This window comes from Halorubrum rarum (genome assembly GCF_048380895.1).
In the GTDB taxonomy this organism is placed as follows: Archaea; Halobacteriota; Halobacteria; order Halobacteriales; family Haloferacaceae; genus Halorubrum.
Genome location: NZ_JBLWMN010000005.1, coordinates 1 through 110,025 on the forward strand (window position 1 = coordinate 1; position 110,025 = coordinate 110,025).

The 110,025-nt window shown below is 65.8% G+C and carries 116 protein-coding genes and 1 tRNA gene (1 of these 117 only partly in view); 54 read left to right on the forward strand and 63 right to left on the reverse strand.

Features of this window, described 5'->3' with window-relative positions:
* Positions 1-572: 572 nt before the first annotated feature.
* The 3 genes from ACNSN7_RS04490 to ACNSN7_RS04500 all read right to left on the reverse strand — a co-directional run bounded on the left by ACNSN7_RS04490 (position 573) and on the right by ACNSN7_RS04500 (position 2,835).
* Complete coding sequence (locus ACNSN7_RS04490; protein WP_418280977.1) at positions 573-1,436, reverse strand: ABC transporter permease subunit; 864 nt, start codon at positions 1,434-1,436, stop codon at positions 573-575.
* Positions 1,433-2,353: an ABC transporter ATP-binding protein gene (locus ACNSN7_RS04495; RefSeq protein WP_418280979.1), complete on the reverse strand. Its 921-nt coding sequence runs from the start codon at positions 2,351-2,353 to the stop codon at positions 1,433-1,435. The genes ACNSN7_RS04490 and ACNSN7_RS04495 overlap by 4 nt, the downstream gene beginning before the upstream one ends.
* 266 nt (positions 2,354-2,619) lie before the next feature.
* The gene (locus ACNSN7_RS04500; RefSeq protein WP_418280980.1) at positions 2,620-2,835 is read right to left on the reverse strand and encodes a hypothetical protein; all 216 of its coding nucleotides are present in this window, start codon (positions 2,833-2,835) and stop codon (positions 2,620-2,622) included.
* Between the two features lie 170 nt (positions 2,836-3,005).
* On the opposite strand from ACNSN7_RS04500, the gene rnhB reads away from it, so the two are divergent.
* Positions 3,006-3,680: a ribonuclease HII gene (rnhB, locus tag ACNSN7_RS04505; protein WP_418280981.1), complete on the forward strand. Its 675-nt coding sequence runs from the start codon at positions 3,006-3,008 to the stop codon at positions 3,678-3,680.
* Between the two features lie 44 nt (positions 3,681-3,724).
* Here rnhB and ACNSN7_RS04510 read toward each other — a convergent pair whose 3' ends face one another.
* Both ACNSN7_RS04510 and secF read right to left on the reverse strand, forming a co-directional pair.
* On the reverse strand, positions 3,725-5,326 hold the full coding sequence (locus ACNSN7_RS04510) for a preprotein translocase subunit SecD (protein WP_418280983.1): 1,602 nt from the start codon (positions 5,324-5,326) through the stop codon (positions 3,725-3,727).
* Positions 5,326-6,210 carry a protein translocase subunit SecF gene (gene secF, locus ACNSN7_RS04515; RefSeq protein WP_418280984.1) on the reverse strand — a complete coding sequence of 295 codons (885 nt, stop codon included), beginning with the start codon at positions 6,208-6,210 and terminating at the stop codon, positions 5,326-5,328. Before secF ends, ACNSN7_RS04510 begins: the two co-directional genes overlap by 1 nt.
* Before the next feature lie 108 nt (positions 6,211-6,318).
* Here secF and ACNSN7_RS04520 point away from each other — a divergent pair, with 108 nt between their 5' ends.
* The 3 genes from ACNSN7_RS04520 to ACNSN7_RS04530 all read left to right on the forward strand — a co-directional run bounded on the left by ACNSN7_RS04520 (position 6,319) and on the right by ACNSN7_RS04530 (position 8,794).
* Positions 6,319-6,651 (forward strand): DUF7968 family protein, encoded by a 333-nt coding sequence (locus ACNSN7_RS04520; RefSeq protein WP_418280985.1) that lies wholly within the window; start codon positions 6,319-6,321, stop codon positions 6,649-6,651.
* Between the two features lie 73 nt (positions 6,652-6,724).
* Complete coding sequence (locus ACNSN7_RS04525; protein WP_418280987.1) at positions 6,725-7,321, forward strand: DUF6149 family protein; 597 nt, start codon at positions 6,725-6,727, stop codon at positions 7,319-7,321.
* Between the two features lie 447 nt (positions 7,322-7,768).
* Complete coding sequence (locus ACNSN7_RS04530; protein WP_418280989.1) at positions 7,769-8,794, forward strand: AI-2E family transporter; 1,026 nt, start codon at positions 7,769-7,771, stop codon at positions 8,792-8,794.
* 35 nt (positions 8,795-8,829) lie between these two features.
* Here the strand turns inward: ACNSN7_RS04530 and ACNSN7_RS04535 are convergent, their stop codons facing one another.
* On the reverse strand, positions 8,830-9,999 hold the full coding sequence (locus ACNSN7_RS04535; RefSeq protein WP_418280990.1) for an NAD-binding protein: 1,170 nt from the start codon (positions 9,997-9,999) through the stop codon (positions 8,830-8,832).
* A 167-nt stretch (positions 10,000-10,166) separates the two neighbouring features.
* Between ACNSN7_RS04535 and ACNSN7_RS04540 the strand changes: the two genes are divergently transcribed.
* From ACNSN7_RS04540 to ACNSN7_RS04550, 3 genes are read left to right on the forward strand one after another with little or no spacing between them, the layout of a single operon-like run.
* Positions 10,167-11,441 (forward strand): potassium channel family protein, encoded by a 1,275-nt coding sequence (locus tag ACNSN7_RS04540; RefSeq protein ID WP_418280991.1) that lies wholly within the window; start codon positions 10,167-10,169, stop codon positions 11,439-11,441.
* The gene (locus ACNSN7_RS04545) at positions 11,438-12,826 is read left to right on the forward strand and encodes a DUF8167 domain-containing protein (protein ID WP_418280992.1); all 1,389 of its coding nucleotides are present in this window, start codon (positions 11,438-11,440) and stop codon (positions 12,824-12,826) included. Before ACNSN7_RS04540 ends, ACNSN7_RS04545 begins: the two co-directional genes overlap by 4 nt.
* A gap of 51 nt (positions 12,827-12,877) precedes the next feature.
* Positions 12,878-13,153 carry a ubiquitin-like small modifier protein 1 gene (locus tag ACNSN7_RS04550; RefSeq protein WP_418280994.1) on the forward strand — a complete coding sequence of 92 codons (276 nt, stop codon included), beginning with the start codon at positions 12,878-12,880 and terminating at the stop codon, positions 13,151-13,153.
* Positions 13,154-13,207: 54 nt separating this feature from the next.
* Here ACNSN7_RS04550 and ACNSN7_RS04555 read toward each other — a convergent pair whose 3' ends face one another.
* The 3 genes from ACNSN7_RS04555 to ACNSN7_RS04565 form a co-directional block, all read right to left on the reverse strand.
* Positions 13,208-15,064 carry a cation:proton antiporter domain-containing protein gene (locus ACNSN7_RS04555; protein WP_418280996.1) on the reverse strand — a complete coding sequence of 619 codons (1,857 nt, stop codon included), beginning with the start codon at positions 15,062-15,064 and terminating at the stop codon, positions 13,208-13,210.
* 130 nt (positions 15,065-15,194) lie between these two features.
* Positions 15,195-15,794: a DsrE/DsrF/DrsH-like family protein gene (locus ACNSN7_RS04560; RefSeq protein ID WP_418280997.1), complete on the reverse strand. Its 600-nt coding sequence runs from the start codon at positions 15,792-15,794 to the stop codon at positions 15,195-15,197.
* 1 nt (position 15,795) lies between these two features.
* Positions 15,796-16,041: a sulfurtransferase TusA family protein gene (locus ACNSN7_RS04565; RefSeq protein WP_418280998.1), complete on the reverse strand. Its 246-nt coding sequence runs from the start codon at positions 16,039-16,041 to the stop codon at positions 15,796-15,798.
* A gap of 269 nt (positions 16,042-16,310) precedes the next feature.
* On the opposite strand from ACNSN7_RS04565, the gene ACNSN7_RS04570 reads away from it, so the two are divergent.
* From ACNSN7_RS04570 to ACNSN7_RS04580, 3 genes are read left to right on the forward strand one after another with little or no spacing between them, the layout of a single operon-like run.
* A complete protein-coding gene (locus ACNSN7_RS04570; RefSeq protein WP_418280999.1) occupies positions 16,311-17,504 on the forward strand; it encodes an MBL fold metallo-hydrolase in 1,194 nt (397 codons plus the stop codon).
* 14 nt (positions 17,505-17,518) lie between these two features.
* Positions 17,519-18,070: a YeeE/YedE family protein gene (locus ACNSN7_RS04575; RefSeq protein WP_418281000.1), complete on the forward strand. Its 552-nt coding sequence runs from the start codon at positions 17,519-17,521 to the stop codon at positions 18,068-18,070.
* Positions 18,070-18,492: a YeeE/YedE family protein gene (locus ACNSN7_RS04580; RefSeq protein WP_418281002.1), complete on the forward strand. Its 423-nt coding sequence runs from the start codon at positions 18,070-18,072 to the stop codon at positions 18,490-18,492. The genes ACNSN7_RS04575 and ACNSN7_RS04580 overlap by 1 nt, the downstream gene beginning before the upstream one ends.
* Positions 18,493-18,522: 30 nt before the next feature.
* Here ACNSN7_RS04580 and ACNSN7_RS04585 read toward each other — a convergent pair whose 3' ends face one another.
* Positions 18,523-20,766: a PAS domain S-box protein gene (locus tag ACNSN7_RS04585; RefSeq protein ID WP_418281003.1), complete on the reverse strand. Its 2,244-nt coding sequence runs from the start codon at positions 20,764-20,766 to the stop codon at positions 18,523-18,525.
* A gap of 132 nt (positions 20,767-20,898) precedes the next feature.
* On the opposite strand from ACNSN7_RS04585, the gene ACNSN7_RS04590 reads away from it, so the two are divergent.
* Positions 20,899-21,297: a helix-turn-helix domain-containing protein gene (locus tag ACNSN7_RS04590; RefSeq protein ID WP_418281004.1), complete on the forward strand. Its 399-nt coding sequence runs from the start codon at positions 20,899-20,901 to the stop codon at positions 21,295-21,297.
* Between the two features lie 57 nt (positions 21,298-21,354).
* Here the strand turns inward: ACNSN7_RS04590 and ACNSN7_RS04595 are convergent, their stop codons facing one another.
* Positions 21,355-21,594 (reverse strand): hypothetical protein, encoded by a 240-nt coding sequence (locus tag ACNSN7_RS04595; RefSeq protein ID WP_418281006.1) that lies wholly within the window; start codon positions 21,592-21,594, stop codon positions 21,355-21,357.
* 180 nt (positions 21,595-21,774) lie between these two features.
* Between ACNSN7_RS04595 and ACNSN7_RS04600 the strand changes: the two genes are divergently transcribed.
* Complete coding sequence (locus ACNSN7_RS04600; RefSeq protein WP_418281008.1) at positions 21,775-23,142, forward strand: M28 family peptidase; 1,368 nt, start codon at positions 21,775-21,777, stop codon at positions 23,140-23,142.
* A gap of 52 nt (positions 23,143-23,194) precedes the next feature.
* Here ACNSN7_RS04600 and ACNSN7_RS04605 read toward each other — a convergent pair whose 3' ends face one another.
* Positions 23,195-24,130: a CehA/McbA family metallohydrolase gene (locus tag ACNSN7_RS04605; RefSeq protein WP_418281009.1), complete on the reverse strand. Its 936-nt coding sequence runs from the start codon at positions 24,128-24,130 to the stop codon at positions 23,195-23,197.
* 247 nt (positions 24,131-24,377) lie between these two features.
* Between ACNSN7_RS04605 and ACNSN7_RS04610 the strand changes: the two genes are divergently transcribed.
* The 5 genes from ACNSN7_RS04610 (at position 24,378) to ACNSN7_RS04630 (ending at position 27,405) form a co-directional block, all read left to right on the forward strand.
* Positions 24,378-24,683: a nickel-binding protein gene (locus tag ACNSN7_RS04610; protein ID WP_418281011.1), complete on the forward strand. Its 306-nt coding sequence runs from the start codon at positions 24,378-24,380 to the stop codon at positions 24,681-24,683.
* Positions 24,684-25,185: 502 nt separating this feature from the next.
* Positions 25,186-26,250, forward strand: a complete 1,065-nt coding sequence (locus ACNSN7_RS04615) for a ComEC/Rec2 family competence protein (RefSeq protein WP_418281012.1) — start codon at positions 25,186-25,188, stop codon at positions 26,248-26,250.
* Entirely contained in the window at positions 26,247-26,528 is a 282-nt protein-coding gene (locus ACNSN7_RS04620) for a DUF3006 domain-containing protein (protein ID WP_418281013.1), read from the forward strand. The genes ACNSN7_RS04615 and ACNSN7_RS04620 overlap by 4 nt, the downstream gene beginning before the upstream one ends.
* A 224-nt stretch (positions 26,529-26,752) precedes the next feature.
* The gene (locus ACNSN7_RS04625) at positions 26,753-27,061 is read left to right on the forward strand and encodes a DUF433 domain-containing protein (protein ID WP_418281014.1); all 309 of its coding nucleotides are present in this window, start codon (positions 26,753-26,755) and stop codon (positions 27,059-27,061) included.
* Positions 27,061-27,405, forward strand: a complete 345-nt coding sequence (locus ACNSN7_RS04630; protein ID WP_418281016.1) for a DUF5615 family PIN-like protein — start codon at positions 27,061-27,063, stop codon at positions 27,403-27,405. Before ACNSN7_RS04625 ends, ACNSN7_RS04630 begins: the two co-directional genes overlap by 1 nt.
* Positions 27,406-27,671: 266 nt before the next feature.
* On the opposite strand, the gene ACNSN7_RS04635 is transcribed toward ACNSN7_RS04630, so the two are convergent.
* The 3 genes from ACNSN7_RS04635 to mutS all read right to left on the reverse strand — a co-directional run bounded on the left by ACNSN7_RS04635 (position 27,672) and on the right by mutS (position 33,576).
* Positions 27,672-28,964, reverse strand: a complete 1,293-nt coding sequence (locus ACNSN7_RS04635; RefSeq protein ID WP_418281017.1) for an MFS transporter — start codon at positions 28,962-28,964, stop codon at positions 27,672-27,674.
* Between the two features lie 174 nt (positions 28,965-29,138).
* Positions 29,139-30,893 carry a DNA mismatch repair endonuclease MutL gene (gene mutL, locus ACNSN7_RS04640; RefSeq protein ID WP_418281018.1) on the reverse strand — a complete coding sequence of 585 codons (1,755 nt, stop codon included), beginning with the start codon at positions 30,891-30,893 and terminating at the stop codon, positions 29,139-29,141.
* Positions 30,886-33,576: a DNA mismatch repair protein MutS gene (mutS, locus tag ACNSN7_RS04645; RefSeq protein WP_418281019.1), complete on the reverse strand. Its 2,691-nt coding sequence runs from the start codon at positions 33,574-33,576 to the stop codon at positions 30,886-30,888. Before mutS ends, mutL begins: the two co-directional genes overlap by 8 nt.
* Before the next feature lie 114 nt (positions 33,577-33,690).
* Here mutS and ACNSN7_RS04650 point away from each other — a divergent pair, with 114 nt between their 5' ends.
* From ACNSN7_RS04650 to ACNSN7_RS04660, 3 genes are all read left to right on the forward strand, one after another.
* Complete coding sequence (locus ACNSN7_RS04650; protein WP_418281021.1) at positions 33,691-34,224, forward strand: J domain-containing protein; 534 nt, start codon at positions 33,691-33,693, stop codon at positions 34,222-34,224.
* 141 nt (positions 34,225-34,365) lie between these two features.
* The gene (locus ACNSN7_RS04655) at positions 34,366-34,581 is read left to right on the forward strand and encodes a hypothetical protein (RefSeq protein WP_418281022.1); all 216 of its coding nucleotides are present in this window, start codon (positions 34,366-34,368) and stop codon (positions 34,579-34,581) included.
* The gene (locus tag ACNSN7_RS04660; RefSeq protein ID WP_418281024.1) at positions 34,578-35,417 is read left to right on the forward strand and encodes a beta-keto acid cleavage family enzyme; all 840 of its coding nucleotides are present in this window, start codon (positions 34,578-34,580) and stop codon (positions 35,415-35,417) included. The genes ACNSN7_RS04655 and ACNSN7_RS04660 overlap by 4 nt, the downstream gene beginning before the upstream one ends.
* Positions 35,418-35,436: 19 nt before the next feature.
* On the opposite strand, the gene ACNSN7_RS04665 is transcribed toward ACNSN7_RS04660, so the two are convergent.
* Positions 35,437-37,290, reverse strand: a complete 1,854-nt coding sequence (locus ACNSN7_RS04665; RefSeq protein WP_418281025.1) for an acetyl-CoA carboxylase biotin carboxylase subunit — start codon at positions 37,288-37,290, stop codon at positions 35,437-35,439.
* A 128-nt stretch (positions 37,291-37,418) separates the two neighbouring features.
* Between ACNSN7_RS04665 and ACNSN7_RS04670 the strand changes: the two genes are divergently transcribed.
* The 5 genes from ACNSN7_RS04670 (at position 37,419) to ACNSN7_RS04690 (ending at position 41,497) form a co-directional block, all read left to right on the forward strand.
* On the forward strand, positions 37,419-37,820 hold the full coding sequence (locus tag ACNSN7_RS04670) for a DUF7987 family protein (protein ID WP_418281026.1): 402 nt from the start codon (positions 37,419-37,421) through the stop codon (positions 37,818-37,820).
* Entirely contained in the window at positions 37,817-38,632 is an 816-nt protein-coding gene (locus ACNSN7_RS04675; protein WP_418281028.1) for a glycerophosphodiester phosphodiesterase, read from the forward strand. The genes ACNSN7_RS04670 and ACNSN7_RS04675 overlap by 4 nt, the downstream gene beginning before the upstream one ends.
* 91 nt (positions 38,633-38,723) lie before the next feature.
* Positions 38,724-39,851, forward strand: coding sequence for a tRNA (guanine(26)-N(2))-dimethyltransferase (locus tag ACNSN7_RS04680; RefSeq protein WP_418281029.1), 1,128 nt, complete (start codon positions 38,724-38,726; stop codon positions 39,849-39,851).
* 72 nt (positions 39,852-39,923) lie between these two features.
* Positions 39,924-40,949 (forward strand): thymidylate synthase, encoded by a 1,026-nt coding sequence (gene thyA / locus ACNSN7_RS04685; protein WP_418281031.1) that lies wholly within the window; start codon positions 39,924-39,926, stop codon positions 40,947-40,949.
* Entirely contained in the window at positions 40,949-41,497 is a 549-nt protein-coding gene (locus ACNSN7_RS04690; protein ID WP_418281032.1) for a dihydrofolate reductase, read from the forward strand. Before thyA ends, ACNSN7_RS04690 begins: the two co-directional genes overlap by 1 nt.
* A gap of 644 nt (positions 41,498-42,141) precedes the next feature.
* Here the strand turns inward: ACNSN7_RS04690 and ACNSN7_RS04695 are convergent.
* Positions 42,142-42,441, reverse strand: a complete 300-nt coding sequence (locus ACNSN7_RS04695) for a PHP-associated domain-containing protein (RefSeq protein ID WP_418281339.1) — start codon at positions 42,439-42,441, stop codon at positions 42,142-42,144.
* Between ACNSN7_RS04695 and ACNSN7_RS04700 the strand changes: the two genes are divergently transcribed.
* The 4 genes from ACNSN7_RS04700 (at position 42,346) to ACNSN7_RS04715 (ending at position 45,284) form a co-directional block, all read left to right on the forward strand.
* Positions 42,346-42,702 (forward strand): hypothetical protein, encoded by a 357-nt coding sequence (locus ACNSN7_RS04700; protein WP_418281346.1) that lies wholly within the window; start codon positions 42,346-42,348, stop codon positions 42,700-42,702. The two genes, ACNSN7_RS04695 and ACNSN7_RS04700, sit on opposite strands and share 96 nt — an antisense overlap.
* Before the next feature lie 248 nt (positions 42,703-42,950).
* On the forward strand, positions 42,951-43,859 hold the full coding sequence (locus tag ACNSN7_RS04705) for a diacylglycerol/lipid kinase family protein (RefSeq protein ID WP_418281034.1): 909 nt from the start codon (positions 42,951-42,953) through the stop codon (positions 43,857-43,859).
* A gap of 101 nt (positions 43,860-43,960) precedes the next feature.
* The gene (locus tag ACNSN7_RS04710) at positions 43,961-44,338 is read left to right on the forward strand and encodes a hypothetical protein (RefSeq protein WP_418281035.1); all 378 of its coding nucleotides are present in this window, start codon (positions 43,961-43,963) and stop codon (positions 44,336-44,338) included.
* A 205-nt stretch (positions 44,339-44,543) separates the two neighbouring features.
* Positions 44,544-45,284: a proteasome assembly chaperone family protein gene (locus ACNSN7_RS04715; protein WP_418281036.1), complete on the forward strand. Its 741-nt coding sequence runs from the start codon at positions 44,544-44,546 to the stop codon at positions 45,282-45,284.
* Here ACNSN7_RS04715 and ACNSN7_RS04720 read toward each other — a convergent pair.
* Positions 45,277-46,707 carry a sodium-dependent transporter gene (locus tag ACNSN7_RS04720; RefSeq protein WP_418281038.1) on the reverse strand — a complete coding sequence of 477 codons (1,431 nt, stop codon included), beginning with the start codon at positions 46,705-46,707 and terminating at the stop codon, positions 45,277-45,279. The genes ACNSN7_RS04715 and ACNSN7_RS04720 overlap by 8 nt on opposite strands.
* A 113-nt stretch (positions 46,708-46,820) precedes the next feature.
* Between ACNSN7_RS04720 and ACNSN7_RS04725 the strand changes: the two genes are divergently transcribed.
* On the forward strand, positions 46,821-47,375 hold the full coding sequence (locus ACNSN7_RS04725; RefSeq protein ID WP_418281039.1) for a DoxX family membrane protein: 555 nt from the start codon (positions 46,821-46,823) through the stop codon (positions 47,373-47,375).
* 97 nt (positions 47,376-47,472) lie between these two features.
* Entirely contained in the window at positions 47,473-49,002 is a 1,530-nt protein-coding gene (locus ACNSN7_RS04730; protein ID WP_418281040.1) for an SLC13 family permease, read from the forward strand.
* A gap of 158 nt (positions 49,003-49,160) precedes the next feature.
* Here ACNSN7_RS04730 and ACNSN7_RS04735 read toward each other — a convergent pair whose 3' ends face one another.
* The 4 genes from ACNSN7_RS04735 to ACNSN7_RS04750 form a co-directional block, all read right to left on the reverse strand.
* Positions 49,161-49,523 (reverse strand): hypothetical protein, encoded by a 363-nt coding sequence (locus ACNSN7_RS04735; protein ID WP_418281042.1) that lies wholly within the window; start codon positions 49,521-49,523, stop codon positions 49,161-49,163.
* A 232-nt stretch (positions 49,524-49,755) separates the two neighbouring features.
* Positions 49,756-50,253 carry a hypothetical protein gene (locus ACNSN7_RS04740; RefSeq protein ID WP_418281043.1) on the reverse strand — a complete coding sequence of 166 codons (498 nt, stop codon included), beginning with the start codon at positions 50,251-50,253 and terminating at the stop codon, positions 49,756-49,758.
* 188 nt (positions 50,254-50,441) lie between these two features.
* Entirely contained in the window at positions 50,442-51,566 is a 1,125-nt protein-coding gene (locus ACNSN7_RS04745; RefSeq protein ID WP_418281044.1) for a glutamate-cysteine ligase family protein, read from the reverse strand.
* Positions 51,567-52,073: 507 nt separating this feature from the next.
* On the reverse strand, positions 52,074-53,153 hold the full coding sequence (locus tag ACNSN7_RS04750) for an aminopeptidase (RefSeq protein ID WP_418281045.1): 1,080 nt from the start codon (positions 53,151-53,153) through the stop codon (positions 52,074-52,076).
* Positions 53,154-53,358: 205 nt separating this feature from the next.
* Here ACNSN7_RS04750 and ACNSN7_RS04755 point away from each other — a divergent pair, with 205 nt between their 5' ends.
* The 4 genes from ACNSN7_RS04755 to tgtA all read left to right on the forward strand — a co-directional run bounded on the left by ACNSN7_RS04755 (position 53,359) and on the right by tgtA (position 57,278).
* On the forward strand, positions 53,359-54,180 hold the full coding sequence (locus ACNSN7_RS04755) for a DUF63 family protein (RefSeq protein WP_418281046.1): 822 nt from the start codon (positions 53,359-53,361) through the stop codon (positions 54,178-54,180).
* A 55-nt stretch (positions 54,181-54,235) separates the two neighbouring features.
* Complete coding sequence (locus tag ACNSN7_RS04760) at positions 54,236-54,391, forward strand: hypothetical protein (protein ID WP_418281047.1); 156 nt, start codon at positions 54,236-54,238, stop codon at positions 54,389-54,391.
* A gap of 401 nt (positions 54,392-54,792) precedes the next feature.
* Entirely contained in the window at positions 54,793-55,686 is an 894-nt protein-coding gene (gene thiL / locus ACNSN7_RS04765) for a thiamine-phosphate kinase (protein WP_418281049.1), read from the forward strand.
* A gap of 113 nt (positions 55,687-55,799) precedes the next feature.
* A complete protein-coding gene (gene tgtA, locus ACNSN7_RS04770) occupies positions 55,800-57,278 on the forward strand; it encodes a tRNA guanosine(15) transglycosylase TgtA (RefSeq protein WP_418281050.1) in 1,479 nt (492 codons plus the stop codon).
* Between the two features lie 57 nt (positions 57,279-57,335).
* Here tgtA and ACNSN7_RS04775 read toward each other — a convergent pair whose 3' ends face one another.
* On the reverse strand, positions 57,336-57,800 hold the full coding sequence (locus tag ACNSN7_RS04775) for a pyridoxamine 5'-phosphate oxidase family protein (RefSeq protein WP_418281051.1): 465 nt from the start codon (positions 57,798-57,800) through the stop codon (positions 57,336-57,338).
* Positions 57,801-57,914: 114 nt separating this feature from the next.
* Between ACNSN7_RS04775 and ACNSN7_RS04780 the strand changes: the two genes are divergently transcribed.
* Positions 57,915-59,111 carry a mandelate racemase/muconate lactonizing enzyme family protein gene (locus tag ACNSN7_RS04780; protein WP_418281053.1) on the forward strand — a complete coding sequence of 399 codons (1,197 nt, stop codon included), beginning with the start codon at positions 57,915-57,917 and terminating at the stop codon, positions 59,109-59,111.
* A 141-nt stretch (positions 59,112-59,252) separates the two neighbouring features.
* Positions 59,253-61,052 (forward strand): archaeosine synthase subunit alpha, encoded by a 1,800-nt coding sequence (gene arcS / locus ACNSN7_RS04785; protein ID WP_418281055.1) that lies wholly within the window; start codon positions 59,253-59,255, stop codon positions 61,050-61,052.
* A gap of 22 nt (positions 61,053-61,074) precedes the next feature.
* On the opposite strand, the gene ACNSN7_RS04790 is transcribed toward arcS, so the two are convergent.
* From ACNSN7_RS04790 to ACNSN7_RS04800, 3 genes are all read right to left on the reverse strand, one after another.
* Positions 61,075-61,365: a DUF5827 family protein gene (locus ACNSN7_RS04790; protein WP_418281056.1), complete on the reverse strand. Its 291-nt coding sequence runs from the start codon at positions 61,363-61,365 to the stop codon at positions 61,075-61,077.
* A 152-nt stretch (positions 61,366-61,517) separates the two neighbouring features.
* A complete protein-coding gene (gene sod, locus ACNSN7_RS04795) occupies positions 61,518-62,117 on the reverse strand; it encodes a superoxide dismutase [Mn] (protein ID WP_418281058.1) in 600 nt (199 codons plus the stop codon).
* A gap of 257 nt (positions 62,118-62,374) precedes the next feature.
* A tRNA-Ser gene (locus ACNSN7_RS04800) sits at positions 62,375-62,458 on the reverse strand.
* A gap of 386 nt (positions 62,459-62,844) precedes the next feature.
* Between ACNSN7_RS04800 and ACNSN7_RS04805 the strand changes: the two genes are divergently transcribed.
* The gene (locus ACNSN7_RS04805) at positions 62,845-63,327 is read left to right on the forward strand and encodes a pyridoxamine 5'-phosphate oxidase family protein (protein ID WP_418281059.1); all 483 of its coding nucleotides are present in this window, start codon (positions 62,845-62,847) and stop codon (positions 63,325-63,327) included.
* Between the two features lie 189 nt (positions 63,328-63,516).
* Here the strand turns inward: ACNSN7_RS04805 and ACNSN7_RS04810 are convergent, their stop codons facing one another.
* From ACNSN7_RS04810 to crtID, 7 genes are all read right to left on the reverse strand, one after another.
* Complete coding sequence (locus tag ACNSN7_RS04810) at positions 63,517-67,398, reverse strand: Eco57I restriction-modification methylase domain-containing protein (protein ID WP_418281061.1); 3,882 nt, start codon at positions 67,396-67,398, stop codon at positions 63,517-63,519.
* Positions 67,399-67,499: 101 nt separating this feature from the next.
* Positions 67,500-68,111, reverse strand: coding sequence for a hypothetical protein (locus ACNSN7_RS04815; RefSeq protein ID WP_418281062.1), 612 nt, complete (start codon positions 68,109-68,111; stop codon positions 67,500-67,502).
* A gap of 153 nt (positions 68,112-68,264) precedes the next feature.
* Positions 68,265-69,020, reverse strand: coding sequence for a DUF2064 domain-containing protein (locus tag ACNSN7_RS04820; RefSeq protein WP_418281063.1), 756 nt, complete (start codon positions 69,018-69,020; stop codon positions 68,265-68,267).
* A gap of 108 nt (positions 69,021-69,128) precedes the next feature.
* On the reverse strand, positions 69,129-69,731 hold the full coding sequence (locus tag ACNSN7_RS04825) for an NUDIX hydrolase (RefSeq protein WP_418281065.1): 603 nt from the start codon (positions 69,729-69,731) through the stop codon (positions 69,129-69,131).
* 91 nt (positions 69,732-69,822) lie between these two features.
* Positions 69,823-70,719 (reverse strand): bisanhydrobacterioruberin hydratase, encoded by an 897-nt coding sequence (gene cruF, locus ACNSN7_RS04830; RefSeq protein ID WP_418281066.1) that lies wholly within the window; start codon positions 70,717-70,719, stop codon positions 69,823-69,825.
* Positions 70,716-71,573 (reverse strand): prenyltransferase, encoded by an 858-nt coding sequence (locus ACNSN7_RS04835; RefSeq protein WP_418281340.1) that lies wholly within the window; start codon positions 71,571-71,573, stop codon positions 70,716-70,718. The genes cruF and ACNSN7_RS04835 overlap by 4 nt, the downstream gene beginning before the upstream one ends.
* Before the next feature lie 160 nt (positions 71,574-71,733).
* Complete coding sequence (crtID, locus tag ACNSN7_RS04840; protein WP_418281068.1) at positions 71,734-73,254, reverse strand: bifunctional phytoene desaturase/3,4-desaturase; 1,521 nt, start codon at positions 73,252-73,254, stop codon at positions 71,734-71,736.
* A gap of 169 nt (positions 73,255-73,423) precedes the next feature.
* On the opposite strand from crtID, the gene ACNSN7_RS04845 reads away from it, so the two are divergent.
* The gene (locus ACNSN7_RS04845) at positions 73,424-74,200 is read left to right on the forward strand and encodes an SDR family oxidoreductase (RefSeq protein WP_418281070.1); all 777 of its coding nucleotides are present in this window, start codon (positions 73,424-73,426) and stop codon (positions 74,198-74,200) included.
* Positions 74,201-74,385: 185 nt separating this feature from the next.
* Here ACNSN7_RS04845 and thiM read toward each other — a convergent pair whose 3' ends face one another.
* The 7 genes from thiM to ACNSN7_RS04880 form a co-directional block, all read right to left on the reverse strand.
* Entirely contained in the window at positions 74,386-75,234 is an 849-nt protein-coding gene (thiM, locus tag ACNSN7_RS04850) for a hydroxyethylthiazole kinase (protein ID WP_418281071.1), read from the reverse strand.
* Positions 75,224-75,862 (reverse strand): thiamine phosphate synthase, encoded by a 639-nt coding sequence (gene thiE, locus ACNSN7_RS04855; RefSeq protein ID WP_418281072.1) that lies wholly within the window; start codon positions 75,860-75,862, stop codon positions 75,224-75,226. The genes thiM and thiE overlap by 11 nt, the downstream gene beginning before the upstream one ends.
* 116 nt (positions 75,863-75,978) lie before the next feature.
* Complete coding sequence (locus ACNSN7_RS04860; RefSeq protein WP_418281074.1) at positions 75,979-76,839, reverse strand: mechanosensitive ion channel family protein; 861 nt, start codon at positions 76,837-76,839, stop codon at positions 75,979-75,981.
* A 32-nt stretch (positions 76,840-76,871) separates the two neighbouring features.
* Positions 76,872-78,071: a 7,8-didemethyl-8-hydroxy-5-deazariboflavin synthase subunit CofG gene (gene cofG / locus ACNSN7_RS04865; RefSeq protein ID WP_418281075.1), complete on the reverse strand. Its 1,200-nt coding sequence runs from the start codon at positions 78,069-78,071 to the stop codon at positions 76,872-76,874.
* Positions 78,072-78,150: 79 nt separating this feature from the next.
* Positions 78,151-78,810 (reverse strand): 2-phospho-L-lactate guanylyltransferase, encoded by a 660-nt coding sequence (gene cofC, locus ACNSN7_RS04870; RefSeq protein ID WP_418281077.1) that lies wholly within the window; start codon positions 78,808-78,810, stop codon positions 78,151-78,153.
* 13 nt (positions 78,811-78,823) lie between these two features.
* Entirely contained in the window at positions 78,824-80,002 is a 1,179-nt protein-coding gene (locus ACNSN7_RS04875; protein WP_418281078.1) for a tubulin/FtsZ family protein, read from the reverse strand.
* A 250-nt stretch (positions 80,003-80,252) separates the two neighbouring features.
* Positions 80,253-81,149 (reverse strand): complex I NDUFA9 subunit family protein, encoded by an 897-nt coding sequence (locus tag ACNSN7_RS04880; protein WP_418281079.1) that lies wholly within the window; start codon positions 81,147-81,149, stop codon positions 80,253-80,255.
* A gap of 165 nt (positions 81,150-81,314) precedes the next feature.
* Here ACNSN7_RS04880 and tmk point away from each other — a divergent pair, with 165 nt between their 5' ends.
* Positions 81,315-81,908, forward strand: coding sequence for a dTMP kinase (gene tmk / locus ACNSN7_RS04885; protein ID WP_418281081.1), 594 nt, complete (start codon positions 81,315-81,317; stop codon positions 81,906-81,908).
* Positions 81,909-81,938: 30 nt separating this feature from the next.
* Here the strand turns inward: tmk and ACNSN7_RS04890 are convergent, their stop codons facing one another.
* Complete coding sequence (locus tag ACNSN7_RS04890) at positions 81,939-82,262, reverse strand: DUF7991 family protein (protein ID WP_418281082.1); 324 nt, start codon at positions 82,260-82,262, stop codon at positions 81,939-81,941.
* 183 nt (positions 82,263-82,445) lie between these two features.
* Complete coding sequence (locus ACNSN7_RS04895) at positions 82,446-82,943, reverse strand: DUF5813 family protein (RefSeq protein WP_418281083.1); 498 nt, start codon at positions 82,941-82,943, stop codon at positions 82,446-82,448.
* Positions 82,944-83,112: 169 nt separating this feature from the next.
* Between ACNSN7_RS04895 and ACNSN7_RS04900 the strand changes: the two genes are divergently transcribed.
* Entirely contained in the window at positions 83,113-84,408 is a 1,296-nt protein-coding gene (locus ACNSN7_RS04900; RefSeq protein WP_418281084.1) for a carboxylate--amine ligase, read from the forward strand.
* A 71-nt stretch (positions 84,409-84,479) separates the two neighbouring features.
* Here ACNSN7_RS04900 and endA read toward each other — a convergent pair whose 3' ends face one another.
* From endA to infB, 3 genes are all read right to left on the reverse strand, one after another.
* Positions 84,480-85,580: a tRNA-intron lyase gene (gene endA, locus ACNSN7_RS04905; RefSeq protein WP_418281085.1), complete on the reverse strand. Its 1,101-nt coding sequence runs from the start codon at positions 85,578-85,580 to the stop codon at positions 84,480-84,482.
* A gap of 144 nt (positions 85,581-85,724) precedes the next feature.
* Positions 85,725-86,240, reverse strand: coding sequence for a CNNM domain-containing protein (locus tag ACNSN7_RS04910; protein ID WP_418281086.1), 516 nt, complete (start codon positions 86,238-86,240; stop codon positions 85,725-85,727).
* A 58-nt stretch (positions 86,241-86,298) separates the two neighbouring features.
* Positions 86,299-88,092 (reverse strand): translation initiation factor IF-2, encoded by a 1,794-nt coding sequence (infB, locus tag ACNSN7_RS04915; protein ID WP_418281087.1) that lies wholly within the window; start codon positions 88,090-88,092, stop codon positions 86,299-86,301.
* Positions 88,093-88,285: 193 nt separating this feature from the next.
* Between infB and ACNSN7_RS04920 the strand changes: the two genes are divergently transcribed.
* Together ACNSN7_RS04920 and ACNSN7_RS04925 are read left to right on the forward strand one after the other, a co-directional pair.
* Positions 88,286-88,531 carry a PRC-barrel domain-containing protein gene (locus tag ACNSN7_RS04920; protein ID WP_418281089.1) on the forward strand — a complete coding sequence of 82 codons (246 nt, stop codon included), beginning with the start codon at positions 88,286-88,288 and terminating at the stop codon, positions 88,529-88,531.
* Positions 88,531-88,989: an NOB1 family endonuclease gene (locus tag ACNSN7_RS04925; protein ID WP_418281091.1), complete on the forward strand. Its 459-nt coding sequence runs from the start codon at positions 88,531-88,533 to the stop codon at positions 88,987-88,989. The genes ACNSN7_RS04920 and ACNSN7_RS04925 overlap by 1 nt, the downstream gene beginning before the upstream one ends.
* 27 nt (positions 88,990-89,016) lie before the next feature.
* Here ACNSN7_RS04925 and uppS read toward each other — a convergent pair whose 3' ends face one another.
* Positions 89,017-89,958 (reverse strand): polyprenyl diphosphate synthase, encoded by a 942-nt coding sequence (gene uppS, locus ACNSN7_RS04930; protein WP_418281093.1) that lies wholly within the window; start codon positions 89,956-89,958, stop codon positions 89,017-89,019.
* A 109-nt stretch (positions 89,959-90,067) separates the two neighbouring features.
* Between uppS and ACNSN7_RS04935 the strand changes: the two genes are divergently transcribed.
* Positions 90,068-90,343, forward strand: a complete 276-nt coding sequence (locus ACNSN7_RS04935; RefSeq protein WP_418281095.1) for a 4a-hydroxytetrahydrobiopterin dehydratase — start codon at positions 90,068-90,070, stop codon at positions 90,341-90,343.
* Positions 90,344-90,363: 20 nt separating this feature from the next.
* Positions 90,364-90,732 (forward strand): LWR-salt protein, encoded by a 369-nt coding sequence (gene lwrS, locus ACNSN7_RS04940; protein ID WP_418281097.1) that lies wholly within the window; start codon positions 90,364-90,366, stop codon positions 90,730-90,732.
* Between the two features lie 51 nt (positions 90,733-90,783).
* Here lwrS and ACNSN7_RS04945 read toward each other — a convergent pair whose 3' ends face one another.
* Complete coding sequence (locus tag ACNSN7_RS04945; RefSeq protein WP_418281098.1) at positions 90,784-91,482, reverse strand: 2,5-diamino-6-(ribosylamino)-4(3H)-pyrimidinone 5'-phosphate reductase; 699 nt, start codon at positions 91,480-91,482, stop codon at positions 90,784-90,786.
* An 81-nt stretch (positions 91,483-91,563) separates the two neighbouring features.
* Between ACNSN7_RS04945 and ACNSN7_RS04950 the strand changes: the two genes are divergently transcribed.
* A complete protein-coding gene (locus tag ACNSN7_RS04950; protein WP_418281099.1) occupies positions 91,564-91,983 on the forward strand; it encodes a VOC family protein in 420 nt (139 codons plus the stop codon).
* 57 nt (positions 91,984-92,040) lie between these two features.
* On the opposite strand, the gene ACNSN7_RS04955 is transcribed toward ACNSN7_RS04950, so the two are convergent.
* Both ACNSN7_RS04955 and ACNSN7_RS04960 read right to left on the reverse strand, forming a co-directional pair.
* Entirely contained in the window at positions 92,041-92,688 is a 648-nt protein-coding gene (locus tag ACNSN7_RS04955; protein ID WP_418281100.1) for an HAD family hydrolase, read from the reverse strand.
* Positions 92,689-92,790: 102 nt separating this feature from the next.
* Complete coding sequence (locus ACNSN7_RS04960; protein ID WP_418281102.1) at positions 92,791-93,576, reverse strand: DUF7979 domain-containing protein; 786 nt, start codon at positions 93,574-93,576, stop codon at positions 92,791-92,793.
* A 199-nt stretch (positions 93,577-93,775) separates the two neighbouring features.
* Here ACNSN7_RS04960 and ACNSN7_RS04965 point away from each other — a divergent pair, with 199 nt between their 5' ends.
* Positions 93,776-94,234 carry a DUF7992 family protein gene (locus ACNSN7_RS04965; RefSeq protein WP_418281104.1) on the forward strand — a complete coding sequence of 153 codons (459 nt, stop codon included), beginning with the start codon at positions 93,776-93,778 and terminating at the stop codon, positions 94,232-94,234.
* Between the two features lie 36 nt (positions 94,235-94,270).
* On the opposite strand, the gene ACNSN7_RS04970 is transcribed toward ACNSN7_RS04965, so the two are convergent.
* The 5 genes from ACNSN7_RS04970 to ACNSN7_RS04990 all read right to left on the reverse strand — a co-directional run bounded on the left by ACNSN7_RS04970 (position 94,271) and on the right by ACNSN7_RS04990 (position 95,748).
* The gene (locus ACNSN7_RS04970) at positions 94,271-94,558 is read right to left on the reverse strand and encodes a DUF3194 domain-containing protein (protein WP_418281105.1); all 288 of its coding nucleotides are present in this window, start codon (positions 94,556-94,558) and stop codon (positions 94,271-94,273) included.
* A gap of 6 nt (positions 94,559-94,564) precedes the next feature.
* Positions 94,565-94,948 (reverse strand): prefoldin subunit beta, encoded by a 384-nt coding sequence (locus tag ACNSN7_RS04975; RefSeq protein WP_418281341.1) that lies wholly within the window; start codon positions 94,946-94,948, stop codon positions 94,565-94,567.
* Positions 94,949-95,076: 128 nt separating this feature from the next.
* On the reverse strand, positions 95,077-95,319 hold the full coding sequence (locus tag ACNSN7_RS04980; RefSeq protein WP_418281106.1) for a KEOPS complex subunit Pcc1: 243 nt from the start codon (positions 95,317-95,319) through the stop codon (positions 95,077-95,079).
* A 27-nt stretch (positions 95,320-95,346) separates the two neighbouring features.
* Positions 95,347-95,481 (reverse strand): DNA-directed RNA polymerase subunit P, encoded by a 135-nt coding sequence (locus tag ACNSN7_RS04985; RefSeq protein ID WP_418281107.1) that lies wholly within the window; start codon positions 95,479-95,481, stop codon positions 95,347-95,349.
* Entirely contained in the window at positions 95,482-95,748 is a 267-nt protein-coding gene (locus ACNSN7_RS04990; RefSeq protein ID WP_418281109.1) for a 50S ribosomal protein L37ae, read from the reverse strand.
* Between the two features lie 150 nt (positions 95,749-95,898).
* On the opposite strand from ACNSN7_RS04990, the gene ACNSN7_RS04995 reads away from it, so the two are divergent.
* Positions 95,899-96,831 carry a sulfide-dependent adenosine diphosphate thiazole synthase gene (locus tag ACNSN7_RS04995; protein WP_418281110.1) on the forward strand — a complete coding sequence of 311 codons (933 nt, stop codon included), beginning with the start codon at positions 95,899-95,901 and terminating at the stop codon, positions 96,829-96,831.
* A gap of 135 nt (positions 96,832-96,966) precedes the next feature.
* On the opposite strand, the gene ACNSN7_RS05000 is transcribed toward ACNSN7_RS04995, so the two are convergent.
* From ACNSN7_RS05000 to ACNSN7_RS05015, 4 genes are all read right to left on the reverse strand, one after another.
* Positions 96,967-97,446, reverse strand: a complete 480-nt coding sequence (locus ACNSN7_RS05000) for a metal-dependent hydrolase (protein ID WP_418281111.1) — start codon at positions 97,444-97,446, stop codon at positions 96,967-96,969.
* A gap of 102 nt (positions 97,447-97,548) precedes the next feature.
* Entirely contained in the window at positions 97,549-98,229 is a 681-nt protein-coding gene (locus ACNSN7_RS05005; protein ID WP_418281112.1) for a hypothetical protein, read from the reverse strand.
* Between the two features lie 73 nt (positions 98,230-98,302).
* Positions 98,303-99,499 (reverse strand): MFS transporter, encoded by a 1,197-nt coding sequence (locus ACNSN7_RS05010; protein ID WP_418281114.1) that lies wholly within the window; start codon positions 99,497-99,499, stop codon positions 98,303-98,305.
* 118 nt (positions 99,500-99,617) lie between these two features.
* The gene (locus ACNSN7_RS05015; protein ID WP_418281115.1) at positions 99,618-99,902 is read right to left on the reverse strand and encodes a DUF357 domain-containing protein; all 285 of its coding nucleotides are present in this window, start codon (positions 99,900-99,902) and stop codon (positions 99,618-99,620) included.
* Positions 99,903-100,011: 109 nt separating this feature from the next.
* On the opposite strand from ACNSN7_RS05015, the gene ACNSN7_RS05020 reads away from it, so the two are divergent.
* From ACNSN7_RS05020 to ACNSN7_RS05030, 3 genes are all read left to right on the forward strand, one after another.
* Positions 100,012-101,289 (forward strand): aminotransferase class V-fold PLP-dependent enzyme, encoded by a 1,278-nt coding sequence (locus ACNSN7_RS05020; RefSeq protein ID WP_418281116.1) that lies wholly within the window; start codon positions 100,012-100,014, stop codon positions 101,287-101,289.
* 86 nt (positions 101,290-101,375) lie between these two features.
* Positions 101,376-101,795: a Fe-S cluster assembly sulfur transfer protein SufU gene (gene sufU, locus ACNSN7_RS05025; protein ID WP_418281117.1), complete on the forward strand. Its 420-nt coding sequence runs from the start codon at positions 101,376-101,378 to the stop codon at positions 101,793-101,795.
* A gap of 50 nt (positions 101,796-101,845) precedes the next feature.
* Positions 101,846-102,409 (forward strand): Sjogren's syndrome/scleroderma autoantigen 1 family protein, encoded by a 564-nt coding sequence (locus tag ACNSN7_RS05030; protein WP_418281118.1) that lies wholly within the window; start codon positions 101,846-101,848, stop codon positions 102,407-102,409.
* Positions 102,410-102,512: 103 nt separating this feature from the next.
* Here the strand turns inward: ACNSN7_RS05030 and ACNSN7_RS05035 are convergent, their stop codons facing one another.
* The gene (locus tag ACNSN7_RS05035) at positions 102,513-102,926 is read right to left on the reverse strand and encodes an Lrp/AsnC family transcriptional regulator (RefSeq protein WP_418281120.1); all 414 of its coding nucleotides are present in this window, start codon (positions 102,924-102,926) and stop codon (positions 102,513-102,515) included.
* Between the two features lie 96 nt (positions 102,927-103,022).
* On the opposite strand from ACNSN7_RS05035, the gene carA reads away from it, so the two are divergent.
* Positions 103,023-104,084 carry a glutamine-hydrolyzing carbamoyl-phosphate synthase small subunit gene (carA, locus tag ACNSN7_RS05040; RefSeq protein ID WP_418281121.1) on the forward strand — a complete coding sequence of 354 codons (1,062 nt, stop codon included), beginning with the start codon at positions 103,023-103,025 and terminating at the stop codon, positions 104,082-104,084.
* A gap of 99 nt (positions 104,085-104,183) precedes the next feature.
* Complete coding sequence (surE, locus tag ACNSN7_RS05045) at positions 104,184-105,032, forward strand: 5'/3'-nucleotidase SurE (protein ID WP_418281122.1); 849 nt, start codon at positions 104,184-104,186, stop codon at positions 105,030-105,032.
* A gap of 33 nt (positions 105,033-105,065) precedes the next feature.
* Here surE and ACNSN7_RS05050 read toward each other — a convergent pair whose 3' ends face one another.
* The 3 genes from ACNSN7_RS05050 to ACNSN7_RS05060 all read right to left on the reverse strand — a co-directional run bounded on the left by ACNSN7_RS05050 (position 105,066) and on the right by ACNSN7_RS05060 (position 109,274).
* The gene (locus ACNSN7_RS05050; RefSeq protein WP_418281124.1) at positions 105,066-105,287 is read right to left on the reverse strand and encodes a hypothetical protein; all 222 of its coding nucleotides are present in this window, start codon (positions 105,285-105,287) and stop codon (positions 105,066-105,068) included.
* 53 nt (positions 105,288-105,340) lie between these two features.
* Positions 105,341-105,988 carry a deoxyribose-phosphate aldolase gene (deoC, locus tag ACNSN7_RS05055; RefSeq protein ID WP_418281125.1) on the reverse strand — a complete coding sequence of 216 codons (648 nt, stop codon included), beginning with the start codon at positions 105,986-105,988 and terminating at the stop codon, positions 105,341-105,343.
* A 157-nt stretch (positions 105,989-106,145) separates the two neighbouring features.
* On the reverse strand, positions 106,146-109,274 hold the full coding sequence (locus ACNSN7_RS05060; protein ID WP_418281127.1) for an adenosylcobalamin-dependent ribonucleoside-diphosphate reductase: 3,129 nt from the start codon (positions 109,272-109,274) through the stop codon (positions 106,146-106,148).
* A 449-nt stretch (positions 109,275-109,723) separates the two neighbouring features.
* On the opposite strand from ACNSN7_RS05060, the gene ACNSN7_RS05065 reads away from it, so the two are divergent.
* Complete coding sequence (locus tag ACNSN7_RS05065; RefSeq protein ID WP_418281129.1) at positions 109,724-109,936, forward strand: DUF8029 family protein; 213 nt, start codon at positions 109,724-109,726, stop codon at positions 109,934-109,936.
* Between the two features lie 43 nt (positions 109,937-109,979).
* Here ACNSN7_RS05065 and ACNSN7_RS05070 read toward each other — a convergent pair whose 3' ends face one another.
* Positions 109,980-110,025, reverse strand: the 3' portion of a protein-coding gene (locus tag ACNSN7_RS05070) for a heavy metal translocating P-type ATPase (RefSeq protein ID WP_418281130.1). It continues 2,429 nt past the right edge of the window; the window shows 46 of its 2,475 coding nt (coding positions 2,430-2,475); its start codon lies beyond the right edge, outside the window — the gene reads right to left on this strand; the stop codon is at positions 109,980-109,982.

The window sequence follows — 110,025 nt, forward strand, 5'->3', positions numbered from 1 at the left end:
CGGTCGCCGAGCGGCTCCGGCGACCGCCCCTGACGAGGCTGGGGAGGCGTGAGGTGCGGGTGCTGTGCTGTGCGGGGTGGGACTCAAAGGGGCAGCCGCGAGGACGAAGCCCGCCGCAGCAAGCACTGCAGCGAGCGACGCGAGCGAGGCGCGCAGCAAGGCGCGCGAGTCGTCGCGGCTGGGGCTTTGCAGGTGTTCACCGTCGATCCGAGTAAGACCGCTTATAAGCGAGCGGCTGGGGCTTTGCAGGTGTTCACCGTCGATCCGAGTAAGACCGCTTATAAGCGAGCGGCTGGGGCTTTGCAGGTGTTTACCGTCGATCCGAGGAAGATCGGTTATAAGTGAGTGACTAAGGCTTTGGAGGTGTTCACCGCCCCGTTAGCAGCTTATAAACACCCGCCAACAACACCCAAATTCGACTTATAAACAGCCAGACCACCGATCTGGTACACCCACTCCCGAAGTCGATCACGAAGCACCCTTCAGCGGCCAACTGTTTCAAGGTGCGTTTCGTAACGCAGTCGCCTCGGGACGCCACTACGTAGGGCTCAGCGTCGAACGACAGCTGTAGGTCAGAAGTCCGCGGATTCGAACCGTGTGTAGCCGATGAGGAACGCGACGAGCGTCCAGAGCGCGAGCACGACAATCCCGATTTCGGGGGTGGTGTAGAAGGGTTCCACCTCGGTGGGCGACATACCGGCACCCGCCTGCTCTCCCGCACCTACGCTCGACGCGAGCCCCGGAAGCAGCGTGACGACGGTCGAGAAATACGCCGACGACGGCGCCACTTGCATCACGGGGAAGATCCAGTCCGGCATCGACGTCGGCAGCGCGAACCCGTTGACCACGTACAGTAGGGCCACCGGAACCACGTCCCAGAACAACTCGAAGACGACGAAGAACCCGAGCGCGAGCGTCGTCGCACGTGTCGTCGATCCCGTCGTCGCGGAGAGCCCGACCATGATGCTCGCGTAGGCGACCGCGAAGCCGAGGGTTGCAATCAGAAACAGCACTATCGGAACGACGGCCACGGTACCGAGAAGCACGGCTCCGAAGCCGAGCCCGACGAGGAGCCCGACGGCGAGCCCGAACGCGAGAACACCCGCTCGGCCGACCGTCTTCCCGGCGTAGACGTGCAGACGAGTCGTGGGCAGCGACAACAGGAGTTTGATGCTACCGAGCTCGCGCTCGCCGGCGAGCGACTTGTAACAGACCACGATGGCGGCCAGCGGCACGAACAGGCTCGTGAGTCCGACCGTGAAGAACACGAGCCCGCCGAACGTCGCGCCGCCCGGTTCGCCGAACAGCTGTGGCACCTCAATGTAGGCGTACGTCGAGAGCACCGACAGCAGGACGAAAACGCCGACGAGCGCCCACAGCGCGCGGGACTGGACGGCGTCCCGGAAATCCTTTTTCGCGACGACAGTCCACGTCATACCCGCACCTCCTGGTCGTCGTTCGTGTAGCGGACGAACAGGTCCTCGAGCGAGGACTCGACGACCGAGAAGTCCCGTACCGGCGTCACGCCCGCGTCGATCGCCTGCAACACGGCGAATTTGGTGGCGTCGGCGACGACGACCCGGAGCCGTCCGTCCTGCGCCGAGGCGTCGGCCACCGACTCCAGCCCCACCACTCGCTCGACGACGACCTCCGAGACGTCGTCGACATCGACGTACAGCACCTCACCCGTCTCGGAGGCGTCACGGAGACCGTCGATCGTGTCGACCGCGACGAGTTCCCCGCGATTGATGATCGCCACGCGGTCACACACCGCCTCCACCTGCTCCATGATGTGGCTGGAGAAGAACACGGTCGTGCCGCGGTCGTTCTCCTCGCGGATCAGCTCGCGCATCTCCCGAGCGCCGTTCGGGTCGAGTCCCGTGGACGGCTCGTCGAGCACGAGCAGGTCGGGATCACCGGTGAGCGCCATCGCGAGGGCGAGGCGCTGTCGCATCCCCTTCGAGTAGCCGCCGGCCTTCCGGTCGGCGGCGTCGGCAATGTGCACGCGTTCGAGCAGCTCCGTCGGGTCGTCGTCCGCCTCCTTCAGTTCCACGACGAACTCAAGATGTTGTCGCCCCGTGAGCCGGTCGTAAACGTGGTAACCGTCCGGAAGCACGCCGGTACGCTGGCGAACCGCCCGACCCTCGGACTGGGCGTCGTGACCGAGCACCGTCACGGAGCCGCTCGTCGGCCGGATGAAGTCGAGGAGGATATCGATCGTCGTCGACTTCCCCGCGCCGTTCGGTCCGAGGAACCCGAATATCTCCCCCTCCTGGATCTGCAGGTCGAGTTCGTTCACCGCAACGACGTCACCGTAGTGTTTCGTGAGGCCGTCGACGTCGATCGCCGTCATCCGCGGTCCCCGTCTCCGAGTGCGTCGTCTTGGACTCCGTCAGGGCGCACGTCAACGTGCGTCCGTACAGTGCTTCTCATGAGAGCGACCGACTCTGCGTGGAGGGATAACTGTGTTGTGTACGCACCCTGTATCTTGCACGGGTGTCAGAATATTCAGTTGAGTTGATAAAACTCCCTGTGGTCAATACGCACTCTTCAGCGACCGGTTGTTTCAGTCCGCTTTATATCTGAAGAGTAATACCTCAACAGAGCCGGAATTGAATGTTACCGATCTCTGAATTCCACCGTGTAGCCGTTGTTGCGAAGTGCTTCAACGAGCTCATCTCCGGGCTCGATTTTGAATTCGTGAAAGGAGTTGCTCGGGCGATCCGTCGAATACAGCTCTGAATCGATATTCTCTGGTATCTCGTTCCGATGAGTATCCTCTTGAACGACAACCGGTTGACTGGGAACGCGGTTGGAACGGTTACGTTCTGTCATTTAGATATATACCGTTACAACTATTCGGCTATTTGTATTCCGATTCGGCTTCGTTGGAACCCCATTTTCACTGCGCGTTCGCGTCGACGCCGACGGCGGAGCGGTGCGTCCGCGGTTCCTTCGAGGACGGTTCCTGAAGCTATTTGTTCGTTCGAGTCCACCGGGGTGACGTGTACGTCGGCGTCGACGAGGCCGGAAAGGGACCCGTGCTCGGACCGATGGTGACCGCCGCGGTTCGCGCCGAGCCCGCGATCCTTCCGGACGACGTCGACGACTCCAAGCGGGTCGCTCCCGAGCGGCGCGAGGCGATCGCCGCCGAGTTGCGGGAGCGCGACGACGTCGCGGTCGCGATCGCGACCGTCGAGCCCGAAGCCATCGACGCCCCTGACACCGACATGAACACGCTCACGGTGCGCGGACAGGCGCGGGCGGTCCGCGGAGCGATCGAACCGGGCGACCGCGTCGTCGCCGACGCGGGCGATACGAGCGAGGAGCGGTTCGCGCGTCGGCTGGCGGCGTTCGTCCGTGAGGGCGTGGGCGGCGATGCGTCCGGTCGCGCGCTCGACGTCGCGGCCCGTCACGGGGCCGACGAGGACGATCCGGTCGTCGGCGCGGCGAGCATCGTCGCGAAGGTCGCCCGCGACGCCAGAATGGCCGAGATCGACGCCGACTACCCGACGTACGGCGGCGTCGGGAGCGGCTATCCGGGCGACTCGACGACGAGAACGTTCCTCCGCGAGTACGTCGCCGACCACGGCGACGTTCCGGACTGCGCCCGACGGTCGTGGTCGACGTGTACGGACGTGTTGGCGGCCGCGGAACAGTCCGGACTGGACGACTTTTAAAAAACGCCGAGAAAGCGCCGAGCGCGGTCGCGGTCGATCGCGCGTTACCTGACCGTCAGCAGGCGACGGAGGATGTCGCCGTAGGCGGGCCGCGTGATGAGGACGCCGATGAGCACGCCGAGGATGGTGAAGATGGCGAACCCGGACAGATCCCCGAGCGAGAGCACCATCAGCGGCGACATGGCGATGATCGTCGTCGCGGCGGCCGCGCCGATCACCCAGAACGCGCGTCTGAACCGCGAGTCGAACACCTTGCGCGAGTTCACGTCGCCCTCGCTCATCACCTCGTCGGCGATGATCACGAGGTCGTCGACCCCGGTCCCGACGACGGCGATGAACCCGGCGATCACTGCGAGTTCGATGGGATAGCCGACCAGCGCGGCGAAGCCGAGGAGCGCGTACACCTCCGCCAGTGCGGTAACGATCATCGGGAGCGCCACCTTCGGCTCGCGGTAGCGTAAGAACACCATTCCGGCGACCGCGAAGATAGCGAATATCCCGGTGATTGCGGAGTACAGCCGGAAGTTCTCACCCTGCGTGGGAGAGATGAACGAGGAGGTCCCCTCGCCCGCGATGTCGAGTTCCGCCGGGAGCGCGCCGGCGCGGAGGTTGATCGATATCTCCTGAGCGTCCTCGAAGGACGTCGTCGTCAACCGGAAATTGCCGGTGTCGGCCCACGTGCCCGAGACCATGCTCTGGGCGAGTCCGTCGTCCATGCCGAACGCGTTGACGACCTCGCCGTCGACGACGAGCAGGAGGCACGGTTCCGACGTCTCTCCCACCGGGTCCTGCATGTACGTACAGCGCGCGCCGCCGGAGGACGTCGCCACGCCGCGGTCGACGACGGCGTCCTGGAACCGCTCGGCGGGGGACTGCTCCCCGTCCGGAGCCTCGTTGACGACGGACACCGGAACGTACGGCTGGTCGCCCTCGTCGCGGCTGGCCGTACCGATGTTCTCGAAGTCCTCTTGGATCAACACCTCCTCTTCGACGCCGAGTCCGTCCTCGGCATCCGAGTCGGGGTAGGCGATGTCGATCTGGACGGTCCCGCGCTCCTCTAAGAGGTCGATCACGTCCTGTCGACCCTCGCCGGGCACCTCGACGAGCATGAAGTACTCGCCGGTGATCGACTGGACCTGTTGGACGCTCCCTCCGGAGAGACCCGCCTCGTTGATCTTGCCCTGAATGACGCGCTGGGCGGCGCTTCGTGTCTCCTCGGTGACGCCGGCGCGAACGCTGCCGTACGCGTAGCCGGAGGCGTCCATCGCGTGGCGGAACTCCGTCTCAGTCACGTCCGCATCGGTGACCTCCACGTCGCCGCCGTCCTCCGCGAGCCGTTGGGCGTTGACGTCCCGAGTCGACACGCCGTCGAGCTCCGCGGCGACGTTCGCGGCCACTGACGTCGGGTTATCGCCCGCGAACTCCACCCCCGTCGCGGTGTGGCCGAGAAGCGGTGCACGGATGCGCGTCCCGCCGGCCAGGTCCAGCCCGTACTGGAGGTTCGTCAGCCCCTGTCGTGCGTCCGCGTCGTCCTCGCCCGGCGCGGTGTCCGGACCGAACTGGGGCGCGAACAGCGCGATCGACGCCGCGACGACGACGACGATCAACAGGAGCACGCGCCAGTTGTTCTTGACCGGTTCGAGCATTAGCGTTTCACCCCCTCGAACTTGTACCAGCGAAGCAGGGTGACGTTCAGCAGGTACGTGTTCATCATGTCCGCCGCGAGGCCGATCGAGAGAATGATCCCGATGTCGCGGAGCAGGTCGACGCCGAACACCGTCGCGACGATCGCCATGACGATCATCGCTGCCATGGAGGTGATAGTCATCGTCACGCCGGTCCGCATCGCTCGGCTGACGGACTCATAGAAGTCGCCGGTTCGACGTAACACGGAGTTGTTCAACAGGATGTCGGAGTCGACGCTGTATCCGATGATCATCAGTAGTGCCGCGACCGTCCCGAGCGTCATCTCGATCCCGAGGAGATTCATCGCGGCGATGGGGATGACGATGTCAGAGAACGCGGACGCGACGACCGCAATGGACGGGATGAACGTTCGGAACAGCGCGAACACGAGCACGCTCATCCCGAGAAAGGCTATCGCCACGCCGAACACCGCTGTCCGCGCGGTGTCGGATGCGAAGCTCGCCGACACCTGATCGACGGCGTCCGTCGTGAGCCCAGCGGCGTCCGCTTGGTCCTGGAGGTCGTTCGCCAACCCGTCGGGGTCGTCGGCGTCGGCCCGGAAGGTCACGACGTACACGTCGTCGCCAGGGATCGATCTGACGGAGTCGGGCTCCCGATCGAACGCCGTCTCGATACGCTCGCCCATCTCTCCCTCGCCGTCGTCGGCAACTCGGAGCTCGACGCCACCGGTGAACTCCAGTCCGAGGTTCGCCGGCGCGCCAGTGACGAAGTACCATCCCCCGATGATCACGATCGCGACCGCGAGCACCACGAGCGGAACCAACACGAGCTGCCGGTTCGAGTACTCGGTGTAGTCGATTTCCGGTACCTCGATCGCTACCATGGAACGGTTTCGTCCGTGAGCCTGAATAAGCCTTCTTATCTCCCAAGTCGGCGCTCTCGTCCGACGACGATCGAAATCGATTAGCCCGGTCGGTTGGTACCAATTAGCATGGATAAACCGACTGCCGACCGCGTCGTGCTCTCGTACCCCGACGGAGTCGGGAGGTGGGGCCGCGATCAGATCGAGACGGATCGGTTCCGCGGCTACTTCCGACGTGTGCTCGGCGAGGTCGTGGTGGGGGCCGTCCGAGAGGAGTTCGTCGATGTCGGTTGCTGTGGCGACAGCCTCGACGTTCCGTTTCGGATCGTACGGATCGAGGTCGAGGGCGAGGCGGTCGACGGCGCAGTCGTAACAGCGGACACTCGGATCGCATACGAGACACATCCCGGTGACGTCGATGGCGGATGGCGCGTCCAGAGCGCGGGCGGACCGCGCGGCTGAGCGGCGCAATCGTATCGGGGGATCGTCACCGGGAGCGCCACAGATTCAAGGGGATCCGGACCCGAACGGAGGTATGAAGATCCGGCAGAACATCCGCCACTGGGCCGCGAAAAAGGCGTTGACGACGCCCGTCCTCGGCGACGTCGCGAACGACAAGCTCGTGGATCTGCACACGAGCATCTTTCTCAACAAGGCCGACGAGGACAGACGGGAGGAGCGGCGCGCCCATCTCGACGACTTCTTCGACGCGACGATGGACGCGTACGTCGCGGCGCTCGAAGCGGGGTTCCCGGAGGCGGAGGCCAGAGAGATCACGCACGTGCAGGCCAACTTCGACTTCTTCAACCACGGCTGGACGGAGATGATGGAGATCCCGGGCGACGAACTGGAGGCCCACTACCGGCGCTACGAGGAGTTCTTCTCGAGCCACGGGATCACGATCGACGATCCCCTCGGCGAGTTCCGTCCACGCACCGGCATCGTCTCGGCCCCCGAGACGCCGGGGAGGCTGGAGACGGCGGAGTACGAGAACGCGCTCGCGGGCTTCGCGGACGACGTCTACATCGAGACCGACGACGGCGAAACGATCGTCGGCGGCGACACCGAGGAGCCCGACGACATCGATCCGGCCGCCGCGCCCGGCATCGACGAGGACGAGGCGAGCACTTGACATCCTCCCCGCGCTGAAGCGCGAGGATTCCCACGGCACTGTACCGCTGGGTTGGGATGGTTACGGTTTGTAGCGGCCTTGGAAGGCGGCTACTGGCTGTGCCAACCAGCCGTTACTCCTATCCCGGCATGGGATTCGGAGATACTTTTGCTGACTGCACCCCGAGTTCCACAACAGAAAGGGGTGCTTTCTGCGTGGAATCGGGGAATCCCGATATTGTCCGATTAGGTGGGCGGGCAGGCCGCCTCGGCTAACTATTAGTACCGCAATCGATTACTTAAAACATCCGACCGGAGCGGTGGTCGTGGTTATTGAAGGAGATTATCGGATTCATCCCCGCGCTAAAGCACCGGGCTTTCTCCTTGATTCTCCGTAACGTTCGCTCTCGTCGACCCACGAGTCGTCGTTGTCGCCCACACTTATACGCGACCGTGACGAGACGAGACCATGAACCGAGGTCAGTCGTTCCTCCTCCTGCTCATCGGGGCGGTCGCCCTCCTCACGCTGTTCATCGTCCTCCCGTTCGTCGAGTACGTGATCGCTGCGGTGATCCTCGCGTACGTGTTGTACCCGATCCACGATCGACTGGAGGGGCGGATCGGATCGGTACATCACCGACTGAACGACGGCCTCGCCTCGATGGTCTCCGCGGTCGCGCTGATCCTCGCGTCGATCGTCGCCGTGATCGTTCCGTTCGCGTACATCGCGCTCGTGTTCGTCGACGACCTCGTCGCCATCGCCGAGGGGGAAACCGGGCTCGACGTCGCCGCCATCGAGACTCGGATCGCGGCGGTGACCGGCGAGGAGGTCGACGTCGCCACGTGGCTGTCCACCGCCGGAGAGGTGCTGGTAGAGACGCTGTTCGGCGGGGTAAGCGGTATCGTCACCGGCGCACTACAGGCGTCGCTGGGGATCGCGTTGACCCTCTTCGTGCTGTACTACACTCTCGTGGAGGGACCGGAGTTCGTGGCGTGGCTCCGGTCGATCATCCCGCTCCCGTCCGACGTCACCGACGAGCTGTTCGAGAAGGTGGATTCGACGACGTGGGGCGTCGTGATCGGGCACATCTCCGTCGCTCTGTTACAGGCGGTCGTCGCGGGGGTCGGCCTGTGGGCCGCCGGCATTCCCAACGTCGTCTTCTGGACGTTCGTGATGGCGGTTCTCGCGTTGTTACCACTCATCGGAGCGTTTCTGGTGTGGGGACCGGCGGCGGCGTACCTCGTCGTCGTCGATCAGACCACCGCCGGGATCCTGTTGGCCGTGTACGGCGTCGCGGTCGTCTCGATGGTCGACAACTACGCGCGCCCGATCGTCATCGACAAACAGGCGCATCTCAACCCGGGGATCATCCTCGTCGGCGTGTTCGGCGGCATCTACTCGATCGGCTTCACCGGCCTCTTCGTCGGTCCGATCGTCATCGGCGTGCTCGCGGCGACGCTGGAGACGTTCCGAGAGGACTACGACGCGATCTGAGTTACCGACGTCGCCCCCGGCGACCCGTCGGAGCGTCAGTCCCGACCGTCGAGGACGCCGGCCGCGAGACCGTCGTGGTCGTCCGATTCGAACGCCTCGGCGACGAGGAGGTGTCCACCGAGCGTCGCCGGGGAGATGACGTGGTCCGCGCCGGCTCGGCGGAGCTTCTCGACGTTCTCCCGCTGGGTCGCGGTCGCGACGATCCGCACGTCGGGGTCGAGCTGGCGCGCGGTGAGGATCGAGAGGGCGTCCCGTGCGTCGTCATCGGTGGCGACGACCACCGCCCGGGCGTCCGTGATGTGGGCGCGTTCGAGCGGCTCCACGTCGCTCGGGTCGGCCGTCAACACGGGGACCGACCGGCCGTCGAGCGTTCTGGCCACGGACTCGTCGCTGGTCACGATGGCGTACTCGGCGAGGTCGCGGTCGACGAGTTCGTCCAAGATCAGCTCCGTCATCTCGCCGTAGCCCAGGAGGAGGACGTGGCCGTCGAGGAGGTCGAACTGCTTTTCGGTCATCTTCCCGAGCGCCTTCGAGAGCTGTGCCTCGATGGCGGGCGTGAGGAGGACTCCGAGCGCCACCGCGAAGGCGGCGACGTTCATCACCAGCGAGGAGAGCACGAACAGCTGAGCGATGTCGGAGCTCGCACCCGTCTCCGGTGTGATGTCACCGTATCCGACCGTCGACGCCGTGACGACGGTGAAGTAGAACGCGTCGACGATCGTCTCGAGGCCGTCGAACTCGTCTCGGAGGGCGTACGATCCGACGGTTCCGTACGAGATCGCCGTCGCGAGCGCCGCGCCGGCGGCGAGCTGCGTCGGTGACGGTGAGAACGCACGGTCGAACCGACCGCGGTTGACCACGAGCGCCGGCACCGATACCACGGACAACACGACGAGCGGTAACGAGAAGACGGACGCCTGTAACAGTCCCTGTACCGCCGTCAGCGGCAACAGGACCGCGGTCGAGTACCAGCCGACGCGATAGCCGTTTTTGAGGGCGAACCCGCTGCCGAGCATCGCGAACCCGGTGATCGTTCCGGTGAATCCGACGGTCCGGAGGACGATTTCGGGGATGTACGGTGTGAGCGGCCCCTCGACGCTGAAGCCGCTGATGTGGAGGAGCCCGACCACGATGGACAACAGCGCGACGGCGAACGTCAACGCGACCGACGCGCGGACGGTCGCCCACTCGCGGCTTCCCTTCATACGCGGTCGGTGGCCGACTCCGAACTTAAACGTCCCGAGTGTCGACGACTCGCCTCGACCGCCGACGACCCGTCTGACTGCCGCCGACCCGCCTGACCGCCGACGACTCGCTTTCGACGGTCGAGGGTAGCGGTACTGGTTTAACCGCGCCGACAGTGCGGTGGCGTATGGCGCTCCCGATCGAGATCCTCTTCGGCATCTACCTCGGCGTCATCACGGGCGTCGTTCCCGCCTTGGTCGCCGGGGTGTTGGGGTTCGTGTTCAAGTACTTCACCGGGGTGACGATCCCCGGGCTCGGTGTCGTCGTGTTGGCGCTCGCGATCGCCGGCATCAACGGCGGACTGCTCGCGTTGAACGACGACACGATCCGGTCCGCGGAGCGAGCGCCGGCGATCCTCACGGCGATCATCATCGTGTTGATGCTCTCGCTGTACGCGCACGCACAGGGGGACAAACTCGGAGCGAACGCCCCCAAACGCGTCTCGCTCCGGTCGATCCGCGATCGGACGCTGTCCTCGGACGTCGTCGAGTTCGCCGGTGGCCGCGGGCGAGTACGACTGACCGTCGTCGGCGAGGTCGCCGACATGGAGGGGTACCCGCCGGTGTCCGCCGCGACCCGGCAGGCGATCACGGACGGAAAATGGACGTTCCCCGCGGATCTCCCCATCGACGAACTGGAGAGCCGTCTGGCCGAGCGGCTCCGAACCGAATTCGATCTGAGCGACGTGTCGGTGGCGATCGACGAGCAGGCGCGGGCGACGGTTGCGGCCGCGCCGCCGAGCGGCGGGCTCTCGAAGCGTATCCCGGCGGGGAAACGGGCGGTGTCGGTGTCGGCGCTCGTCCCGACCGGGCTCGCTCGCGGCGACGTCGTTCGCGTCGTGACCCCGGATCGAGTCGTCGAGGGGACGCTCCTCTCGGCGAGATCGGGACCGACGAAGGGGACAACGGCGGACGCGAAGCGGACCGACACGCCCGCCTCCGACGCCGGATCTCGAACGGATAGCGGGCCTCGCACGGACGGCGGAGAGACGCCCGCGGAGCCCGAGACGACCCCATCGACGGCCCCATCGACGACGACCGGCGGCGAGGGGCGAGTGACGGTCGCGGTCGATCGGTCGGAGGCGAGCGCGCTGCTCCGGGCGGGCCGCGGGCGAGTACTCGTGATATCACGAGGGACGCGGCGGGAGTACGAACTCACGACGCTGCTCCGCCGCGCGGGCAAGCGGTTCCGGAAAGTCGCAGTCGTCGCAGGTGGACCGCTCGACGGACACACCATCGGTGAGGTCGGCGTTCGAGAGGCGTACGACGTCGCTATCCTCGCCGCCAGACACGAGTCGTGGACCGTCGCACCGCGCGGTGCACAGCCGCTGTCCGCGGGCGACGACCTGTTCGTCGTCGGGAACCGCGACGCGCTCACCCGGTTCGAGGAGGCGGCGAGATGACGACCACCGTGACGGGGGCGGGAGTCGCACAGGTCACGTTCGGCGACCCGTACGCGGCGGCGGTGACGCTTCTGACCTTCGCCGTCCTCGCGGTCTTGATCTCGGGAGTGTCCGCGCTCGTGTATCGATGGTACTTCCGAACGGAGATCCCGGAGGGCGTCGCCGTGCTCCTCGGCGTTGCGATCGTCGCCCTCTATCTCAACACGACCTCGCTCGGTGAGGTCGTCGGAAGCGCCGAATCGACGCTGCTCACTGCCGAAGGGGTGTTCTTCAACGTCGTCGCGCTGGGACTCGCGGCCGCGGTGTCGCCGGCGGGCCGGTACGCGGGCGATCGGCTCGCAGTCGACGTGTTCGCGCTGACGGGTGTCACGGAGCTGGACGGGCAGTTGGGCAAGGTCGTTCGTTCGGTGGGTCGGTTCACCGTCGTGACGCTGCCGCCGGCCGAGGAGATCGAGGACGTGGACACCTACGAGCCGGTCACCGACGAGAAGAAGGCGGAACTGGCGGGGAAGAACCTGCTGTTCGCGAACCGGCTGACCGTCGAGGAGCTCCGGGAACGGCTCGTCGAACGACTGAAGACGGAACACGGCGTCGGCTACGTCGACGCCGACCTCGCCGACGACGGATCGCTCGAGTACTTCGCGGTCGGGTCGCGGGCGACCGGCGTGGGTCCGACGCTCGCGCCCGGCAGGGTCGCGGTCGCGGTATCCGCGGATCCCCCCAACAGCGCAACCGTGGGCGACATGGTACAGATATGGCGAATCGAACCGGACCTGGAACGCGTCGCGACCGGAGAGCTACGCGGCATCGCCGGCGACACCGCGACCGTCGCTGTCGATGCGTCGGACGGAGAAACGCTCTCGGTCGAGGGGGGCTACCGGCTCGTGACGCTCCCCGTGGAGCCGCAGGCCGATCGGGAGTTCGCGTCCCTCCTCCGGACCGCCGACGAGACGATGGCGGCGATCACCGTGGGGAAGCGAAGCGATCTCGTCGGAACCGCCGTGGGCGACGTGACCGCCGTCGTCGCCGCCGTCCAGCCGACGGACGGCGACGTCCAGGCGATCCCGCCACGAGGGTACACGTTCGTCGCGGGCGACACGGTGTATCTCGTCGGTCGCCCCGATGCGATCCGCCGGTTCGAGGCGAGCGCGTCCTCGATGGACGAGAGCGAAGCGGGAGAGAACAGCATGGACGCAAACGAGGTGGACGAGACCGGAGCAAACGAGACCGGAGCAAACGAGACCGGAGCAGACAAGACCGGAACAGGCGAGACCGGAGCAGACGAGACCGGAACAGGCGAGACCGGAGCAGACGAGACCGGAGCAGATGAAAGTGAGACGCCGAGCGATGACGGATCGTCGTCCGACACAGCGCAACGCTCTTAGGTCGTCCGACACAGCGCAACGCTCTTAGGCCGGCCGGTCCGCGGGACGTGTATGGAGTGGAAACTGTTCGCCGATCTCGCCGAGATCGCTGGCGGCCGCGTCGTCGACGTCGACGTCGAGCCCGGAGACACCGTCGGTGACGCGTTCGACGCCCTGCTGGATGCCCATCCGGACCTCCGCGAGCGCGTCCTCGAAGACGGAGCGATCGCCGACCACATCAACCTCCTCCGAAACGGTCGAGCCGTCAGCCGCGACGACGGCCTCGACACCACGCTCGAAACGGGCGACGAGTTGGCGCTGTTTCCTCCCGTAAGCGGCGGCTCCTGAGCGGCAACTCTGAGCGACGTGTCGGTCGGAAATACCGCCGGCGGCGAAGCGGTCTCAGTCGTGCGGATGGAACCGCTTGACCGCTCGCCCGACGGCCGCCGTCTGACCGAGGAACGTCACGCGGTCGCCATCGCGGAGTTCGTGGTCTCCCGTCGGCACCTCCGTGGTCCCGTCGGTGTGGGTCAACAGACCGACGATACAGCCGTCGGGGATCTCGGCGTTGACCTCCGCGATCGTCTTGCCGACGAGATCCGACGCCGTCACCTCGATCTCCTGGACGTCGCCGGTCCGGCCCAGTTCGTTCATCCATCGGACCAGCGACGGGCGTTCGAGCACGTTCTCCAGCGACCAGGCGGTCGCCATCGACAGGTCGATCGCCCGGACGCCGAGCGACTCGAACACGTCGACGTTGTCGGGTTGGTTCACCCGCGAGGCGACGGTGTCGACGTCGAACCGGGTCTTCGAGAGCTGACAGACGAGGAGGTTGATGTCGTCGTCCGGCGTGGTCGCGATGACCGCTCGTGCGCCCGAGGCGTCCACACGGTCGAGGACTTCGACCTCCGTGCCGTCGCCCTCGACCGCGGTGAACCCCCGCTCGCGGGCGCGTTCGATCGCCTTCGGGTCGTCGTCGATGATGCGTACGTTCTCTCCGTCCTGTTCGAGTCGTTCAGCGAGCGACAGGCCGACTCGGCCCGCGCCGACGATGATTGTGTGCATTGGTGAAACCTCGAGGAACTCCGCGATCTGTCTCGCGAGGCCGGCCTGCAGGACGACCGTCGTGAAGATGATCAGAAACACCGTTCCCGCGAGCAGCCCCGCCTCCTGTGGGCGACCGAGCGCCTGGAGCTCGACAGCGAACAGGGTCGCCACGCTTGCGGGGATGATCCCCCGCGGACCGACGGCGCTCAAGAAGAGCTGCTCGTTCCGCGTGAACCGCTCGTCGGTCGTCGAGAGGTAGATCACGGCGGGGCGGAGAACGAGCGTCACGGCGATCACGATTGCGACGCCGCCGATCCCGAGCCGGAGGATGTCGTCGAAGTCGATGAGCGCCGCGAGCGCGACGAACACGAACGACAGGACGACGACCGACAGGTCATCGAGGAAGTCGACCACCTCATCGTGGTGTGGGAGATCGGCGTTTCCGAGCACGAACCCCGCCAGCGCCGCCGCGGCGATGCCGGTCTCGGTCGCGACGGCCTCCGCGCCGCCGTACGCGACGACCGCGGCGGACAACACCACGAGACGCGCGTGAAGCGGTGCCGTTCCGGGCATGCGCGTGACGTGTCTGAGGAGCTGTAACACCGCCCCGGCGACGAGTAGCCCGACGGCGAACCCGATCGCGAGTCGCACGACCAGTCCGACGAGGACCTCCATCGCGGTCCCGTTACCGACGATGAGCACCTCGAAGACGACGATGACGAGCGCCGCGGCCGTCACGTCGTTGATGATTCCCTCCCCTTCGAGCATCGCGGCCACGTGGTCTCTCACCGTGACGACCTGAAGTATCGGGCCGACGACGGTCGGGCCGGTGGCGACGAGCAGCGCACCGACGAGGAGCCCGACGGCGACGCTCGTGTCGAGGAAGCGAACGACCGCGGCCGCGGTCCCGAGCCACGTGAGCGTCGCGCCGATCGTGACGAGCCGAAACAGCGCCCGGGGGCTCTCTCGGAGCTTCGCAATCCGGAGGTGGTAGCCTCCCTCGAAGAGGATGATCGCGACGCTGATCCCGACGACGGCCGCGAGGCCGTCCCCGAACGTCTCGCGGGTGACGATCCCGAGGATCTCCGGGCCGATCGCGACACCGGCGAGGATCAGAAAGAGGACGCTCGGCACGCGGAGACGGTCCCCGAGCAGTCGGGAGCCGACGCCGAGCGCGAGAACGAGCGCGACGACTGCGACGGCGCTCGACATCAGTGAGTTAGCGTGTCCTGCATGGATCTGTTTTGCATGGATGTGTTCTGCATGGATGTGGTCGGTCGCTCGTGGGGAAGCGTGTCCGTCTCGGCATCAACCTGTCGACCGAGCAGCTCTCCCTCGGGGTTCAGACGAGCAGTTGCACGTCCGATTCGGCCATGTGTTGGAGCGCGGTGGCGGCTCCGACGCCCGTCGTGACGCCGTCGAAGAAGTCGTCCTCGTCGTAGTCCATCAGCTCGATGGTCATCTGGCACGCCTGGAGGTCGACACCCTGATCGAGCGACAGCTCGATGAGCTCCTCGATCGACGCCGTCCCGTTCTCGTCGATCTTGTTCCGCATCATTCGGGTCGCCATGGCGTCCATGCCGGGGAGCGCCGCGATCGCGTTCGGCATCGGCATGCTCGGGTTCCCGACCGCGGAGAGTTTCAGGTCCGAGGACTTCTCCTCGTGGAGGATGTCCAGGCCCCAGAACGTGTGGAAGACGACGACGTCCCATCCGAACGCCGCGGCCGTGCTCGCGAGGATGAGCGGCGGGTACGCCATGTCGAGTGACCCCTTCGTCGCGACGATCGTCATCCGCTTTTGTCCGTCGTCCACCTCGGCTTCGAGCCCGTCGACCTGCGTTTCCAGCTCCTCGATGCGGGCCAACAGTTCGGCCTCGCTCGGCGGCTCATCGCTCTCGATCGACGTCTCGTCGGCCGGCTCGGGGGAGTCGTCAGCGCTCATTTCAGGCGGTCTTCTCGACGTAGTGTTTGTACACGTCGCCGTCCTCGACCTGGTCGAGCAGCTCGACGCCCTCCGTTCCGGCAGCCCAGCCGTCGATGTCGCTCATGCTGCCCGAGTCCGTCGCCAGCACCTCGAGAACGTCGCCAACCTCGAGTTCGTCTATCGCCTGCTTCGTCTTGACGACCGGCATCGGGCACGATACTCCTTTCACGTCCAGCGTTTCCGTCGTGTCAAATTCTGCGCTCATAGTGAACCGCTCCGTCGTATGTATTGGAGCTATTTCACAATACTGGACAGGGCATTATAAGAATGTCGATCGTTGTACGTTCCGCGAACGACTGATGAGAGAGAAAGAGTGCTCTGCTGAATAGTTCGGTGTTTTATATAGTCTTTAGCAGCTCTACAGGGCGTTTTCGCCGATATCACCGACATACACACGCCCACATAGTATTGTGTGAATAGTGAATAACAATCCGAACTCTTATGTGGGTTTACCCGTTAGGAACGGGTGACGACATGAATCCCGAAGACTTCCCGACCCCCGACGTCGAGGTCGATTCTATCGAACCAGCGACGCTGAAATCGAGGATCGACTCCGGCGAGCAGGTCACGATCCTTGACTCCCGCATGAGTTCTGAGTACGAGGAGTGGCACATCGACGGCGAGAACGTCGAGTCGATCAACGTTCCGTACTTCGAGTTCCTCGACGACGAGATCGACGACGACGTGCTCGCGAAGATACCGGAAGACGCCCACGTCACGGTGTTGTGCGCGAAAGGCGGCGCGAGCGCCTACGTCGCCGGATCGCTCGCCGAGCGCGGCTACGACGTCGATCACCTCGAGGAGGGGATGAACGGCTGGGCTCGGATCTACGAGGCCGTCGAGGTCTCCGAGTACGACGGCGCGGGGACGCTCGTCCAGTACCAGCGTCCCTCCTCGGGCTGTCTCGGCTACCTCCTGTACGACGGCGACGAGGCCGCGATCATCGATCCCCTGCGCGCGTTCACCGATCGCTATCTCTCGGACGCTGCGGAGCTCGGCGTCGAACTCGCGTACGCGATCGACACGCACGTGCACGCCGACCACATCTCGGGGATCCGCGCGCTCGCCGCGGAGGGCGTCGAGGCGGTCCTCCCCGAGCCCGCGGTCGACCGCGGCGTCACCTACGCCGACGAGACCACCCTCGCGGCCGACGGCGACGAGTTCCACGTCGGCGACGCGACGATCGAGACGGTGTACACCCCGGGACACACGACCGGGATGACCTCCTATCTGCTCGACGACGGCCTCCTCGCGACCGGTGACGGGCTGTTCATCGAGAGCGTCGCACGACCGGACTTAGAGGAGGGCGACGACGGCGCGCCCGAGGCCGCTCGCACCCTCTACGAGTCGCTTCAGGAGCGGGTCCTGACGCTGCCCGACGACGTGCTGATCGGCGGCGCACACTTCAGCGACGCCGCGGTGCCGGCCGACGACGGGACCTACACCGCGCCCATCGGCGACCTGAAATCGCGGATGGACGCCCTGTCGATGGACGAGGACGCGTTCGTCGAACTGGTGTTGTCCGACATGCCCCCCCGCCCGGCGAACTACGAGGAGATCATCGCGACGAACCTCGGGCAGAACGCGGTCGACGACGAGGAGGCGTTCACCCTCGAACTCGGCCCGAACAACTGCGCCGCGAGCCAGGAGTCGCTCGCGGATGACTGAGACGGGAGCGCCGAATGGTCGCTGAACTCGCCTCGCTGGCGGCTGGATTCGCCTCACTGGCGGCTGGACTCACGCCGTCGACGGCGAAGCTCGCTCCGCTCGTCCTCGCGGACCCGTTCCCCAACGGGATCGAACGATACGCCGTGGGTGGACTGCTCGTCGGTCTCGGGACCGCGATGATCTACCTCGGAACGGGGATCAGCGCCGGCGCGAGCACGTTTCTCGAGTCGACGCTCTCGTACGCCTCCGAGAAGTCACGGTTCCAGCGGTACGTCGCGTCGCGCGACTGGCGGCTCGTGTTCACGCTCGGGATCGTCCTCGGTGGGGGGATCTACGCCATCGCGTATCAGGGCGGCGCGTGGACGACCGACGTCCAGCCGTGGCGGCTGCTCGTCGGTGGCGTTCTCGTCGGGATCGGAACCCGGATCGGGAAGGGGTGTACCTCCGGGCACGGCGTCTGCGGCGTCGGATCCGCCTCTCGAACGTCGATCGTCGGCGTGATAACGTTCCTCGCGGTCGCGATCGGAACGGCACAGCTCGTGGCCGCGATGGGGGTGAGCCCGTAATGGCGGATCGACACCCCGCGTTCGTCCCGCTCGTGTTGGTCGGCGGGCTCGTGTTCGGCTTCGGACTCGGCTACAGTCACATGGCCCGACCGGAGGTCGTCCTGGACTTCCTCCAGTTCGACGACTTCGGGCTCGTGTTCGTCATGTTCGGGGGCGCGGCCGTCACCGGTCTGACGTTCCTGCTCGCCCCCCGGCTGCTCGGCCGCGCCCCGCTGACCGGGGACGACTTCGAGCGCCGACTCAAGCCGTTCGATCGCAACGTCCTGATCGGCGGCGCGATCTTCGGCGTCGGCTGGGGGCTCTCCGGGATCTGTCCCGGAGCCGCCTACGCGAGCCTCGGCGTCGGCAACGTCACCATCCTCTGGGCGCTCGCCGGGATGTTTCTCGGCGCGTACCTGCAGGGCTGGTGGCGGAGTCCGTAGGCGCGGTCGCCGCTCCGTTTCTCCCGTGGTTCACTCGCGGTACGCCGGGAGCGACAGCGTCACCGCGCTTCCCCTCGGCTCGACCGATTCGACGGCCACGTCACCACCGGACTGTTGGGCGATCCAGTACACCAACCAGAGGCCGAGCCCGCTCCCGTGATACAGCGCTTCGGTCGCTTCGCCGGTCTCGACGACGGAGCGGTCCATCTCCGGAATTCCGGGACCGTCGTCGCGGACCCGGACCAGTACGCGTCCGTCACGTCGTTCGACGTCGATCTCGACGGCCGGCTCCTCGCGGTCACTGTGTTCGATCGCGTTTCGGACGAGCTCCTCGATCGCCTCGTCGACGTCCGGCGTCGCGAACGCGAGCGCCTCCTCGGGAGCACTGACCGCGATCCGAGCCTCGGGACACGTCTCGGCGACCCCCGCCGCCACCACGTCGACGGAACGACTCACGTCGATGCGTCGTTGCCGTGGCGGCTCGCTGAGGATCTCGGTCACGGCGCGGGATTTCTGGCTCGTCGTCAACAGGTCGTCGGCGTGATCGTGGATCACGTCCGCGGCGGCTGCGAGATCCCCGGTCATCTCCGAGCGGATACGGTCCGCGTGGCCGCGGATCAGCGTCAGGTCGTTTCGGATGTTGTGCTGGAGGACTCGGTCGACGACGCGGAGCTGTCGGGTCCGGTTCTCCTGGTCCGTGACGTCGCGCAACACGGCGACGACTCCGGTAACCGATCCGCCGTCGTCGTCTCGGAGCGGGTAGTACTGGACGTTCAGCGTTCGTTCGCCCCTGTTCGGATGGGTCCGCGTCGTCCGGAACGAGACGGTCTCCCCCCGGTGGGCGCGGGCGAGATGACGGTCGATGTCGTCGGAGATCGCGTCGGGGAGCACCTCGTCGATGCGCTCGCCCTTGATCGCCTCCGCGTCGACGTCGTGGAACTCGGCGTACGGGGGATTCACGAACAGGTACCGGTCCTCCGTGTCGGTCGCGCTCATGAGGTCCGTTGCGCCGGTGATCGCCCGCTCGTACAGTTTCAGTTCCTCCGTCCGCTCCTTGAGGTCGGTCACGTCTCGACAGATCGCGACGGTACCGGCGAGCGCACCGTCGGCGTCGTAGTAGGGGTATCGCTTCGTGCTGAACGTCGTCTCCCGTCCGCTGTGTGGAAACGTCGGAGAAACCTCGTACGTGACCGGCTCTTCGAGTTCGATGGCGGCTCGTTTGTGTGCCTCGATTCGCGCCGCAGCCGTCTCGTCCATGAACGCCGATTCGTCCCTGCCGTGGAGCTCGACTCGTGACTGCCCCGCGAACTCCGAGACCGCCGCGTTCGTCAGCTCGAACGCACCATCGAGGTTCTGTAACATGATCGGGTCCTCGAGGAGTTCGACGACGTTTCTGTACAGTCTGAGCCGCTCCTCCGCCTCCGTCCGCCGTGTGATATCCGTCTGTATCGCGACGTATCTAACGATCTCGCGGTCGTCATCGAACACGGGTGCGATCGTCTGGTGGGCGTGATACCGCTCGCCCGACTTCCGGCGGTTGGTTATCTCCTCGGACCACACCTCGCCGCTCCCGATCGTCTCCCAGAGCCGATCGTAGTAGTCGTCGGACATCTCGCCGGAGTTGAGTACGGCGGGCGTCTCTCCGATCAGCTCATCTGGCTCGTAGCCGGTGGTCTCCGTGAACGCGGGGTTGACGTACTCGATCCGCCCGTCCGTGTCCGTGATGTAGATTCCGTGACCGGCGTGTTCGACGATCCGCCGAAACGCGTCGGTCCGTCGAAACGCGTCGCCCTCCCCGTCGCCGTCGCCACCTCCGCCGGATCCTCCGTCGCCGTCGCCATCTCCACCGGATCTCTCATCGATATCCCTCGTCTCCGCGAGGTCGTCCGCCACTGTCCGAAGCGTCCCCGAGTACAGCACCTCTCCACCGTGCGTGTGCCGACAGCCATCGAACGCGAGCACGTGTTCGACCCCGTCGTTCGAGACCGCCGGGAAGGTGACGGGGCCCCGCCCGTCGAGTCGCTCCGCAGAGAGCCGATCGCGGTTCGCTTCCGCTCGATCCGCGGAGAGACCGGGCGGAAGTACCGACGAGAGGAGGCGGCCGACCAGTTCGTCCGGCTCACCGCCCAGTAGCTCCGCCGCGCCGCCGCTCGCGTACCGTATCGTACACTGTTCGTCGACCGTGATGATCGGACCGAAGCCGGCCTCGATCACCGATTCGAGAAATCCGACGTCGCCGCCAGCGAGCGCGTCACCGCGCTCAGCAGAAACCATGTCCGGCAGTAGCTTCTCGACGATGTTAAACCAGACGTTATTGCGGTCCGCCGGATTCCGCTCACCACGGTGGAGTTGTGTGCTTTCTACACAAGTCTTTTAGGTCGGTACCACGTACGTTTGAGCAATACCATGCCCGATTCGATGTCAGAACAGCTCCAGCGGGATATGGAGTGTGAAGGTCTCCTCGAGTGTTTTCACGGCCTCAAGGCGCTCGATAAGGACTGCTTTAGAGTGCTCGTCGACAGCGAGGACCCGCTGACGATCGACGAGATCGCCGAGATAGTCGACCGCGAACGATCGACCGCTTACCGGTCGGTACAGCGGCTCCTCCAGACGGGGTTCATCCAGAAAGAGCAGGTCAACTACGACCAGGGCGGCTACTACCACGTGTACTTCCCGACGGACCCGGAACAGATCTCCGGCGAGATGCAGCGGATGCTCAACGACTGGTACGCGAAGATGGGGCAGCTCATCCAGGAGTTCGAGGACAAGTACGAGCGGACCGAACCCCCCGTCGTCGAGGGGTAATCGCCTCGGAGGCGCTTCGGAGGCGCTCCGAATCCGGTCGCTATTCGGAATCCGTTTTCACTCGACGGGCGGCCGCCGTCGACGGAGCGAGTACGCCGCGTAGCCGACGCCGACGAGGAGCACGGTAAACAGTACGGTTCCCACCGTTGCCGGCGTCGTCGAGACGAACCCGCCGAACGGCACGGTCAGCGCGATGACGCCCACCGTGAGCACGACGCCGATGAGGATGGCGATCGCTCCGAACACCTTGAACACCGTGTCGGAGTCGACGCGACCTGACCGTCGTTGATGGCTCATACCTGATCCGACGCGTGCAACGATAAAACATCCATGGGCCGATTCCCACGACGGGAGAACGCGACCACCTCGCGTGACGGTCCATCGCGATCGCCACCGCCTTACATCGGTTCACGTCGCTTGGTCAACGAAACCGCCGCTTTCCACAGGCCCTTTTAACTGCCGAGCGACCCCGTGGACATGACCGAACTACCGGATCGCGTCGTCGGCGACGCGCGTACGAGCGACTTCGGGTGGACCCTCCTCACCGACCTCACCGACATCGGGAACCGCATGGCCGGTTCGACCGGGGAACGACGCGGCGCGGAGCGGATGGTCGAGGCGTTCGAGTCGGCCGGCCTCCGGAACGCCGGGCTCGACGCGTTCGAGATCCCCGGCTGGTGGCGCGGCGACTCGGAGCTGGTGGTGTCGGGTCCCGTCGAACGGCGTCACGGGGGGAGCCACGAGACCATCGCGCTCCCCGGGTCGCCGTCCGGGGACGTGACGGCTCCGATCGTCGACGTCGGCGACGGGACCGAACGAGAGTTCGAGGCGGTCGGGCGGAGACTCGACGGGGCGATAGCGGTGGCGTCCTCACGGACGCCCGACGGCCACAGCCGGTGGATCCACCGGATGGAGAAGTACGTCAACGCGGCCGAACGCGGGGCGATCGGGTTCGTGTTCCGTAACCACTTGGAGGGCGCGCTCCCGCCGACCGGCGAGATCGGCTATCACGAGCGGCCCGGCCCGATCCCCGCGGTCGGCGTCAGCAAGGAGGTCGGCGAGCGCCTCGTTCGACTTGCGACCGACGCGGACGCGGGCGGCGGCGAGCGCCCCGAGGTCACGATCGACGTCGACTGTCGCAACGAGCCCACCACGTCCGTGAACGCGGTCGCGGACGTCGGGCCGGACACAGACGAGGCGGTGTGGCTCACCGCACACGTCGACGCACACGACATCAGCGACGGTGCGAACGACAACGGGGCCGGCTCAGCGCTCGTGGCGGAGGTCGGTCGGCTCCTGTGCTCGGTCGAGGACGACCTCGACACGCGGGTCCACCTCGTCGCCTTCGGCTCCGAGGAGATCGGACTGTGGGGCGCGTCCCACGCCGCGGAGACGACCCCAATCGACGAGATCGACTGCGTGATCAACCTCGACGGCGCGTGTCGCTCCCGGAACCTCCGGGTCGGCACCAACGGTTTCGACCGACTGCGGGAGACGTTCGAGCGGGTGGCCGACGAGTTCGCAACGCCGCTCGTGACCGGCGACACGATCACTCCACACGGCGACCAGTGGGCGTTCGTTCAGGAGGGGGTCCCCGCCGTCATGGCGTCGACGACGTCCGAGCAGTCAGGGCGCGGCTGGGGGCACACGCACGCCGACACGCTGGACAAACTCGACCCACGGGACCTCCGGGAGGTCGCGACGCTTGTCGCGGCGACGACGTTCCGGCTCGCGAGCGACGGCGTCGAGATCCCGCATCGCTCCCGAGAGGCGATCCGGGACGCCATCGACGACGGCTACGTCCGAGAGCTGAAAACCGGCGGACGCTGGCCGTACGACGAGTAATGCGGGTGCCGAGCAACGTTGGAGGCGAGAATGGGATGGCCGAGCGACGGAGCTACCGTAGCCAAGACGCGATCCGGCCGAGCCGGTGTGCGCTCTGGAGCGCGCCGATGCGCGCGGTGGAGGCGGTCCGCAGCGCGGCCCACTTGGCCGTCGTCGCGCTCCTGATCGCGCCGGTCTTCGCGTAGTAGCCGGACTTCCGTGCGGCCGCGATCGCGTAGTGTTTCGCCGCCATCGGCACCGGGGCGCGCTTGCCGCTCACGGTCGTCGTTCCCTCGCGGATCGCGTCGAGGACGTCGGCGGCGGTGACGTCCTCGGCGGCCGATTTCCCGCTGATCTCCAGTTCCGTGAACGCGCGGCCGACGTACTCAAGGGAGTGCGCATCGCTGGCGGCGACGCCGGGGTAGCCGTACTGGTCCGCGAACCGGCGTGCACGGCGGTTCCGGTACCCCGTGAACAGCCACGCGTTGAACACCTCGATGGCGTCGACCTCGTCGACCTCGTCTATCCCGTCTATCCCGTCCATCTCGGCGGCCGTTTCCGCTTCGATTCGCTCCTCGTCACCCGCATCCCCGTCGCTCGCTCCCTCGAGGTCCGGAGCGGGCACGGCGGGCACGGGGATGTTCTTCCGTCGAACGCCGTGGCGCGACCGCTGGAACGGGTGGGGAACGATCGCGACGCCGCCGTGGTCGTGGATCCACGCCACCGTCTCGTCGAACGGCTCCCGATGTGGCGGCATCGAGTCGACGCCGATCGCGAGCAGGTGGCCGTGGGCGGTCGACACCTCGACGCCCGGAATCCCGATCAGTCCGTAGTCGCCGGCGATCTCGGCGGCCCGTTTCGACTCGTCCATCACGTCGTGGTCGGTGATCACGACCGCGTCCAGTCCGATGTCTGCGGCGTGTTCGAGTATCAGCTCGATCGGCTCGGTGCCGTCGTAGCTGTCCTCGGAGTGGACGTGCGGGTCGATGCGAACTGTGGCGCGTGGCACACCCGAAGATACGCTCTTCGAGATATATAAACCCCGCAACGCGGACTCGGTCCGTGCACCAGTCGCGAACATCGTCGAACACCGCGTATCGGGCATCGATCGGATAGCCGTGGCACGCCACCTCCCTGATCAGACTCCGACGATTTTTCAGGAGATGGATTTATGCTACTCTTTCGCATAGTTTATCAGGGTGGATCACCCTTCAGCCGGGCCACACCACCAGAGAAAGGAATAAGAGGTACTTACGATGACTGAATCCGATCTGGAGGATTTCTTAATCCTTCGAGAGTTAGAGGAACCGATCACCCAAGAAGATCTCCAAGCAGTTGATGAGCGATCAACTGCGTGCCGTCGAGAACTCGACGATGAGGGGATGAAAGTGCGTGCTGTCGAGTCGGAGGTTCTGACGGACGAAGACGGAAACGTGACTGGAACGCACTGTCACTACAAGGCAGAGAGCCAAGAGGCGGTGTGGGAACACGCAAATCGGGCTGATCTCCCCATCTCGCGTATTGATCGCCCTGGTCGCCCCCTCGGAGGCGACTTCGACTAATCCTTTTCAACAGCCTGAGTCCACTTTCTCAACGTACTGTCTCGGGCAACTGCTCACCCAATATGACAACTGATCCGCTTATGAACCATATGAACATCCGGTTAATTTCTCGCACTCGCTACCGCAGGTGATCCATCGATGATGCCTATTTGATCAGGCAATAGGTCGGTCCGTGAGCCCCCGTACTAACCGCGATCGGACATGAACGTGTCTCCTGGTGAGAGTATTAATAGAGCCCAATTTCCGGCTCTGTTGAAATCCGCAGCAGGTGATACGTCTTAACCCGATCGCGGTCAGTACAGGGTGCACACAGACCGTGATGAGTGATTACGTATGTGAAGTTCGTCAGATGACCGGTGAAACATGCAGAGGTTGTGTTCAGCAGCAGAGCGGCTCCAATTCGCCACGGTATTGCGACTCATTGAGTCTGTCTAACGGGCGGACGTAGACATTCATCTTCACCACCCGAACACTTCATCGTGCTCCCGGTGGATAGAACAGTATGAGACGAGCGCTGCTTATTGGGACTATCGCCCTGTTGGTGCTCCTTGCTGGGTGTGCCAGTATACCGGTCGTTGCCGGTGACAAAGAGAGAGATGGACCCGACACTGACGATATCGACGATAACGGGGAATCGGACGACGAATCTGATGAGTCACGTGATGTCGATGGCGAGCTCGCGGTCCATCACATCGATGTTGGTCAGGCGGATGCAACGCTTCTCATCACACCAGCTGGGGAGACAATTCTGATCGACACCGGCGACTGGCGGCAAGGGGGCGACGGTGTGATCGAGTACCTCGAAACCCACGATATCGATCGAATCGATCACCTCGTGGCGACGCACGGTCACGCCGACCATATCGGCGGTCACGACGCGATTATCGAATGGGCCGAAACGGAGGGGGACGGCATCGGAACGGCGTATGATTCCGGGGTCGCACACACGAGCCAGACGTACGAGCGATATCTCGATGCTGTCGAAGCGTACGATGTTGACCTGTTGATCGTCGAAGAAGGCGATGAGCTTCCGATCGATGGCGATGTTGAAGCGCTTGTCGTGAACCCACCTGAAGGGGACTCAGGGATCGACCTCCACGACAACAGCGTAGCGCTCGTGATTACGTTTGGTGAGTTCCGCTACATAACCACAGGTGATGCTGAGACGGCGGCCGAACAGCGGATGGTTGATTCGTGGGGTGACGAGCTTGACGCTGACATCTATCATGCAGGCCATCACGGTTCGAGCACGTCTTCGACCACGCCGTTCCTTGACGCGGTGTCCCCTGAGACCGCGATCATCTCTAGCGCCTACGACTCACAGTATGGACATCCGCACGATGAGGTGCTCGCCGCGTTCGCTGATCGGGATATCGAAACGTATTGGACAGGTGTCCATGGTGATATTGTCGTCACTGTTACCGGGGATAGTGAGCTCAATATCACGACGAGTGAGACGTTCTCTACAGACGCAGCCGATCTGCTCAGTGAGAAGCCGACTACTGATTATGAATCGCTCGCACCACTAACGGTTATGACACAACGGCACAGCACGATCCCAGTATGAAAGGAACGTTCACTGCAACGGTTGACCGGATCGTTGATGCTAAGACCGCCGTTATCCTCGTCGAGGATGACAAGGAGGAGATCGAACAGTTCGATATCCCGGCCGACCAGCTTCCCGAGAAAGGCCGTGCCGAAGGAAGTGTTCTGACGGTCGAGATCACCGATGACGAAATCATCGATATGCAATATGATTCTGAGTCAACTGAACGGCGGCGACAGAATGCCCAGGACCGACTCGACAGGCTTTCAGAGCGACTTAGTGACCGAACAGACTCGTAGCTTGAGCTAAATCATAGTTCGTTTTTTGTGTCGTCTCTGTTGAAATACTCAAAAACAGATGCGCTATCTTAGTTGAATACAGAGGTTGTTTCTGCACAGCGGTTCCACTCGTTTCATCAGCATTTGACTGAATCAGCCACAATGATCAGCCTACCTACAAAGTATCCGCGGCTGACTGCCTGAACCGGCAAAGACTCAAGGCCACTGCGATAGTATTTGACATTATGTCGAAGCAGATGAACACCGTCGTCTCAGGGGACGAGTCGGATATTCACGACGAGCCCCACATTCGAGACCGGCGAATCACCGTGAGCCACATCCACGCGCTGGTCGAAGAGCGCGACCTTGACGCACGGACGGTTGCGGACCGCTTTGACCTCACTACGTCGGAAGTCTACCACGCTCTGGCGTACTATCACGATCATCCCGAAGAGATGCGGACGGTCGAGGAACGCCGTCGAGAGCTTCACGAAGCCGCAAAAGATGACCAGAGTATCATCACCGGCCCCGAGGATCCGCCGAGATCGTCGTGATGCAGGTGTCGTTTCTGCTTGACGAGAACATCGCGGCTCCACTAGCTGACAGACTCGACAAAGCGGGCCACGACGTAGAGCGTGTCGTCAACGTGAACGAATTGGGAGAAGGCGTCGACGACACCACGATTCGTCGATACGCCGTCGAAAAGGGGCGTCTCATTGTCACCAGCGACGACGACTTTGTCCAGATGCCAGCAGACTCTCACAGTGGGGTGTTCTACGTCCCCGACCAGTCGCTCCCCTCGCACGAACTCTACCATATCATCCAGCGAGTTATCGAAGCGTTCCCCAACCGAGAGGCGATGGACACGGTGACGTACATTACTACTGACTGGCTGTAAATCGCAAATAACGCGAGCGATACGTGGCTCCCCTGTACTGAACGATTCGATCCGATCAAACCGGGAGATACTTCTGTGCAAGACTCGCGCATTCTGCCTTCCATACCAGTACAGATATTATTCTCATCTGGTAGTATCATCACCGAACCGTTCGCACCTTTCAGTGACCAGCTGTTTCAGTCCATATCATATCTGAAGAAGAGGATTTCAACAGAGCCCCCATTTCCGTATAGACAGTCGCGTTCTCTCTCCGAGTGAAGCGGCGCTCAGTCGGAGCCGGCGTCGTCGACGTCGCCGGCCGGTTCCTCGTCGCCGCCCACGTCGTAGGAGCCGCCTTTATACCGGAACCAGAGCAATGCGGTGAGTCCCGCGCCGATCATCGCGAACCCTGACAGGGTCGCGAAGAACGCGGCCAGCGCGAACTCGCCGAGCACGAACCCGCCGACGGCGATGGAGGCGGAGCCGAATCCGAACTCTCCGAGATACGTGTAACCGTACGAGAGCCCGCGACCCTCGGCGGGGGTGTGGACCGCGACCGCCTCCTGATAGAACGGCTGGATCGCGAACAGGAAAAAGCCGATCACGCCGCACAGCACGACGAGCGGGACGAGTCCGAGATCGGAGACGGGGACGAACAGGACCGCGAGCGACGCGAGGATCGCGAATATCGCCATCAACCCCTTTTCAGGGGCCAGCCGGTCGGTCGCCTTCCCGCCGGCGTACTGGCCGGCCATCCCGATCACGAGCAGGCCGACGTAGATGTAGTCGCCCGGCTCGATCCCCTCCAGACCGAGGCCGGGATCGAACGCCGCGAGCGCCGGAAGCCCCTGCAGGATCTCGGGGAGGTACGTCAGGATGCCGCGGTAGAACAGTCCCTCGAACGTGACGATCAGGAAGACGATCGCGAACGCACTGGCGAACAGCGCGCGGGAACTGGCGACGATATCGGACAGCGACGCCGGCTTGCTCTCCGTCTCGTCGCCGAGTTCGTCGGCGGCGGCGACGGGGTCGAAGTCGGCCGAGAGCCCCCAGACCGCGGCCAACAGGCCGGGGACCGCGAGCGCGACCGCGACGGAGGTCCAGTCGAAGAAGATCAGCAGCGTCGCGGCGACGAACGGCCCGAGCGCGATACCGACGTTGCCCGCGATGCCGTGCCACGCGAACACGCTGCCGCGCTCCTCGACGCCGGTCGAGATGAGCGAGAGCCCCGCAGGGTGGTAGACGCTGGCGGCGATCCCCCAGACGACGAGTCCGACGGCGATGGTGTAAATGGAGTCGGCAAACGAGAGCAACAGAAAGGAGCCGCCCATCCCCCCCAGACAGAGGACGATCAGCCGCTTCGTGCCGTATCGGTCCGCGAGAACCCCGCCGGGAAGCGCGCCGAGCCCGAAGGGGGCGTAGCCCAGCGCGACCACCAGCCCGAGCAGGGCGACGGAGACGTCGAACTCGGCGAGCCAGACGACGAGAAAGATCGGGATCGAGGTCTCGAACCAGTGCACGAGCGCGTGCCCGGTCATCGTGAAACTCGCGATGGACCGGTCGTTCGCGTTCAAACTCATTCGGTACTCGATGTGCTCCCCCCGACGCACTTAGCTTCATCTTCTCCGGCCGATACGGCCCCCGGTGACCGTCCACCGATGTCGGCGCGCGCGACTCGGCGCGCCTCCCGTGTCTCCGTTCATCCGACGGTCGCAGCCAGCGTGTCCCCGCTCGGAGTCGGCGATCGACTCCCGTTACCGGTCCCGATCGAACCCGGCTGCGAACGTCGCCTCCGAAACGGACAGCACCGTCGGTCGCCCGTGCGGACAGGCGAACGGTCGCTCGCACTCGCCCAGCCGATTCAAGAGCGCCCGAACCTCGTCGCCGTCGAGCGCTCCCGCCTCACCCCGTTTCAGCGACGGGTGACACGCGAGATCCGCCAGCAGCGTCTCGCGGGCGTCCCGCGGCGACTCGCCCGCCGATAGCGATGCGATCGCGTCACGGAACGCGTCGGCGTCGGCGACGCGGCCGAACGGAGCGGGTACCGCCCGGAGCCGAACGGTTCCGCCGCCGAACGGCTCCGTCTCGAAGCCGAGCGCCGCAAGCCGCTCGGCGTGTGTCTCCGCGGTCGCCGACTCCGACGCCGACAGCGACAGGGTCGCGGGCGGGTCGAGCCCGACCGACGGGACCGGCTCGTCGTCGAACGCGCGCCGCAGCCGCTCGTAGTTCACCCGCTCGTGGGCGGCGTGTGCGTCGACGACGAGCAGCTCCTCGCCGGACTCGACGAGGAGGTACAGGTCGCGGAAGACGCCGATCGGCTCCGCGTCGGCGAACGCCGCGGTCCGCGATCCGTCCGCCTCACCGACGGGCGCGAGCGCGGTGTCGAGGTCGGTCGCCACGTCGGCCTTCCGGCGGAGGTCCGCGCCCGTGAGCGCGTCCGCGACCGCCGACTCGACGGCCTCGGCGACCGCGTCGCCGTCGCGGAGGCCCACCTCGCGCTTCGCCGGGTGGACGTTCGGGTCGACCCGATCGGGCGGGAGCGAGACGTCGACCGCCGCGATCGGCTCCCGTCCGTCCGGAAGCAGCCGTCCGTATCCCGCCCGCACCGCACCGGCGAGCCGGTCGTGTCGCACCGGCCGGCCGTTCACGGAAACGCGGACGTGGTCGCGGGACGCGCGGCTGATCGAGGGATACGCGAGGACGCCGTCGATCCCGATGGACGGTCGGTCCTCCGAGATCGCGTCCCCGCCGACCCTCGCCGTCAGCTCCGTCGACTGACTCGCCGTCTCGCGGTCGTACACGCCGAGCACGGCGTCGATGTACCCGGTTCCGGGCGTCGACAGCGTGGTCGATCCGTCGTGATCGAGCGTGAACGCGACTCCGGGGTTCGCGAGCGCGTAGTCCGCCACGAGCCGTGAGATACGAGCGAACTCCGAGCCGGTCCCCGCGAGCGCCTCACGGCGCGCGGGTCGGGTCGCGAACAGGTCGCGAACGACGACCGTGGTTCCGCGGCCGCGGCCGGCGTCGGAGACGTCGACGTTCGGGTCGACGTCCGATCCGTCCGGGTCGACGTCCGATCCGTCCGGGTCGCCCTCGTCGGCGTCGCCGTATCCGGGACCAGCGGCGACCCGCGTGCCGACCGCGCCGCCGTCGTTCGTCGTCAGTTCCAGTCGGGCGGCGTCGGCGAGCGCGGCCAGCGCCTCCCCCCGGAACCCGAGCGAGTCGACGCCGACCGGGTCGTCGCCGGGGGCGAGCTTGCTCGTCGCGTGGCGCTCGACAGCGAGCCGGGCGTCCGCGCGACTCATGCCGCGTCCGTCGTCGGCCACGCGGATCCGGTCGGTGCCGTCGCCGTCGATCCCGATATCGACCCGCGAGGCACCGGCGTCGAGTGCGTTGTCGACGAGTTCACCGACGACCCGCGCGGGACGGGTGACGACCTCGCCCGCCGCGATCCGGTCGATCGTCCGGCGATCGAGTCGTCGGATCCGATCCGCGTCGTCGTCACTCATCCCGTTCGATCCGGTTTTGAAGGTCGTGGAGCGCGTTCAACGCCTCGAGAGGGGTCATCCGTGCGAGGTCGAGCCCGCGGAGCTCGGTCGCGATGTCGTCGTCGCCCGCGGGACCGTCCCCGTCGGCGTTCGGTCCGTCGTCCCGATTCCGATCGGTCCCGTCGTGCTCGGTTGCGTCCCGTCCGTCGCCGCCTCGGTCCCGAACCGCGTCGTCCGTCTCGACGAGCTCCCGCGATCGGTCCACGACCGGCCTCGGGACGCCGGCGAGCTCCGCGACCTCGACCCCGTACGACGACGAGGACGCGCCGGGCACGACCCGGTGAAGGAACGTCACCGCTCCGTCCTCGCGGGTCGCGGTGAAGTGGAGGTTGAACGCGCGTTCGCGGTCGGCTGCGAGGTCGGTGAGGTCGTGGTAGTGCGTCGCGAAAAGCGTCGTCGCACCCAGCTCGTCGTGGACGAACTCCGCGGCCGCCCGTGCGATCGCTCGGCCGTCGGTCGTCGCCGTCCCGCGTCCCACCTCGTCGAGCAGGACGAGCGAGTCCGGGCCGGCGTCGTGAAGGATCTCCGTCAGCTCGCTCATCTCCCGCATGAACGTCGACTGTCCGCCCGCGATGTCGTCCGAGGCTCCGACGCGGGTGAACAGCCGGGAGAAGACGGGAAGTCGGGCCGCCTGTGCGGGAACGAACGAGCCGATCTGCGCCAGTACGGTCGTCAACGCGATCGCCCGCATGTACGTCGATTTTCCGCTCATGTTCGGCCCCGTTATCACCGCGATCGAACCGCGCGGGAGGTCGGCGTCGTTCGGGACGAACGACTCCGCCGCGTGCTCGACGACGGGATGGCGACCGCCCTCGATCTCGACACCGGCGTCGGGGTCGACGACGAGTTCCGGGCGGACGTAGTCGTTCGTCACGGCGACGGTCGACAGCGCACAGAGCGCGTCGAGCTCGGCGAGTGCGGCCGCCAACCGCTGGATCCGTTCCGTCTCCGCGGCGACGCGCTCGCGCACGTCGACGAACAGCTCGTACTCCAGGGCGTCCGCGCGCTCGGCCGCACCGACGATCTCCTCCTCCCGCTCCTTCAGCTCCGGCGTGTAGTAGCGCTCGCTGTTCTTTAACGTCTGTCTGCGCCGGTAGTCGTCCGGAACCCGATCGAGATTGGCGTCGGTCACCTCGATGTAGTAGCCGTGGACCTGGTTGTGGCCGACCGACAGCGACTCTATCCCGGTCCGGTCGCGCTCCGCCGCCTCCAGGTCGGCGACCCACTCGCGACCCGCCCGCTCGGTCGTGCGGAGGTCGTCGAGGTCGCCGTCGAACCCCTCCCGGATCACGCCGCCCTCGGTGATCTCCTGTGGCGGGTCCGCCGCGATGGCGTCGTCGATCAGCTCGCGGAGCTCGCGGAGCTCGTCGAGCCGGTCGTGGAGGGCTTGGAGGTGATCGGTACGGGGGAGGTCGTCATCCTCGCCGTCAGTGGTGGCCACATGCTCCTCGCCCGTGATCGTCCGTTTCAGCTCCGGGACGACCGACAGCGTCGCGTGCAGCGACCGGAGGTCGCGGGCGTCCGCCCGACCGCGAGCGACGCGCCCGACGAGCCGTTCGAGGTCGTAGGCGGCCCCCAGCGCGTCCGCGATCCCCTTCCGAACGAGCGTCCGGTCCGCCAGTTCCTCGACGGCGTCGTGGCGCGATCGGATCGCGTCGGCGTCGACGAGCGGGCGGCGGAGCCACCGTTCCAGCCGGCGTCGGCCGAGCGCGCAGTTCGTCTCGTCGAGGACGTCGAACAGGGTGTCGCTCGCGCCGAGACCCCGGTTCTCGAACAGCTCGAGGCTCCGTCGCGCGGCGGCGTCGAGCCGAAGGTGATCGCGCGGGTCGTACCGGCGGATCCGGGAGACGTACTCCAGGGGACCGTCGTCGCCCTGCGTGTACTCCGCGTACGCCAGCACCGCTCCCGCGGCGCGGAGCTCGGCGTCGCTCCCGAACCGACGCTCCGGCGCGGGGGCATACGCCGACAGTCGCTCCCGGGCGCGGTCACGGTCGAACGCGGCGGGGTCGTACTCGTGGTGTGTCCACCCGCGCTCGGCGTCGGCCGGCTCGAACGCGGGGGCGTTCGGCCCCGTGATGAGCTCGGCCGGCTCGATCCGATCGAGCTCGTCGCCGACCGCGTCGGCGTCGCCGGCGGTGACCAGGCACTCGCCGGTGGCGACGTCGACAGCGGCGAGACCGACGGACGCGTCTCCTCGTCCGACCGCGGCGACGTAGTTCGTCGTCCCTGACTCGAGGAGGTCGTCCTCGACGACCGTTCCGGGCGTTATCACCTCGGTGACCGCGCGGTCGACCAGCCCCGACGCCTGCTCGGCGTCCTCGACTTGGTCGCCGAGCGCGACGCGGTAGCCGGCGTCGAGCAACGATTCGAGGTACGGCGCGGCGTTGTCGATCGGTACCCCGGCCATCGGGTACTCGCCGGTGGAGTCGGACCGCTCCGTGAGCGTCACCTCGCAGATGCGTGCGACCGTCTCCGCGGCCTCGCAGAACGCCTCGTAGAAGTCGCCGACCTGGAACAGCACGAGCGCGTCCTCGTGGGCGGCACACAGGTCGGCGTACTGCGAGAGCATCGGCGTGAGATCCCCCCGCACTGCATCGATCCCCGGCGGGAGCCCCGTGACCGTCTCTCGGTCCGCGGTTGGCATACCCTCAACCGGGTCGCCCGCAGGCATAAACGGTACGGACGCGAACCGCGCATCGGAGGACGAATGCGAGCGGTTCCCCGAGAGCCTTACAATCACGGACCCCTGATCGATCCCGTGGCGAACCGTACGATACTCGTCGGGATGGCCGCGACGTTCATCGGACTGACGGCGACGCTCGTCGTCGCCGGGATCGTCGTCAACCCCCTCCTCCTCGCCGTCGCCGTCCCGTTCGGCGCGGTGGCGTACCTGCTGTGGTACCACGCCAGCGGGAAGCTTCGCGACCGGGTTCGACGCGAGGCGGCACGGGCCGGGCCGGCGGAGCGCGAGCGCGCCCGCCGGCGCGCCCGCGCAGCGAGCAACCGCCGGAAGGCCTATCGAGGCACGCGCGCCAACGGCGGGACGTGGGGTGCGGCCGAGAACGGATCGGGAGAGACGACCGCCGGCGACCCGCGGGACCGCACACAGCAGTCGTCACGGATGTCCGAACGCGCCGCCTACGAGACGCTCGGACTCGACCCGAGCGCCGACGAGGAGACGGTCCGCTCCACGTACCGCGAACGGGCGAAACGGCTTCACCCGGACGGCGACGACGGTGACGAGGAGGCGTTCAAGGAGCTGAACGAGGCGTACGAGGTGGTACAGGGATGAGCGACGTGGACGGACGAAGGATGAGCGACGTGGACGGACCAACCGATCGACTCGGGGAGGCGTCTCCCGCGTTGGCCCCCGAGTTCAGCCACACCGCGTCCCCCGGCCACCCTTTTTAAGCTCCCGCGTCGTTGCACCGCCATGTCCGATGGGTGTCCACACCTCGCGTATCGAACCGATGGCGACGGGAAATCGTTCGACGTCGCCCGCGCGTTCTGTACCGTCACCGACTCGTTCGTCCAGCCGATGCGCGCGGACGTCTGTACCGCTCGCTACGGCCTCTCGCCCGCGGACGACTGCGAGTTCTACGTCACGCCCGACGCCGAGACGGACGGCTCCTTCGCGGGGGACGAATGACCTACGACGACTACCTCGACGGGAAGCCGACGATCATCACCGCGGCGCTCTCGGGCGGCGTCCACGGCAAGGAGGCCCACCCCGATCTCCCGGAGACGCCGGAAGAGATCGCGAGCGCGGCGGCCGCCTGCGAGGCGGCGGGTGCGAGCATCCTCCACCTCCACGCACGCCGCGAGAACGGCGAGCGGGCGTTCTCGGCCGAGCGCTTTCAGGAGGTCTCCGACGCCGTCCGCGAGGCGACCGACGACGTCGTGATCCAGCACTCGACGGGCGGGACCGCCGCGCCGGACGACCTGCGACACGAGCCGTTGCGGACCGATCCGGCTCCCGAGATGGCCTCCCTGGATATGGGTCCGCTCAACCGCTACGACCGACTCACCTCGGAGAACACCCGCGCGCTCGTCGCCTCGCTGCACGACGAGATGCTCGCCCGCGGGATCAAACCCGAACTGGAGGTGTTCAACGACGGCCACCTCAACGAGACGCTCGCGATCCTCGACGAGTTGGCGGAGCCACCGTACCTGAACTTCCTGTTCGGCGGCGGCACGACGTCGCCGCCGCACCCGCGGACGCTCGCGAACCGCGTCGTGAACCTCCCCGAGGGCGTCGAGTTCAACGTCATCGGTCTCGGTCCCCACCAGCTCCCGATGACGACGCAGTCAGTGCTGCTCGGCGGTCACGTCCGTGTCGGGTTGGAGGACAACCGGTATTATACGCGCGGGGAACTGGCGACGAACGAGCAGCTCGTGGCGAGAGCCGCCCGGATCACCGAGGAGCTCGGGCGACCCGTTGCGACGACCGAACAGGCGCGGGAGATCCTCGGGTTGCACGAGTAGGGGAATCGGGTCCCGGTCCTCACTCCAGCACGACGAGCACGTCGCCCATGTCGACGCTGTCGCCCTCGGCGACGTGGACCGACGCGACGGTGCCGCCGCGCTCGGCGACCACGTCGTTCTCCATCTTCATCGCCTCCAACACGCAGACGACGTCACCGGCCGACACCTCGTCGCCCGACGCGACGTCGACCGAGAGGATCGTTCCCTGCATCTCCGCCTCGACGGCCTCTCCCCCCTCCGCGACGTCGACGTCGGAGCCACCGGCTCCGCCATCGGAGCCGTCGTCGCCGACCGCCTGCGGCGGTCGCTGTCGGCCGCTCGACCCGCCGGCCCCGGTCGGGATCGCGGGCGCACCGCGCTCCTCCAGTTCCACCTCGAAGCGCTTGCCGTTCACCTCGACGGTGAACGCGCGCTCCGTCACCGCCTCGTCGTCGCCGTCGTCCGCCGTCGCCTCCGTCCCCCACCGCTCCTGCGCCTCGGTCATCCGGTCGGGATCGAGCTCCTCGTCGAGATATTTCGTCGTGTGCGTGCCCGCGACGAACCGGTCGTCGTCAAGCATCATTCGGTGGAACGGGACGATCGTGACGACGCCGTCGAGCTCGTACTCGGCGAGCGCGCGCTTCGAACGCGCGAGACACTCCTCGCGATCCGCGCCCCACACGATCAGCTTCGCGATCATCGAGTCGTAGTCGGTGACGAGCGCGTCGCCCTGTCGAAGGGCGTCGTCGACACGGACCCCGATCCCACCCGGCGGGTCGTACGTCTCCAGTCGCCCCTCGTTTGCGGGCTGGAACTCCTTGGCGGCGTTTTCCGCGTTGATCCGGAACTCGATCGCGTGGCCGCGGAGCTCGACGTCGTCCTGGGAGACGGACAGCGCCTCGCCCGCGGCGACCCGAAGCTGTTCTTTCACGATGTCGATCCCGGTGAGCGCCTCCGTGACGGTGTGTTCGACCTGGATACGGGTGTTCACCTCGAGGAAGTAGAAGTTCGTCTCCGGGCCCAGCGGCTCCGCCGGATCCCGGTCGACGTCCTCCTCGACGAGGAACTCCACGGTGCCGGCGTTGGTGTAGTCCGCGGCGGCGACGCCGCGACGGGCCGCCTCGCCGATCCGCTCTCGGAGCTCGTCGGACAGCGCCGGAGAGGGACCCTCCTCGATCACTTTCTGGTGGCGACGCTGGAGCGAGCAGTCGCGCTCCCCGAGGTGGACCACGTTTCCCGCCTCGTCGGCGACGATCTGGACCTCGACGTGTCGCGGGGTTTCGAGGTAGCGTTCGAGATAGACAGAGTCGTTCGAGAAGTACGCCTCGCCCTCGCGTTTCGCGGACGCGAGTCGGTCGTCGACCTCGTCGGCGCTCTCGACGACTTTCATGCCGCGCCCGCCGCCGCCGCCCTCGGCTTTGATCGCGATCGGGTAGCCGTGTTCCTCGCCGAACACGGTCACCTCGCTCGCCTCGGTGACCGGTTCCGTCGTGCCGGGAACGATCGGCACGTCGGCGGCGTCCATCACGCGCCGGGCGGCCGTTTTCTCGCCGAGTCGCTTCATCGCCTCGCTCGTCGGGCCGATCCACGTGATCCCGTCGGCGTCCTCGACGCGTGCGGCGAAGTCGGCGTTCTCCGCGAGGAAGCCGTATCCGGGATGGATCGCGTCCGCACCCGCGGCGCGAGCGGCGTCGAGGATCGCTTCCTCGTCGAGGTACGAGTCGGCCGCGCGGGCCGGGCCCACGTTGTACGCCTCGTCGGCGTAACGCACGTGGCCGCCGTGTTTGTCGGCGTCGCTGTACACCGCGACGGTGTCGACACCCAACTCCGCGCAGGCGCGCATCACCCGTACCGCGATCTCGCCGCGGTTCGCGACAAGGACCTTCTCGAACATTCTTGTGGGTTGTTTCCACCATGGGCTACCTGATTCTGTCGGTCCGCCGTGATCGAGCCATTCGGTCACACGCACCCGGTGCGGGTCCTGTCGGGAGGATTAAGAGGCCGCGAGCGCGACTGCCGGATATGCTCTCGGCAGGGAACCCGTACGTGTTGCCGTCGGTGGGGGTGGCGGCCGTGGCGTACCTGGCGCTGTCCGTGTTGACCGACCTGTCCGTCCTGCTCCGCATCGGCGTGCTAGTCGGCGTCGGGATCGTTCTCCCGATGGGACTCAACCGTCTGTTGGGCGGAAGCGCGGACTCCGCGGACGGTCCGGACGACGACTCCGACGAGACGGACGACGACTCCGACGAGACGGACGACGACTCCGACGAGACGGACGACGACTCCGACGAGACGGACGACGTCGCCCCCGACGGAAACGCCGACGCGGACGGAACGGATATCGAGGAAACCGCAAACACCCCGGAGACCGAGGAAACCGCAAACACCCCGGAGACCGAGAAAACCGGAGAGGAGCCGACGTGACCGGAGAACGGGGGACTGAAACCGGCCACGCGGATGAGACCGTTGGCCACGCGGACCCTCCACTCGATGACGACCCGACGACGACCCGCCCACGCAGCGACGACCCGACGACGACCCGCCCGTACGCGATCGGCCACCGTGGGTGTCTCGCCGGCGTGCCCGAGAACACGATCCGCGCGGTCACTGCGGCTGCACCGCACGTCGCCGCGGTCGAGATCGACGTCCGGCGGTGCGGATCCGGGGAGATCGTCGTCGCTCACGACCCGACGCTCGACCGAATATGCGGCGTCGACGGCCGTGTGAACGACTGCTCGCTCGACGAGTTACAGCGACACGGGGTCGGCGACACCGACGAGCCGATCCCGACGCTCCGGGCGCTGCTCGATGCGCTCCCGAACCGCGTCGACGTCAACGTCGAGGCGAAAACCGACGGGATCGCCGCCGACGTCGCCGACGCGATCCGTGCCGCCGACAACGACGCGTTCGTCTCCTCCTTTTCGGCGCGGGCACTCGCGGAGTTCCGCGAGGTCGCGCCCGACGTCCGTCGCGGACTCCTTTATAAGCGCTCGTGGCGGCGCGCGCTCGCCGCGGCCGAGCGACTCGACTGCGACCTGTTGCACCCGCACGCCGAGATCGTCGATCGGACCCACTTGCGAGCCGCCGAGGCCGACGGGTTCCAGGTGAACGCGTGGGGCGTCGGCGACCGGGAGACCTACGCGCGTCTGGCCGACCTCGGTATCGACGGCACCATCGTGGACGACTACCGGATCGTCCGCGGGGCGGACGGCCCCGACGTCGTCGCCTCGGACTGAGACGCCGTCCCGGGGGCAACACACGCAGGGCTCGTCTCGCCGCCGTGGACGGGAACGCGGCCCTTATAGGTCGGATCGCCGAATCGGCGGTATGGAGATCGATGAGGGGGGCCTGACCGTGACCGTTCCGGAGGCCCGCGACGGCGCGAGCGAGGGTACCGGCGGCGGCATCTTCTTCAACCCGACCCAGGAGCTGAACCGGGACGTCACCGTCGCGGTCCTCCGCGCGTACCGCGACCGAGAGCCGCGCGCGGCGTCGTACCTCGACGCGATGGCGGCCTCGGGGATCCGCGGGGTCAGAGCCGCCGCGGAGGGGTACGACGTCACCTGTGCGGACGTGGACCCGGACGCCGTCGACCTCGCCCGAAAGAACCTCGCCGAAAACGGCCTTGACGGGGAGACCGTCCACCGCGACGTCAACGCCCTCCTGTACGAGCACGTCTTCGACGTCGTCGATCTGGACCCGTACGGGACGCCGATGCCCTTCGCGGACCCGGCGTTCGCGAACGCGCGCAACCTCGTCTGCGTCACCGCGACCGACACCGCGCCGCTTTGTGGCGCACATCTCAACAGCGGGATCCGTAAGTACGGGGCGGTGCCCCGAAACACCGATTTCCACCCGGAGATGGGCCTTCGGACGCTGATCTCCGCACTGGTTCGGACCGCCGCGCGCTACGACAAGGCGGCTCGCCCGATCGTCTCGCACGTCTCCCGCCACTACGCGCGGACCTACCTCGAACTGGAGTCGGGCGCACAGGCGGCCGATCGCTGCATCGACGAACTGGGCTACGTCGACGCCTGCGAGGACTGCCTCTGGCGCGAGTCGACGCGGGGACTGATCGCCGATCCGGTCGAGGAGTGTCCCGAATGCGACGGGAATCGAGTGTTGACCGCCGGACCGATCTGGCTCGGCCGAACCGCGGAGCCGGCGTTCGCGCGCGCCGTTCACGAGGCGGTGACCGACGACATGGGCGAGGCGAAGCGCGCACGGAAGCTGCTCGAGACGGTCGCCGCCGAGATCGACGAACCGACCCACTACGACCAGCACCGGCTGTACAAACTGTGGAGCGAGTCCGCGATCGGGATCGAGGAGTTCGTTCGGACCCTTCGCGAGGCGGGCTACGAGGCGAGCCGCGCTCACTACCGCGGGACGGCGGTCAAAACGACCGCGTCGATCCCCGAGATGCGGGCGGCCGTGGTCGATGGTGGATCTATTTAGGGTCTCCGCGACTGATACTCCGGTAGCGACGTCGACCCGTCGGCTCGGCCGCCGCGGGCGACACCGATCACAATGCAACAGTACCTCGATCTCGTCGACGACACGCTCTCGACGGGCACGTACAAGCGGAACCGAACCGGCGTCGACACGATCGCGACGTTCAGCGCCCAGTACACCGTCGACCTCTCGAACGGCTTCCCCCTCCTGACGACCAAACGGATGGACGGCTATCGCTGGGACTCGCTCATCCACGAGGTGTTGTGGTACCTCTCCGGCGAAGAGCACATTCGGAACCTCCGCGAGGAGACGAAGATATGGGACGCGTGGGCCGACGACGAGGGGCGTCTCGACACCGCATACGGGCGGTTCTGGCGGCGGTATCCCGTTCCCGAGTCGGGGCTACCGGGTGAGACGTGGCCCGACGACGCCCATCGCTGGATAACCGTCGAGGAGAGCGCGGGGGACGCACCTGACCGTCGCACCTTCGACCAGATCCAGTACGTGCTCGACACCCTCGCGGAGAACCCGAACTCCCGTCGCATGGTGGTGAACGCGTGGCATCCCGCCAACGCCGCCGTCTCGACGCTGCCGCCGTGTCACTACACGTTCGTCGTCAACGTGCAGGACGGGAGGCTCAACCTCCATCTCACGCAGCGCTCGGGCGACGTCGCGCTCGGGATCCCGTTCAACATCGCCGCGTACGCGCTGCTCGCGAACGCGATCGCCGGACGGACCGACTACGACGTCGGCGAGTTCGGTCACACGGTCGTCGACGCACACGTCTACTGCGGACGGGGCGAACGGGGGCGGTGGTACGCCGACAACCTCCCGTACGTACAGGAGCGACTCGCGAACGTCGACGGCGACGACGACTACCTGGCCGTGAAAGACTGGGTCGAGCGGACCGCACCGGACGAGGCGGACGGCGAGGACGGATACGACCACGTGCCGGGGCTGCTCGAACAGCTCTCGCGAACCCCGCGCGATCGACCGCGGATCGAGATCGCCGACGTACCGTTCGACGAGCTGACCTCCGACGACGTCGAGGTCGTCGACTACGACTGCGCGGACGGACTGACGTTCGCGGTCGCGGAGTGATGGCGGGCGAGGACACCACCGGAGCCGGAACCAGTGACCGTCGCGGCGTCGAGTTCGTTCTCGTCGCCGCCGTCGCCGAGAACCGCGTCATCGGCTCGGCGGGCGGGATGCCGTGGCATTATCCGGCGGATCTGGCCCACTTCAAGGCGCTGACCACGGGCCACCCCGTCATCGTCGGACGAACCACCTACGAGAGCATCGTCGACCGGATCGGCGGTCCGCTTCCGGACCGGATCAACGTCGTGTTGACGACGCGGGATCTCGACCTTCCGGACGGAGCGGTCGTCGCGAACGACCCTGCTCGCGCACGACGCCGTGCCCGCGAAGCCGCGGCCGATCTCGGCGTCGAGACGGTGTACGTGATCGGCGGTGCGACCGTGTACGAGACGTTCCTCGACGACGCCGACCGCATGGTCATCACCGAGATCCCGGACGCGCCCGACGGCGACACCCGGTTTCCGGCGTGGGACGACGACGAGTGGGTCGAAACCGACCGCGAGCGGGACGGCGATCTCGCGTTCGTGACGTACGAACGGGTTCACGGCTGACGGTCGGCGATCGACGTGGCCGTGGCGGACCCTTTAACCGCTTTGGCCGACAACTCCGAGTGCGTGCCATCAGTCCCCGCGCGAGTACTCCCGGATGGGAGCGATGACGACGCGGAGAACCCAGGCACGTCACATCCGTCGCGCGAGCGACACGTCCGCCGCCACGCAGGCGGTCGCCCGGCACGAGGGTTTCCCGGTTGACGCGGCACGCCGCCGGAGATGAGACCGGTCGTTAGTGTTCCGGGCGTACATTTCGAGTATACTATTAGAATTATTGGTGAATAATATAGATAACATCACAACCAGTCTATCAGTGAGAGTAGTTATCCAGTAAGAAGCCTTTGTCCAGTCGTATTCTCGGGAAACGGTTGATGAGAATAGCCTGGAATGAGGACTGCCGGGAGTATTGTTTCGCCATGATTAGATGTCGATGCTGAATAGAAAACTCGCATCCTGTAAAGGCGGTATTCGTGATTTCGTGGAATTATTGCTTTCGCTGGGGGTTCATCACACCGTGTGAAAGATTCGTTTTAATCCGATTGCTCTCCGTGCATTTTCGAATAAAAGGAGCCATAAGCACCGAACCAGTTTACACGAACCAAACTTCCGGACTGCACTAGAAAGGTTTCGTAGCGTGATGTAATTTACTCTCTGTCGGAAGACGATGCGTTAGCAAGGTGTCCCTTCGATCGGTGAATTCGCGTGTATACCGACCGTATCCCCCGAGTGAAAGGCCCATCTCGGAAAACCGGTTCAACACGGCCTTCTTGGATCGCTTCAGCTGCCGCCCTCGGCGTCAAGCGATCCATATCAAGACGGGTTGAAACCCGCCCTACTTCGAACGGAAAGTGTGCATCGCTTCCGCCGACGATGGCGAGATCACGTTCATTGGCGACCGCCTCGATTCGTCGTCTGTGCTCGGGATGTTTTCCATTGACTTCGATCGCGTCAAAGGCGGCATCACATTCCCGGAGCGTACTGTTCCTGAACGGATGGGCAATGATTGCCGCACAGTTATGCTCGTGAGCGAGAGCAACCGCTTCAGACGGCTCAAGTTCTCCCGGATCTGTTCGGGATGGGGGGTCTGGCCCTACGACGAGCAAGTGCCCTTTCGTCGTGGATATTTCGATGCCCGAAAGACACGCTGGATCTACGATCGTCTCCCGGCGAAAGAAATCGTGGTTCGTAACCGCAATCCCATCTAGTCCTCGACGGCGGGCGTTCCGGAGAGACAGCCGTACGCCGAACGGATCATATCTAGTAGCAACACCTGGAGAGGAGTGAAAAAACCGACTATGAGTGTGTAGATCGCAATCGAACACACCCGGAGTAGACGGTCGAGTATTATAAAAAGTCAGTGTCCGCTTCTGCCACGCTAGTGATCACTCGCATGTTCCGCGTGCGGTTCAATCACGTCGGCACACATTTCACACGGGACGGAGAACAGGGGATAATGACCGATCGCTCCCGAATCGTTGTCCGGAATCCACAGAGTGGGGACGGTAAGCGGACCCGTAAGGCCCGTACCCTCGCCCATGACCGCGGCTACGAAGTCCTCGACAGCACCGGGGGCGACCACACGGTGGCTCTCGCTGCGGAAGCCGCTAGTCGGGGAGAGGTAGTAGTGGCCTGTGGCGGGGATGGGACGCTCAACAACACCATCCAGGGAGTACGAAACGCCGATCGACTTGAAGATGTCACACTCGGTGTTATCCCGGCTGGTACGGGTAACGACTTTGCAGACAATATTGGTATTCGCGGAGTCAAACATGCCTTTGAAGTCATCGAGAACGGAGAGGAGCGCCAACTCGATCTCGGAATGGCGAACGGCTATCCGTTTCTCAACTCCTGCGTGGGCGGATTAACCGCAAACGCGAGTGCTCGAACATCACGCAGTCTCAAACGTCGTTTAGGTGTACTCGCGTACGTCCTGACTACCTTCTCAATGGTACGAAACTTCGAGGCGCTCACCCTTCACGTTTCGGCCGGTCCCGAGCGGGACCCAGTCTGGTCAGGAGATGCGTTGATGCTTCTTGTGGGGAACGGACGCCGCTTCCCAGGGGAACAGAAGCGACAGGCGAACATGGAAGATGGATTGATGAATGTCGTCATCATCGAAGATCTGCCGACACTAGACTACCTCTCCCGCGGAGCAGCCGATCAACTGCTTCGACGGGGAGCCGACTATCTCACGCGGCTAAAAGTCTCACATCTCCACGTCACCCACGAGAACATCCCCGCCCAATTCAGTCTCGACGGCGGCATGATCGAAGCGACCGAACTCACGGCTGATAGCGATCCGGGAGCAATGCGATTTCTTGTCGGTCCGTCCTACGATCCGACTCCCGGAACTGCTGAATGAGACCATCACGCTAACACACCAACGTGTCCTTCACTAGAACCGTTTGACCGATCTGGTTTTTTTGACATTCGCTCATGGGTAGGAGAATGGTTGTTAATTAGATGAACAGGGTAACGGATAACCGACCGATCTCAGTTCGTTATCACCGAATCGGTACAAACCACGTCAATTACGGTATCCTGCTATCCGGCACTATTTACTCGCTGTCGGATGTCTGTGAAGACATGGCCGACATGACTGTCGAGGAAGCGATGGAGAAGTACGGACCCAGCGAACTCACACGAGACGATCTGCTCGTCCTTGACGGCCCCGGATATACAGAAGAGAACGTTGCTATCGTAACAGGTGGCGGCGTTGGCATCGGCCGGGCTATCGCTCTCGCGTTTGCGGCAACGGGCTCACTGTCGACGCCATCGACATCAACGAGAAGGGCCTCGACCAAGTACGGAGTGAGGCGGCCTCGTTTAGACGTGGGATAGAGTGTCCTCTCTGATCTTTTCTAAATTCTGTCCCGCACTCACGGCGGGCGTATCTGCCTCGAACGCCGTATTGACCCCGTGTCCCTAGATACTCAATTCGTAGCTCAGAGTTCCCTCGGCTATTAGTCTTTGAATCGGCTGGTTTCTGATCCAAGAGAGTCCTCGACCACGAAAGAATTTGTAACGATGGAATAAACGTCAGAGTATGGATACCGAATTCAGCCTCGATATAACTATCGACGAAAAACCCGAATCATCAGTCATTGCAGCATTTCCAGGTCCAGGAATGGCCGGTATTTCAGCAAACCAGTATCTCATTGAGCAGTTGGATCTTCACGAAACAGGTCACATCCACGCAGACGGACTGCCAACAGTCACGCCCTTCTATGAAGGGCGTCCATACCATCACACCCGTCTCTTTTCCAAACCAAAGGCGAACTATACGTTCCTAACGTGCGAACTCCCAATCCCGGCTCAGTTATCCGAACCGTTCGGTCGAACTCTCCTCGACTGGATTGACGAGTCAACCGTTGATGAAGTGACCCTACTCACGACGATACCCTCGCTAGAACTGTTCGAGGAACTGTGGTACATTGCGTCGGATGACTACTACCAACATCGACTCACTGACATCGAGATTGCGGCACTTCAAGGTGGCTTTCTGTCCGGAGTCAATTCGAGCATCATCAACCGAGCGATAGATACGAACCTTCGCGCTGGCGTAATTGCGACATCCGTCAACCCACGACAGCCCCTCGATGGGGGTGCGGCGTTACGGCTCGTTGAAGGACTCGCTCGCATCTATGGATTCGACATCGAGACGGACCAACTCCGTCAGTTTGCGGATCGCACACGCCAACATTACGAACAGCTTGCAGCACACGTCGAATCCCAACAACGGGCCGAAGAGCGAACGGGGCGAACCGAGGATTACGGATTTATGTAACCGTATTAGGGTTGGCTCGCCGTGACCGTCGCCAGCGATAAATAAGCCATCCGACGACAGCGAGAAGCACCGAAAACAGAAGCGTCGTCCCGAGTCCACTGAGCCCCGACAGTGGAGCCACGCCCGGAAGCCGCCGCCACACAGAAACCTCGACCCCCCTGACCAGCCGAAGTGACGTAACGACGAGCAATACGAGTGGAACCACGTATTTCACCAACGGGAGAACGATCGAATCACCGATCTGCTCACGGAGAGCGGACTCATCCTGGATCCACGTGAACACGACGATAAGTGCAATCGCCCCGATCGGTAACGCGTAGGTGCCGACCGTCGAGTCTACCGCATCGAGGAACGGTTGCCCGAACACGGACAGTTCAAACGCACTGTAGCTCAACGCCGATGGAAGGCCTGCAAGAAGGATTACACCGGTCATCACGATACTGGCAGTCCGGCGTGACCAACCGGTCGTCCGCATGGCGCCCGCGACACCGACCTCGAGCATCGACACGGACGGAGCAAGCGCCGCCACGAATAAAAGCCCGAAAAAGCAGACCGCGACGATACCGCCGAGTGGCATGGCTTCGAAGGCCGTCGGAAGCGTTGCGAAAGCGAGTTCGGTTCCTTCTGCAGGATCAAGGCCAAAGGAGAAGACGATCCCGAAGATGACTATTCCCGCGAGGATTGCAACGGTTAGATCTGCCACTGCGATCAGTAACGCCGATTTGGGGACGTTCTGTTCGGGGCCGAGATAGCTCCCATACGTGAGCATCACCCCCATGCCGACGGAAAACGAGAAGAAGACCTGACCGAAGGCTGCACTCCAGATATTCGGGTTCGACAGAACCGCGAGGTCGGGCGTGAGGAAAAATCGTAACCCGTCGAGAAACCCAGGCAGCGTGGCGATGTACACCGCGAGTCCAGCGAGGACAACGAACGTCAACGGAATCAGTACTTTCCCCATGCGCTCGATCCCGTTTTGAACGCCGAGAGAGACGATTATCCCGACGAGAAGCGTGGAAACGACGAAAAACGCGAGGGGCTGATACGTCCCTGTAAACGCTTGGAATGACGTTTCAGCACCGGTGAGTGTGAACGAGAAGAACGCGAGCACCCACCCGGTGATGACCAGATAGTAACTCAGAACTGCGAGCACCGACCCCCCGATAAGCCAGCCGATGATCTCGAACTCGGAGCGAATATTTCGGCAGGCAGTAACGACATCCGCTTTGAGATACCGCCCAACCGAGATTTCGAGGATCATTAGCGGCAACGCAAACGCGAACGCAGCGATGAGGTACGGGACGAGATACGCGCCCCCACCGTTCTGGCCAACTACGGCCGGGAATCGCCAGATGTTACCCAACCCGACCGCAGCACCGATTGCCGCGAAAACGAAACCAATCCGGGACGACCACTGTTCCATGTCTCCTCGCTCAAGAGCACGTGTAATAAAACCAGAAGGCGGACATTCGTCGGGTAGGATCAGGCTACTACCGTGGAACCGGTATTTATCAGCAGTTTGTAAATTTGTGCCAAATGTCGTCTCGAGAAGTCACACTTCGGAGTACAGTCGGCGGGTTCACTGCCGAAGGGCAGCTTTACACCCTCAGCGTATGGTTCATTCTCGCGCTCCGACTGATGATGGGGTTAGCATTCGTTAACGCTGGCCTCGATAAGCTACTCGGCGGCGGATTCAATGCCGCAGGCTACCTCGGAAACGCACCCTCATCGAACGGGAGTCCTCTGGCCGATCTGTTCGTATCAATGTCGCAAACACCGTGGTTCATGGAGTTCATGAACATAGCCGTGCCGTGGGGCCAACTGCTTATTGGGCTCGGCCTACTGGTCGGCTGTCTAACCCGACTCGCCGCGTTCTGGGGGGCGTTCATGATGCTACTGTTTTACTTCGGCAACTGGAATGTAGCTCACGGATACATTAACGGGGACTTCGCGTATATGCCCGTCTTCCTCTCCGTCGCTGCGTTCGGGGCTGGACGAATCTTCGGTCTAGATCGGTACATCGAACAGTACGAGATCGACGGGCAACCGCTCATCGAACGGTATCCGTGGGCCCGTTACTTCCTCGGCTAGCAAGATGGCCACTCACCATTGGCCCCGAAGAGGGTACGCAATCGGATACGCCGCTCGAATCTGTTGATTTATACCCCTCTTCCTTGACGGTGTATCTATGCTCCCGAAGTCCAGTGTATCTCGCGGCTCTATCGGGTTGCTTCTCGGACCAGTCTCGTTTCTCGGGCTGTACCTCACTGCACCGTTCGGGCTTACCTCCGAGGCAGCGGCCGTCCTCGCGAGTACTGCATGGATCGTTATCTGGTGGGTCACCGAAGCGATCCCGATCCCGGTCACGTCACTTCTCCCCATCGTCCTGTTCCCCACGACCGGCGTGATGACGGTCGGGAGTGCAACTGCACCGTACGCGGATCCGATCGTCTTTCTGCTCCTCGGCGGATTCCTCATCGCGCTCGCTATCGAACGCTGGAATTTGCATCACAGACTTTCGCTGCTCATCATCTCGACAGTCGGTACAAGTGGGAAAGGACTTGTATTCGGCTTTATGGGGGCAACTGCCTTTCTCTCGATGTGGATCTCGAATACCGCGACCGCGATGATGATGGTTCCGATCGGTGCCGCAGTCATCGTAGAGCTTACCGCCATGGGCGGTCGGAGAACGCCGCCACTTGACCGTGAAACACTTGAAGAGCCCAACGACCCACGCGATGTCGAGGGGGAACTGCTTCACGGCTTCGAAGTGGATTCGATGGAGCTCCCGAATACGTCGTTCGGGTTGGCGATCATGCTGGGCATCGCCTACGGCGCATCGATCGGCGGGGCTGCAACCCTTATCGGCAGCCCGCCGAACGCAGTTCTCGCCGGTGTGGCAGAGTCGAACCTCGGAATCGAGATCGGATTTCTCGAATGGATGTTGGTTGGCGTACCGATCGCCCTAGTCTTCCTGCTCATCACGTGGGTGTTACTCGTCGTGGTACTTCGACCCACGATTGATCGCCAACCCGGCCGGACTGATGTTATCGAGAAACAGTTGAGCGAGTTGGGCGCGATGACGACTGGCGAGCGGCGTGTCCTCGCCGTGTTCGGACTTGTCGCCGCCGGCTGGATCGTACGCCCGTTCGTTCTTCAGCCCGTCGTACCGATGCTCACCGACGCAATGATTGCCGTCGCCGGAGCCGTGCTCGTCTTTTTGATCCCCGTCGATGGCGACCGAATGCTCGACTGGGAGTACACGTCACGGGTGCCGTGGGGTGTACTCTTGTTGCTGGGCGCTGGATTTTCGCTCGCTCGCGGATTTCAGGAGAGCGGTCTTGACAGCGTCGTTGCAGTTGCGATCGCAGACCTCGGAATTACCGAACTCGTGGGGATGATTCTCCTCGTTTCGACAGTCGTCATCCTGCTCACGAACGTCACATCGAACACAGCGACTGCGTCGCTGTTCATGCCGATCACGTTGAGCATCGGGCTTGCGATTGGCGTCACACCGCTTACGTTGATGGCAACCGCCGCGTTTGCCGCCTCGTTCGCGTTTATGCTTCCTGTCGCTACCGCACCGAATGCCATCGTTTTTGGGAGTGGCTATATGACGATACCACAGATGGCGAAGGTCGGATTCGTCGTTACGCTCCCTGCGGTTCTTGTCATTTCCGCCTTCGCAATCTGGTGGATCCCGCTCGTGTGGACATAGTTCGAAACTCGAAATTCGGGAGTTCGGGGTAAAATGATGAAGATTTCCTCGAGTCTCTTTATACGATCGTCATTGACTATCAGCCACGGTCGTTGATTGTCCGTGCCCAGTTTGAACGGATCCGAACTCCGAACGATGTCTCCTCGCTCCGGTTGCATCTATTCGTCTCGCTCGCTGGGATGCGGTTTGTCCGGAGTGACTGTGTCCCACTCGGCGGGTTCGATTCCTCCATCCTCATCGTCGAGCCGTTCGGTCATCGAGTGGAGGGCATACGCGTCTGCCACCCGGTCGAGATCGTTCGTTATCGCCCAGTACTCTCCCCGATGTCGAACAAGATCACGTTGCTTCAGCCGTGAAAGGGCCGTCCCAACCGTATTCGGATCCTCGTCGATGCCGGTAGCGATTTCCGAACGGGTAAACGCCTTGTCTTGGTTTGCGTATAGATAGGCGAGTACCTGTTCTGGCACGCTCGGACCGCTTGGGAGTTCCCCGGTTTCGAACTCCTCGATGCGAACGGGCATACGCTGTACTTGGCGTGCCAATGTAATCAATGTACGGATATGCTAAAGCCACAATCAGGAGGTACCGGAACTGGCCCAGTGTCGACCCCAGTCTACTTTCACCAGGCCTTCTAGTAGATTCTCGCCCGGTAGTGTTCCGGGCGTACACTATGACTCGCGAGCGCTTCGCTCGCCATGTGACCGCAACCGGAGTTCCCGCCGTATCCGGGGCGTATGTGCCCCTCGGATTGGATCACTCGGATGCGTCAGCGAGCCACTGCTGTAGCTCGGCTTCCTTCTCGTCGTAGATCGTTTCCGGGTGCTTATCCGTTCCCTGCCGCACGATGGCCTTGATCTCCTCGAATAACTCTTCGCAAAGCGATTCTAATTTCTGTGAATCATTCCGGGAGCAGTCGTTCATGATCGGAAAATCACTTCGTTCAGAGCGGGATAATTCGTGGTAGAGCCTGCGAGCGAGCGGTTCGTACAGGTTGGCAACGCGCTTCCAGTCCGCTGTCTCTTCCAGGGATCGCCGTCGATACTCCACGTCGGTACAGATCTTCTCGGCGAAGTTCCACATGTATGTCTCGGTTTGCTCGCTGAAGTAGAACCATCGATTTATCAGCCAGTCCTCTTCGGCATCGATCAGTTTGACGATTATCAAGTGATCGCTGCCGACCGGACCACCGGTGTCGAACACTAACGTAGCTTTGCACCCGTTTATTGGTCGCTTATCTATCGTTTCGCGCACATGGGCCGTTCCCCACGTTATCACTCAAATACGTTCGGAACAATGGTGGATCACGCCGACTTGGTCGACGTGTAGCTCTTTTTTGTCGATACGCTAACAGTGTGTTTTTGCGGGAGTAGCAGCAATTTGTAGGTATGTGAATGTATGTCTGAGGGAGCGAAGCTCCCTCTCCGTTTGCGGCGAGGAGGTCACGTTCGGACGTCTTCTTCGAGTCGGTCCGCGTACTCGAGTCGAAGTTGTCGAGCCTCATCGGTCGAAATTTCGTCTCTTCCTGCTATCTCGTGTGTTATCGGCCGATAGGAACTCACGTCGAAGCCCATCCGTTCGAGGTACTTCCTGACTTGCGGTGCCCGGAGCCCGTCACGGATCGCGGCCTGGACGTATTCCATGAGGGCGTCGAACTCCGGGAGGACGATGGTGTCGGCCGTTACTCTGCCCTCCGTTCCTTCGATTCGGACCTCAGTGTTTTCGAGGTGTTCGAGAATCGACGTAACGTCGTCGGCCAACTTGATGACCTGACTCGGGAGCGCCGCATCGGGCGAGCGCCACTCGACGGTATCGAAGGGGCTCCGGATCTGAACGGGCGTCCACAGCGACGTCTCGGGATCGAAACTCGCTTCGAAGCGCTCTCGCGAGATCCCCGCCCCCTTGGCCGCCTCCTCGAAGGCGGCGTATCCGCTTTGGAGCCTTCGTTCCCAGTCGTCGAGACTGGTACAGTACGGCCACAGGTTGCCCTGATTCGGCATATCTGCATAGGCCATCGATCGATACAGTTGCGACCGGGCACCGGAGGAGAGCGGCGAGCCGTCGAAGTACGGCGACGAGTTGATCAGCGCCAGCGCCGGGTCCAGCGCAGTGAGGGTGTTGAACTGGTCTATCGCCCGTCGAGGTAACTGCTGGATGTGAATGTGAGTTCCCGCACAGTGCCGGATATACTCGAAGCTGTCGCCGATGATCCGCTCCTGGATCCGGGTACGGTCGCTCGGAACGTCTCGAATCTCCGCCGGGCACAGTGGCGTCGCAAGCGGTACGAGCCGTCGATCGGTCGCTTCGGCACGGTCGAGGGCTCCCTCGATTCTGTCGCATAGTTCGTCCCGCGACTGACCGGTCGAATCACACGGACTGGTTTTGATCTCCAGTACCGGTTCGATGAACTCCCGGTCGATCCCGTCCGATCCGTCCACGAGCGGCCCCGCGTCGACCAGCCGACCGTCCCTGTCTACCACCCAGTATTCGACCTCGATACCACGTCGAAGTGCCCCAGGTGTCTCCGTTAGCGTAGTATTGGTCCCGTTGCACGTGTGTTCCTCCATAGTAGGTCGTCCGGAGCCCTACGCGGACCCGTACGTTTGTTATAATACTCATATTCGACCGGAAGTATCGATTATGTTTAACTTTGTAAAACGTCGATGAATCGACAGACGAGTAATGATTTTATTTGGTGACGGCTCGTTTGATGTTGTACACAGAACACATCAGGACGCTTTCGCGGAATTCGAGGTATCACGCTCGGGCAGGTACGGCGTGGTCAGGCATGCATGTGATCACAGTTGACGTCCTCCTCACCCATCAGAGCGAGGTGTTAGCCTTGTAATGTCCATACCACGGTTTCGGAGACTGCTCGTTGATCGTAGTTAGCTGATCATTTCCTGCGTAAAGCGGGAGATATTGGGCGTGAATCATCCGCAGCTTCCCGCTTCGTTTTCCGGGGCCTGACAGTCCGTTCCCACGCCGTCTAGTGATTCACTATGGCGATCTGTTGAAATCCCCTCCTTCAGACGTGATTCAATATCACTCCTCGAGCCAGTTGCAAGCCGGCCTCAGAAGCCGTCCTCGAAGACGAACGTCCCGTCGCGTTGGACGACCTCGCCGTCGACCTCGATGACGGAGTCCTCGCTCATGTCGACGATCATATCGACGTGCTCCGCGGACTCGTTGCGTTCGTTCTCCTCGCCGACGGTCTCCGGGTATGCGGAGCCGACCGCCATGTGAACCGTGTCGCCCATCTTCTCGTCGAACAGCATGTTGTACGTGAACCGGTCGATCTGACGGTTCATCCCGATCCCGAGCTCGCCGAGGTGCCGGGACCCCTCGTCGGTGTCGAGGATGCCGGTGAGGAGGTCCTCGTTGCGCTCGGCGGAATGGGACACGACGGCCCCGTCCTCGAATCGGAGCCGGACGCCCTCGATCTCCCGACCGTACCGGTATAAGGGGAGATCGAAGTACACCTCGCCGTCGACGCCGTCGCGAACGGGCGCGGTGAACACCTCGCCGCCGGGGAGGTTCGCCTCGCCGTAGTCGTTGAGCGTCTCGTTGCCGGCGACGCGCATCGTGACGTCCGTCTCCTCGCCCGATCGGATCCGGACCTCGTCGGCGTCGTCGAGAATCTCGACCATCTCGGCTTGGAACTCCCGCTGTGCGTCCCAGTCCAGCGAGACGGCGTCCCACACGAAGTTCTCGTACGCCTCCGTGCTCATCCCCGCGAGCTGGGCGTGTCCCGAGGTGGGGAACTGGGTGAGACACCACGTCTTCGAGAGGCGCTCGCGTTTGACCTCCTCCATCGCACGGTTGTACGCGGCGTTCGTCTCCGGGGCGACGTCGGCGTCCTCGGAGACGTTCGCGCCGCCGCGCGCGATGACGAACACGTCGGTCTCCTCGTACAGCGCGAGCCGGTGGCTCGGCTCCTCGAACTCCTCGGCGGCGCGTTTAAATGCGCGGTCCGCGCGTTTCGAGTAGTTGAGATACACCGGATTCGCACCGCGGTCGCCACACGCCTCGTGAAGCGCGACCGCGAGCTCCTCGGCCTCCTTCGGCAGCTGAATGACGACGTTGTCGCCGGCCTCGATCCCGGTCGAGTGGTCCGCGATTATCTCCGCGTGCTCTCGGATGCGTGCGTCCATACGGGTCCGTCTCAGCCCGACAAATTACCCCTTTTGGAACCGGACTCGGCGATCGGAGCGAGCCGACAGTCAGGAACCGAACAGCCGCGCACCGATCACGGGCGGGAACACGCCAGCAAACCGGGCACGGACCCGTCCGGCGCGTTCGGACCGCAGGCGCGCCGCGTCCGAAACGCTTTCACCGCGAGCGCGCGCCCATCCGGCAATGCTCGAACGCATTCCGTTCGTTCCCGCGGGAACGACGCTCCCGCCGCTGCCGTACCTCGTGGCCGTCCTCCTCGCGGCCGGCGTCGTCGCGCTCGCGCTCCGACGGCGACCGCCGTCGGTCACCGGCCGGCACGTGCTCGGACTCGCGCCGTGGATGGTGCTCGGCTCCACGCTCCACGTCCTGTACGTCGTCGACGCGCTCCCTGCCGTGCTCGCCCCGCTTGCGGGCTCGCCGACCGTCTACGCCACCGTGGGAACGCTCGCCGGGGCGACCTGGCTCCTCGCCGAACGGTCTTCCGCGGTGAGCGGACGCGTGCCGACGACGCTGGCCGTGGTCGGGGCGCTCCTCGTCGCGCCCGTCGTCGCGCTCGCCGCCCTCGGCGGCGTGTCCGGGACTGGTGCGTTCTGGGCCGCAGTGGCGGTCCTGGTGTCGGTCCCGGTCGCCGCCGCCGCGTGGACGGTGCTCACTCGCGCGATCCCCGAGACGGCCGTCACCGGTGGCGTCGGGGCGCTCGCGGTGTTCGGTCACGCGCTCGACGGCGTCTCGACGGCCGTCGGGGTGAGCCAGCTCGGCTTCGGCGAGCGAACCCCCGTCTCTCGGGCCATCCTCGAACTCGGTGGTGTCCCCGCCGTCCCCGTGCTCGGTGAGGGGTGGGTGTTCCTGCTGGTCAAGCTGGCGGTGGCGAGCGCGATCGTCTGGCTGTTCGCGGAGTACGTGCGCGAAGAACCGGCGGAGGGATACCTCCTGTTGGGGTTCGTGGCCGCCGTCGGTCTCGGTCCCGGCTCACACAACCTCCTGCTGTTCTCGGTGGCGGCCTGAGTGCGGACCGGGCGGGATCCGAGCCGACGTCGGGCTGCGTCAGCGCGGCTCCACGGTGAACGTCGTCGTGTCCGGCTGCGGTCCGGACCCGGATCCCGACATCGGAACGGACGCGGCCGGCCGGCTCCCGGTCGAACGTGTCGCCGCCGGGCGTTCCGTCGGCCGCGAGGTCGTCGGGGTCGGAGTCGCCGAAGCGACTGCAGGGCGGTGAGCGGTGGTTGAGTCGGTTCCGTCGGTTCCGTCGGTTCCGTCGATGCGGGTCGTGTCGATGCGGGTCGTGTCGATGCGGGTCGTGTCGGTGGGAGTCGTGTCGTTAGGTGTCATCGGATCGGGTGGGCGGTTGTGGTGGTCGCTGGATCGTTCCGTTCGTGGCGGGGCGTGCGTCGACGTGTACGTGTACGCTCATCGTGGTCGGACGAACCGAAGCCACCTATATTAAGTTAATGATTTATAATGATAATACTGATCAACGTGTTTAAATGATGCATGATGACGTGTGACAATATCCGTCGAGCGGGCCGCGTCCGTCTCCGTCCGTGCCGATCCGCGGGGGACGGATCCCGAGGCCGAACCGTCGGCTTATAAATCGGCGGCGTCCGTCGTGGACGCATCGTGAACGAGCGCGAGGCCCTCCGGTCGATCGCCGTCGACCTGCCGCACGCGGGCGACGACGCGGCCGTCGTCGACGGAACGGTGATCACGACCGACATGCTCCACGAGCGGACCGACTTCCCCGCGGGGACGACGCGGTACACCGCCGGATGGCGGGCCGTCGGCGCGTCGCTGTCGGACGTCGCCGCGATGGGTGCGGAGGCGACCGCCGCGGTCGCCGTGTACGCGGACGAGCGGTTCGATCGCGACGAACTCGACCGGTTCATCTCCGGTGCGGTCGACGTGTGTGCGGCCGTCGACGCGGAGTACGTCGGTGGCGATCTGGACACGCACTCGGAGTTCACGACCGCAACGACCGCGATCGGGACGGTGACCGAAGCGGGAGCGGTCCGTCGTTCGGGAGCGGGACCGGGCGACGCGCTCTGTGTGACCGGCGAGTGGGGACGCTCGGCCGCTGCGCTCCGACTCTTCGAGCGCGACACCGCCGAGTCGATCGAGCGCGCGAACGGCCTGTTCCGGTTCACCCCGCGGGTCGAGGCGGGCCTCGCGCTCGCGAGACGGGCGACGGCGATGATGGACTCCTCGGACGGACTCGCGCGGTCGCTGCACCAGCTCGCGGAGGCGAGCGGCGTCGGCTTCGCGCTCGAGCGTGACCGACTCCCGATCCATCCGGCGGTCGACGACGTCGCGATCGACGCCGACGACCGGTTCGGTCTCGCCGCGACGTTCGGAGAGGACTTCGAGCTGGTGTGTGCGATCCCGGACGACGTCGTCGACGACGCCAGACGGGCGTGTCCCGCAGGGCTCGTCCGCGTCGGCTCCGTCGTCGACGCCGACGAGGGCGTGACCGTCGACGGCGAGCCGCTCCCCGACGAGGGGTACACGCACGGCTGACCGAGCGGTTCCCGACTCCTGGCCCGCTTCGACTCACCGGAGTCTCGCATGGTCCACCGGTATCAACCGCGCCGGAACGCAACCCTTACCGCCGGCCTCGCCGCAGTCGGAGTATGCGCGACCACTTCGAGATCCGGGACCACGACGCCGCCGGGCGGATCGGCCGGCTGGCGGTCCCCCGCGCTGGCGTCACCGTCGAGACGCCGGCGCTGTTGCCGGTCGTCAACCCGAACGTCGTCACGATCGAGCCGTCCCGGCTCCGCGAGGAGTTCGGCGCGGAGATGCTGATCACCAACTCCTACATCATTCACAGCACGGACCGGATCCGCGACCGGGTGCTCGAGGAGGGGCTCCACGAGTTTCTCGGGTTCGACGGCGCGATCATGACCGACTCCGGCTCCTTCCAGCTCGCTGAGTACGGCGACATCGACGTGACGACCGCCGAGATACTCTCGTTCCAGCGCCGGATCGGCAGCGACGTCGCCACCCCCGTCGACGTGCCGACGCCCCCGGACGTCGACCGCGAGCGCGCCGAACGGGAGCTGTCGACCACCCAGCGGGCCCTCGCGGACGCCGAAGCCGCCGATACCGGCGAAATGCTGATCAACGCCCCCGTCCAGGGGTCGACGTTCCCGGACCTTCGCGAGCAGGCCGGTCGCCACGCCGCCGATACCGACCTCGACGTGTTCCCGGTCGGCGCGATGGTCCCCATGATGAACGCCTACCGCTACGCCGACGTGGTGGAGGCGGTGATGGGGGCGAAGCGCGGACTCGACCCCGACTGCCCGGTCCACCTGTTCGGCGCGGGGCACCCGATGATGCTGGCGCTGGCCGTCGCCGCGGGCTGTGACCTGTTCGACTCCGCGGCGTACGCGTTGATGGCGCGGGACGGCCGGTACCTCACCGTCTCGGGGACCGAACACCTCGAGGAGATGGCGTACTTCCCGTGTTCGTGTCCGGTGTGTGCGGACCACACGCCCGCGGAGCTCCGCGACAGACCCGACGACGCCGAGCGCCTGCTCGCCGAACACAACCTCCACGTCACCTTCGAGGAACTGCGACGGATCAAGGCGGCGATCCGGGACGGGAGGCTGCTCGAGCTCGTCGACCGTCGCGCTCGCGGCCACCCCGCGATGCTCGACGGGTACCGAGCCCTGCTCGATCACGCGGAGCGACTGGAACGAACCGATCCCGTCTCGAAGGACACGTTCTTTTACACCTCCCACGAGTCCGCACGGCGGCCCGAGGTCGACCGGCACCACGACCGGCTCTCGCGGCTGGCGGTTCCCGGCCGACTGCTCGTCACGGAGTCGAAGGCCCCCTCGACCCACGACTACGACGCGGTGTGGCGGCTGAAGCCGCCGTTCGGGCCGTTTCCGCGCGCGCTCTCGGAGACGTATCCGCTGACTGCGGAGGTCCCGGACCGGACCGACGCCGCCGCACAGGCGGCCGCCGCGGAAGGGGTCCGTCGGCTCGTCGAGGCGAACCCCGACACCGCGGTGACGGTCGGACACGACGACTGGGCGACGGCGGCGCTCGACCGGATCCCCGACGAGGTCGACGTCGAGAACCTCGCGGAGCTGGGTCGATAGCGATCCGAGCTGGAAGAACGTAATTGGTCGCTGATCACGTTACCGCGCGGACGGCGATCACTCCGACAACGTCGATCGAGTGCCCGACGACGGCATCCGTTTCGTGTAGTCCCAACTGTGGAGTCGGTCCGGCTCGATCCGGACGTGGACCTCCTCGCGCTCCGAGCGGAGGAGCCGATCGGCGAGGCCGCTGTCGGTCCCGCCCAAGTACCGGTCGAGAAGCGATCGGAGGAGTCGCTTCTCCTCGTCGATCGAGACCGTCGCCGGACCGCGACCGCGAACTCCCTTGTACGGCGGGTCGTTCGTCGACACCTCGAACGCGACGCGGTCGTCGTGTTCGAGAAACCGGACGACGTCGGCGTTCGCGCCGGTCGCACAGTGGATCGCGCCGTCCCACGCGAACCACAGCGAGACGATCCACGGCTCGTCGGCCGGGGTGCGGCAGCTCACCCGAACCGGGATCCGTGCGTCGTCGAGGAACTCGTCGACGCGATCGCGGTCCCACTGGCCGGTGATATCCATGTGGGAGCGACGGAGCGATCCGCCCTAAACCCATCGTCGAACCGGACGGGGGTTCGGGGTCGTCCGTTCGCCGGCAGCACAAAAGCTATTCGCCGACCGGGAGGTATACGTGGTATGCGTATCACCGAGGTCGAAGCGATCCCGATCGCGATCCCGCTGGAGACGCCGGTGTCGTTCGCGACGCGAACGATACACTATCGTGACCACGTGATCACCTACGTCCGGACCGCCGACGGCGTGGAAGGAGTCGGCTTCTCGCTGGGATACGAGTCGGCGGGTCTCCTCGCCGACACCGTTAACGACGTGCTCGCGCCGATGGTCGAGGGCGAGGACCCTCGCGACACGGAGCGTCTCTGGCGTGAGATGTTCGACGGGACCGTACAGGTCGGCCGCAAAGGGGCGCTCCTCCGCGCCATCTCGTCGCTGGACATCGCACTGTGGGACCTGACTGCCAAGGCGGCGGAGATGCCGCTTTATAAGCTGCTCGGTGCCCACAGTGACGCCGTTCCGGCGTACGCCTCGGGGGGTTACTACCGCGACGAGAAGGGCCACGAGGGGCTCCGAACGGAGGTTCGGCGATACGTCGACGCCGGACACGAGACGGTGAAAATGAAGGTCGGCCGCCGGTCAGCCCACGAGGAGGCCGACCGGGTTCGGGCCGTCCGGGAGACCATCGGCGAGGAGCGAACGCTCCTGTTGGACGCCAACGGCGCGTGGTCGTCGGCACCGGAAGCACTGCGTAACTGTCGAGCCTTCGCGGAGTTCGACCCGTACTTCATCGAGGAGCCGGCGATGCCGGACAACGTGGATCTCCTGGCGCGGATCAACGACGGGCTGTCGTATCCGGTCGCCACCGGCGAGCTCGAATCGACCCGCTACGGGTTCGCGAACCTGCTCCGATCGGACGCCGCAGGCGTTCTCCAGCCCGACGCAACCGTCGTCGGTGGGATCACCGAGTGGCTGAAAGTCGCCAACACGGCGGCGACGTTCGACGTCCCGATCGCGCCGCACTACAACTGGAACCTGCACACGTCGCTGCTGTGTACGATCGAGAACGGGACGTGGGTGGAGTACTTCTACCGGGATCAAGACGTCAAGGTGTTCGACGACGTCGTCGTCGATCCGATCGAACCCGAGGACGGAACGATGCACCCCCCGGACCGTCCCGGACACGGGGTCGAGATCGATCGCAACGCGGTCGAACGGTTCCGGGGTGTTCCCGATGGCGGCGCAGGCGGTGCCGACGGTGCTGGCGGTGCTGGCGGTGCTGGCGGTGCTGGCGGTGCCGACGAATCGGTCGAGGAACGCTGATCCGGACGTCGGCTCGAACCGGATCGCGTCCCCAACGCCGCTCCCGGCTGTCGGTTCGGTGTCGACACGTCCGTCGCGGTAGCCCGGCTCGGTCCGGCTCCGGAACACAAGAGAGTTGACCGTCCCCCCGTGAGAGAGCGTATGACCGAGTACTTCGAGGTTCACGAACGCGACGGCGCGGCCCGGCTCGGCGAGCTTCGACTCGCTGACCCGGTAACGACGCCGTCGCTCGCGGACCCGTTCATCGAGGACGCGGGGAGCCTCTGGGCCCGCGAACAGGCGGTCCCCGACGGCGACGCCGACGAGCTCACCGTCCTTCCGCACCGCGGGTTCCCGGCCGGCACCCGCGAGGAGGTCCGCGAGTCGTTCCGGGTGGACCACCCGAACGTCGGGTTCCCGTCCGCCGCCGTCGTCGACAGCGAAACCCCGCGGGACGTCGGCGCGGACGCGTACGTGCTCTCCGACGCGTCCGGGTTCGTCGGCCACGGCGAGGCGTTCCGCGACGCGGTCCTGTCGGCGAAGGAGACGCTGCCGGCCGACACCGCCCTCTTCCTCTCCGGCGTCGCGACCCCGGGGAACGTCGCTCTGCTGGCGTACGCGGGCGTCGACCTCGTTGACGGCTCGCTCGCGCGGACGAAGGGGGCACAGGGACGGTATCTGACGAGCGACGCCGAGCACTTCCTGGCGGACCTCGAGGAACTCCCCTGTGCGTGTCCGGCCTGCGCGAAACCGCGAGCGGAGTTCGATCGCGGGGACTGCATCGAACACAACGTCAACGCGCTGGAGGCCGAACTCCGGCGCGTCCGCGAGCGGATCCGCGCGGGTCGCCTCCGGGACTACATCGAGGGACAGGCGCGCCACGAGGAGTGGCTCACGGCCGCGTTCCGCGAGTTCGACGACCAGTGGGGATACCTCGAGGAGCGGACGCCGATCCTCCGGGACGCGGAGCTGACAGCGGCGACCGCGGAGACGCTCGACCGCGTCGAGATCCGGCGGTTCGCCGACCGGGTCACGAGCCGCTACCGCAATCGGTTCACCGACCAGCCGCTCGTCTTGGTGCCGTGTTCGGCGACGAAGCCGTACAGCGACTCCCAGAGCCACCGCCAGTTCCACGACGCGATCCAGTGGCGCGGCCACACCGTCTCGATGACCTCCCCCATCGGCGTCGTTCCCCAGGAGCTGGAGACGACGTATCCGGCCCAACACTACGACGCCGTCGTCACGGGCGACTGGTCGGAAGACGAGATCGGCTTCGTCGCCGAGGTGCTCCGGCGGTACCTGGCGCGCAACGACTACTCCCGCGTTATCGCACACGTCCCGGCGCACGGCTATCGAGAGATCTGCGAGCGCGTCGAGTCGGATCCGGAGATCGACGTCCCGTTCGAGTACACCTGCGGCGACCACCCGACGACCGACGCGTCGCTCGCCGCGCTCGACGAGGCGCTCGCGGGCGAGCCGGCCTACAGCAAGCGGGAGCGCGAGCACAACACGGTCAAAGCGATCGCGGACGTCCTCATCGGCGACGGCGCGGGCGACGACCTGTTCACGGAGATCCGTACGACCGGTCGCTACCCCAAGCTGCAGGTGTGGGCGGACGGGTCGGCCGCCGGCACCGGAAGCGGCGCAGGAGGCGGGACGGGCGACCAGCTCGCGACGATGGTTCCCCAGTACGGCACGCTCTCCTTTACCCTCGCCGGGGCGCGCCGCTGGGTCGAAAGCGACGCCCCGACGAGACGCATCGAGATCGACGGCTTCGTCCCCCACGGCTCCGTGCTCGCGCCGGGCGTCGTCGATGCCGACCCCGACATCCGCGTCGGCGACGAGGTCGTCATCGAGGGGCCGAAGGCGTTCGCGGTCGGACGCGCGGAGATGTCCGGCCCGGAGATGCGCTCGTCGACCCGCGGGGTCGCGAGCACCGTCCGCCACGTCGACGAGACGTAGCCACGCCGGCCCGCGCGCCGACTCACTCGCCGCTCTCCTCGACTGCGTGTGACGCGACGCCGTAGTACCCCGGCCCCTCCGCTTCCAGCGGTTCGGCGATCACGAGGTCCTCGGCGTGGACCATCACCCACGGAACGGCCCAGTCGATCAGCACGGCCTCGGTGTCGGGATCGACGTCGGCGTCGGCATCGAGTCCCTGCAACAGACGGGCGATCTCCGGGACCGTGTACATGAGATCCGGCTCGAACAGCTCCGCAGGGGTGTAGAACTCACACGGGAACGTCTCGTCGAACGTCGACTTCGGTTCGGGCATGCGCGGCGGTACGTCCGGGGTTCCGTAAACGCTGCCGGTCCGGATCGATGCGAGCGGGTCCGGGCAGTCCCGAACGGACGGGCTCGTCGCTGGCGGTGGCGTCGTCGCGAAAGAAATCGGGGTTCGGCGCGCCGGTCGGGTCCGGTGGACGCTTACTCGAACAGCTCGACGGCCTGCTCGTAGCGGGCGGACGGCTCCTCCCAGTCGACGACCTCGAAGAAGTTGTCGACGAACTCGCCGCGAGCCGGGCCGTAGTCGTGGTAGTAGGAGTGCTCCCAGACGTCCAGCGCGAGGACGGGGTGACTGCCCCAGAGCGCGCCCTGGTCGTGTTTGTCGACGACGACGTTGCGAAGCTGGTTCGAGAAGCTGTCGTACACCAGAAGCGCCCAGCCGCCGGCCGCGGAGGCCGCCGCCTCGAACTCGCCCTTCCAGGCGTCGTACGAGCCGAAGTCCTCCTCGATCCGGTCGGCGAGCGCGCCCTCGGGCTCGTCGCCGCCCTCGGGGCTCATGCTCTGCCAGAACAGGTCGTGGAGCACGTGTCCCGAACCGTTGTGCGTGACGCTCCGGAGCGCCCCGCCGGACGAGGAGAAGTCGCCCTCGGAGCGGTTCTCGGCGAGCGTCTCCTCGGCGCTGTTCCAGCCGTTGACGTAGCCCTGATGGTGGGTGTCGTGATGCCACGTCAGCACCTGCTCGGAGAGATGCGGTTCCAGCGCGTCGTACTCGTACGGAAGCGGATCGAGTTCATAGCTCATACCTGAATCACCTATCCGTTCGATCGGTGGGAAACATGTTAAAGATAATGTGTGTCACGATGGCATACGTCACCGGACGTGGGGGTTACCGGAGACGTCCGGGCGCGAGCGGTTGGGTTGCGGTTCCGTCCCGTGATCGACCGGATCAACGTCGATACCGTCGCCGTCGATGTAACTGCAAACAGTTACGAGGATCGCATCCGAGGGAGCCGGATCCGGCACGAAACCGCGCGGCGCGAAAATGCGCCGCGCGCGTACGGTGGGACTGGGATTCGAACCCAGGAAGCCGTGAGGCTACCTGCTTTCAAGGCAGGCGCAATGGGCCGCTCTGCCATCCCACCACGGATCGAGGTGTCGAGGCCGCCCGACTAATGGGTGTCGGTGTCGATCGAGTGCCGGGACGACGTCGCTCCCGATCGCGTCGCAGGTGCGCTCCGATCCGACGGCTATTGAACGCGGTGCCCTCGACGGTCAGTACAGGAGATCCACGTACTGACCGGTCCATCGAATTGCTCGCTATCTGTCAGGAACACCCTGCGAGATACAGAGGATGGAACTAGAAGAGTGCTGCTACAGAGGTTCTTGATACGGCTCAGACACGGAGTTGGAATTGACGTAGCACTTGTCTATGACGCTCTGGTATTCAGTGGGATCCTTGGTACAAACGTTGGAGGATGCGAACACGCTCTTCGCTCGTTTTAACATCTCCCCCATCGATTTCAGCGCTATGTCTAGCTCTGACAAGGCCCCGAGGTCTGCAGTCTTGGGGACGGAGATCTCGGAGACGGAGATTCAGGACGGTCTCACTCGGGCAGAGTATGGGGTGTTAAGCCTCACGAACGGGAACGAAACGTACGGAATCCCTCTCTCATTTGGATACGACGAGACGATCGAAACGATATATTTCATGTTGGCATTCGATGAGGGTAGCAAAAAGCGGGAGTTTTTGCAGACCACTCGGACAGCGAGTTTGACAGTCGTAGATACAGACCTCCCTGATAACTGGACAAGTGTTCTGATCACCGGCCCGGTCACTCCCGTTCCAACAGATGAAACTACGACAGCGTACGCGGCCCTCGCTGATACTGCTGAGTTCCCTGCTATGTACACGTTTGAGGAGTATTTCGATATGGAAACCACCGAGCAGTCACTGTATCAACTTACAGTGGAATCTCTCTCGGGCCGACGTTCGACCCCAGAAGAAGCGTGATGAACCATACAGAATAGCCCAACAGTTCAACGGATAGCCGATGCGAGATGAACGCGGTGTATCTCGCACGGGTATCGAAACACTCTCTGGCGTGGGAGAACCCTCAGCGGTCGCGTCACATTCATCGCTGGCCGGCGGATTCACGACGATCGGGTCCGGAAAACGCGATCTCGGGCGGAGTCCCGGTGCTTAAAAGACGGAGAGATACTCCTCGATGGTCTTTCGCTCTTCGTCGGTGAGGTCGAACAGATCGTAGACGGTGTCGTCGATCTCGGCTTCGAGGTCGTCGATGCTCGTCTCCTCGACGGTGCGCCGATCCGCTTCCAACGCCTCGACGAGTCGTTCCACACCGTCTCGCGAGCGCGGGATCGGGATCGACGTCTCCTCGCCGCTCCGTACGTTCCGCCCGGCGACGGCGGCACGAACGTAGTTCGCGCGGAGCTCTCGCTCCTCGGTATCGCCTCGGTCGATCAGCGGATCGGTGATCTCGTCGGACCGACCGGCGCGTACGACGAGTCGACCGTCTTCGTTCCGCTGGACGTCCGGATCCACCGGATACCGTCGCGTCTGCCACGTGTAGTCGATATACTCCAGATCGCCCTCGAACCCACCGAGATACGCCGCCGGGAACCGGTCCGCTTTGCTACTCAGATCGATCGTCTCGACGATGCGACGAACCGAGTCTCGCAGCTGGGTCCGTTCCGGCCCTGCGAGGTCCAAGACACACGGTAACTTCTCTACGAACTGCGATCGGTACTCGTGTGCGCCCGATATCTTCAGGGCCGCTATCTGTTTGAAGTAGAACTCGACGGCGTTCGAGTTGAGCTGTGACGCGACCACTTCCGCTCGGTCCTGATACTGCTCGGTGAGATCGGTCCCGTACGCGGTCGTGAAATACCACGTTCCGGACTCGTCCATCATGAACGGGGTTCTCCCTTTCGAGATCGCCGGTTGGATGATCTTCGGTTGTTCGAACTTCTCTAAGTTCTGGGATCGCCCGAACTCCCACCACGTTTCGCTGTCCTCCCAGTTGCCTCGTTCCCGAGCGCGCAGCGAGTCCTCATGCGATCTGAAATAGTCCCACGAGCGAGGGAGCTCCGTACGGAGTTCCGATTTCGAGTAGAGCGTCGCCGTCGACTCTCCCGTCTCGGTCTCCGTTACGTGGTACGGATAGATGACGTGGAGGCCCGACCAATCGCCTCGCCATCTTCCGACGTCCTTCCCTTTTAAGAACGGCCGAAGGAGATCGGTTTCGATCTCGTACTCGGTCGATTCCCCGGTTGGGACGACGGTAACGACGCCGCTCGTGTCGCCCGCTTCCACCCGGTCGGCATCCAATACGTCGACGACGTATACCTTGTTCGCGCTCGTTCGAACCCCTTGGAACACCGCATCGGTGACTTCTCCGACGGAGTGGGTCGATCCGGATTCGAGTTTCTCAAAGATCTCCCACTCGGTTTCGGGCATGAGCGACCAGAACCCACCGTCCAACCGAGATTGCGGGAAGTCGAACACGTCGATATGTCCGTCGGAATATCCCGGAACCGTACGATACTGAGCGACCGTCTCGATGACCGCTTCGTCGACGTGTCGACCGCTCCGTTCATCGACGTTGGCTTTGACTCGGATACAGCGGACCGTGTTCTCCTCTCTCGACGCCGCCGACGTCTCACGCTCCAATACGAAGATCGCCGGACAGTTCATCGCGTCCTCGAACACGCCGGAGTTACGGAAGTCGTACATCTCCTCCAGTTTCGTCCCGTGAAGGATCTCGTTTCGCATACCCGCTCCGTAGTCCGTGTTCATGAACTGGTTCGGAGTGATGTATCCGAGACGACCACCCTCGGACAGCATATCTATCCCCCGCTCCGTGAACAGACAGTAGAGATCGTAATTACCGATCGCGGAATCGTAGAGCTCACCGAGGAACCGCTTCTGTCGCTCGGGGAGGTATTGAACCCGTACGTACGGCGGATTCCCGACCACGTAGTCGTACTCCATGTAGTTTTTCACGACGAGCGCGAGCACGGTGTCCTCGAACATCTTGAACAGTCGTCCGTCGCCGTGGTCCTCCCGCAGGTATCGAACCGTCGCGAGGATGTCGTCGACGTACGGCTCGAAGAACGCCTCGATACCGTCGTACTCGCGGGTCGTGTAGCGGTGAACGCCTTCATCGAGCCCACCGTGATACTCCCACATCCCCTCCCGCATGTGGTACTTCACGACGTCGAGGACGCCCTGCAGCGCCGCGAAGTACTCCCCGAAGTTCCGGACCCCGGCGTTCACCCGCGCCGTGTCGTATTTCGGCATCCGCACGCGCTGGACGAGGAACCCGTCTTCCGTCTCCCCGTTCGTGACCTCCTCCTCGTCGACCTCGATCGGAAGCGGCACCGGTATCTTCACGTCCTGATTGTCCTCCGTGATCGAGTCGAGGGTCATCTGCGTCTGCCCGTCGTCGCCCAGATCGATCCCGGTCAGTTCGCGCTCGTTCCGGAGGGAATCGGTGCGGAAGATCGGCAGCCGCCGGATCGTGAACTCCGGCGAGCTCCGCTTCGCCTCCCGGTACTCCGGCAGGATCGCGACCATAAACCGGATCTGCGCCATCAACACGGCGAACGGATGGATGTCTAACCCGACGATGTGCGGGCGCGTACACAGCTCCGTGATCGCCGCCGCCCAGTCGGGATCGTCCTCGTACCGCCGAACGTCCTCGAGGTACCGATCGACCGCCTCGACCAGAAACGTCCCGGAGCCGCACGACGGATCGATGAGCCGTTCCTCGGAGACGCCGACGTCGTACTCCACGCCGTCCATGATGTAGTCGATCACCGGCTGGGGCGTGTAGAACTCCCCGAGCGCCTGCCGCGTCTCCGGGTCGAAGTACCGCTGGTACAGATCACCGAGCGGGTCGCCCTCGATACGCGAGAAGTCGAACTTCAACACGGCGAAGGAGACGTGTGCGATCGCTCGACTGAACCGCTCGCGAGTCGCCGGAGTGACGCGAGTCACGTCGCTCCCCTCGGCCGCGACCTCACGGAACCGATTGTACGGGTTGTCGTGCTGGCTGGCGGTCTGTTCGCCGAACCCGTCCGTCCACCAGACGAAGATGTCGTCCTCGAACAGGCTCTGAACGAGCTGGTTCCGCATGTCCTCGATCATCCCGTTCGCGGCGATCGGATACGCGTCCAGCTCGATCGTCCCGCTGAACCCCCCGAGCTCGTCGAAGTAGCGGCGGAGCCCCGTTTCAGTGGGGAAGAAGTCGTGGTCGTCAGTCGCCTTGGCCAACAGGAGCCGAGCGAGCAGCGCGTGCCCGGACTCCAGACAGAACATGAAGTCCCGCAGCGATCCCTCCCCGTCGATGAACGGCTCCCAGGAGTCCGGGATCTCGTCGGGCTCGCTGGCGTAGCTCGCCTCCCAGAAGTCGTATGCACCCGTGACGAACGTCGCGTCCTGCTCGTCGCGGAGTTCCACGAGCAGGTCCATCATCGCCGTCACGAGGTCGGCGAAGGGGCTGTCCTCCTCCAACCGGAACGTCTCGAAGAAGTGTTCGCGACCGAGCGCGCCGTCGAGCTCGACCGCGTCGAGTCGGTCGAGGAACGCGGTGACGCTGTCGGGATCGGTGACGTCCCACTCTGGCTTCCGAAGCGCCGCGTCGAGATCGGCGGCCTCGCGTTCCGTCGCGTCCCCGAGTGCGACCGTGAGCAGCCGTCGGTGGCCGTCGCGGCGATACAGCCGTAGCTCCGAACCGTTCGTGAGAACGCCGTAGTCGGCTTTGAGCTCGTCGACGTAGTGGAACAACTGGGCCTCGTGCGGCGCGAGGTCTCTGTCGGTCGTTTTGAACTCGTACACCGCGGTGACCGACTCGTTTGCGTCGAGCGTCACGTAGTCCGGCCGTCTGTTGTCGGGGAGCGTCCACTCGCTTCGCAGGTCGTGTCCCGCACCGTCGTAGCCGAGCAGGGCGTAGAAGCGCTCGTTGAGAAACGCGTTCTCAACGTCCTTCTCGCTCATATCCGCGTCGAGTCGGGACGCGATCCCGTGGAGAGAATCGAGGATCGCGGACGTGTCGGGCATGGATCCCCCGAAACGGCCACACGGTAAAAAGGTTGTATCGGCCGGGCGGTGGCCGGCGTCGACGTCGGTCGGTTCTCACCCCGACGCGTCCGAGTCCGCGCTCAGTCGAACGCCGCCACGAACTCGCCCTCGGCGACCGGGTCGGGCACGGACGACTCGCCGTCCTCCTCGCCGGGTGCGAGCGACGCGTCGAGCGCGACCCGCGCCGCCCCCGTCTCGTCGATCGCGTACGCGACCGCGCTGTGTCCCAGATCGGCCTCCCATATCCCGCCGTCGTCCAGGCCGGCCGTCGCGCCCCCGGCGTACCGGAGGCGAACCACCGTCTCGGGCCCGTCTCGACCGAGGACCTCGATCCGGTCCGTTTGGTAGTCGATGCGCAGGATATGACCCGATCCGCGTTGATCACAGAGGACGTCGTGGGTCACGTACGCCTCCTCGAAGGCCGGGACCCAGTCGACGAGCGCGTCCTCGTCGAACGCGGTCGGCGGGTCCGGGTACGGGACCGTCGTCGCCGTCTCGTACGTCCGCGTCTCGTCGTTCATCGTGACCTCGATCGTCTCCGATTCGACGTCGCATTCGGGACGGATCGGTTCGCCGTCGAACCGGTCGGCGACGGCGGGACCGTCGTCTCCGGTTGGGGGAAGCCGTGAGCAGCCGACCAGACCGGTCGTCGCCGCCGCAGCGAGGGCGGGCAGGAGCGTGCGTCGTCGCATACGTCCGTCATGGATCGGGGCCGACATATATCCGACCGAGGCACAAACGCGCGTCGTAGTCTCGCGTCCGTCTCCTCGTGGGACCCGGTCGATCGCCGAGACGGCTCCGTCTGTTCGTCACCACCACTCCGGGAGAACTCTTGTTGTGCTTCGTCACTCCCGCACCAACCGCTCGTCGCCGTCCTCGACCACGACGTCGAGGCCGTGGTCGTACACGAACGCCGCGAGGTGCTCGGGGACGATGCGCTCGGCGGCGAAGCGCGCACGCAGTTGTGGGACGACGTCGAGGAGGTCCGAACCCGTTTCGAGCACGGGGAGCGACTCGACGAACTCCACGTCCAGACCCGCGTCGCGCCCGCGGTTCGTCAGCGTCGTCAGCGCGGGCGCGTCGAACGCGCCCTCGAAGTCGATCGGCTCGGTGAAGCCCGCGTAGTACGTCCGTCCGCGGGTCGACGGCCCGAGGACGACCCCGCTCGACCGGAGCTTCATCGCGGCCGAATCGATGGTCGTCCGCGAGAGCAGCGGCGCGGTCGGGGTGACGACCGCGACCGAGTCGGCCCCCTCCTCGCGGAGGAGGTGCGTGACCGTGTTGCCCGCGCGGGCGTCGAACGTCGAACCGACCTGCTGCTCGAAGCGGACGTCCTCGGTCCCGCCGAGCGTGTCGGCGACGACGGCACGGAGCTCGGCCGCCGGCGAGGTGTCCGTCCGGAACGCCGCCGGGAGGTCGTCGTCGGTCGGGTAGTTGACGAGCAGGTCGCCGCCCGAGCGATCGACCGCGAGGACGGCGTCCCGCAGCAGGGCCTCGTACAGTTCTGCGGTCTCCGCGGCCGACAACGGCGTCGACTCCGCGAGCTCCGTCGCGACGAGTCCCTCTCGTGGCGGGTCCGCCAGTACGGCGACGATGGTCATACGTGAACGTGGCCGCGGCGCACCCTTTAAATCGCCGTTTCACGTCGGCGGCGTGGTCGCCGTTTCACGTCGGGGGCGGAGCCGACCGGACCGATCGCGAACCGACCGCTAGGAGAAGTCGCGTCGCATCGCGATCTCGAACCACGGACAGAGGCGGAGCTGTCGGTACAGCGCGGGGTTCTCGTGGAGGTGCTCGTAGTCGGCCCACAGCATGCCGCCGATCTCCTCGTCGTCGACGTCGAGCGACGTGTCCTGGAGGGTGACCTTCAACACGGCACACACCTCCCATTCGACGCCCTCGTTGGGGTAGTAGCGCTTGTACTCGAACCGGTCCGTGACTCGGACGTCGTCGTACTGGTCGGGCGTGATGCCGAGCTCCTCCTCTAACCGCTGTTCGGTTGCGGCTTCCTGTGACTGCCCCTCGACGGGGTGGGAGGCGACCGTCCCGTCCCAGTGACCGTCCCACAGGCGCTTGGTGGGCGCACGCTGTGCGAGCAGGATCCGCCCCTCGCCGTCGAACACGAGGCAGGTGAACGCTCGGTGCCGGATGCCGTCGCCGGTGTGCGCGTCGAGTCGGTTGACCGTCCCCTGCTCGTTGTCGTCCGGATCGACCGCGATGACGTCCTGTAAGGCGTTCTCGTGATCGGTGTCGACGTCGTCAACGCTCCCGCCGGGGTCCGCGCCGGGCGCGTCGGCGTCCTCAGTGCTCATGAGACCACTGTCGTCGACCGGGACTAATAAGGGTTCGATACGGCAGCGGCGCGGGGGCGGAACGGACGGCCGCACCGACTCGATCGAGCCGTCACCGCCACGGGGTGAACAGCCGTGCGTCGAACCGGTCGGCACGGACGAGACCGACGCCGAAGGAGAGGGCGACGACCGCGGGGACGACGTTCCCGAACCAGAGGTTGATCGCCCCCCAGAGGATGACGAAGCTCACCATGTCGTCGAGCATGAACTCACAGCCTGCGAGCCGGTCGCGAAGCGCGGCCGTGTCGAACGCGCGGTCGAGCGCGACGACCGCGACCGTCGCGGACAACACCCATCCCGCGTAGTTCGAGATCGGGACCCCGTAGAACGCGCCGCCGCCGAACGTCCAGAACCCGAGCGCGACCGCCCCCGGATCCAACACGACGTCCATCGTGACCACCGCGGCGATCACGGCGAGGAGCCGGATCCACCACGTCGCCGCACGAGAGCCTAAAAGAAGCAGACACAGTAGGTACGCGTTCATCACGAGCGGGATGAAAAACACCGGCAGCGCCAGCGGTACCCCACCGAGCATCGGCCCGAGACTCACCGTGTACTCGAACGTCCCGTAGGGCCATCCCGTTCGGACCCCGACGAGTTCGATGAGGTACGTGTACGCGATCAACAGCCCGATCCAACCGACCGCCCGCCGGTCGAGCAGCGGCAACACGCCGACGACGAGCGGCGAGCGCATCACCACCACGCCGAACAGGACGAACCACGGGTTGAACGCGAGCGGCTCCGGAAGCCACCCCTCCGCGCTCCCGACGAGCGTGAGCGCGCCGACCGCCGGGAACAACACCGCGATCGTGAACCGGTTCTCGCGGACGACCCGGTCGAGAAGGGTCTCCGCACCCCGTCGAGTGTCCGGCAGCCGGTCCCGGAGCGTCGCGGTCCGTGGACCAGACGCCCCCGAGGACGAAGTCGAGGAGGAGTCGTCACCAGTCACCCGATCACCTCCCAAAGCGGATAGACGCGCCAGAGGCCGCCCATCGCGAGCAGCGTGCCGACGGCCGTGTTGAGCGCCGGGAACCACCAGTACGCCCGGTCGACGTCGACCGACGAGACGGCGACCCACGCGGCGAACGCCGGGTACGCCGCGAGCAACGCGCCGAGTCGAACGTCGACCGTCGCGAACGCGGCCGCAGCGGCCGTCCAGCAGGCGAGACAGTACGCGTGCGTTCGCCGCTCGCCGAGCACGGTCGCAGTCGTTCGGATCCCGGCCGCTCGGTCGGGCTCGATGTCGGGGATCGCCGAGAACGTGTGCATTCCCATCGTCCAGAGCCACGCGCCCACGAGCGCGGCCAGGGGCGGGTGAGCGCCCGCGACCGTCGCGTACGCCGCGGCACCCGGCAGGACGTACAGCCCGTTCGAGACGGAGTCCGCGAGCGGCGTCGTCTTGAATCGGAGGGGCGGCGCACTGTACCCCACCGCGAGCACGAAGAAGCCGACGAGGTACGGCCACGCGACCGCGGGCGTGATCGCGAACGTTCCCGCTCCGAGCAGTCCCGAGGCGACGACTGCCGCGGCGACGAGCCGATCGCCCCGCCACCGTGCCTCCTTTCCCTCCTTTTTCGGATTGATCGCGTCGATGTCGGCGTCGTACACGTCGTTGACGCCGTACAGGAGAACGTTCGCCGGAAACAGGAAGTAGGCGGCGAGCGCGACGGTCGTCGGCGTGAACAGGTCGCCGACGTCGCCGATACCGTACGTGACGCCGACGGCGACCGGTCCGGCCAAGTACAGCCAGAACCGCGGCCGGGAGAGGACGACGAGATAGCGGAGGCGGTCAGCGATCCCCACCGTGTCGGCAACATCGAGCCGGTCGGTCTCTCTCTCCGTCGGATCACGCTCGGGGTCGGCCCCGTCCAACGCGTCACGCTCGGAGTCGGCCCCGTCCAACGCGTCACGCTCGGAGTCGGCTCCGTCCGTCGGGTCGTGATGGGGTCCCGTCACGGCTCGGTTACAGCGTGTCGGCGATCCGTTCGGCGGTGAGCTGTCCACTGATCAGACACATCGGGACGCCGATACCGGGGGTCGTCGTCGCCCCCGTGAAGAAGAGCCCGTCGACGACGGTCGAGGCGTGCGGCGGTCTAAACAGCGAGGTTTGCCGTAGCGTGTGTGCGAGTCCGAGCGCGGATCCCCGGTAGCTGTTGTACCGGTCCGAGAAGTCGTCGACGCAGAACGTCTCCTCGAAGACGATCCGGTCGCGCAGCTCCGTCCCCGTGTTCTCGGCGATGTCGTCGAGCACGACGTCGCGATACTCCTCGCGGAGTTCGGGCGTGTCTGCCAGCCCGGGCGCGATGGGAACGAGCGCGAAGAGGTTGCTGTGCCCCGCCGGTGCGACCGTGTCGTCCGTCTTCGACGGGACACAGAGGTAGTAGGCGGGGTCGTCGGGCCACGCGGGGTCGTCGAAGATCTGCGCGAAGTGCTCGTCCCACGCGCTCGGCAACACGAGCGTGTGATGAGCCAGCTCCTCGACGTCGCCCTCGACGCCGAGATACAGGAGGAACGCCGACGGCGCGTACGTCCGAGAGCGCCAGTACTCGTCGGTGTACTGCCGCTTGCTCGGCGGTAACAGCTCCTGCTCTGTGTGTGCGTAGTCCGCGTTGGAGACGACCAGATCCGCGAGATACCGCTCTCCGGACTCGTTGTGACCGTCCGATCCCGCCGTGTCGATCGCGAACGCGCCGCGCCGCCCCTCGATCGCGGTCACTTCGGCGTCGGTGACGAACTCGACGCCGAGCTCCTCGCCGAGTTCGACGATCCCGTCGACGACCGCCCCGATCCCGCCGTCGGGGTAGTACACACCCATGTTGAAATCGACGTGGCTCATCAGGTTGTACAGCGCGGGCGTGTTCGTCGGGGAACCGCCCAGAAACACCAGCGTGTACTGCATCAGCTGCTGGAGTTTCGGGTGTTCGAAGTACTCCTCGACGTGTCCCTGCATCTTGCCGAGCAGGGAGAGCCCCCACGAGTACCGGAGCACGTCGGGATCGACGTAGTCGCGTAGTCGGGGACGATCCTCGTACACGAAGTGTTCCATCCCGACCTCGTAGGTGTACTCCGACTGCTCCAAGTACGCGTCGAGCGCGTCGGCCGCGCCGGGCTCGTACGACTCGAACAGCTCCTTGTTCCGCTCCAGATCGGGGACGACGTCCACGCTGTCACCGTCCTTCCAAAACACGCGATAGTGCGGGTCGAGATGCGACAGCGTGTAGAACTCCTCGGGCGACCGACCGAAGTGTCCGAAGAACCGCTCGAACACGTCCGGCATGAGATACCACGAGGGACCCATGTCGAATCGGAACCCGTCGGCTTCGAGGCGGCTCGCGCGCCCGCCGAGCTGTTCGTTCTTCTCGAGGAGGGTGACGTCCGCGCCGGCGTCGGCGAGGTAACAGGCCGTCGAGAGGCCGCCGAAGCCGCCGCCGATAACGACGACGGACTCGCCGGCCACGCCGTCGATGTCCGGGACCGCGTCCATGAGTGAACCGTGGAGCGGGGGCGGTATAAATACCGGCCAGACGCCGCGAGAGAACACGCCGACGTCGCCGCGGACGTCGCCGCCGACGAGCAGAGTCGGAAGCGGTGGGTGCGGCCGAACCGAGAGCGGTGAGTACGACTAAGTCGCCGTCGAACGTATCCGAGTGCATATGGATCCGACGGTCGCGATCACCGGTGCGACGAGGGGGATCGGACGGGCTGTCGCGAACGCGTTCGTCGAGGAGGGCGCGTTCGTCGCCGTCTGCGGCCGTGACGGCGATGCCGTCGATCGAACCGTTGCGGAGTTGAACGACGCCGAAGTCGGTGGAACCGCGGACGATCCGGACGGCGAAACTGCGAACGCGAACGATACCGATGACGGAACTCCGAACGCGGACGGTTCCGGGACAGCGTGGGGCGCTCGCGTCGACGTCCGCGACGAGTTCGATCTCGAACGGTTCTTCGAGCGCGTCGCTCGCGAGGCCGGCCCGATCGACGTCGTGCTCGCGAACGCGGCGGTCTTCCACGGCGGGCCGGGCGAGAGCCCGACCGACGACGCCTCCTACAGCCGGTTCGACGACACGATGCGGACGAACGCTCGCGGCGTGTTCGCGACGATCACGGAGTCGCTCCCGCACCTCGCCACCGACGCGCGAGTACTCGTTCCGTCCGGCGCGGTGGCACACGAGTCGAAAGCGGGGATGGGCGCGTACGCCGTCTCGAAGGCCGCGGCCGAGGCCGTCGCCCGCGGCTTCGCGGCCGACATCGCACAAAGCGTCGGCGTCGTCGACCCCGGACTCGTCGCCACCGATCTCACCGGACTGGAGCGGGCCCGCGATCCCGAGAGCGTCGCACCGCTGTTCGTCTGGGCCGCGACCGACGCTCCGGCCGAGGACCTGAACGGCGGACGACTCGGACTCGGAGAGTGGAAGCGGGCAACCCGATGATTTATCCGTGATACCGGGCCCAGAGGACCCGTGCTCGAACGACTCGCCGCGCGGGGGAACGCGGTCGCGTGGTGCGGTCCCGCGCGGGTCGGCCGCCGATCCCCGGTCGGGGGATCGGCTGTGACACGCACCGCCTGTTCGCCCCCAAAGCCCGTTCGTGCGTACACCTGGAATCCCGTTCGTGCTTATAAGCGCGACACGCGCGCATCGACGTCGAGATCGGACGACCCCGCCGACAGCGACGCGATCGCGTCCATGAACGCCGTCCGATAGCTCGCCGGTCCCGGCGGCTCCGCCTCGGCCGCCCGTTCCCCGGCGAGTCCGTACGCCGCCGTCGCGACCAACGCCGCCTCGAGCGTCGACGCCAGCGGAGCGTCCGGATCGCGAGTCAGCGCCGCCATCGTTCCCAGCGTGCTTCCGAGCATGCAGCCCGAGCCGACGAACGTCCCCATCCGCTCGTGGCCGACCGAGAGCTCGTACGCCGCCTCCGCATCGGCAATCACGTCCGTGTCGCCGGACGCGACGACGACCGCGCCCGTCTCATCGGCCAGCGCCCGCGCCGCGTCGTCGACGCCGGCTACCTCCCCCACGGATTCGACACCCCTGACCGTCGCCTCCTCGCCCGCGAGCCCCTTGACCTCGCCGACATTGCCCTTGATGACGTCGAACGCGACCGCATCGAGGAGTCGACCGACCGATTCGACGCGGTGGGGCGTCGCCCCGTAGCCGACGGGGTCGAGGACGACCGGAACGTCAGCCTCGTTCGCCCGCTCGCCCGCCTCGATCATCGCGTCCACCTCGGCGACGGTCGCCGTTCCCGTGTTGATCACGACGGCGTCCGCGCCCGCAGCCATGTCGCCGGCCTCCGCTGGCGCGTCCGCCATCACCGGAAGCCCGCCCCAGTGAAGCGTGACGTTGGCGGTCTCGCTCGTCGTCACGTCGTTAGTGAGGTGATGAACGAGCGGTGAGGACGTACCCAGTCCGGACAGCGTCTCTCGGACGAGTTCGCCGTCGATCGGCGTCTCATCGGGCATCGTCGACCACCTCCCGAAGCTCGCGAGCCGCAGCGTCCGGATCGTTCGCGGCCGTGATCGCCGAGATCACCGCCACGCCGGCGGCCCCAGCCTCGATCACGGAGGCCGCGTTGTCCGCATCGATCCCCCCGATCCCGACGATCGGAACGTCCACGGCGTCGGCGATCGTTCGGACTCGCTCCGGACCGATCCCGTCCCGTTCGGTCGCGACATCCTTGGAGTCGGTCCCGAAGACGGCACCGACGCCGAGGTAATCCGCACCGACCGCCTCCGCGGTCGTCGCCTCCTCGACGGTCGAAACGGAGCAGCCGACGATCGCATCCGGACCGAGCTGGTCGCGGGCGATCTCGACCGGGAGATCCGACTGCCCGAGGTGGACCCCGTCGGCCGAGACCGCCCGTGCCAGATCTATCCGGTCGTTCACGATCAGCGGGACGCCCGCCTCGTCAGTCAGTTCACGGAGTCGGAGACCGAGCCGATACCGACTCCGCGCGTCCACCCCCTTCTCACGGAGCTGGACGACGTCGACGCCAGCCTCCAGTGTCGACTCCACGATCGAGAGGGTGTCCCGACCCGCCGAGCGGCTCTCCTGTGTCACGAGATGCGTCCGCCACGTCGATGGTTCCATGGGTGGTAGTAACCAGTAGTCACGACAAAACCGTTCCGTTCCGCGTCGGAGAGTGGTTCGGAGGCGTCGAGTCGGCGTCGTCGACTGACGGAACCGGGTGCGGACGGTCGACCGCCCTATTCGTCCGCGGCGATCGATTCGACCATCTCGACGCTGCCCGTGAGTTGGCGATGGACGTACGGAATATCGATACCCGCCTCGTCGAACGCCTCCTTGACGGCTTGGACGTACTCCGAACGGACCTGCACGAAGTCGCCGCGATCGGGTTCCGATATCCACCAGCGAGACTGTAGCCCGACGTCGGAGTCACCGAGTTCGACGAGTCGAACCGACGGACCCGGATCGTCGAGAATCGCGTCGTGGCCCCTGGCCACCTCGACGATGATGTCCGTCGCCCGATCGATGTCGTCGTCGTAACCGATCCCGAACACGAACGTCTGTCTCAGCGTGTCGTACGCGACGGGGTTCGTCACCGCGTTGTTCGCGAGGTCGCCGTTCGGAACCGTGACCCGTTCGTTGTCGAACGTTCGAACGCGCGAGACGCGGAGATCGATGTCCTCGACGCGGCCGGCGTTACCGTCCCACTCGATCCAGTCGCCGACCTCGAACGGCTTGTCCTTCAGGATGAAGATCCCGGCGACGAAGTTCCCGAGCAGGTCCTGTGCGGCGAAGCCGACCGCGAGCGCGAGCGCGCCGCCGAAGACGGCGAACGCCGACAGGAACGCACCGAATCCGGCGACGGTGAACGCGATCGCGATGGCCGCGAACCACACGATCGCGTTGGCGACGCTCGTTCCGAGGCTCCGAACGACGTCGTCGAAGCCTTTCGACCCGAGTACGCGTCGAACGGACGGAACGAACAGGTACTTGCCGAGCAGAAACACGGTGAGAAAGCCGACGACGAACAGGGCCAGCGAGACCGCGATACCGGCGACGTCGACGGCGTTCGCGATCTCGTCGATCTGTAGTGGATACATCATGGCGTCCTTCGGAAGAGTATTTAAAGAAACTACTGGCGACGACGTTCGGTACGCTCGCTGTCCGGGCCATCAGGTGTGACCGAAAGCGGACCGTCTCCGAGGGCGACGGAGCGGAGCCGACGGCCGTGCGGATCGGCACGTCGGATCCGGTCGGAAACCGCCTCGGGGACCCAGCTATCGCGGCCGACGGGGTCGGGTGCGGCGGAGCCGTGGTCGGAACGGACGTCCTCGGGGAGGTATCGGGCGTACGTCGGGAGCCGTTCCACGAGCGGCACGCCGGCCCCCTCGGCTATCTCGCGGAGCTCGGCGAGCGCCGGCCACTCGTACGCCGGGTTGATGTAGTCGTCCGTCACGGGTGAGACACCGCCGAGGTCGTCGACGCCACAGTCGACGAGATCCGCCGCCGCCGAGAGGTTCGGCGGGACCTGTACCGAGACGCCGTCGGGCAACGCGACCCGAGCCATCGAGATGACGCGTCGCATCGTGTCGAGCCCGGGACGTTCGAACGCAGAGCGCTCGTTGGGGACGACGTTCTGCACTATCACCTCCTGGACGTGCCCGTACCGCTCGTCGAGCGCCCGGATCGCGAGGAGACTCTCGGCGCGATCACGCCAGTCCTCGCCGATCCCGACGAGGATCCCCGTCGTGAACGGGACCCCCTGTCGGCCCGCCGCCCGGATCGTGTTCAGTCGCTGGCCCGGCGTCTTCCGACGGCCGCCCGCGTGGGCGTCGACGTCGGCGGTCGTCTCCAGCATGACGCCCATCGAGGCGTTCACCTCGCGGAGCCGCTCGAACCGCTCCCCGGTGAGATCGCCGGGATTCGAGTGCGGGAGCAACCCCTCCTCGATGGCGATCTCACACGCACGATACAGGTAGTCGTGGATCGAGTCGAACCCCCACTCGTCCAGCTGTCGGTGGATCGCCTCGTACCGCTCATCCGGGTCGTCGCCGAAGGTGAAAAGGGCCTCCGTACACCCGGCGTCCGCGCCGACACGACACCGCTGGCGAACCTCGTCGGGACTCATAAGCGTCGCCTCGCCCGGCACGTCGTAATACGTGCAGTACGTACACGTGTATCGGCACGCGGTCGTCAGCGGGACGAAGACGTTGCGGGCGAACGACAGTCGATCGGCGGGCTCGACGTCGGCGGGGGTGACGGAGAGGAGCCGCTCGACGTCCGTCTCGTCGACGTCGATCTCGATGTCGTACTCGTCGGCTGCCGGGAACACGCCTTGCCGTCCGCGGTCGAGCCTCAAAAAGGGTCGCGGTCGGCCGCCGACGGTCGGTCTCCGCGTGAATCCGGGTCCGCTACTCGCGGCGAACGCCGACCCGCCCGCGCGACCGGTCGAGCTCGAAACCCGCCTCGCGAAGCAACGTCGCGGCGCGGCCGTCGCCGTGGACGAGCAGCTCCGCGAGGTCGTCCGACTCGTCGATGTCGGTCGCGAGCCGGTGGGAGTCGATCTCGCGAACGGTCGCACCGACGTCGGCCGCGATCCGGAGGTGATCGAGGTACGACGCGCCGTGATAGTCGACGCGGAACGACGGGTGACGGATGACGAGCGCGTTCGTTCCCCCGCCTCGACCGGGAGCGATGACGACGTCGCCGTCGGCGTCGAACAGCTGCCGTAACGCGCCGGGGGTCGCAAGCGCGAGGTCCGCCATCACGACCGCGACGCTCCGTCGCGGATCGCCGGGGTCGTTCGGAGTCGACGTCGGATCGGCGATCGCATCGTTGACCGCCGTAGTCAGCGCTCGTTCGTCGACCGTGACCGGCACCTCGGCGTCGGTGTCGATCGCGACGCCGACCGGCTCCGTCGCGAGCACCCTGGGAGACTCGCCGGTCGCGGCGATGGCCTCGACGACGTCCGCGAGCATCGCTCGTGCGAGCGATTCCCGCTCACTCGATGAGAGCGTTCCTGAGAGCCGCGACTTCGGACGGTCGGACGAAAACGGGACGAGAACCTCCATCGCGGCGGCCGTCCTAAAACAGCGATTCGAGCTCGTCCTCGCCGTCGCTGACGAGGTTGTCGAGGTTCTCCTGGCTCTCCTCGCGGATCTCGTCGAGGTTGTCCTGTGCCTCGATGGCGACCTGCTGGAGCTCCTTGATCCGGGGGACGTTCGTGACGCCCGCCAGCAGGATCACGGTGGCGACGAATCCGGCACCCCGGTACGGGTAGTCCCCGCCCCGGACCTCCATCGAGCCGGTCTGCTCTTCGAGCCACTTGCGGCCGCGCTCGATCCCCTTCCGGTTGAGGTACTCCGGCGGCCCGGCGAGCACGAGCAGCGCGCGCTCTGCACCCTCGATCTCACACGGAAGCGTGAGACGACCCAGTGCCGCCTTCCGGACGAGACTCGTGATGCGGTTCGTGGTGTGTGCGCTGTCGAGTTCGTCCCCGCCGTCGTCGTTTCGGAGCCGTGAGAGCAGGCCGCCGGAGCTCCGCTCCGCGACCTCCTCTTCAGCGTAGCCGACCGTGGAGACGCCGCCGCCCGCGAGCGTGTTGATGATCTCCGAGGAGTCGACGACGCTCTCGGCGACCTCCTGGCCCTGCTGGATCTCGCCGGCTCCGAAGAGGATGCCGAAGCGTCGAACGATCTCCTCGTTTATCTCCTCGTAGCCGCCCTGCACGGACTCGCCCGTCTTCCGCCAGGCGTCGTTGTCGAACACCATCAGGTTGTCCACTTCTCGGACGAACGTCTGGAACGACCGGGCGGCGTTGAGCGTGTATATACCGCCCTCGTCGCTTCCCGGCAGGACTCCGAGCCCGTAGACGGGCTCCGTGTAGATCCGTTTGAGGTGTTTCGCGAGCACCGGCGCACCGCCGGATCCGGTCCCACCGCCGAGTCCGGCGACGACGAGGAACGCGTCGACCTCGTGGACCGGGATAGAGTCGATGGCACCCTGTACCTCGTCGATGTCCTCCTCGGCGATCTCCGCTCCGAGTTCGTTGTCCGCGCCGACGCCGTGTCCTTTCACGCGTGACTGTCCGATGAGCACGCGCTGGTTCTCGGGGATGTGTTCGAGCCCCATGAGATCCGCTTTGGCCGTGTTGACCGCCGCGGCCGCACGCACGATCTCGGAGCCCGTGCGCTTGTCGTACTCCAAGAACTTGTCGACGACTTTCCCCCCTGCCTGTCCGAATCCGATCATTGCCAGTTTCATCGTGTACCCCGTTTGTCCTTGCAAAAAACACAGAGGGATCTCCGATATAAGGCTTCTGATGGGGTTACCATCGTTGAGACCCACTTCCATGCCCGAGAAGCGGTCGTTCCGTTCTCGTACCGCCGTACTTCGTCGACTCGAACGACGTCGGTCGAGCAGTCTACACCAACACTAAACGCGTGTTCGTTTGTACCGGTCCCTCGTGGGTCGACATCGCCGCCGCGTCGACGACGCGTCGCGGTCCCGTGAGTCATTCGAGACCCAAGTACTCCGCGAGCGTCGTCATCTCGTCTTCGTCAACGCCGAACGCACCGACGTCGTTGTCGGCGGTCGTGTTGTCGAACTTCAGCGAACGATACTGATCCGGCCCCATCGGGAACCCCGGAATCGCACCGAGAACGGTGAGACCGAGCCTCGCGAGCGGCATCGGGAGCGGGACGATCCTGACCCCCGTCCGCTCGGCCTCGTACACGAGCGTCGTCACCTCGCGAAGGGTGAGCACGTCGGGACCGCCGATCTCGTACGTCTCTCCGGCGTGGTCGTCGTCCTCGACGGCGGCGACCAGCATCGGGACGAGATCCTCGACGTGGATCGGCTGGAACCGGGTCCGACCGCCCCCGGGAAGCGGATAGATCGGAACGCCCGGCGCGAACATACCTTTCAACCGCTTCGTGAACGAGACGAACTCGCCCCCCTCGCCGAACACGACCGACGGCCGGAAGATCGTCCAGTCGAACTCGCCGTCACGGACGATCGCCTCCGCCTGTCCCTTCGCGCGGATATACGCCGTGTCGCCGTCCGGATCGGCACCCAGTGCGCTCAACTGAATGAACCCGTCGACCCCGCCCGATTCGGCCGCCCGCACCAGATTTTCGGTGCCGCCGCGATGGATCCGATCGTGCATCTCGTTGCCGCCCTTCGGCTCGAAAAGCGGCGAGAGCGCCACGAGGTTCACCACCGCGTCCTGGCCGTCGACGGCCGGTTCGATCGAGTCGTAGGCGGTGACGTCACCGACCGCGGAGTCGACGCCCTCGGGCGTGTCCTCCGGCGATCGGGAGAGCGCCGTCACCTCGTGTCCACCGTCTGCGAGTGCTCGGCAGAGGTACGACCCGATGAAACCGGTTCCGCCGGCTACCAGCACCTTCATGGCACGTGTATCGGAAGGATCCACCGTAAACCTACCGCGTGTGTCAGACGTCCGCAAGACACGGGTCGAGACCGTCGCGTGCCAGTCGGTCGATCCGGATCCGGACCCACCGATACCGCCCCACCGAGCCAGTCGATTTATCCCCCGCCACGTCGGAACGCGACCATGCTGATCACGCTGGAGGGGATCGACGGGAGCGGAAAAACGACCGTGTGGGAGGCGTTACACGACGCGTATCCCGACGCGACGTTCACTCGCGAGCCGACGGATAGTTGGTACGGCGACGCCGTCCAGCGGTCGATCGACGACGACGACGCCGACCCGCTCGCCGAGCTGTTCTTATACACGGCCGATCACGCGAACCACCTCTCGGGAACGGTCCGTCCCGCCCTCGAGGACGGGAAGCTGGTCGTCTCGGACCGCTACTCCGACTCCCGGTTCGCCTATCAGGCGGCGACGTTGGCCGAAAGCGACGTCGACCTCGCTCGCCCGCTGGAGTACATCCGAGGGATCCACAGCGCCTTCTCGCGGCCGCCGGACGCCACGATCTATCTCGACCTCGATGCCCGGACCGCCGCGGAACGATCGGGACGGACGAACAAGTTCGAACAGGACGGTTATCTGGCGTCGGTTCAAGCCAACTACGAGCGGCTGATCGACGCGGAGCCGGGGCGGTTCGTTCGTGTCGATGCGACGCGGCCACCGGAGGACGTGATACGTCGGGTCGAGGACGTCGTCGCCGATCTCCTCGCGACGTAACGGCGTCGAACCCGTGTTTCCGACGCCGCCTCACTGCGTGTCGGGGAGTTCGTACTCGTCGGGTGGCGGCACGTAGAGGTAGTCGATCGCCGCACCGAGTGCGACCGGGAGAAACACGAGGACGGCGGCGACGACCGTCGGACTGCCCAGATCGACGCCGGATCCGACGCCGAGGAACCCCGTGAACAGCAAGGTCGACCCGAGCAGGACCATCGGCGTCAACACCGCCGTGTACACGACCCACCCCCACGTCGTCGACAGCCGCAGTCTGAAGAACCGAGTCAACACGCCCGCGAGCAGCGTGTGAAAGGCGACGAGCGCGGCGAGCAGCGCGAACCCGATCAGCGCGAGCATACCTCCGCTAGGACCCGCCCGCTTTTCCCCCTATCGGAGAGCGCTCGCCCGCGCTCCCGGTACCTTATATACAATCCCGAGTCAGACCCGCCGTGACGTGAGCAGCGCTCCGGATCGGTCGAGACGGGTGTGTGGGACGCCGACCGGAGTGAGAGACCGTACCCACCTGTTCGCTATGGCCCTTCAAAAGGTTCCGCCTGACCCCTGTTGACGGGCGGACGAGAGCACGCTGGCCACCGGTTCGGTGTACTCGTAGCCGGGGATCACGCCTTGAACGTAGGTCCCCTCGACGAAGTCGATCAGCGCGCCCGCGTCGTCGACGCCCCGCCGCTCGTTGATCTCGACCAGCGAGAGCGTGACGACGATCTCGTCCCCGTCGCGCTCGACGTCCGGGTCGAACTCGTGGTCGCCCCGCGTGACGCCGCCGACGTCGACGACTCGTCGTTCGAACGTCTCTGACCAGCCGTCCTCGACCACGTCCGCGACGTGGTCCGTCGTCACAGCCGAGAGGACCGGTACCCGGACGGTGATCTCGAAGCGCAGACGTCCGTCCTCGAGGGGTTCGACGGTCACGTCGCCGTCGAACGCGGTCGTAACCGATACCCACTGATCGTCCGTCTCCCGTTCGAAGGACCCGTGGTCCGCGAACGCGCGTCGAACGCGATCGGGGGGTTGACTCATACCCGATCGGAAGCGCCACGACCTCAAAAGGGCGTTGTGTCGCCGAACGTCGCTCCCGTTCGGCGACCGGGTACGCCGACTCGATCTCCGGCAGGAGCCGCGCGTCCGGGGTAGTGGCACACGAAGCCGGTACTGGTGGCCCTTTAACGGTCGACTCGCAATGAATCGTATGGCAGAACAGTTCCTCTCCACCGATGGGGTGATAGACGCGATCGCCGAGGCGTCGTTCGACCGACCGCCGGCGCTCGTCAGCAACGCCCACGTCACTGGTCTCGGCGTCGCTCGTGCGCTCGATGCACACGGCGTTCCCGTCATCGCGCTCGATCGCGCCGGTGGTTCGGTCGATGCCGGGGGGACCGACACCGACTCCCGGACGATACCCCATGACGGGCTCGCTCCGCCGTCGGACGCGGTCGATTTCGCGGGTAGGGTGACGTACCCGCTCGACGATCTCGACGGCTTCCGGACGGACGTGGAAGCGATCGTCGACGCCGCCGGCATCGACGCCGTCGCGTTCGGCTGTATGGACGAGTGGGCGCTCGCGTACGCCGAGGCGGAGCCGGACGGCGTCCGACTCCCCTTTTCGGGGATAGACACCCTCGATGACGTGTTGAACAAGTCGTCGCTGTACGCGACCTGCGAGGAGCTTGGCGTGCCGTATCCCGAGACGTATCGACTGGGAGACGACGGGGTCGATCCGGACGAGGCGGCGGACGCGCTCGGCTTCCCGCTCGTCGTCAAGCCGGCCTTGAAACGCGAGTTCGAGGAGGCGTTCGGCACGAACGTGATCGAGGTCGCCGACCGAGAGGAGTTCTCCTCCGTCGTCGACGACGCGGCCGCCGAGGGCGTCGAAGTGATGGCACAGAAACGGGTCGATATCGCGACCGGCGAGGACCGCTCGCTCGCGTCGTACGTCCCGCCGTCAGGCGTCGATGACGCGCTCGCGGTCGTGGGCAACGCCGCCGTCCGATACCCGCAACAGTTCGGCACCTCCTGTCTCGTCGAAACGACCGACGATCCGGAGATCGAGGCGCGCGCGCTCGCCGTGTTGGAGGACGCGGGGTACCACGGCATAAGCGAGGCGGAGTTCGTGTACGACGCCGACCGCGAGGAGTACCTCCTCCTCGACGTCAACACCCGTCCGTGGAAGTGGATATCGCTCCCGGTCGCGGCGGGGGCGAACCTCCCGATGGCGGCGTACGCCGCGGTCACCGACGCGACGTACGAGTCGTCCGGGACCGATCCGACACGGTGGGTGTACCTCCGCGATTACCTCGCACTGCTCGCGGGCGACGACGGGTTCTGGGACCTCCTCTCGGGAGACGACTGGCGTCGGCTCGTGTCCGGTGCGTTCGAGGAGGAGACCGGGCTCACGACTGGAGTCTATCGTCCGGGGGACCCCGCCCCGGCGGCGAAGCTGTTCGAGACGGAGTTCGTCGACCGCGAGTACTACTGCTCCTGTTGAGTCCGGAGCGGTGCGGCGATCGGTCGACGGTTCGGCGCGCCGAGGCGCGGAGCGGAGACGAGTCGGTCCGACTACGGCGTGAGGCGACCGACGGACAGCCAGTCGACGCCGTCGGTCCCTGCCATCGCGAACACCATCTCCTTGCGGACGCCCCCCGCGAGTCGGACGTCCAAGGAGAGTTCCCGGGGCGCGAACGCGTGATCGGGGTCGACGACGCGGACGAGGTGCTCGGAGTGCGGTAGCTCCTCGACGGTCTCGACGTCGAGATACGTCCGGAAGTCGGCTCCGAACTTGAACCCCGTTTTGGGGACGGCCGCTCGATCGCGGAGCCGCTCGTACACCGACAGCCGGCGGTCGAACCGATCTCCCTCGACCGCCCGACCACGGGCACGGATCGCGTCGGCAGCGGGGTCGGACCCAGCGTCACCGATCGACCGGGACAGCGACAGCGATCCCCGCGCCGCGAGCGACGCCGCTTCGACCAGCGAGAGCTGGAGCGCGCCCTCGATGTCGGCGGCGCGACCCGTGAGCGGCTGTCCGTAAAAGCCGCGGACGTAGAGCGCCTCGGGCGCGTTCCAGACCATCACTCGGTCGTCGAGCAGGACGCCCGTGAGCTCCGACGGCGGATCGTACGCCGTCGATCCCTCGATATCCGGCGTCGTCGCCGCGAAATACGTGATGTCGCTTTCCTCGTCGACGACCGCGAGCGTCTGCCCGGCGACGTCGGCAGCCGGGAGCGACTCGCGCTCCCCGACGATGCGGACCGGATACAACACGTCGCCGGTGTCGGGCGTCGACCCGCGCTCGTAGACGACGAGATCGACCGCATCGCCCACGTCGGCGTCGCCGCCGGGCCATCCGTCGCGGGTCGGCGAGAGGTAAAATCCCCTGTCCCGGAGGTCGGCGTACACGAGGTATCGCACCGCGAATCGGTCGGTGGCTGCCGCGCTGTCGACGAAGAACCGCTCGAACCCGAGCGTCGGGCCGTCGTCGCCGTCGATCGCAACGCCGGAGAGATCGCCGCGGAAGAGGAGATGCGCGGCCTCGACCCGCGAGAGCGCGATCTCGTTGCCCGAGAGCGGTCGACCGTAGCCGCGGGAGTCGTAGAAGCGCTGGCGGGCGTCGCCGCCGACGTGGACGGCGTCGCCGCGGAGCTCCCCTGTCGGTTGCATGTTTATAAGCGCGGGCGGGCGGGGTAAGGCGGTTGCGGTCCACGAGGGACCGCGCGGGCCGTTCGCTCGGCTCGCCCCGTTCGTCGGCGAGCGCGTCTACAGAGAGACGTGCGAGTGCCTCGGGGTCCCACCGAGACGGACCCGTCAGTCCGTGTACGGCTTCTCGATGTTCGCATCGCCGCTGATGAGCGCGTTCATTCGGCGGGTGATCCAGTCGAGGATCGAGATGAGCGGAGAGAGCGCTCGTTCGACGAGTCGGACGGGGCCAGCGACGGTGAGCGACCAGCGTTCGGCGTTCCCGAGACCGAACGACTTCGGGACGATCTCGCCGAATATCAGGACGAGAACGCTCGTGAACAGCGTCGTCACGACGACTGCGGATCCGGACGGAAGCGAACTGGCGACGAGGACGGTGACGATACTCGAGATGGCGATGTTCACGACGTTGTTTCCGACCAGAAGCGTCACCAGCAGCCGGTGGGGGTCGTCGTGGAGTTCCTTCAGCGTCCGTCCCCGGGGATCTCCCGTCGCCGCCTGCGCGTCGAACCACTCGGGTGAAAGCGAGAAGATCGCGGTCTCGGAGCTGGAAAAGAACGCGCTCACCGCCAACAGAACGACTATCGCGACGATACCACCGAGAGCGAACGGGAACAGGACCATACGTCCCGGTTACACACGGTGGCCAAGAACGTACCGACGAGCCGCTTCCTCCAGAAGGTCACTTCCCCCAGAAGGGGTCCCGCTTTCGGCGCGTGTCGAGATACGCCGAGAGCGTCTCGCGCTCGTCGGCGGTGATCTCCGATTTCAGCTCCTGTTCGAGGATCTTCGCGTGCTTCTCCGGGATCTCCGTCCAGAGCGTGTCGCCCTCCTCGATGTCGCGGCCGACCGTGGGGCCGTCGATGGCGATGCTGACGCGCTCGCCCGCTCGGGCCTCGTCGACGTCGTCCCCCTGCTTTTGGATCCCGGAGAGCCCGCCGACTCGCTCGAACTCGTTGCCGTCGAAGTAGCCGACGTTGCGGTTGTTCTGGAGCGTCCCCGAGATGATCTCGACGCCGACGACGGCGGGGTCGTTCTGCCGGAACGTGTGATCGGGAAGGATCCGGAACCGCGCGGGACGGACGACCTTGTCCAGGACGGTCTCCTGTTGGGCGCGCTGGCGCTCCTCGACGAACGTCTCGTAGTCCTCGATGAGCTGATAGATGACGTCGTTCTCGAACAGCATGACGTCCGCGCTCTCCAGTTCGCGCTCCGCGTTCGGGAGGAGATCGACGTTGAAGCCCAGGATCGCCCGGTGTTCGTCCTGGTTCGCGGTCTCGGCGATGGCGATGTCACGGGGTGCGATGTCGCCGACCTCCGCGCGCATGATCGGCACCTCCGCCTCCCGGAGCGCGTTCGCCATCGCCTCCAGCGAGCCGAGCGTGTCGGCTTTGACGACGACGCCGTCCTCCGCGGTGTCGACCTCGATCTCCGCGAGCTCGGCTTTCACCTCCTCGACCACCTCCGCGAGCGGCCGGTCGCGGACGACGCGGATCGGGGCACCCGCCATCGCGTCGTCTAAGTCCGGCGCGGCGATCTTCACGCCGGCCGCCGCGCCGACCTCCGCCACCTTCTCGAACTTCTTCTCGGTCCGGATCTCCGCTAGGGGACGCGGCTGGAGCAGCGCGCGGACCTCCGTGACGATCGGCTCGTCCTGCCCGCCGACGACGATCGTGTCGCCGTTGCGGAGCACGCCATCGTAGACGACGGCGTCGACGGTCGCGCCGAATCCCCGCTCGTCTTTCACCTCCAGGACGGTTCCCTCGCCGGGACCGAACACGTCGATCGCCATCTCGTCTCGCATGAACCGCTGGGACAGCCCCATGAGGACCGTCAGCAGGTCCGGGATCCCCTCGGCGGTGATCGCGGAGACGGGGACGACGCCGATGTTCTTCTGAAAGTCCTGGACGCGCCAGTACAGGTCCGCCGAGAACCCGGCGTCCGACAGCTGACCGATGATCTCGTACAGTCCCTCGTTGAGCATGGACTCGGCGCGCTCCGACTGCGCTTCCAGGCTCCGCTGGATCGGCTGGCCCTCCTGCGGGTTCCAGCCGGGCGTCGTGTCCACCTTGTTGGCGGCGACGACGAACGGGGTTCCCGTCCGGCGGAGGATGTCGATCGCCTCCTCGGTCTGCGGCTGGAACCCGTCGTTGACGTCGACGACCAGCACGGCGATGTCGGCGAGTGCGCCGCCGCGGGCGCGCAGGGTCGAGAACGAGTGATGTCCCGGCGTGTCGATGAAAAGCAGGCCGGGGAGGTCGAAGTCGCTGGGGTCGATGAGCTCGCCCGCCATCGTCGAGATGGTTTCGAGCGGGATGTCCGTGGCTCCGATGTGTTGGGTGATCGCACCCGCCTCGCCCTCGCTCACCGCGGATCCGCGTATCTTGTCCAGCAAGCTCGTCTTCCCGTGGTCGACGTGGCCGAGCACGGCGACGATCGGCGTTCGAAGGGTGTCCGGTTGTGTGTCGTCAGTCATGAGAATCGCCCCGAGAAGGTCGTTGGCGTTAGTTCGGCCCGGACGTCAGTTAAGTGTTTCAGAACGACGGCGCACGGTCACAGCGACGGCGCGCGTTTGGTGCCACGGCGGGTCGACGCGTCGCAGGGCGAATCGTCGTCCGTCCGTCGGACGCCCCGTGGCGTTTAAGACCGTTGCCCGGGTGAATGGGCACATGGTAGATATACTCGCGGAGAACCTCTCCGGGAAGGCCGTGATGGGTTCGGACGGGACCGAGCTCGGCGACCTGTACAACATCACGATGGACATCAAATCCGGACAGCTCCGACATCTGCTCGTCAGTCCGGACGATCGGCTCGATCCCGCGCGATCCGGCTTCGACATGGACGAAACGGGACGGCTTCAGGTACCGGTTGCGAACGTGCAGGCGGTAAAAGACTACATCGTCGTCGCCCGCTGATGGAGATCCTCGATACGTCCGCGTTCATCCACCAGTACACCACCGACGACGACGTCGTCTCGGTGCCGGAGGTCCACGAGGAGCTCGAGGGGGAGAACGCGCTCCGGTTCGACGCGATGGAGGGATCCGGCATGACGATCCACGTCCCTGCGCCCGAGGCGATCGACAACGTCGAGCGTTCGGCGCGGGGATCGGGCGATGCCGCGGAGCTGTCGGATACGGACGTCCGGCTGATCGCGGCCGCACTGGAGCTTCACGCGACCCTCGTGACGGACGACTACGCGATGCAGAACGTCGCCGAACGGCTCGACATCCCCGTCGAGCCGATCGCACGCGACGGGATCACGGAGGAGCGCGAGTGGCGCTTCCAGTGTGTCGGCTGTAGCAGGACGTTCGACGAGAACCGGGATCGATGTCCGATCTGTGGAAGCGACCTGAGCCGAAAGAATCCGGCGTGAGTCCGTAACGGCGGGACCGATCCGGTGTCAGTCCACACGCTCGGAGTCGCCGCCGGGATCGTCGCCGGGGACCGCCGACGAAAGCGCATCGGTGTCGATATCGGGCAGCCGATCGCGAAGTCGACCGGCGACGCGTCTCGCCTCCGCAAGCTCGACTTCGGCGGCCGCGTGGACGAGCGCGACGGCGCGCTCCGTGCGAGCGCGCTGCCACGATTCCTCTCTCGACTGGTACGTCCGGATCGCACGCATGAAGTCGATCTCGGAGAACTCCGGCCAGTACGGTGCACAGAAATACACCGCCGCTTCGTTCCCGTTGGCGTGCCACGGGAGGAAGTTCGACGTGCGTTCGTCGCCGCCGGTTCGGACGATGAGATCGACGTCGCGAACCGGTCGATCGTACAGCCGACGTTCGACGGCGTCGACGTCGACATCGTCGGGATCGAGGGCCCCGTTATCGACGTCGCGAGCGATGTCGCGGGCAGCGGAGAGGAGTTCGTTCCGGCCGCCGTACGCCAGCGCGACGTTGAGCCGGAAACGGTCGTTGTCCGCAGTGCGTCGCTCCGCGTACGCGACGGCGTCCCGGACGCGGGGCGGGAGGCGCTCGACGTCGCCGATGGCGCGGATACAGACGCCCTGGTCGTGGACGCGGTCGGCGTCGGCGAACTCGAGCAGCTTCGCTTCGAGGAGGTCGAAGAGGGGGTCCAACTCCTCGTCGGGGCGCTCGAAGTTCTCCGTCGAGAACGCGTACAGCGTCAGTTCCGCGATACCGAGGTCCGCACACCAGTCGAGCACGCGCTCCGTGGTGTCGGCACCGGCACGATGTCCGTCGGGGGCGTCACGTCCCTGCTCGCGAGCGTAGCGACGGTTCCCGTCCTGAATGATCGCGACGTGCGTGGGGACCTCGTCGATCTCACGGTGGAGGAGCCGGAGGTAGGCGCGTTCGACGACGTCGTACGGCCGCGGAAACATGTCCGATCCCTCGCCGCCGGCAGGTATGTACCTTTTCGTGTCTCTCGGACCGGGGCGGGACGGTCGGTCTCGGGGAAACGGTTATCGGCGACGCGGGAGAGTTGGACGTATGGCGAACGTACTCTCCGACGAGGAGATCGAGCGCAGCCTTCCGGACGGCTGGGACCACGAGGGGTCGGAGATCGTCCGGACGTACGAGTTCGACGACTATCTCGACGGCGTCACGTTCACGAACGCCGTCGCCGAGGTCGCCGAGGAACAGCAACATCACCCGACGATCGAGATCGAGTACGGGACGGTCACGGTCCGATTCACGACCCACGAGGTCGACGGCATCACGAAACGTGACCTCCGGTCGGCGGGGCTGTGTAACGACGAGTACTGAGGACCGGAGGACGTCGAGAGATGGAGGCAACCTACCGGTTTCGAGTCACGTTCCGGCTGGCCCCGGACGACGCCCGCGTCGACCCGGACCGGTTCGAAGCGACGATGGCGATCCCCGCATCCCCGCCCGGCGACCCCGGCTGGCTGCTGTTTCGGGACCGCCTGTGGCGCGGCGAGGTCGGCGACGAGCCGTCGATGCGCGAACTCGCGAGCGATCGCCTCGGTGTCGACGTCACGGCGATCGCGTTCAGCGAACTCCGGACGGACGAGGCGTATCTCGACGCCCTCAAGCGTGCTATCGCGAACGATCTCGCGGCGTTCAACGCCGAATCGGTCGACGAGGTGCTCCACAAGTACCTGGGGTCGTCGATCCACGTTCGAGCGCGCTAGCGCCACCGTGGCGGCGAGCGAGCGTCACCGTGGCGGAGACGTGGGAGCTTCCTAGCGCGGGGCGTCACGCACCTGGTAGGAGAGGACGATGCCGTCGTCGAGGCGTTCGGTGTCGGTCAGTTCCAGCCGGGGGAACTCGTCGACGAACCCGTCGCCGTCGGCGAGCGTCGGCGCGTCCCGGCCACCGATGACGAGCGAGCCGACGTACACGTGCAGCTCGTCGACGAGTCCCGCCTCGAAACACGAGAAGATCACCTCGCCGCCCCCCTCCACCATCAGTCGGTCGACGCCGCGCTCCGCGAGCGACTCGAACCCCTCCGCGAGGTCGACGCGGTCCGTGTCGGAGCCGGCGCGGTCCCTGCCGGTGACGACGACGACCTCCGCGCCGGCCGCCTCGAGCTCCGCGCGTCGCGTTTCGGTCGTCGCCGCCGAGACGAGTAGGTACGTCGTCGCCGCGTCGTCGAGGATCCGCGAGTCGGTCGGCGTGCGTCCCGTCGAGTCGAGCACGACCCGAGCGGGGTTTCCGGACCGGCCGGCCGTGAGCCGGCTCACGCGACGGTCCTCCTCGTCGAGCGTGAGATGCGGGTCGTCGGCCAGCACCGTGCCGACGCCGACCAGCACCGCGTCGGCGGCCGCGCGAACGCGGTCGACCCGGTCGAAGTCCTCCGAGCCGGAGATCCGAAGCTGCTCGCGGCGACGGGTCGCGAGCTTCCCGTCGACGCTCTGTGCGGCGTTGACCACGACGTGCATACGCACGCCTCGCCCGGCGGGCGGTTGGACGTTTCGGTCGCGGTCGACACGCCTTATAAGCGAGCGTCCGAACCGCCACGCATGACCGACCCCAGCGCACACCACGTGGGCGTCACCGTCTCCGACCTCGACCGTGTCGTCGACTTTTATAGGGAGACGTTCGGCTTCGAGCTCCTCGCGGAGTTCGCCGTCTCCGGCGAGGCGTTCGCCGACGCCGTCGACGTCGCGGGCGCGTCCGGCTCGTTCGCCCACCTCGACGCCGACGGCGTCAGACTCGAACTGATCGAGTACGAACCGGCGGGCGACGCCCTTGCCGAGCCGGAGCTCAACCGCCCGGGCGCGGTCCACTTCGGGCTCTCGGTCGACGACGTCGACGACTTCTATATCGGGCTCGACGACGAGGTCGAGACCCTGAGCGAGCCGCGGACGACGTCGAGCGGCACGCGGATCCTGTTCGTGCGCGACCCGGAGGGGAACCTGATCGAGGTGCTGGACGCCTGAAAGCGAGTCCGAGGGGAGGGAAACGTCGATTCCCCGTCGCCCGTCGGTCGGCGTTCCCTACCGCCACAGCTCGTCGAGCCGCTCGACGCGGCGGTCACCGAGCACGCACCGCCCGCGGTCCTCGTGGCCGACGCGCTCGACGTGGACCGCGTCCAGTCCGGCGTTCCACGCCGCGCCCACGTCGCTTTCGCCGTCGCCGGCGTAGTAGCCGCGGACGCCGCGGGGATCGAGACCCAGTTCGCGCATCGCCAGTTCGAGCGGATCCGGGTCGGGCTTCCATCCCGTCTCGTCGGTACAACACACCACGGCGTCGAACCGGTCGGCGAGGTCGAGTCGGTCGAGCACGGGCTCCGCGAGGAACGCCTGGCAGTGCGTGACAAGACCGGTCGGGGCCTCCAGCGCGTCGATACGGTCGAGCGTCCTGGCGGCGTCGTGATGGAGGTACGTCGCTTCCGCGCGGGCGGTCGGGTCCTCCTCGGCGTGAAACGCCGGCCAGAACCGGTCCGGATCGACGCCGATCTCCCGGAGCGTGGTCGCCCGCGCACCGCCCAGCCCGTGCCAGAGGACGTACGCCTCGCGGTCGGTGAACTCCCGTCCGAGGCGGTCGCCGACCCGGTCGAACACGCCGCGCGTGTACGACCACTCCGCGTCGACGAGCGTGCCGTCGAGGTCGAACAGGTGAACGTCGTACTCGGCGAGGACCATCGGAGACGGCCGTAGGCGGCCCGCTTATAAATCGGTTGCGGCGCGCCGACCGTTTGTGATCGCCGTTCGCATCCGACCTTCGAACGCCTCGGTCGGGCGTTCTCAGCCGAGCCCCCACACGCCGCGACAGTCGATCGGCTCGAGGACGGCACGCGGGAACTCGACGACCTCCTCCGAGCGTATCTCGACGCCCTCGAACGGCATCGACATCTCCTCTTCGCTCCACGACACCGTCTCCTCCAGATCCTCGGTCGCGACCGTCGCCTCGTAGCGCCCGAACTGCCGCTCGAACGGATCGAGCGTCTCGCTCTCGTCGGGCTCCAGTTCGGCGTCGGCGTCGAGCACCGTTTCGTCGTCGCGGACTCTGACGACGACCACCGAGACCTCGACCGGGTCGTCGGTTCGGTTCGCCACCCTGAACGACGACAGACCGCGGGTGGGGATCGTCTCCTCGGCGACGATCCGGGTCGTTTCCCCCTCCCGAGTGACGTCGATCGCGTACTCCGTCCCGTCGACGCGGACGTACGACTCCGGATCGAGCATGTTCGGAAGGTACGCCTCCTCGTCGGTCTCGTAGCCGCCGTCGACCGCGGCGTCGACCTCCTCGCGGGCGGGAGCCGGAAGCTCGTCGTACCGGACGATCAGTCGACCACACGCCTCGAACTCCGAGGGAGCGGGGAACTCGTCGTCCCCCTCGTCTCCGTCGGCGTCGTTCTCGTCGTCGCCGATGCCGTCGGTGTCGGCGTCGTCGCCGGTGCCGTCGGTGTCGGCGTCGTCGCCGGTGCCGTCGGTGTCGGCGTCGTTATCCACGCCGAGGCAGCCGGCGACCGATCCGCCGATCGGGAGGACGACCGTGCCGGAGGTGGCGAGGACCGTTCGTCTGCGCATACGGACGACTCTTCTCGGCTCGTACAAGTGCTTTCTCGTGGTCGATCCGGGTCCGGACCGGGTTCGGATCGGGGTTCGGACCGGGTTCCATCCGGGTTCGGATCCGGGTTCGGATCCGGGTTCAGATCGGGGTTCCATCCGGATTTCGCGTCCGGATCGGTGCCGCCGTGTTTTTGCCCGTCCGCGTGGTTCGATCGGTATGGCACTGGACGTCGAGATCCCGGACCCGCCGACGTTGGCTTCCGTCGACCCGAACGAGTACGAGGACGCCGAGGTCGGCGGCGGCGACTACCGGCGGGAGGAGCTGGAGGCGTTCCTCCACGAAGGCGCGTGGGCGGAGGCGTTCAGGGAGTGGGCCGCGACCAGCGACGTCGACGAGAGCGACTGGCGGATCGTCGAGGAGCTGGAGCTCGTCTCCCGATACGACTTCTTCTGGGACGACTTCGCCGACCGCGTCGGCTATCACGCGCCCGGACTCCCCGAGGACTGGAAGGAACGAGACCTTCACCCGGACCTCGACTCCTGGGGCACGGTGTCCGCGATAAACGCCGGACTCACCGAGCTCGGACAGATCGTCTGTGAGGTGTTAAAAGCGGAGTACGTGGACTGGGAGGCCGAGTTCGAGGCTCCCGACGATCTCCCCGATTTCGAGACGTGAAACGGTCCGGGTCCGGACGCGCGTCCCGCGTCGGGACTACGCGTCTGCCGCGTCGAACAGCTCGTCGACCGCCTCGCCGGCCGTTTCGGCCGCCTCCCGTGCGACCGCGTCCGGATCGGGGTCGTCCGGCGCGTTGAGGTAGACGTCGACGTCGAGGACGCCCGCCTCGAACGTCACCGTCACGTCGAGGTCGGTGACGGCGGACTGGTCGTAGTACGAGAAGACGACTCCCTCGGCCGCCGTCGCCGCGGTTCGAACGACCTCGGCGTCGCTCGGCCCGTCGTCGTCCGCGCTCGATCCGTTACCGCTCGATGCGTCGTCCATCGGCATTTACGCGCCGCCCGCGCCCGGACCGCCCGGGCCCATCGGGCCGCCGCCGGCACCGCCCTGCAGCATCTGCTGGAGCTCGTTTTGCAGGTCGTCGAACTGCTCTTCGACGCGCTTCTCCTGTTTTTCGAGCTGCTCGGCACGGATCTCCAGCGAGTCGACCTTGTTCTCGAGGTCGTCGTAGGCGGACTCGTAGTCCGTCTCGACGAGCACTTCGCCGATCTCGCGGTACATCCCGGCGTCCTCGTCGACGTCCTCGAGCGTGTCGAGGGCGGTCTTCGACTCGTTGAGCGCGGTCTGTGCCTGCTCTTTCTGCTGGGCGACCTCCTGTGCGGTCTCCTGCAGTTCCTGAAGCTCCTCGATCTTCTCCTGTGCCTCCGGCGGCATATTGCCTTGCATGAGTACGACGAGGCGTCCCGAACGGAAAAACCCCCGACTTCTCCGACGAGAAACGGCCCCGGAGGAAGAGGATGCAGATCGTCGATATTCGGGCGTTTAGCCGCCGTCAGAACGAGCTACTCGGAGAGTTGCTCGGCGACCTCGATCAGGCGGGACCAGCTGTTGATCCCGGCTCGAAGTGCGGTCAGATCGTCGGCACCGACTCGAACGCGAACGGTGTCGCCGTCGCGAGCCACCGTCGTCGCGGACCGAGCGTCGTCGATCTCGCCGACTTCCGGCGTGAGCGCGTCGGCGATGACCCGTGCCCGCCGCTCCGTGGGGTACGAAACGCGGAGAACGGTGTCGTGCTCGCGGGCCATCGTCGGGTCGGTCGTCGATCCGGACCGTTACTCGACGTTGATTTCCTTGATGCCGCCCCCGCGTTCCTTTAAGAGGACGCGGTGGCCGCAGTACGGACAGCGGACGCCACCGTACTCGTCGAGGGTGACGTCGCGCTTACAGCGTGAGCACTTGTAGCTCATCTATTCTTCGTCCGCGAGTGCGGCGCGGATGGACCGGCGCACGGTGCGGCCGCCCGGCGTCTCCGGGCGGTACGCCCCACCGGTGAACTGCTCGCCGGTCTTCTCGTTCTCCCAGATGCCGGTACCGACGCGCGTGACGTCGTCGCCGTCGACCGTCGCGTCGCGCATCTCCTCTTCGATCTCTTGAACCCGCTTGCGAGCGACGCGGCCGTAACGGGCCCCGAATCGGCCCGCACTGCCGGTGCTTCGAGCCTTGTCCTCAGCCATAGTGGCTCCCTCTACCGCCAGCGTGGGTAAAAAGGCTACGAGTCGGAGACGACGTTCCGCCGTCCCGGTTCCCCCGCCGTGAGGATCGATCTGACGGACGACGACGCCGACCACAACACTGATTACTACTGAGTAATACTACCCTGTTGTATGAACGGATTCAACGGCTTCAGCGACGTGGGCGAGGCGGACGTAACGCGTGCGATCGGCGAGGAGTGGACCGACGAGTTCATGGAGTTCTCGGAGTCCGACGTCATCATCGTCGGCGGCGGTCCGTCGGGGCTGATGGCCGCCACGGAGCTCGCCGAGCGCGGAGTGAAAGTCATGGTCGTCGAGAAGAACAACTACCTCGGCGGCGGGTTCTGGCTCGGAGGGTTCCTGATGAACAAAGTCACCGTTCGAGATCCGGCCCAGGACGTCCTCGTCGACCTCGACGTCGACGTCGAGGCCGCCGGTGACACCGAGGGTCTGTACGTCGCGTCCGGCCCGGAGGCGTGTTCCGGACTGATAAAGGCCGCCTGTGACGCGGGCGCGAAGATCCAGAACATGACGGAGTTCACGGACGTCGTGATCCGCGAGGATCACCGAGTCGGCGGGATCGTAATGAACTGGACGCCGGTACACGCGCTCCCCCGCGAGATCACCTGCGTCGACCCGATCGCCGTCGAGGCGGACCTCGTGATCGACGCGACCGGACACGACGCGGTCGCGGTCAGCAAGCTCGACGAGCGGGGCGTCCTCGACGCGCCCGGCATCCGGCACGCGAAGGAACACAACACGGGGATGGACACGACGGACGACGACCAGTACGGCGCGCCCGGCCACGACTCCCCCGGTCACGACTCGATGTGGGTCGGCGAGAGCGAGGACGCCGTCGTCGAACACACCGGACTCGTCCACGACGGGCTCGTCGCGACGGGGATGGCGACCGCGACCGCCTACGGACTCCCGCGGATGGGACCGACGTTCGGCGCGATGCTCGTCTCCGGGAAGCGAGCGGCACAGGTCGCACTCGAGGAACTGGACGTCGACGCGGGCGACGTGGCGCTTTCGGGATCGCCGCCGACGCCCGCGGACGACTGATCCGTCCCGCCGGACAGGTACCGAGACTCCGAACGGAAGAGCGACGGAAACGGCGAAGACGACGGAAACGGCGAAGACGGCGGAAACGGCGAAGGCGACGGAAACGGCGGTGAGCGGACGACCGCGGCGCGCCGATCAAGGCACGACCGCGACCACCGCCGCAAGCGCGACCACGCCGACCGCGAGAAAGAGGTGGTTCGCACGCGGGTTCTTCGCGGGCGTCAGATCCATCGTGTAGTGGAACTCCGAGAGGGGGCGGAACGGCTGTATCCCCATCGGCGTGATCGCGTCGCCCGCGATGTGCGAACAGAGCGTGATCGTCACGACGGTCCCGACGAAGAGGGGCGTCCACGACGGCGCGGACGGGGCGGATCCAGCCATGACGACCGTGGCAACCAGTGCCGCGGCGATCCCCGTCGCGAGCGCGAACGCGAGCGTGTGTGTCGGACCGCGATGCGGGATCGGGAGCATCTGGTCGACGTCGGGGATCGTCGCGAACGCGACGGCGAGGACGCCGCCGACGAGCGCGAGTTCGACCGCCCCCGCGTCGAGTATCACGCCCGCTATCGGCGCGTACGCGAGCAGCGCGAGCCCGACGTGACCCCGACTGTACATGGTCTATATCGACCGCCGTCAATCAAAAAGGCGTCGTTGATCGGGGGCGAGCGACCGCCACCGATCGGGACCGGAAACGCCGGATCGGACACGCGATTCGCCTCACCCGTCGGTGGACGGCTCCGACTCGGACCGGGCGAGGCTGTCTCGTCGGCCGCCGCGGTCCCGCCAGGCGCGCCACCGTTCGTCGATCATCGCCCCGGCGGCGACACAGGTCAACGGAGGGGCGACGAGGAGGTTGACACCGGGGACGTTGACGACGAGGGACCCGACCGCGAGGGCGAGCCAGTCGTTCGGTTCGCCCTCGCCGAACCGACGGAGCAGAACGGAGCCGAGCGCGATCGTTCCGACCGTCACCGCCGCGTAGACGAACGCGGTCCCGGCGACGAACGGGATCACGATCGCCATCGGGAGGGGCTCCGGGGCACCCAGCTCCACGGCGAAAAGCAGGACGATGACGAGGAGGAAGGTCCCGATCGCGCCGCCGACCAGCGCGGCGAGGCCGATCGCGGCCGAGCGGACCGGACCGTCGCGCATCAGCCGCTCGACCGTCGGGACGTACGTGCCCGATCCGAACAGCTTCGAGGTCCCGAGCACTGCCGCACCGAGAAGGACCGAGAACGCGACCGAGGAGCCGTACACGATCAGTACGAACGCCGCGATCAGCGCGACCCCCGCGGCGGTCGTCGGATCGGTGGTCGTCGGTGGGGTCTGTGCGAGGCCTATCGGCGAGGCAGACGCGATCGCCGTTCCGAGGGATACGAGGACTGGAGGGAGGGCCATGCGAACTCTCGCGCCGTTCGACTCTTAAACATTGTCCGATCGGACGACCGCCCCGGATCCGGCGCGTTCCGGGTCACCAACCCGGTCCGAGCAACCGGTTCGCGGCGAGCGCGACGGCGACGGTACAGAGGAGGCCGATCACGCTGCCGAACGCGACCGTCCAGCCGGCGACGTCGGCGAGGAACCCGACGACGACGCTTCCCGACGCGGCGACGAACATGTACACGGTTCGAACGAGCCCGAAACCGGCACCCTGCTCGGCGTCAGAGAGGTGATCGAGGAACCGCGGAAGCAGCGCCGCGCCGAAGCTCATCCCGACCCCGACCAGCACCATGGCGGCGGCGATGGCGACGACGTGTGGGGTCGCCAACGCGAGCGCGATGCCCGCGGCTCCGACGACCATGCACATCCCGGTGACGACGTCGCGTCCGAACCGGTCGGACGCCACGCCGACGACCACCTGTGCGATCCCCTGCGCGACGAAGTAGCCGCCGAAGGCGATCCCCGCGGCGGTCGCGGAGTAGCCGTGGTGTTCGATGAGCAGCGTCGGGAGAAACGAGGCGACACCCTGCCACGCGAACTCGCCGAGCGCCGCGAGAACGACGGTGAACGCGATGGACGGCCGCGAGAGGAGCTCGGAGAGGGGTCCGATCCGAAACCGCTCCCGGATCGGTTGGTCCGGACGCCGCGGCTCGGTGGGGCGGACGCCGAGCGCGAACAGGACGACGCCGACGAGCCCGACGACGGCACCGAGCGCGACCGCGGGCCGCCAGCCGTATCGGACGGCGACCCACGACACCGCGACCGGCGTGAGCAGCCCGGCAACGGTCCCACCCGTGTTGTGGACGCCGACGGCGGTGCCGACGTCGTCGTATATCCGCGCGAGAAACGTCGTTCCGACGCTGTAGTGGAGCCCGGCCATCCCACCGAGCAGCACCGTCGCGAGGACGAACGCCGGATACGCCGGCGCGGCGGCGATGAGGAGGGCCGTGACCGCGGTCCCGCCGACGGAGACGAGGATCACGGAGCGCTCCCCGTATCGGTCGGCGAGAACGCCGGACGGGAACTGCGCGAGCCCGTACGCGAGCCACATCCCGGACAGCGCGAGCCCGACCGCCGCGTTCGACACCTCGAACGAGTCGGTGATCCGGGGGACGACCGGGCTGATCGCCAGCCGCCCGAACATGGTGACGAAGAAGGCGAACGTACACAGCGCCAACACCCGGTCGCGGTAGCGGAACGCGGGCAGTCGCTCGACGACGGAGGCCACTACGCGGTCGCAGGTGGGACCGGGCGGTAAGCCTGACGGTCTCGGCGGGATCGACCGGGTCGACCGGTTTCGGCGGGATCGACCGGGTCGATCGGTCACTGGCGTCGCCGGCCGACGATCAGGTCGTGAACAGATCGGTGTCGTCCGGGACCGCGAACAGCCCCATGCGAACGCCGGCGTCGAGCCAGCCGTAGCCGTACGAGTACGAGGCGAGCGCGTTGACGAGGTCGCCGTCCGCACGGAAGTGTCGACCGTCCTCGAGGTAGGACTCGGCCATCTCGGTCACGTCGGCCGCGGCCTCGCCCAGCGGGGTGTCCGTCGGCGGGCGCGGCTCCGCCTCCGCGAGCGCGTCCGCGAGCATCCGCTCGTAGCGCTCCGTCTTCTCCGCGAGGTCGGCGCTCATGCGGCGTCCGTTCCCCGCCACACGGCAAAAGTCCGTCGTGACGTCCGGGATCGAGGCAAGCCGTGCCGGACCGAAGGTGTGTTGACGCTGGGAGCCGTACCCCCCTGCAATGGGAGTTCAGGAAGGGTATCCGTTCGACGTCGAGGCGGTCCGCGGCGACTTCCCGATCCTCGATCGGCTCGTCGGGGGCGATCCGACGACGATCGGGCAAGACGAGAGCGACGACACGCCGCTCGTCTACCTCGACAACGCGGCGACGACGCACACGCCGGATCCGGTCGTCGACACCATCGCGAACTACTACCGCGGCTACAACTCGAACGTCCACCGCGGGATCCACCAGCTGAGCCAGGAGGCCTCGATCGCCTACGAGGAGGCACACGACACCGTTGCCGACTTCGTCGGCGCGTCGGGTCGCGAGGAGATCGTCTTCACGAAGAACACCACGGAGGCGATGAACCTCGTGGCGTACGCGTGGGGGCTCGAAGAACTCGGGCCGGGCGACAACGTCGTCCTCACCGAGATGGAACACCACTCCTCGCTGGTGACGTGGCAGCAGATCGGCAAGCGAACCGGCGCGGACGTGCGGTTCATCGAGGTCACGAAGGGAGGGACCCTCGACATGGACGACGCCGCGAGGAAGATCGACGACGACACGGAGATAGTGTCGGTCGTTCATGTCTCGAACGCGCTCGGAACGGTGAACCCGATCCGGGAGCTGGCGTCGATGGCCCACGATCACGACGCGTTGATCTTCGCCGACGGCGCGCAGTCGGTCCCCACCCGTCCGGTCGACGTCGGCGATCTCGACGTCGACTTCCTCGCGTTCTCCGGTCACAAGATGTGTGGTCCGACCGGGATCGGCGCGCTGTACGGCCGCGAGGCGATCCTCGACCGGATGAGCCCGTACCTGTACGGCGGCGACATGATCCGACGCGTCTCCTTCGAGGAGTCGACGTGGGAGGACCTCCCGTGGAAGTTCGAGGCGGGGACGCCGTCGATCGCACAGGGGATCGCGTTCGCGGCCGCGGTGGAGTACGTCGAGGAGATCGGCATGGAGCGCGTGCAGGCACACGAGGAGCTGCTCGCCGAGTACGCCTACGAGGAACTCGACGCGCTCGGCGACGTGGATATCTACGGCCCGCCGGCGGACGAGCGCGGCGGCCTCGTCGCGTTCAACGTCGACGGCGTCCACGCGCACGACCTCTCGAGCATCCTCAACGACTACGGCGTCGCGATCCGGGCCGGCGATCACTGCACCCAGCCGCTCCACGACGAGATGGGGATCGCCGCCTCCGCCCGCGCGTCCTTTTACGTGTACAACACGCTCGAGGAGGTCGACGCGCTCGTCGATGCGGTCGAGGCGGCTCGCGACCTGTTCGCGTAGGCGACGGCGGGGAGCGACTCGCATCGGGCGGAATCCGCACGGTTGACGGAACCCTTTTGAACGCGACGGGAGTAGCTGAACGCAGTATGGGACTGGGCTCGGACATGTACAGACAGCAGATCCTCGATCACTACAAGAACCCGCGAAACTACGGGGAGCTCGAGGATCCGGACTTCACCCACGTCGGCGAGAACCCCTCCTGTGGCGACACGATCCGCGTCGACGTCGCTCTGGCGGACGACGGCGAGACTATCGAGGCGGTCCGGTTCACCGGCGACGGCTGTGCCATCTCGATGGCCTCCGCGAGCATGCTCTCGGAGCGGTTACGGGGAATGACCGTCGCGGAGCTGGGCGAACTCGACACCGACGACGTCACGGAGATGCTCGGCGTCGACATCTCGCCGATGCGCGTGAAGTGTGCGGTGCTCGGCCGTCAGGTCGCACAGGACGGCGCGAAGATCCATCGAGGCGAACTCGACGTCGATCGGACGAAGACCGAGGACTGAGTCGATCCGAGCCCGCGGGACTTTTCCACGCGAACGACGTGCACCCATCCATGAGCGACGAGTTCGACAAGGAGGCGGAACGCGAAAAGCTCCGCGAGAAGTTCGCGGAAGACGAGAAGAAGCGCGAGCACACCCAGCGGATGTCCGAGCTCCTATTAAAAGGGGCGACGATGACGAACAAACACTGCGAGCGATGTAGCGACCCGATATTCCGACACGACGGCCGGGAGTTCTGTCCGACCTGCAACCGCCCCGCGGACGGGGGCGACGCGTCGACGGACGCCACACGAGCGACCGAGGGGTCGAACGCGGAGGTGTCGACCGCGCGGGACGTCGGGACGGCGAGCGCGAACGACGGGGAGACGCCCGAGCGCGACTCGGAGCCGGCGACGGGGCGGATCGAACGCGACGACGTCGTCCGGCGGCGAGACCTCGAGGGAACCGTCCAGCCCGACGACGGGTCCGACGACGTCGCGGACGCCCGCACGTCGCTCACACGCACGCTGACGAGGTTCGCCCGAGCGGCCGACCACACGGACGATCCGCGCCGCGCACGGGAGCACTTAAAAGCGGCCCGCGAGGCGGCCGAGGCGCTATCGGCCCTGGATCGGTAGTCGGTCGGAGTTCGAGCCGCCGTTTCGGCGGGTTCGGACGGGACCACACGGCGGAGCGCGACGATCCGACATCGCCAGCCGAGTCGTTCGTCGAGAACCGTCGTCAGCCGAGTCGTTCGTCGAGAATGAGCCGCGTTTTCGTCGATTTGACCTCGTCCATCTCGCGCGCTTTCGAGATCAGCTCGTTGACGGCGCGGGTGTCGACGGCGTCGACGACCAACACGACGTCGTCCTCGCCGGAGACCTGCCAGACGAAGTCGACCTCCTCCCACTCGACCATCCGATCGCCGACCGCGGCCGTATCGACGTTCATCTCCACGGAGATCTCGATCATCGCCTTCACGTTGCCGGTTCTGGTCGTGACGGTGAACCGCTCGATGACGCCCTCCTCGGTCATCCGGTCGACGCGGTTGCGGACGGTCCCCTCCGAGGTACCGACCCGATCGGCGATCTCGGTGTAGGGGGTTCGTGCATCCCGTCGGAGGATAGAGAGGATACGACGGTCGAGGTCGTCCATACCCCATCGTCTCGCCACGACGACTTACCCGTTACGAATATCGTAACGAACCTACGAACGACGCACTTATTAGTGTAGATACGTACGTATCTCGTAATGTCGAACGCCTATATCGCGCTGGCTGACGGACGCGTGCTCGAAGCGCGCGCTCGTGCGCCGGGGCGTACACGGGGTGAGCTGGTGTTCACGACCGCGTACACCGGGTACGAAGAGTCACTCACCGATCCCTCCTACGCCGAACAGGTTCTCACCTTCTCGTACCCGCTCATCGGGAACTACGGCGTCCGATCCGAACGGTTCGAATCCGACTCGGTACAGCCGCGCGCGGCGATAGCTCGCGAGTTAACCGACGACGTCGCCGAGTGGCTCGCGACGGAGGACGTTCCCGCGGTCGACCACGTCGACACCCGCGAAATCGTCACGAGCGTTCGCGAGGAGGGTGCGATGGCCTGTGGGATCGTCGCCGGCGAGGACGTCACGCCCGAGGACGCGGTCGCGGAGATGGAGGCGTGTAAGCCGATGAGCGACCACACCGACATCGGCGCACAGGTGTCGGTCTCGGAACCGACCGTCCACGAGGGCGGCGGCGAGGCGGATATCGCCCTGGTCGACTGCGGTGCGAAGGGCTCGATCATCTCCTCGCTCACCGAACGCGGCGCGGACGTCCACGTGTTCCCGTACGACGTGACGCCGGAGCAGGTCGCCGACGTCGACCCCGACGTGCTGTTCGTCTCGAACGGCCCCGGCGACCCGGAGAACTTCGTCGCCGCACAGGCGGTCGTCGACGCGTTCGCGGGCGAGCTCCCGATTGCCGGCATCTGTCTCGGCCAGCAGATCGTCGCGAGCGCGCTCGGCGGGACGACCGAAAAGATGTCGTTCGGTCACCGCGGCGTCAACCAGCCCGTCCAGGACCTCCGGACCGACCGCGTGGTCATGACGACCCAGAACCACGGCTACACCGTCGCCGACACCGGTCCGCTCGAGGTGACGCAGGTGAACGTCAACGACGACACCGTCGAGGGACTCGACAGCGAGGAACTCGACGTGATCACCCGCCAGTACCACCCCGAAGCGAACCCCGGCCCGCACGACTCGCTGAGCTTCTTCGACGACGTGTTGGCGCTGGCGGACGACCGCCAGCCGATCGCCGCGAACTGACCGCCACGTCGACGACCCGTTTCCGGCCCCACACCGACCGCTCGGGACCGATCGATCGCATCCGGCGTCGTTTTTACCCGTCGACCCCCATAGGCGAGCGTGACCAGCGAGATCCTCCTCACGAACGACGACGGCATCGACGCGGTCGGGCTGCGAGCGATCCACGACGCGCTCGCGGACGATCACGAGGTGACCGTCGTCGCCCCCGCGACGAACCAGTCGGGCGTCGGCGGGACCCGCTCGTGGTGGGAGACCACCGTCGAGTACGCGGAGACCGGGGCCGGCTACGCCGTCGAGGGGACGCCGGCCGACTGCGTCGCCGTCGCGGAGGTCGCGCTCGCGCTCGATCCCGACCTCGTCGTCTCCGGCTGTAACCACGGCCCGAATATCGGCGCACACATCCTCGGACAGTCGGGAACGGTCGGCGCGGCGATGGAGGCGTCGTTCCTCGGAACCCCCGCGATAGCCGTCTCGATGTACGACCGCGGTAACCTCCCGATCCCTCCGACGGTGACCCACGGGGACTTCGCGCTCGCGGGCGAGGTCGTCGCGGAGCTCGTCGAGCGATTCGAGCGGTCGGGACTCCCGCTCGGCGCGGACGTGGTGAACGTCAACGCCCCCGCCGCGGACGACGAGGCGGCCGCTGACCCGACGTATCGACTGACGGAGCCCGCACGCGGGTTCGACGTGATCGAGTTCGAGCCCGGCGACGACGCGCCGGGGGAAGGCGGGTTCGACGAGTCCAGAGGCGAGATGGGGATGGAGCTCCGCGACCGGTTCTGGCGCGAGTTCCTGCGCGGTGACGTCGCGGACGATCCCGGCTCCGATCGCCTCGCGGCGATCGACGGCGAGGTGAGCGTCTCGCCGCTGGGAACGTCGCGTGCGATCACTGGAGGCCGAGCCGGAGAACGGATCCGGTTGGACGACGCGGACCCGGTGAGTAACTGAGCAACAGGAGAGCGGGTCGCGTCCGGCTTCCGATCAGTCGTTCCCGAATTCGGTTCCGAGCGACGAGTCGTCGCGATCGCGGACGGATCGTCCGCCCGCGACCGCGTCCGTCTCGAGCGCGATGTCGAGTGCGTCCCGATACCGTCCCGCGTCGGCGGCCGATCTCGCAGCCGCGGCGACGTCGGGCGGGATCCGATCCAGCCGGTCGAGCTCGTCGACGAGTTTGAGGACGTGTCGGTCCTCCCACGATGACATACCCGTTCGTACGCTGGCGGTACGGGTAGAATAGGGAGATCGTTAACCCGGATTCAGTCGGATTGGTCGGGGAATCCGGAGAGGATCTCGACGCCCGAGGACGCCCCGATCCGCGCTGCACCGGCCTCGAACATCGCCGTCGCCGCCTCGTAGGAACCGATGCCGCCGGACGCTTTCACCGGGAGGTACTCGCTCATCAGTTCGACGTCGGCGACGGTTGCGCCGCCGTCGGCGAAGCCGGTCGACGTCTTCACCATGTCCGCGTCCGCCTCGACGGCGGCCTCGCAGGCACGATGCTTCTCCTCGTCGGTCAGCAGCGCCGTCTCGACGATGACTTTCACCGGAACCGGCACGGCGGCGGTGACCTCCGCGACGTCCGCGGCGACCGCGTCGTCCTCCCCCGCCTTCAGCCGCCCCACGTTGATCACCAGATCGATCTCGTCGGCTCCGTCGTTCCAAGCGTTCACCGCCTCGTCGTGTTTCGACGCCATCGACGCCTGTCCGTGCGGAAACCCGACGACCGTCGCGAGCGTCTCGGGCGCGCCGTCGTACGCTTCGGCTCCGGCGACGTAACACGGCGGGATACAGGCGTTCATCCCGTCTTCCGTGGCCTCGTCGAGAACCGTCTTCACGTCGTCCCACGTCGTCTCCGGGCCGAGAACGGTGTGATCGATCCGTTCGGCGAACTCCTCGCGGTTCATGTCCGTGCGGTCGACGCCGTCCCTAAAAGGCCTGCTGGGTCGCCGTCGATCGATGAGGCCACGCCCGGACGGGAGAAAGGACGGGTACGAAAACCCCGACGGACGGGAGCTGTCAGCCGCGCGGTCCGTCAGCCGCGACGGTGGTCTCGCGCCGCGTTCAACACTCCGACCAGCCGCACGACTCGCACGTCTTACAGCCCTCCGAGTAGTAGAGGCTCATGCCGCCACAGTCGGGACACTCGGGCGACTCGCCGGCCGCGATGAGGTCCTGCATGGCGTCGTCGTCCGCGCCGTCGGAGGCCTCGGTCGCTCCCGGATCGGCGGCGACCGCGCCGCCGTCCGTCTGGCTCGACGGCTCCGCCTCGTCCACGACGCCGTCGACGTCGTCGAGGCTCTGCTGTTGGGGGATCCCCTTGTCGATCTCGTCGTCGAGGTACCGGCGCAGGGCGGTACCGATCGCGTCCGGGATCGACTGGATCTGCTCGCCTTTGTCCCACGCGACCTTCGGGCTCCGCGTGCCCTGGAGCTCGTCGACGATCTCCTCGGGGTCGACGCCGGAGCGCAGCGCCGTCGAGATGACCTTCGCGAGCGCCTCCGTGAAGGAGTTGGTGTAGCCACCGGAGTGGCCGATGTTCGCGAACAGCTCGAACGGCCGTCCGTGCTCGTCCTCGTTGACCGTGATGTACAGCTTCCCGTATCCCGTCTCGACGCGCTGGGTGACGCCGGTCAGCGAGTCGGGCCGGGGCCGCGTCTCGGTGTAGTCGATACTCGGGTCGTCGCTGGCTTCGAGCAGGTCGGAGATCTCCGCGTCGATCGCCGCTTGGACGTCCTCGTTGTCGAGGAACGCCTCGACACCGCCGAACACCTCGGATATCTGCTCGACGATCGTCTCCGCGGCCTCGGTCTCGTCGGCGAACTCCGCGTTCTTCGCACGCGTCGTGAGCACCTGCTTCGAGCGCGTCCCGTCGCGGTAGACGGTGACGCCCTTCCCGCCGTGGTCGTAGATGTAGCGGTACACCTCCTCCATCTCCTCGGCGGTCGCGTCGTTCGGGAAGTTACACGTCTTAGAGATGGCGGAGTCGACGCCCTCCTGACACGCGCACTGTACCGCTGCGTGTTGTTTACCTGACAAGTCTCCGGTGACGACGAACAGCTCACCGATGGCGTCCGGAACGGTTTCGAGCCCCTCGACGCCGTCGAACTCGTTTTCGGCCATCTGTGCCTGTGCCTCCTGCTTGACGGCGTCGACGTCGACGTCGTTCGCCTCCAAGGTACGCAGGAAGTAGTCGTCGAACTCGACGAGCATCTCGTCGCCCTGCACGTCGTCGGAGACGTTCTTGTAGAACGCGACGTTGTAGATCGGCTCACAGCCGCCCGTCGTGTTGCCGATCATCGACGTCGTCCCGGTCGGGGCGATCGTCGTCGTGTTGTGGTTACGGATCGGGAAGCCGTCCGCCCACTCGTCGGCGTCGAGCCCGGTATGGTGTTCGAACCAGTCACGATACTCGGTAGGGTTCGCGTACTTCGAGTCCGCCCAGTCGTTGAACACGCCGCGGTCCTCGGCGAGCTCGTGGGAGCTCAGCTTCGACTCGTGGTTGATGTGGGTCATCAGCTGGCGGGCCACCTCGTGGCCCTCCTCGGAGCCGTACCGGACACCGAGCTGGATGTACAGCTGGGCGAGCCCCATGATGCCGAGACCGATCTTCCGCATGTCGCGGACCTTCTGTTCGATCTTCTCGACCGGAAAGTCCGACATCGTGACGACGTTCTCCAAAAAGCGGGTGCCGTAGTCGATGCGCTCGTCGAACGCCTCGAAATCGATGGCGTCGTCGAGGAACGCGGCGACCGCTTCCTCCTCGGTGTCGTACTCGTCGGCGTGTTCCTCGCTCCAGACGCGCCAGTCCGGCGCGTCCCGTGCGGCCAGCGTCGAGAGGTTGATGTGGCCGAGGTTGCAGGCCTCGTATTCTTCAAGTGGTTGTTCCCCGCATGGATTTGTTGCAAGGATTCGGTGGTTTGGATTTTCCTCAACGTCGAACGAATGTTCCTTGTTCACTCGTTCGAGGTAGATGACGCCCGGTTCGCCGTTCTCGTGAGCGCCCTCGATCATGTCGTCCCACAGCTCCTGTGCGGGGATCGAGAGGACCTCGCCGACCTCGACGTGCTCGCCGAGGCCGAACATGTCGTAGATCTCCTTCGTCTCCGGCGTCGCGACGTGCGGCTCCTCCGTGCGCGGGTTGGTGAAGGTGAACTCCTCGTCGTTGTACAGCGCCTGCATGAAGTCGTCGGTGACGCCGACGCTGATGTTGAAGTTCGAGAGGTGACCCTCGACGGCGTTTCGGAGGTGCTCGGGCACCTTTCCGTCCTCGTCGATCAGCTCGCGCGCCTCCTCTAAGGCGTCCGCAAAGGAGTTGTGCGTGAAGTCGTCGGGATCGTTCAGGCGCAGCGAGTGAGCCAAGGAGACGTCCTTGTTCTTCGAGTGGATGAACTGGATGACGTCGGGGTGGGAGACGCGCATGACGCCCATCTGTGCGCCGCGGCGTGCGCCACCCTGTGCGATCGTCTCGCACATCTGGTCGAACGTCCGCATGAACGTGATCGGGCCGGAGGCGATTCCGCCCGTTGACCCGACAGAATCACCATATGGACGGATCTTCCAGAACGCATATCCCATGCCGCCACCGCTCTGAAACACCTCCGCGGCCTCCTTGGCGGTCTGGTGGATGTCGGTGATATCGTCGCCAGGTGAGTCGACGAAGCAGGCGGAGAGCTGCTGGAGCTCGTCGCCGGCGTTCATCAGGGTCGGCGAGTTCGGCATGAAGGAAAGCGACTCCATCCCCTCACGGAATCGCTCGGCGGTCGCCTCGACGTGGCTTCGGACCTCGTCGGGTAGCTCGGGGACGACGGTCTCGTAGGCGAACTTGTTGACGTTGTGCGCCGTCAGCGTCGTCTCACTGTCGTCCTCGGCGGTCGTCCCCGCCCCGAACACGTCGGCGGCGAGCTCGTCGCGGCGCGGGTGATCGGGTTTCAGCTGATCGGGCGTGACCGTGACCTCGACGTCGCGCTTCTCGGCCTCGAAGACCGCCTCCGCGAGCGCGACGTTGCGCGCGACGCGGACGAACAGATCCTCCGGATCCTCGATCGGTTCGCCGTCGGCGTTCTTTCGGAGGTAGCGCGCGGGGAGGATATTGTGGTACGCGTTGTCCGTGAGACGGTCCTGTAAGGTGTCTCCCGTGGTTCGTTTGATCGGCAGTTCGAGTTCGTCGGCGGAGACTCCGTCGCTGCTCATTCGACGGCGACCCCGCTCAAATCGTGTGTGGTTCGGCTCATGTATCGTGATGTTATACTGGCGAAGTGGATCCCTTTAGCGTTGCGTTCCGGTCCGGTGGGCTGGCACCTGTTCGATCCGTTATGGTTTATCGAGTCGGCGTTCACAGCTCAGAATCGGTTCCGTTGGATCGACACGGGATACGTAAACATAAGCATAGCTAGACCGGAGTGAAAGTGGATCGACGTCGGAGAAATCACGGTGTGTGGACGCCACACCCACTGGAACCAATGGGGGGATCGTCCATGGTAGTCGTCGTCGCAGCGACGCATGGTATCGAAGGGGTCCCGTACACGACGTCGACAGTCGTTCCCGACGACCAACGCGAACATATCAGATATACAGAATCGTTTGCGTCTTGCGGTTCCGGTCCCACACGCTTATGCCCTCGGTGTCCATTGTCGACGATCATGTCCGTTTCGCTGACCGCCACGCTCGGAACGCTCTCGCTCCAGGCCGGCATCACTGGCGACCCCGTAGGACAGCTGTTGATCGCGCTCGTCGTCATCGCGCTCATCGTTATCGTCGGGAAGTTCGTGCTCTCGCTCGCGTGGCGACTGATCTCCATCGGGATCGTCGTCGTCGCGATCTGGTTCCTGCTGTCGACGCTCGGCGTGGTCTGATCCCGGTCGCGTTCGGCTCGATCCGGTCCCAGTGGAGAGTTGTCTAGCTCCGGTCGTGGACGGCTCGAGCCGAGTTCGTGACGACGAGC

Excerpts from the sequence above, each read along its gene's own strand:
- ACNSN7_RS04735 (WP_418281042.1), bottom strand. The coding sequence starts at position 49,523 with ATGCCCGTTCGCATCGAGGAGTTCGAAACCGGGGAACTCCCAAGCGGT.
- arcS (WP_418281055.1), top strand. The coding sequence starts at position 59,253 with ATGACCGAGTACTTCGAGGTTCACGAACGCGACGGCGCGGCCCGGCTC.
- secF (WP_418280984.1), bottom strand. The coding sequence starts at position 6,210 with ATGGTAGCGATCGAGGTACCGGAAATCGACTACACCGAGTACTCGAAC.
- sod (WP_418281058.1), bottom strand. The coding sequence starts at position 62,117 with ATGAGCTATGAACTCGATCCGCTTCCGTACGAGTACGACGCGCTGGAA.
- ACNSN7_RS04860 (WP_418281074.1), bottom strand. The coding sequence starts at position 76,839 with ATGTATCCACTACAGATCGACGAGATCGCGAACGCCGTCGACGTCGCC.
- ACNSN7_RS04970 (WP_418281105.1), bottom strand. The coding sequence starts at position 94,558 with ATGGACGACGCATCGAGCGGTAACGGATCGAGCGCGGACGACGACGGG.
- ACNSN7_RS04665 (WP_418281025.1), bottom strand. The coding sequence starts at position 37,290 with ATGTTCGAGAAGGTCCTTGTCGCGAACCGCGGCGAGATCGCGGTACGG.
- ACNSN7_RS04815 (WP_418281062.1), bottom strand. The coding sequence starts at position 68,111 with ATGCGACGACGCACGCTCCTGCCCGCCCTCGCTGCGGCGGCGACGACC.
- thiE (WP_418281072.1), bottom strand. The coding sequence starts at position 75,862 with ATGGAACCATCGACGTGGCGGACGCATCTCGTGACACAGGAGAGCCGC.
- ACNSN7_RS04960 (WP_418281102.1), bottom strand. The coding sequence starts at position 93,576 with ATGCGCAGACGAACGGTCCTCGCCACCTCCGGCACGGTCGTCCTCCCG.
- ACNSN7_RS04910 (WP_418281086.1), bottom strand. The coding sequence starts at position 86,240 with ATGGTCCTGTTCCCGTTCGCTCTCGGTGGTATCGTCGCGATAGTCGTT.
- ACNSN7_RS04705 (WP_418281034.1), top strand. The coding sequence starts at position 42,951 with ATGACCGATCGCTCCCGAATCGTTGTCCGGAATCCACAGAGTGGGGAC.
- ACNSN7_RS04945 (WP_418281098.1), bottom strand. The coding sequence starts at position 91,482 with ATGCACGTCGTGGTCAACGCCGCACAGAGCGTCGACGGGAAGCTCGCG.
- ACNSN7_RS04955 (WP_418281100.1), bottom strand. The coding sequence starts at position 92,688 with ATGGTCCTCGCCGAGTACGACGTTCACCTGTTCGACCTCGACGGCACG.
- ACNSN7_RS04555 (WP_418280996.1), bottom strand. The coding sequence starts at position 15,064 with ATGTCGAGCGCCGTCGCAGTCGTCGCGCTCGTTCTCGCGCTCGGCGTC.
- deoC (WP_418281125.1), bottom strand. The coding sequence starts at position 105,988 with ATGAACCGCGAGGAGTTCGCCGAACGGATCGATCACACCGTTCTCGGC.
- ACNSN7_RS04620 (WP_418281013.1), top strand. The coding sequence starts at position 26,247 with ATGAAAGGAACGTTCACTGCAACGGTTGACCGGATCGTTGATGCTAAG.
- ACNSN7_RS04920 (WP_418281089.1), top strand. The coding sequence starts at position 88,286 with ATGGTAGATATACTCGCGGAGAACCTCTCCGGGAAGGCCGTGATGGGT.
- ACNSN7_RS04925 (WP_418281091.1), top strand. The coding sequence starts at position 88,531 with ATGGAGATCCTCGATACGTCCGCGTTCATCCACCAGTACACCACCGAC.
- thyA (WP_418281031.1), top strand. The coding sequence starts at position 39,924 with ATGCAACAGTACCTCGATCTCGTCGACGACACGCTCTCGACGGGCACG.
- ACNSN7_RS04900 (WP_418281084.1), top strand. The coding sequence starts at position 83,113 with ATGGCAGAACAGTTCCTCTCCACCGATGGGGTGATAGACGCGATCGCC.
- ACNSN7_RS04690 (WP_418281032.1), top strand. The coding sequence starts at position 40,949 with ATGGCGGGCGAGGACACCACCGGAGCCGGAACCAGTGACCGTCGCGGC.
- ACNSN7_RS04730 (WP_418281040.1), top strand. The coding sequence starts at position 47,473 with ATGCTCCCGAAGTCCAGTGTATCTCGCGGCTCTATCGGGTTGCTTCTC.
- ACNSN7_RS04560 (WP_418280997.1), bottom strand. The coding sequence starts at position 15,794 with ATGAGCGCTGACGACTCCCCCGAGCCGGCCGACGAGACGTCGATCGAG.
- mutS (WP_418281019.1), bottom strand. The coding sequence starts at position 33,576 with ATGCCAACCGCGGACCGAGAGACGGTCACGGGGCTCCCGCCGGGGATC.
- ACNSN7_RS04965 (WP_418281104.1), top strand. The coding sequence starts at position 93,776 with ATGGCACTGGACGTCGAGATCCCGGACCCGCCGACGTTGGCTTCCGTC.
- ACNSN7_RS04625 (WP_418281014.1), top strand. The coding sequence starts at position 26,753 with ATGTCGAAGCAGATGAACACCGTCGTCTCAGGGGACGAGTCGGATATT.
- ACNSN7_RS04805 (WP_418281059.1), top strand. The coding sequence starts at position 62,845 with ATGTCTAGCTCTGACAAGGCCCCGAGGTCTGCAGTCTTGGGGACGGAG.
- uppS (WP_418281093.1), bottom strand. The coding sequence starts at position 89,958 with ATGTTTCCGCGGCCGTACGACGTCGTCGAACGCGCCTACCTCCGGCTC.
- ACNSN7_RS04590 (WP_418281004.1), top strand. The coding sequence starts at position 20,899 with ATGCCCGATTCGATGTCAGAACAGCTCCAGCGGGATATGGAGTGTGAA.
- tmk (WP_418281081.1), top strand. The coding sequence starts at position 81,315 with ATGCTGATCACGCTGGAGGGGATCGACGGGAGCGGAAAAACGACCGTG.
- ACNSN7_RS04755 (WP_418281046.1), top strand. The coding sequence starts at position 53,359 with ATGCTCGAACGCATTCCGTTCGTTCCCGCGGGAACGACGCTCCCGCCG.
- ACNSN7_RS04530 (WP_418280989.1), top strand. The coding sequence starts at position 7,769 with ATGAACCGAGGTCAGTCGTTCCTCCTCCTGCTCATCGGGGCGGTCGCC.
- lwrS (WP_418281097.1), top strand. The coding sequence starts at position 90,364 with ATGGAGGCAACCTACCGGTTTCGAGTCACGTTCCGGCTGGCCCCGGAC.
- ACNSN7_RS04745 (WP_418281044.1), bottom strand. The coding sequence starts at position 51,566 with ATGGAGGAACACACGTGCAACGGGACCAATACTACGCTAACGGAGACA.
- ACNSN7_RS04545 (WP_418280992.1), top strand. The coding sequence starts at position 11,438 with ATGACGACCACCGTGACGGGGGCGGGAGTCGCACAGGTCACGTTCGGC.
- ACNSN7_RS04880 (WP_418281079.1), bottom strand. The coding sequence starts at position 81,149 with ATGAAGGTGCTGGTAGCCGGCGGAACCGGTTTCATCGGGTCGTACCTC.
- ACNSN7_RS04510 (WP_418280983.1), bottom strand. The coding sequence starts at position 5,326 with ATGCTCGAACCGGTCAAGAACAACTGGCGCGTGCTCCTGTTGATCGTC.
- ACNSN7_RS04575 (WP_418281000.1), top strand. The coding sequence starts at position 17,519 with ATGGTCGCTGAACTCGCCTCGCTGGCGGCTGGATTCGCCTCACTGGCG.
- ACNSN7_RS04655 (WP_418281022.1), top strand. The coding sequence starts at position 34,366 with ATGTCCGATGGGTGTCCACACCTCGCGTATCGAACCGATGGCGACGGG.
- ACNSN7_RS04570 (WP_418280999.1), top strand. The coding sequence starts at position 16,311 with ATGAATCCCGAAGACTTCCCGACCCCCGACGTCGAGGTCGATTCTATC.
- ACNSN7_RS04490 (WP_418280977.1), bottom strand. The coding sequence starts at position 1,436 with ATGACGTGGACTGTCGTCGCGAAAAAGGATTTCCGGGACGCCGTCCAG.
- sufU (WP_418281117.1), top strand. The coding sequence starts at position 101,376 with ATGGGACTGGGCTCGGACATGTACAGACAGCAGATCCTCGATCACTAC.
- ACNSN7_RS04975 (WP_418281341.1), bottom strand. The coding sequence starts at position 94,948 with ATGCCGCCGGAGGCACAGGAGAAGATCGAGGAGCTTCAGGAACTGCAG.
- ACNSN7_RS04820 (WP_418281063.1), bottom strand. The coding sequence starts at position 69,020 with ATGACCATCGTCGCCGTACTGGCGGACCCGCCACGAGAGGGACTCGTC.
- ACNSN7_RS05020 (WP_418281116.1), top strand. The coding sequence starts at position 100,012 with ATGGGAGTTCAGGAAGGGTATCCGTTCGACGTCGAGGCGGTCCGCGGC.
- ACNSN7_RS04810 (WP_418281061.1), bottom strand. The coding sequence starts at position 67,398 with ATGCCCGACACGTCCGCGATCCTCGATTCTCTCCACGGGATCGCGTCC.
- carA (WP_418281121.1), top strand. The coding sequence starts at position 103,023 with ATGTCGAACGCCTATATCGCGCTGGCTGACGGACGCGTGCTCGAAGCG.
- ACNSN7_RS04525 (WP_418280987.1), top strand. The coding sequence starts at position 6,725 with ATGAAGATCCGGCAGAACATCCGCCACTGGGCCGCGAAAAAGGCGTTG.
- ACNSN7_RS04520 (WP_418280985.1), top strand. The coding sequence starts at position 6,319 with ATGGATAAACCGACTGCCGACCGCGTCGTGCTCTCGTACCCCGACGGA.
- ACNSN7_RS05030 (WP_418281118.1), top strand. The coding sequence starts at position 101,846 with ATGAGCGACGAGTTCGACAAGGAGGCGGAACGCGAAAAGCTCCGCGAG.
- ACNSN7_RS05050 (WP_418281124.1), bottom strand. The coding sequence starts at position 105,287 with ATGTCATCGTGGGAGGACCGACACGTCCTCAAACTCGTCGACGAGCTC.
- ACNSN7_RS04550 (WP_418280994.1), top strand. The coding sequence starts at position 12,878 with ATGGAGTGGAAACTGTTCGCCGATCTCGCCGAGATCGCTGGCGGCCGC.
- ACNSN7_RS04935 (WP_418281095.1), top strand. The coding sequence starts at position 90,068 with ATGGCGAACGTACTCTCCGACGAGGAGATCGAGCGCAGCCTTCCGGAC.
- ACNSN7_RS04535 (WP_418280990.1), bottom strand. The coding sequence starts at position 9,999 with ATGAAGGGAAGCCGCGAGTGGGCGACCGTCCGCGCGTCGGTCGCGTTG.
- ACNSN7_RS04725 (WP_418281039.1), top strand. The coding sequence starts at position 46,821 with ATGTCGTCTCGAGAAGTCACACTTCGGAGTACAGTCGGCGGGTTCACT.
- thiM (WP_418281071.1), bottom strand. The coding sequence starts at position 75,234 with ATGCCCGATGAGACGCCGATCGACGGCGAACTCGTCCGAGAGACGCTG.
- ACNSN7_RS04585 (WP_418281003.1), bottom strand. The coding sequence starts at position 20,766 with ATGGTTTCTGCTGAGCGCGGTGACGCGCTCGCTGGCGGCGACGTCGGA.
- ACNSN7_RS04875 (WP_418281078.1), bottom strand. The coding sequence starts at position 80,002 with ATGAAACTGGCAATGATCGGATTCGGACAGGCAGGGGGGAAAGTCGTC.
- ACNSN7_RS04950 (WP_418281099.1), top strand. The coding sequence starts at position 91,564 with ATGACCGACCCCAGCGCACACCACGTGGGCGTCACCGTCTCCGACCTC.
- ACNSN7_RS05015 (WP_418281115.1), bottom strand. The coding sequence starts at position 99,902 with ATGAGCGCCGACCTCGCGGAGAAGACGGAGCGCTACGAGCGGATGCTC.
- ACNSN7_RS04780 (WP_418281053.1), top strand. The coding sequence starts at position 57,915 with ATGCGTATCACCGAGGTCGAAGCGATCCCGATCGCGATCCCGCTGGAG.
- ACNSN7_RS04615 (WP_418281012.1), top strand. The coding sequence starts at position 25,186 with ATGAGACGAGCGCTGCTTATTGGGACTATCGCCCTGTTGGTGCTCCTT.
- tgtA (WP_418281050.1), top strand. The coding sequence starts at position 55,800 with ATGCGCGACCACTTCGAGATCCGGGACCACGACGCCGCCGGGCGGATC.
- ACNSN7_RS04610 (WP_418281011.1), top strand. The coding sequence starts at position 24,378 with ATGACTGAATCCGATCTGGAGGATTTCTTAATCCTTCGAGAGTTAGAG.
- ACNSN7_RS04565 (WP_418280998.1), bottom strand. The coding sequence starts at position 16,041 with ATGAGCGCAGAATTTGACACGACGGAAACGCTGGACGTGAAAGGAGTA.
- ACNSN7_RS04775 (WP_418281051.1), bottom strand. The coding sequence starts at position 57,800 with ATGGATATCACCGGCCAGTGGGACCGCGATCGCGTCGACGAGTTCCTC.
- ACNSN7_RS04670 (WP_418281026.1), top strand. The coding sequence starts at position 37,419 with ATGCTCTCGGCAGGGAACCCGTACGTGTTGCCGTCGGTGGGGGTGGCG.
- ACNSN7_RS04540 (WP_418280991.1), top strand. The coding sequence starts at position 10,167 with ATGGCGCTCCCGATCGAGATCCTCTTCGGCATCTACCTCGGCGTCATC.
- ACNSN7_RS04845 (WP_418281070.1), top strand. The coding sequence starts at position 73,424 with ATGGATCCGACGGTCGCGATCACCGGTGCGACGAGGGGGATCGGACGG.
- ACNSN7_RS04580 (WP_418281002.1), top strand. The coding sequence starts at position 18,070 with ATGGCGGATCGACACCCCGCGTTCGTCCCGCTCGTGTTGGTCGGCGGG.
- ACNSN7_RS04600 (WP_418281008.1), top strand. The coding sequence starts at position 21,775 with ATGACCGAACTACCGGATCGCGTCGTCGGCGACGCGCGTACGAGCGAC.
- mutL (WP_418281018.1), bottom strand. The coding sequence starts at position 30,893 with ATGAGTGACGACGACGCGGATCGGATCCGACGACTCGATCGCCGGACG.
- ACNSN7_RS04595 (WP_418281006.1), bottom strand. The coding sequence starts at position 21,594 with ATGAGCCATCAACGACGGTCAGGTCGCGTCGACTCCGACACGGTGTTC.
- ACNSN7_RS04720 (WP_418281038.1), bottom strand. The coding sequence starts at position 46,707 with ATGGAACAGTGGTCGTCCCGGATTGGTTTCGTTTTCGCGGCAATCGGT.
- ACNSN7_RS04630 (WP_418281016.1), top strand. The coding sequence starts at position 27,061 with ATGCAGGTGTCGTTTCTGCTTGACGAGAACATCGCGGCTCCACTAGCT.
- ACNSN7_RS05065 (WP_418281129.1), top strand. The coding sequence starts at position 109,724 with ATGTCCGTTTCGCTGACCGCCACGCTCGGAACGCTCTCGCTCCAGGCC.
- ACNSN7_RS04985 (WP_418281107.1), bottom strand. The coding sequence starts at position 95,481 with ATGAGCTACAAGTGCTCACGCTGTAAGCGCGACGTCACCCTCGACGAG.
- crtID (WP_418281068.1), bottom strand. The coding sequence starts at position 73,254 with ATGGACGCGGTCCCGGACATCGACGGCGTGGCCGGCGAGTCCGTCGTC.
- cofC (WP_418281077.1), bottom strand. The coding sequence starts at position 78,810 with ATGGAGGTTCTCGTCCCGTTTTCGTCCGACCGTCCGAAGTCGCGGCTC.
- ACNSN7_RS05005 (WP_418281112.1), bottom strand. The coding sequence starts at position 98,229 with ATGGCCCTCCCTCCAGTCCTCGTATCCCTCGGAACGGCGATCGCGTCT.
- ACNSN7_RS04635 (WP_418281017.1), bottom strand. The coding sequence starts at position 28,964 with ATGAGTTTGAACGCGAACGACCGGTCCATCGCGAGTTTCACGATGACC.
- endA (WP_418281085.1), bottom strand. The coding sequence starts at position 85,580 with ATGCAACCGACAGGGGAGCTCCGCGGCGACGCCGTCCACGTCGGCGGC.
- ACNSN7_RS05035 (WP_418281120.1), bottom strand. The coding sequence starts at position 102,926 with ATGGACGACCTCGACCGTCGTATCCTCTCTATCCTCCGACGGGATGCA.
- ACNSN7_RS04895 (WP_418281083.1), bottom strand. The coding sequence starts at position 82,943 with ATGAGTCAACCCCCCGATCGCGTTCGACGCGCGTTCGCGGACCACGGG.
- ACNSN7_RS05060 (WP_418281127.1), bottom strand. The coding sequence starts at position 109,274 with ATGAGCAGCGACGGAGTCTCCGCCGACGAACTCGAACTGCCGATCAAA.
- ACNSN7_RS05000 (WP_418281111.1), bottom strand. The coding sequence starts at position 97,446 with ATGTACAGTCGGGGTCACGTCGGGCTCGCGCTGCTCGCGTACGCGCCG.
- ACNSN7_RS04890 (WP_418281082.1), bottom strand. The coding sequence starts at position 82,262 with ATGCTCGCGCTGATCGGGTTCGCGCTGCTCGCCGCGCTCGTCGCCTTT.
- ACNSN7_RS04660 (WP_418281024.1), top strand. The coding sequence starts at position 34,578 with ATGACCTACGACGACTACCTCGACGGGAAGCCGACGATCATCACCGCG.
- ACNSN7_RS04500 (WP_418280980.1), bottom strand. The coding sequence starts at position 2,835 with ATGACAGAACGTAACCGTTCCAACCGCGTTCCCAGTCAACCGGTTGTC.
- ACNSN7_RS04790 (WP_418281056.1), bottom strand. The coding sequence starts at position 61,365 with ATGCCCGAACCGAAGTCGACGTTCGACGAGACGTTCCCGTGTGAGTTC.
- infB (WP_418281087.1), bottom strand. The coding sequence starts at position 88,092 with ATGACTGACGACACACAACCGGACACCCTTCGAACGCCGATCGTCGCC.
- ACNSN7_RS04715 (WP_418281036.1), top strand. The coding sequence starts at position 44,544 with ATGGATACCGAATTCAGCCTCGATATAACTATCGACGAAAAACCCGAA.
- ACNSN7_RS04995 (WP_418281110.1), top strand. The coding sequence starts at position 95,899 with ATGAACGGATTCAACGGCTTCAGCGACGTGGGCGAGGCGGACGTAACG.
- ACNSN7_RS04750 (WP_418281045.1), bottom strand. The coding sequence starts at position 53,153 with ATGGACGCACGCATCCGAGAGCACGCGGAGATAATCGCGGACCACTCG.
- ACNSN7_RS04825 (WP_418281065.1), bottom strand. The coding sequence starts at position 69,731 with ATGAGCACTGAGGACGCCGACGCGCCCGGCGCGGACCCCGGCGGGAGC.
- ACNSN7_RS04980 (WP_418281106.1), bottom strand. The coding sequence starts at position 95,319 with ATGGCCCGCGAGCACGACACCGTTCTCCGCGTTTCGTACCCCACGGAG.
- ACNSN7_RS04680 (WP_418281029.1), top strand. The coding sequence starts at position 38,724 with ATGGAGATCGATGAGGGGGGCCTGACCGTGACCGTTCCGGAGGCCCGC.
- ACNSN7_RS04495 (WP_418280979.1), bottom strand. The coding sequence starts at position 2,353 with ATGACGGCGATCGACGTCGACGGCCTCACGAAACACTACGGTGACGTC.
- ACNSN7_RS04990 (WP_418281109.1), bottom strand. The coding sequence starts at position 95,748 with ATGGCTGAGGACAAGGCTCGAAGCACCGGCAGTGCGGGCCGATTCGGG.
- ACNSN7_RS04710 (WP_418281035.1), top strand. The coding sequence starts at position 43,961 with ATGAACAGGGTAACGGATAACCGACCGATCTCAGTTCGTTATCACCGA.